Consider the following 115,343-nt stretch of genomic DNA (forward strand, 5'->3'; position numbering starts at 1 on the left):
GCTCTAAGTTTTTCGAAATGCTCGACTGGTTGGCCGCTAAGTTGCGATAGGCGTTCAGCGCTTGGATGTTATGGTTAATTCGCATGGACATTCACTCCTCTGGTCCTGATCTCTCATAAGCGATGAATTGTTCGTAGGCTGCAGCTTTTTGCTTGTGCACGGATTGCACTGGTGAAACACCACTTTTTAGCGCTTCGTTCCACGCTGTAGCAATCGTCGTCGCCAGTTGCAGCACTTCTTGGACAGCTGTAACATCTTTTTTCATATTGGCCTCAATGAGGCGCTCTGCCATATAGTTATAGATCGCATCCAACTGATGGGCGATGATGCCAGCGTCATAACGCAGCCCAGCACCGAGTCGACGAAGAATGTCGTTTCCTTTTTGCAGTTGTTTGTTCGCTTTCCAATGGTCTTTTTGCTTGATGGCCTCGATGGCCTCTTCCAAACATTCCATCAATCCTTCATATAACAACGCTGTCAGTTGCTGCGAGTTTTTCTGATAAATCCATTCTTCGGTTAAAAAGTCCAACGCCATGCTCCCTCCATTGACTCCCTACTATTTATATCGGTCGTCTACCAGCAAGTGTTTAATGGTTTTTCTCAATTTCTTCAATCAAAATCAATATTTCGGCAATGACCGCGTACAGCTGCGGCGGGATGCGATCCCCGAGATCAAGCTGCAACAAATGTTGCACGAGCAGTGGGTCTTCTTGAATATGGACGTGATGTTGCTTAGCGAGCTCAATAATCTTTTGCGCCACGTGTCCGCTTCCTTGGGCAACGACAGTCGGCGCTTGGCCGCTCGCTTCGTTGTAGCGAATGACCGCCGCCGTCGGGCCGTTCATGTGTCTTCGCTTTTTTTGGTTAAAATAGGCCGTCATCATATGGTCCAATCATACCCTCTTTCGGCAAATCGTCTATACGGACGAGCTGTTGGAACTGGTGAAGGTTGTTCGTCTTTCCGCTGAACCTCATTCGCCAGTTTCGTCACGTTCACCGCTGTAACTCGGTAGCCGATCTCTTCCAATTTCTCTTTCGCCATGTCGATGAATGGCTTCGCTTTTTCAGCAAAATCGTCACGATCGTTGCGAAGCGTAATCGATAAATTCCGTTCATTCGCATGAAGCAAAATGCCGAGATCCCCTAGCTTTCTCGTTTCTAGCAGAAAATACAACTGGCAGTTTTCCCAATCGATTTGTTCGCCATGTTGGCGGCCATTGACATAGACGTTGACGTTCTGAACTTCGTTTCGCCATAACAGTGGCAATGTGAAGAAAAAGCTTTGCCACCCCGCCGTGCCATCCCACTTGTTTAACAGCTGCTGTCCGGTCAAATTCGTTAACGCTTGCTCCGCTTGCCGCGCAACGGATTCATTTCCACTTTGCGCCAGCCGCAAAAGCACTTCCTTCATATTTTGCGATGCCGATTCTTCTTGGTTCCCCTTAAATACGAGCCATTCAGCGGCTTCATACTCATGCGTCAAGCCTAGACGACGAATCGTATCAAACACGTGCCGCGCCGATGGACCATCCGCTGGCGGTTGCATTACTTGGTTCATTTGTTCCAGAAACACTTTGGATGAATCGGCTGTTGTTTCACCTTGCATCATCACAAAATGTTTCACCTTCGCCTCGGACGGTTTGAACACAAGATTCGCTAACATGTTCTTCACTTCATTCACGATGTTCCGTGCTCCAACTGCATCACCTTGGCGAAGCCGTTTTTTCGCCTCAGCGAGCGTGGAGCTGGCTTTCATCAAGTGTTTTTCCGTCGCCATATCGGTAAACAGCATGATGTCGCTTTTTAAAATGGCATTGTCCAATTGTTTGATCGCCATTTCCAACATCGATGTAGCTTGTAAGCGGGTGGCGGGGCTTTTGTTTTCCGTCAACTGCGCTACCGTCTCTAACTGGCGCATTACATCGCGCTTCACGTTTTTGAAATCAAGCACGGCTTGCGCCATTTTTTTCGTGACCGTTTGCACGAGAAACTGTTTCGATTCAAGCGACAAGGACGCTTGCCATGCCCCGTCAAATAGGCTGTCAACATCCAACGAGCGCTCGGTTGACGTGGATGGGATCGACGTTTCAATCTCATTTAACGTTTTCAATACTGTCTGCCGCGCGGCGAGCTCCCGTCCTTTTTCCATCAGCTTTCGCGCACTGGCAAGCGAATCAGCCCATGCTTGTTCCCAGTGAGGATGAGTGCGGAATGCTTCCGCGATATCCGTTCCAACGGCATCCAACGCTTTTTCCAAATGCGGCTCTTGTTGTAGCGATTTGATCGCTCGACGAATGGCTTCATGCAGTTGTTCGATCGGTCGCTCGATATTCGCCGCATCATCTACCGCTTCATTTGGGCTGTTCGCCAGAGAGGCGGCATGCCGCAATCCGCCTCCGATAGCGTCGATATCACCCGATTGCTCCAACAATGGAGCGGGGAAACGCCGTGAAGTTCCTTCCTGTCCTGCCCCCTCTGTCATCTCCAATGAAACCGATATATGGTCAACCGCTGTCATCTTGAATGGCGCTTTCGTCTCATTAACAGGAGACGGCGGTTGGAAAACCGACGATCGTCCATTAGCTGCTATCGACTCGATTTGATCCAGTTGACGGACAAGATGAGCCCTCGCCGCTGCATGTTGGCCAGATCGTTGCAACCACATTGTTTCTTTTAACACCGTTTCTATTTTTTGACGGATATCCCCTGGCAACTCGCTGTGTTCAGCGAGCAGCTTTTGAACCTGGGACAGCGTATTCGACAAATTTGGTGTACGAACAGCTTCCGTTCGGATGGCCTGAATTTGCTTCATTAACCCTGGCGACGGTCGGAAGACATCATTCACGGCTCGGACGGTCGTTTCCAAAGCGCGAACGGCTTGTTCCGCCTTCACTAGCGACTCATTTAACCGCATTCGCGCTTCACTTTCCCGCCCTTGCCGTTGTAATTGAACAACTTCACGCAACGCACGATCCACTTGTTCCGCCACATTCCGATCTACATTCGGTGCGTGAACGACTTGTTGGTGGACATACTCCACTGCTTTCGATAAGTTCGGCTCACGAGCAATTTGTTCGCGCACTTGTTGGAGACGGGCAGATGTTTCGGTGGTTGGCGCTTTTTCCGGTTGAACCGCGTGTTCCATGTCTTCAAGCGCCTGCACCAAAGTGCGGCGTGCCAGAACCTCTTGCCCGTTAGCTTTTCGCCATTGAGTTTCCTTTACGGCAATCGCCGCTTTCTCTCGTACCTCTGTTGGAACGTCGATGTTCTCTACCAGTTGTTTTTGAACTTGTTCCAAGGCCTTCGATAACTCTGGTGCTTTCGCCACCTGTGTTCGGACTTCCCGAATTTGTTCCACCAAATCCTGCGATGCTTGGAGACGGTTATCTCTCAGCTGGCGGCCTGCTTCTGAAACACGTGCAACTTGTTCCGCCTTCACCAATGCCTCATTCAACCGCACCCGCGCTTCGCTTTCCCACCCTTGCCTCTGCAGTTGAACGACCTCACGCAACGCGCGATCCACTTGTTTCGCCGTATTCCGATCTACATTCGGTGCGTGAACGACTTGTTGGCGGACATACTCCACTGCTTTCGATAAGTTCGGCTCACGAGCAATTTGTTCGCGCACTTGTTGGAGGAGGTCGGCTGCTTCGTTGATTGGTGCCTTTTCCGTCCGGCCTCCTTGACGCTCTAATCCAACGGTCAGGTTTTGCGTCGTCTCTTTCGCCGCTCCTTGTTCTTCTCGTTTGGTTAACATAAAGGAAGGATCGAGGTTGTTAGCAATCTCGGCTAATTGTTCTCCTAACGGTTTTCCATGCAGTGCCTCATGAACAGTGACAAGGTGAGTACCCGTCAGTTCCAGTTTTTTATTGATGACAGCGCGAACGGTTTCTAACTTCTGCTCTACGGTGCCTGGAGCTTCGGTGAAAAACGTTTGTAAGGTGGAAACAGTCTCTTTCGTGAGCGATTGTCCGTGTTTTTGCAGCCAAGCTCCGACTTGCCTCAGTTCCGTAGTTAATGGTTCAGAGGCAGAAGAACGAGTCACTTGTTCATTTGCCTCTGGTTGCGGGCGGGAAACGATTCGCGCCACAGGCACCCTATCTTGTTCACCGACGATCTGGATCATCACACGCCCTTCGTGCGGCCACTTCCCTTCTGCCCGAACCCGCACATCCGTTCCTTTGAGATGGACGACCGCTTCGCTGCCTTTTTTCTCCTTGATCACCGCATCATACGTTTCACCTTTTTGCAGCACAACTGGCTGGTCAGATGCTATCATCGCTTGTTTCATAACAATGCTACGAATTTCCATATCCGTTCACTCTCCGCTCGATCGGTTGCTACTGTTTATATCGGCATCCAACAAGCGAATGTTTAGCCTGCTCACGCCCTCACTAGCGTCAGTGATCCCACTTCAGTCGCCCCAGCTTCACGTAAAACGCGGGCCGCGTGGCGAACGGTGATGCCGGTTGTGTAAATATCATCGATGAGGACGATTCGTTTCCCTGTGAGCGGTGGGCAGTCGGTGAGGAAAAATGGATTGTCCGTCTCCAGTCGCTCGCGGCGCGATTTTTTCGATTGTTTTTCGGAATGTTTGCGGGCAAGCCAAGGAAAGGACGGAAATGGAAGCAGGCGGGCGAGCGCTTCTGCTTGGTTGAAACCTCGTTCGTACAGACGCTCGGGGCTTAGCGGAATCGGCACGATGTGCCACTCGCGCCCGAACGATTGACGAAACGCGTGGACAAACGGGCGGCGAAACGCATCGACAATGGCGTAATCGCCACGAAATTTCCATAAGGTAACGACTTCTTTCATCCAGTCGTTGTATACGTACACAGAGCGATTTTTGACAAGCACCCCACCCCACTGCTCATCTTCTTGCCAGTGGAGACAGTCAGCACATGGAGAAGGCGACGCCTCGTCGAGCGGACGGCCGCACATCTCGCAAAGACGGCCGTCAATGAGCGCAAACGAACCGCGGCAACGCGGGCAAAGGACATCAACGTCTTCGAGAAAAAGAAGTTGGCGCCAGCTGGCGATCGGGTTGTACGAGGAATGGCAAAGAAGACAATTCATCGATGCAATAGCCCCCTTTTCTGCGCTGTATCGTTCATGCGGACAATGTGGCGGTGCGCCCGTACCATCTCGGTTGTTTTCCCATGGTGGAAAAAGCGGACGTCCCCATCGGGAAATGCGGCGCTTCTCCCGACGCGGCCCGCAATTTGGACGAGGGCGCTTTCCGTAAAAATTCGGTCTTCCGCGCCAAGGACGGCGACATCGATGTTGGGCACGGTCACACCTCGTTCAAGGATCGTCGTTGTGACCAACAGCGGTACGCTCCCATCGCGAAATGCCTGCACATATTCAGCGCGGGCGGGGGCTTCAGCGTGAACACCAACGATGCGAGCGTCCACCCGCTGCAACAGGCGAGTGACCGCTTCCAATTCATCGATGTGTGGGACGAACAAAAACGCTTGCTTTCTTTGTTCCAAACGACGAAGAACCCAAGCGAGGACGTTTTCGGGCAAACGGCCGCGCTCGAGCCGTTTGCGCCAGTTTCCGCACCATTCGAACGATGGGACAGGAAGTGGATGGCCGTGGTAGCGGGCGGGGATGACAGCGGCTTGCCGCTTGCCGCGCTGAACGTCAAGTTGCCAAGCTCGGGATGGGGTGGCGGTTAAATAAATGAGGCTCGATTGTTCTTTCCGTGTCTGACTGACAGCATATTCCAGCATCGGTTCAACCGAATACGGAAATGCATCGACTTCATCGATGATCATGACATCAAACACACGATACGCACGCAACAGTTGGTGGGTAGTGGAAAGAACGAGCGGGGCGATCTGCCCGCGCTCCTCGCTTCCTCCGTACCAAACGGCGAGCGGAACGCGAGGAAACGCTTGGCGAAAGCGGGGAGCGAGCTCGCGGACGACATCAATTCTTGGCGTGGCGAGGCAGACACGCCAACCTTCCTTCAATGCGGCGGCGATGGCGGGAAACAAAATCTCCGTTTTTCCCGCCCCGCATACAGCCCAAACAAGCAGCTCCCTCCTGTTGAGAACTGCCTGTTTGACCTCCATAGCCGCCTCCTCCTGAGCGGCGGATAGCGTTCCGTTCCAAGCGAGCGGCGCTGCATATCGTTCTGACGGAAGCGACATCGTCACATGTACCAAGCGGGTGCAAGAACTGATGCGACCCATCATCAAACATTTGCGACAATAACAACAATTCGTCCCACAGCGAGCGCACGGAAATGAAGCGAACCATGACCGTTCATCATTTCCACAGCGCACACAGCGCCAACCACGGGGTGTTTTGATCAAACCTGACTGTTCATGAAGCGAACCAACACGCAAGGCGGTCTCAATATCGGCATGGGAAAATGGGAGTTGTTCTCGCGGAATCCGCTGACCGTATAGCGATGCTATAAGCGGTGAAGAAACAGACAATCATGATCCCCCCTTTTTCATTCGACATATGGGTAGTATTCTTGCAGCAATTAGCTTTTTTCGACAAAATTCCCGGGGAAATATTGACAATGTTTTTAAGGAATGAAAACGGCTCGACAAATTGTGTCATCCAAAGTGAAGAAACATGCGGATCACGATGGAGAGCTTGCTACACACTCCTAGAAAGTCAGTGGCTTCATAAGTCACGGTGTTTGTATAGGAGATGTTTGAAATGAAAAAAACATAACACACGGCTTTCTTCGAGTTTGCGTTCTTGAAACAAACAGGCGGTTTTCGTCAGTATTCTAGAGGAACAGTGATTGATTAGAATCAAGAAATTTCTTGAATGGAAAACGGCCACAAACTTTAACCTTTGCTTCCGTCCAAACCGCTGCTCGATGGGAACATGAAGGTTTTTCACTAGCCCTCGAAAAAGGATTTCATCCGACATGCGGCACAAAAAACATTTTCCAATAAGAACATCTTGATCGCTGGAACGTTCAGCCATCGTCGATGATAGACAGAGCGATTTTCGTCGCTCTTCTAAATGGGGAAACTTCGATCATTAGAAGAAAAGAGAAGCTGGGGTGGTGGGTTTTCAATTTGAGAAGCACTGCTATAACCATTCATCCCTCTCTAAAGTCCGTAAAAACAGCAATGCTTCACTAAAGCACAAGGCGGTGCGAGGTGGAACCATCACTGAACAGCACCGCCTTGCCTTTGACATTGACTAACAAATGCTTGCAGCCGAATTCCGCTAGCCTGTGACCTTTACGGTTGGTACCACGTCAGCCCGAGTGCCCCTTCGCCAACATGGGTGGCGATGACGGGGCCGAAATAGCTGATGAAAAACTCGACGTGCGGATAACGAGCGGACAGTTCATCGCGCCAGCGACCCGCTTCATCCAGCTGATTGGCGTGGATGACGGCGGCTTTCAGCGGTACGCCTTTTTCCGCGTCTTCGGCGAACAGTTCTTCGATGCGTTTCACCGCTTTTTTGCGTGTGCGGATTTTTTCAAACGGCACGATCACTTTGTTTTCAAAGCGAAGGAGTGGCTTGATTTGCAACAGGCCGCCGATGAACGCCTGCGCTCCAGTCAGCCGCCCACCCCGCTGTAAGTGAGCTAAGTCATCGACCATAAAATAGGCGCGCAACGTTTGCTTGATTTCGTCTAAGCGGGCGATGATCTCCTCTGGGGTGCGACCTGCTTGCGCCATTTCCGCTGCTTCCATGGCATAAAACCCTTGCGCCATGCAGCTGATTTCCGAATCGTACGCCAAAACGCGCAAGCCGTCGACCATCGTCCCCGCCGTAACCGCCCCTTGATACGTGCCGCTAATGCCGCTTGATAAGTGAATGCTGATGACAGCATCATATCCTTCCTCGCGAAGGGCAGTGAACAAGTCGACAAACTCGCCGACTGCTGGTTGGGACGTCGTCGGCAAGGTCGGGTGTTGCTTCATTTTCGCGAAAAATTCATCTGTAGTCATGTCAATTTCTTCGCGATACGTTTCCTCCCCAAAGATGACGCTGAGCGGAATTAAGCGAATGCCGAGCCTCTCGCGCACCTCTTTTGGAAGATAAGCCGTACTATCCGTGACAATTGCCGTTTTCACTGACGCCATCCTTCCTGATTCAATGTTTGCCTCCATTATACCAAAACGGTGGGCCGCCCACCACTAACAAGCGAAATGTATAACATCACGACAGAATGGGCATCATAAAGCTGACGTCCGCGAATCACTCAAAGCGTGGTGATTGAAGCAAAAACAAAGCGCCAAAAGGCGCTTCTCTAATAGATAAACGTTTCAGCTCTCCAAAACCATTGGAAGAAACCACAATTTTCACGGCGTTCTAGAAGGTTAGCGACAAACAGCGATATTTTCCGAATTAGGCGCTCTCGTGTCAAGAGAAACTTATAAAATTTCTCCAATGGAGAATTCTCATGATGAATCGGCATTGTCCGCTACATCGTCACCCTTCTAGATGCTTGTCGAGCCCGTGAGCGGATGAAAGATGAACCATCGCCGCAGCGGATGCTAGCCACTATTGACGTCAAAGCAGTTTCACCTGTCATCCAGTAAGGGGGAAGACCTACGATCAGCGCACTTCGACCCAACCGTTTTTGATCGCCACTACGACCGCTTGTGTTCGGTCATTGACGTTCAATTTTTGTAAGATGCTGCTGACATGGTTTTTTACCGTTTTCTCGCTAATGTAGAGCGTTTCACCAATCGCGCGGTTGCTTTTACCGTCCGCCAACAGCTGAAGTACTTCACATTCACGCCGTGTCAATAAATGAAGCGGACGGCGCACTTCTTGTTGGACCATTACATTGCTATTTGTTTCCGTTGTCAGACGGCGGTATTCACGGATCAAATTGTGCGTCACTTTCGGATGCAAGTATGAGCCGCCTTCAGCGACAATTCTCACTGCTTCAATGAGCGTGTCGGCATCCATTTCTTTAAGCAAATACCCGGTTGCCCCCGTTTGCAAGGCGCGCATGACATAGTTTTCATCATCATGGATCGATAAGACGACAACTTTCGTATCAGGATACGTCTCAATCAGCTGTTTTGTCGCCTCAACCCCGTTCGTGTCTGGCATGTTAATATCCATCAACACCAAATCTGGGCGATGCTCTTCAACGATCGAAAGAGCTTCGCGTCCATCGCTCCCTTCGGCCACGACTTCAAAATCACCATCAAACTCTAAAATACGTTTGATACCTTCACGGAACAGTTGGTGGTCATCAATAATGGCAATGCGTGTTGTCATGATTTCCTCTCCTCCTTGTTTGCTGTTTCTAGGACTGAACGGTCAATCGGGACACGGATGAACACAATGGTACCGCCGCCGATTGTTGAGCGGATCGTCAACGTGCCTCCAAGCAGCTCGACCCGCTCCCGCATCCCGATCAAACCGAATGCATTTTCTTTTTTGACAGATGGGTCGAACCCTTTGCCATTGTCTTTCACACTGACAAGCAACTCACGGCATGTCACTTCCATTTTGACATCAATTTGACTCGCTTCAGCGTGTTTTAGGGCGTTTTGCACTGACTCTTGGACAAGCCGAAATACCGCCACCTCCATCCGAGACGGCAATCGAGTCTCCTCACCCATATGTACAAAGGAAATATGGACTCCCTTATTATATTCTTCGGTCGTTTGTAGGTATTTTTTAAGTGTTGGAACTAATCCTAAATCATCAAGCGCCATCGGCCGTAAGTCATAAATAATGCGTCGCACCTCGGATAAGGCGGAGCGTACCATTTTGCGAAAATCGCGAATTTCGGCAATCGCTGCTTCAGTCCCTCGGTCTTTCATCACTTTTTCAACGAGATCCGACCGAAGGAGCACATGGGCAAGGAGCTGCGCTGGACCGTCATGGATTTCCCGCGACAACCGACGCCGTTCTTCTTCTTGTGCTTCAATGATTTTGAGACCGAATTCTTGTTTTTGTTTCGCCCCTTCAATGATCTCGCTTACTTGGCGGAAATCGCTGTTTAAATAGTTGAGCACAACCGTAATTTGACCGACCAAATGATCGGAGCGCTCGATGATTTGTATCAGGCTGGCCAGCCGCCGCTCAAGCTCATCGCGGCGCAGGCGCAGCTGCTTCTCCTGCTCGCGCACCATCGCCAGCTTCATGTGCAGCTCATGTGCAACTTCATACGCCTCGCGAATATCTTGTTCCGAGTGGGACGAAAAGTGTTGGCTCACTTCCGACAAGCGGCGGCGCGCCTGACGCGCTTTGACTTCAAGCTGATCGACCTCTTCGATCACTCTTACAGTCAACCACTTCACTTCCTCCAACTCGCGCAACAAACAGTCTTGCTCTTGGCGTGACTGCTCGCCGATACGAAAAATTTCGTCTTTGCTATGTTGAACGGTGTCGATCATTTTTTCGACAATTTTATCTAAATACTTCTCATCCCAACGTTTTTCCCCTGCCATCTGCCAACCTCCAGCAGCGCTGCCAAGCAGTATGCATGAGCGCCAACAAAATTTATTTGAAGGAAAAAAGTTGTCGATTTATAATAGTAAAAGCATACCCTATCTATCATTTTTTATCTTTAGTTTACCATAGTTAAGGCAAACTGCTAGCCGTTTATGCAAAAAAAAATAAACATAAACAAAAATAAATTGTTTTCACGTTTTTTATAGTCGAGGTGTGTTGTTTTGTTACAAAAATATTACACCGTCAAAGGATATGGTGAGCAGGAAATTGTGATCGAAAAATCGCGGTTTATTTGCTACATCAACCGCGCTGAGACGGAAGAGGAAGCTGTCGCTTTCATTCAACAAATCAAAAAGAAACATTGGGATGCGACGCACAACTGCTCAGCCTATTTGATCGGCGAGCATGATCAAATCCAAAAGGCAAACGATGACGGCGAACCGAGCGGCACCGCGGGCGTGCCGATGCTTGAAGTGCTGAAAAAAAAGGGGTTGAAAGACACCGTCGCGGTCGTCACCCGCTACTTCGGCGGCATTAAACTCGGTGCGGGCGGATTGGTGCGCGCTTATGGACGTGCTGTCACCGAAGGGCTGAATGCTGCAGGCATCGTCGAGCGCCGTCTCATGCGCATCATGCACGTGACAATTGACTACACATGGATTGGAAAAGTCGAAAATGAATTACGCTCTTCCGTATATACTATAAAAGACATCCATTATGCCGACCGGGTCACATTTGACGTTCTCGTCCCTGAGGACGGTCAGCTTCCATTCGCTGAATGGATGACCGAATTGACAAACGGAAGAGCAGAGATTCGAGTTGGGGAAATGGAGTACGTTGAAATGGATCTTCCTTCTGACAAGTAAGAACGAAAACGAGTGAAAAGGAGCTTTTCCATGATGACCGACAAACGAAAACTTCATCGAAAGAAAATGAAGAGAAAAAAGCGGAGACGGCGCCTCATGTTCGGGTGTTTATTGCTGTTTCTAGTATTGGCCGCCAGCGGCCTCGGCTATGCTTCCTTTTTAATGCATAAAATGAAAACAGCCATGAATGAAGCATACGAGGAGATTGGCGCAAAGAAAAATACAGGCGACCATCTTGACCCGAAAAAGGATAGCTTCACCGTTTTGTTTATTGGCATTGATGATAGCAAAACGCGCAACTTCAAGAGCGATACGCGTTCTGACGCTTTAATTTTAGCCGCTTTTAATGCTGACACGCAATTAGTGAAAATGGTGAGCATTCCGCGCGATTCGTACGTATATATTCCTTGTGAAGATAAGTACGATAAAATTACTCACGCTCATGCTTACGGAGGGACAAAATGCACAATTGAATCCATCGAGCGTTTATTTGACATCCCGATTGATTATTACGTCAAGATGAACTTTTACGCCTTTATCGATGTTGTCGATGCGCTAGGCGGCATTGAAGTGGAAGTACCATATAACATTCGGGAAAAAGATGCCGAAGACAATCGGAACGCCATTGTCCTCAAAAAAGGATACCAACATTTAAACGGCGAGGAAGCGTTAGCATTGGCGAGAACCCGCAAAAAAGATAACGATATTGAACGAGGCAAGCGGCAGCAGCAAATTTTGCAGGCCATCTTGAAAAAAGCGAGCCATGCCGGTTCCATTTCGAAATATGATGATGTTATTGAAGCGATCGGAAGCAATATGAAAACAAACTTTACCTTCGATGACATCAAAGCATTAATTTACTATGTATCAACCGGCAACCCACTCCAAACCGAATCACTTGTCTTACAGGGAACCGATGACAATGAAGGGGTTTACTACTATCGACTGGACGAGGAATCAGTACAACAAATATCCGATGCCCTTCGCTCCCAGTTGCATGCATCAGCCGGAACACAACTAGAGAAAGAGAGGAATTAAAAAACACAGAAGGTGTCCCGAAAGTAGCGGGACACCTATTCCATTACCGTCCACCCTTTAGAGGGAACCATCGAACAACATCAGCTTCTCCCCACTTAACGGCTCTCGAATGCGACGAAGGGTAAGATTCATCCCCCTTCAATTTAGCAAATATACCCATATAGTTGGATTTACCTCACATTTCGCACCCTCTCGACGAAAATCGGGAGGATTTTTTCGTTCCGATGTCGAATGAATCCTTGACACACAAGGAACGTAAAGGAGTTTTTCTCTTATGAACGTTCAAGTCAAAAAGGTCTATCGCAATTCTTATTTGAATATAATAAGTGCCCTATTCAAGAAACTGGGTCTGCCTCAATTGATTGACCATCTCGTGCCCGTCGATCCGCAGTGCCAAACGCGAGTCAGCGATGCCGTTCAGGCCATCCTCTACAATGTGTTTGACGGCCGGCAAGCCCTTGTTCACTTGGAACATTGGGCTCAGGAGGTCGATTGTGAGAAACTCATCCGTCCCGATCTCCATCCTTCCTGGTTGAACGACGATGCGTTGGCCCGTCATCTCGATCGCCTGTATGAGGCTGGCATTCACAACGTCATCAGCACTTGCTTGATTCATATTTATCGAAAAGAAGGCCTTTCCCTCCGAGCCTTCCACGCCGATACGACGGACAAGACCGTTTACGGCGCGTATGAATCGGCCTCGTTAGAGGCCTTACAAATCACACATGGCTACAACCGCCATCATCGTTGGCAAAAACAGATCGGTTTCGGACTGGTCGGCAACGAGGACGGCATCCCGTTTTACGGCGATGTGCACGATGGCAACCTGCCCGATAAAACATGGAATCCCGAGGTGCTGTCTCGTGTCCATGAACAGCTGAAGCAGGCCAAAATCGAAGACGAATGGATTTACGTGGCCGATTCCGCCGCGATGACGAAAGAGACCCTGGCGCAAACCAAAGCGGCCAACGCCTTTTTGATCACCAGAGGCCCTTCGTCGCTCCGGATCGTGAAAACCGCGCTGGCCGAAGCGGATGCTGAGGACACGACGTGGAGCGATCCCTTTACGTTGGCGGAGAGAAACGGCGCCACGTACCGGGTATGGGAAACGGCCTCGACGTATGAAGGCCACCCCGTTCGGCTGATCGTTGTTGAATCGAGCGCGCTCGACCAGCGAAAAGGAAAGACGCTTGAAAAAGAACGAACCAAAGAAGCGGAGCTTCTTCGCGAGAACAAGCCCGTTGGGAGCGTCACCCCTTCTCCTGCCGGGAAGATGCCGAACAAGCCTTGGCGTCCCTCAAGGCGTCCCTTCGCCCCCGGTTTCATCGGGTTGAGGCCGCGGTCGAAGAGATCGTACGCCTGAAAAAACGGCGCGGACGGCCGAAAAAAGGGGCGGAACCCGAGGTGGAGACGCTGTATTTCTTGCACCTTGACGTCGAATTCGACCAAGACGCGTGGGAACAGGCGAGACGGAAAGCGTCCCGGTTTGTCCTTGTCACGACCGTTCCGAAGGAATGGAAGGGCCAACCCATGGATGCCCAAGAGATCTTGAAGCTGTATAAAGGGCAGATCTCGGTGGAAATGAACTTCGCTTTTTTGAAAGATCCGTTTTTCACGGATGAGATTTACGTCAAAAAACCAGAACGGGTCGCAGTATTAGGCTATTTGTTTCTGTTGGCCTTGGCTATTTACCGCGTTTTTCAGCGCCGAGTGCGTCAGTTTATTACTCCAGAACACCCGTTGAAGGGTCCTGGAGGCCGCAAGCTGACCCGGCCGACGGGACAGGCGATTTTTCAGCTGTTTCAATATGTGAACGTCGTCCTGTTCAAGCTGCCGGATGGGCGCATCCAACGCTCACTGGATCGCTCCCTTACCCCTGATCAGCGAAGGATTCTGCAGGGATTGGGCATGGATGAGAGCATCTACGTGTAACGTGATACGGAACGACCAGCGATGGTAAAAAAAGGGATTGCCATCGCTCGTTGTGTTGGTCAAAAAGTTATTCTGAAAAACTAAATAAAAAATCCTTTGTTTTGACCTTGTTAGGGTGCGAAATGTGAGATTTACCATTAAATCACCATTTTTTTGAGAAGCGGTGAAAACACCGAAGACCTTCTCCATCCATCATGGTTAAGTTGAATGCCCCCTCATCTGCACTCACGCCGAGAAATGGGGGATCTTCTCGGTTCAAGATAATAAACAAAGCAGCGGCATTCATTAAGATTCTCTATGTTAGGAAAGGACTATAGCTAAGTCGATTTTCGGCTTCCCCGTGTGCATAAAAATAGCTGTCCCGCCTCTCGGGACAGCTTGTTTATTTCATCTTTCCGTTCACATAACGAATACCTTGGACAATTCGTAAAATCGGTCGATAATTATGACCAACTAAGCCAATTTTTTCTGCCATTACCTCCAGCGCCAGCACCACGACTGTCAAAATAATGAGTGATACCCAAGCGGCAGCTTTGGATAAAATGACAGCGATCAACCCAAATAAGGCACTCACGCCGTAGATAATGAGCACGGTTTGGCGGTGACTGTATCCGAGTCGAAGCAGGCAATGGTGCAAATGCGATTTGTCCGGCGCGGATAGCGGCTGCCGCTTTACCAAGCGACGAATGATCGCGAAAAACGTGTCAGAAATCGGCACTCCTAAAATGATTACCGGGATAATGAAGGAAATGGCCGTTACGTTTTTAAACCCTAACAACGACAGCACGGAGATCATATACCCTAAAAAGAGTGCCCCCGTATCACCCATAAAAATTTTGGCTGGGTGGAAATTATAAACTAAAAACCCTAAGATGCTGCCAATTAGAATGATGCTCATACCAGCGACAAACAAATCACCTTTTAAAAATGCCATCCAAGAAATTGTAATCAATGCGATGGCAGAGACACCAGCTGCTAAGCCATCCAAGCCGTCGATTAAGTTGATGGCGTTCGTAATGCCGACGATCCAAAGGATCGTGAGCGGAATGCTGAACACACCAAAATGCAACTGCGAACCAAACGGCAAGTTAATGTACTCGACTTGAATTCCACCAAACACGACCACGACAAACGCGGCTAACAGCTGGCCGGCCAGCTTGACTTTCGGGGAGAGTTCGATTAAATCGTCAAGCATACCGGTAATAATAATGATAGCACTCCCTAACAAAATGTGCATTTCCACAGCGTTGTCTGGATCCAAAACCAGCACACCGACCATAAAGGCAATATATATGGCTAATCCGCCCAAACGCGGCATAATTTTTTGATGCACTTTCCGTTGATTTGGCCGATCAGTGGCGCCGACAATAAACGCCAATTTTTTGACCAGCGGTGTAATGGTCACGGAGGCTAAGAAGCAAAGCAATAAGGTCAAAAAGTAACCCATAAAAAATCCTCCTTAATCTTTATCATAACCATTCATTTCATTTTCTTGTCCATCGATTTTTTCATTGTTTGCCAATATGTTGGGCTACCGACAACAAATCATTTGCATAAAAACGGCGAACAAAGAAAATACTATAAAAAATAGAGTCGTACCATTGAGGATTATATCATAGACAACAAAACTATTAAATATTTAATTTTCAATAGTTGAACGACTTTGCCTTTATAATCATTCGCAAAAACGTATGAAAAGCGGGGCGTTAATTTACATTTTTTAGTATGAAATGAATGGATATAGAGGATAATTCATGCATTTTGTATAATATTTTTACATTTTAGCTTGTCTGCTACGCCGGTTATGGTACAATAAATAATGAGGACCGTCCTCCGTTTTGCATGAGTATAACCGAAGGAGCGATGGGCGGGTTGAGGCCGGGGAAGGTATCTGCTTGCTGATGCGGGTATCTTCCTTTTTCCAATAAAAAGAACGTTCTGTTGCCTGACAGAACGTTCTTTTTGTTACATCTATATAGCTGATGAGTGGCAAATCACGATTGGATGACGCTGAGTTTCCAACGGCTGAAATCCGGCTCTGCTTTTTGAACAAGCGATGGAGGAAAAATGAATGTCCACGGTTTGCTCGTGTTTGCTTTGATCTCTAGGCGATCCAATTTAAAGCCTCCCCGAGCAACGATGTCTCCTGTTGCATCTTCCACTTGAAGCGGCAGCTGCTCAAGATAAATCGTTTTGTCACTGCCGTTACGAATCAGTACGGTCACACGCAACTCCCCATCGTTCATCGCAGCTTGGAGGCCAAAAACGTTCACTTCGCCACTTTTGGGCGCTCCTAACTCTTCGACAATGCGCCGCAGCTTCTCCTTTTCTTCTTCTGGCAGCGTTTCTTCCCAACTCTTCTCCAACTCAAGCCGATGTTTCGGCTTCAGTTCAAACGCTAACTTCCAACCTTCACTCGGGATCTCATCCGTCCGCAACGTCTCATAGCCGAATATAAAGCGCCACGGACGGCTCGTTTTGGGTGGAAGGTTCCCGAGTTCCTCCAAATCAAACTCTTTTCGAGCCAAAATGCCCCCGTCTTCCCGAAGCAATAATAAAGGAACACGGCCGATTTGAATCGATTTCGGCAAGCTATGGCGCACAAACGCCGATACGACTACTCCATCCACGTCTTTTGACAAACTGATGCCCGACAACGAAATTTGATTGGGCTTTAATGGTGGCAGTTCATTGTTTAAAAAACGAAGCACGTATTGCTCTTCGAGCGGCACGTTCCAAGATGGATGAAGTGACAACTCAGGGTGTACGTCTTCCGTGTTCGTTACTTCCCCTGCTTCTCCCATGATTTCCTGAGCCGCTACGGCTGTATCGCCGCCGCTTTTTTTCTTTTTCTTAAAAAATGGAAACAAAAAACATTCCCCCTTATGATTGGCCTTCTTCCTGTTCTAACGATTGAAGCAATCGCGCCGTATGAACACTGATCTCTTTTTCGATCACTTCATACATTGCTTTAAACATCTCAAATCCTTCTTTTTGATATAAACGAATAGGGTCTTCTTGTTGATAATGGCGCAACCCAATTCCCTCTTTTAACAGTGCCATCTGATCTAAATGGCGCATCCAATAATCATCAATGACGGTCAACATGACACTTTTCAATAACGTTTGCAGCTGGGTGTGTGCTTTTTTCTTCTCGAGCAGCGCTACGTATGACTCGACCGCTTCTGCCACTTTTCGTTTTACATCCTCCAAATCGGCCGGTGGTTGATCAAATGTGATCGGCGTTCGGTATACGATCCGGTTCAACTCTTCCGTCATACGTCTGACATCCCATTCCTCAGGGATTTGTTCCGACAATGCGTATGCATCCACAATACGGTCACAGGCCGAGCGGATCATTGGAACGACAAGCGCCACGCGATCATTTTCCTCAAGCACCCGATCACGGATTTGATAAATGACGTTGCGCTGTTCGTTCATGACATCATCGAGCTTTAAGTTATACTCTCTAACGGAAAAGTTCATCCCTTCCACGATTCGCTGCACTTTATCGACGAACTCATGGATGTCATTGTTTAAAATGCATCCTGTTTCATCGGTTTTCAGCTTCGCCTTTAACTTTTCCGTTTCCTCTGCCGCAAAGCGCCGGAACATGTCATCCTCAAGAGAAATGAAAAACTGGCTTGACCCAGGGTCCCCTTGGCGACCGGCCCGCCCTTTCAACTGATTGTCAATCCGTCGGCTTTCATGGCGCTCCGTGCCAAGGACATGGAGCCCGCCAAGCTCATTGACTCCTTCACCAAGCAAAATATCGGTCCCGCGGCCAGCAATGTTCGTCGCAATCGTCACCCTCCCCCGTTGCCCGGCTCTGGCGATCACTTCCGCTTCTTGTTCGACCGTCTTCGCATTAAGTAATTCGTATGGGACTTGTTCCTGATCTAAATACTTTGCCACTTCTTCCGACTGCAAAATCGACGTTGTCCCGATTAACACCGGTTGCCCGCTCTCATGGCGGCGCTTCACTTCTTTTGCGACAGCAACGTATTTATCGTGGCGCGTCATGTACACCCGGTCAGGCAAATCGACACGGATTTTTGGTCTGTTGGTCGGGATCGGAATGACATCGATCCCATAAATGCGTTGGAATTCTTTTTCTTCTGTTTTCGCTGTTCCTGTCATTCCGGATAAAATCGGGTACATACGGAAATAATTTTGAATGGTAATGGAAGCGTATGTTTTGTTCTCTTCCGTAATTTCAAGTCCCTCTTTTGCCTCAATCGCTTGATGAAGACCGTCGCTTAATGAGCGACCTTCCATTACACGCCCGGTAAATGCGTCAACGAGCAACACTTTTCCGTCGCGGATAATGTAATCCACATCACGTTGAAATAAAACGTGCGCCCGCAACGCTTGAATGACGTAGTGATATAAAACTTGGTGCTCCGCATCGTACAAGTTGTCAATGCCAAACGCCTTTTCTACTTTCTCAATGCCTTCATCTGTCAAGTTAACCGTTTTTGTCTCCCCGTCATATATGTAGTCGACCTCCCGCTCAAACCGCTTGACTAATCTCGCCGCGATATAATGAAGCTCAGTACTTGAACGAGTTTTGCCAGCAATAATGAGCGGTGTTTTTGCCTCATCAATTAACACGCTGTCAATTTCGTCGATGATCGCATAATGGTATGGCCGTTGCACTTTGTCCGAGGCATCGTACACCATATGATCGCGCAAATAGTCAAAACCAAACTCCGTGCCGATGCCGTATGTAATGTCGGCTTGATACGCTTGCTTTTTTTCCTGCGGTGACATTAGCGGCAAGTTGAGCCCGACTGTCAGGCCGAGAAATTCATGAATCTGGCCGATTAAATTCCGGTCGCGCTTAGCCAAATAGTCGTTCACCGTAATGACATGCACGCCTTTTCCTTCAAGAGCACGCAAATAGCTTGGAAGTGAAGCGACAAGCGTCTTCCCTTCCCCGGTGGCCATTTCTGCGATGTTTCCTTCTGCCAAAACGAGGCCACCGATCAACTGGACGTCAAAATGGCGCATTCCAAGCACCCGTTTCGCTACCTCACGAACAACCGCGAACGCTTCCACTTGAATATCATTCACTGACTTACCGGAAGCAAGTTGTTCTTTGAACTCATCTGTCTTTCTACGCAATTCGGCATCGGTCAGTTTTTCCATTTGTGGTTCCATACGGTTAATTTGTTCAACCACTCGCATATATTTTTTTAACTGCCGTTCATTTGTATACCCAATCGCTCTTTTCAAGAGTGAAAGCATCCGTATTTCGCTCCTCTATAACGAATTCTTATCTATTATACCAAATTTATAATCTATACGAAATGAACTACCAATATGTTAGTTTTTGGTTATCCATCCAACTTTATGGGCTCTTTGTGAAACCATAAAGAAAAAAGTAGATGTCAAGTTGCACCCACAACACCACTGTTATCCTATAAATGAATAAATTACTTGTAGACATAGTTTGTCGAAAGATATACAATGACATCGATAGGGTTTAGGTTGATAAGCCAGTCTCTCTTAAAGAGGGCTGGCGCTTTTTTTTGCTAAAAAGCCGGGTGCAAAACCCGGCTTTTCATTCGTCTCCTCTGCCTTTCTAAATCTATCCCCCTCAGAGTATAATCCGTCGTTGGCCAAAACCACTCCCATTGTAATCAAAAAATCGGGGAAATCGATAGATACGCTCAGTATAATTACGAGCCATTTCTTTCATCCAGTTTTTTATATACCACGGTAAAAAGCATAGTTTCCCTATGCTTTGATCATACTACCGTATCTCTAGGACACATGACACCCTCCTATGAACATGATATAATAATTAGTTAGTTGAACGGGGTTATCTATATTCAGGGGTAGCGTCAAAAGTTTTATGAAAACTCCACATCCGCCATCCCATGGAGCATCGTAAGGCATCCTTGGAGCCGGATTCGCCCTTGACCAACACCCGCCAAAGGTGTGAAAGGGACGTCAAGGGCGACGGGGACAAAAAAGAGGGCATAGGAAAGCCGCCCTTGCCCTTACCGAATTTTACCTTTGACGAGGTTCGGTTGGTCAAGGGTTCGCTTCGCCGAATCCGGCTGTTCTTCTGATCCATGGGCTCCGGCGGACAAAAAAGTTAGGCTGCCTCTTGTTGGAGGAAATCTTGAGCCATGGCGATCAGCTTCGTCCACCGGGCCGGCATATGGGGCAGATCGGCGAGCTCCGGGATGACGACAGGAACCCGGCCTTCGAGTGCACCGTGCGGGCGCAGGAAGTTGAAATACGCCACAAACAGCGTGACAAAGGAGACCGATCCTTCTTCCGCGCCAAATCCGTGAGTCGGCCGATAGTTGCCTTTAAACGTCCGGTTGAATCGCTCGATGATTTGTTTGAGCGCGCGGAACTCTTCGGACACCGGATCCTCATTGGTCAGTCCGATCACTTGGCGGACGTCAAACGGAATCCCGTGCTGGGCAAAAAAGTGCTGCGCCAGCAGGTAAATGGGATTGCCGTCGACGACGAACGACAAATCGTCCGGGATGGACGACAGCTTTCGCAGGACGTCATCGATGGCCCGGATGGCCGACAACGCATCCCGGTGGGGCGAGACGCGATACGACAACACCACTTTTTTCACGGCATCAAACATAAAAAACAGGTAATGCCAGCGTCCTTTCACGCGAATATACGTCTCATCCCCACAGAACGAGCCGGACAGCTCGTACGGGAACTGGTCGACAAATGGCTGAATCATGAGCGCGACGCTATTGGCGTAGTTGAGTACCGTCTGATGGGAGATCGACACGCCATGCACATCCTTCATGATTCCGGCTGTCTGTCTGGAGGACATCCCATAGTTAACGTAGTACGTCAACACGAGTCCGAGGGTGTGCGACGACACCGCCAGACGAGACAAATCGACCTTTGGCTTTTTCGGCGACGATGGGGCCAATGGTTGAAAGTCAAACAAAAACTCACGGAACAGATACCGCACCTTGAAGGCTTGAGGGTTCTGCTGGAACCGTTGGCGTTCTTTTTGGCTCATCCGGCGAAGGTTCTTTTGGTAAAACGGGCAGTCGTTGTTCTTGCATTTGTAGATGTAGTAGTCCTTGCGTTCTTTGATTTTCTCAAGCGTTTGGAAGCAGTGCGGGCAACGAAAGACCGCTTGCTTTTTGAACCGATTTCGATGGTTGAACCGGCATTGGCACACTTTGCATTGGTACTGCCCTTTTCCGCCGTTGTTGGTGTACAGGTAGGATGACGGCGCCTGGCAACGGGGACACGTCAACGAATCCGGAACACGGTGTTTAGCGTTGTCCCGGCGTTGGATCGGCGGCAACGGACGGCCGTGCCGGGCTTCGTAGTCGGCTAAAAGCTGCCGGTAGTCGAGTGTTTCTGGGACATCGATGATGGGAAGGTCATCGACTTGAAGTTTTCGGTACGGTTTTCGAACCGGTTCGTCCATGTCTTTGCGGCTTAAGGATTTTCCTAATAAGGCACCAATTAAATAGACAATGATTTGATGTTGGGACTTGATTATTTCGAGCAAATAGGCTAATAATTGAGGTAACAAGCTTGTCACTCCTTTGTTTTGGGTGTTGGGTGTGGGGTTACCTCAATGATGGCCTAAAACAACGGGGGTGGCAAGCTTTTTTTATTCTCACCGTTGAAACTCAATGAAAAACAGTGAGTGTGGAGGATAAACTTTTGACAATACCTATTCAGGAAAAGGAGGTAAAATATTGAAAATATTAGTGATCATCCCGGCGTATAACGAGGAAGCCACCATCCAAAATACGGTGCTCAACTTGCAGCGCATATGTCCGTACGATTATATCGTCATTAACGATGGTTCGACGGATCGAACGGGCGATATTCTCGACCAGTCCGGGTTTCATCACCTTGATTTGCCTGTTAATTTAGGCATCGGTGGAGCAATGCAAACTGGGTATCGCTATGCGCTCGAACACGGTTATGACTACGCCATTCAGCTTGATGCCGACGGCCAACACGATCCGAACGATTTAGAAACGCTTGTTAGGGAAATGATCACATCTGGCTATGACATGGTCATTGGTTCACGCTTTGTCGAAAAAACAAATTATAAAGGAAGCCGATGTCGCCGCCTTGGTATTCTTTACTTCTGTTACTTGCTTTACCTCGCGTGCGGCGTGAAAATTACCGATCCGACATCAGGCTATCGCATTGTCAATCGCCGTGTCATTCGTGAGTTTGCCCGCGAGTATCCGATTGATTATCCCGAAGTGGAAGTCATCGCCCGCCTTGCCAAAAAAGGATATAAAATTAAAGAAGTGAAAGTGGAAATGAATGCGCGCCAAGGGGGACGGTCATCGATTACCCCATTTAAATCGCTGTACTATATGACGAAAGTCACTTTCACCTCATTAATTCGTGCGATCTTTTCGTAAAAGAGGTGAAAGATCATGAGTAGCGTTCAATGGATTACAGTAGCATTGGCTTTTTTATTCTTAATTCAAGTCATTTCCTATTCGGTTCGCAACCAATTGCGGGACAGGCAGGCATTTCTTTGGTTTTCTTTATCCATCATCGGGCTGTTGGCCGCTTTTGGCCTAGAGCCGCTCAACCGTTTCGCAGCAGTGCTTGGCATTTCCTACATGCCGGCGCTCGTTTTTGCCATCGCCTTTTTAGTCGTTTTGAACGTCTTGATGTACCAATCGATTGTCCTTTCCCAACATGAGGAAAAAATCAAGACGCTCATTCAAGAAATCGCCTTAATTAAACATGAACAGAAAATGAGCGAACGTGAGGAAGAGAAGGATGAACGTCAGTAATTGGCTATGGATCGGACTCAACACTGTTCTTCTTGTCACCGGTCAGTTTTTATGGAAATACGGCATGACACGGCAGAAGTTCGAGCTAGACGTTATATCCGTCATTAAGCTGTTACTCTCGCCGTGGATTTTGCTTGGATTGGTCGTATACGGGGCGGCAACCATCCTCTGGCTGTTCATTTTGTCGCGTGTCCCGCTTAGTGTCGCCTATCCGCTGCAAAGCTTCGCCTACGTACTGGCGGTATTTGGCGCCTATGCGTTCTTTCACGAGCCGCTTTCTGTCCCGAAAATCATTGGCGTGATCCTTATTATGCTTGGGGTCTCATTTATCGGTTTTTCCGCCAATGGCTCGTAACGCTCAAATGAAGGAGTGACAACCATGTCATTTCGCTTTCAACCGAAAATCGCCATTTGGCTCGTGGTACTTCTTGCTTTCGCTTTGCGCCTTCTCGCTTTATGGACGTACGGGCTGCATTTGACGCTCAACAGCGACGATATGGGATACGTCCGCAGCGCGAAACAGCTGCTTGAGACGGGCATGCTCACCTATCATCGTCCCGATGAGCCGACCGTCCACATTATGCCAGGCATGCCGCTGTTGCTGGCGGCGTTGTTTTCCGTATTCGGTTCAGGAGATGTCGGCCTTTATGCCGCGAAACTCGTCATGATCGCCTTTGGCACCGGAAACGTCTATTTGATTTATTTGCTCGGGAACGACCTCGGCCGTCCGTGGGCGGGCGTGATCGCTGCCCTCGGCACAGCACTGTTTATCCCTTTGATCGAAACCGACAATTTAACACTAACCGAGGCACCGTTTTTGTTCGGTTTCCTGTTGTTCATCCGTTTCGCCATTCGCCTTGGCCGCCATCGGCACATGGCCGATTTTTATAAGCTGATGGCCGCCTATTTGTTTTGCCTGTTTTTCCGGCCGACGATCGCCCTCGTTCCGTTCGCGTTGCTTGGGTATTTTTTACTGATTCGCTACCCGTTTCGGCTGGCAATCAAGCAAGTAGCCATAGCGGTCGTGCTCGTCGTTCTCGCGTTGAGTCCATGGTGGGTGCGAAACTACATGCATTACGGGGAGTTCATCCCGCTGACCGGCAGCTCCGGTGACCCGCTCTTGCTTGGCACGTATCAAGGGTACGGCTACCGTTATGGCCCATCGTATAAAGAGATCGTCAACACGATCGAAACACAACATCCTAACATAAACCATTATGAAAAAGAAAAACTAAAAAAAGCGATCGCCATCGAGCGAATGAAAACATGGTATCGCACCAACCCGAAACAATGGTGGGAGAGCTATACGATCAAAAAAACAAAAACACAATGGGAACAGTCATTCTATTGGATCGAAATTTTCGGCGTTTCGAAGCAAAAAATGACCTCCTGGCATCAGCGCATCGTCTGCTTGGCGTTCGCCTCCGCTTTGCTCGCCATGTTTACCTTGAAACGGCAGCGGCGCGAGCTGTTGTTTTTCCTTTTGCTCATCGCTTACTTTACGGCATTAAACAATGTCTTTTTCGCCTACCCGAGATACAATCTCCCATTAATGCCGATTTTGTTTTTATTGATTGGGCTGTTTCTCTCCTCAATCGCATGGCGTCCAAGCCGCAAAAAAGCCGCTTCTCCGTGAAAACGGAAGAAGCGGCTTTTGATTACGGCCGCAATAACTGTTCAAACTGACGAAGCGAAATCCGTGGATACACCCATTGCCGTTTTAACTCAAACGCTGGATCTCCAGGATAAACGGTCCCTTTTTTCGTCGTAAACGCCATGGTAAACCCAGCTTGTTTTACCATACCAATGACCCGTTGATTATAGGCACCAAACGGATAAGCGATGGCCGTCGCCCCAATTTTTTCTTTACTCGCCAATAAATCAGCCATCACGTCTTCATATGGCTTAAACAGCAAATACGGGCCATATTCCTGATCCGACAAGTGAAAATGGTTCGTATGGCTTTCAAACGTCATAATATCACGCATTTGGGCGATTTCTTGTTTGCTTAAAAACTGTAAGCCTGTCGGGTCGAACGGCTGTGGAGCCGGGCGCATTCTTCCTGTAATCATAAACACGGTTGCCCGAAAGCCGTACCGCTTGAGCAATGGGTACGCGTATATGTATGTTGACTTCAATCCGTCATCAAACGTAATGAGCACCGACTTCGGCGGCAGCAATTGCTCATTTCGTACATAGGCAAGCAACATATCCGGGGTAATCGCCGTATAGCCGTTCTCTTTTAAGTATGTCATTTCTTTGAAAAACTGGCTGAACGGAACTGTTGTTGTTGAACGAAACAGTGGCTCATCGAAATCATCTAATATATGATGGTACAACAACACCGGCACACCGTGATCACTTTCAGTTACATGCTTGTAAATGTATCCGTCTCTTCCGCCGAATTCAATCAAATAAAATAGGGCGGTCTCGGCTTTGATCGGATAACGGACTCCAGACTGAATGGAACCGATCGCCTGCTTATTTCCTTTTTGAAAAATATACACTTGTACCTCTTTCTTCGTAATCACACTTTTGGGCAGCCGATCCGGTTCGCGGGTGAAAGCATACGGGCGCCCAAGCTTCGCTTCGTCCTTTTTGACCATCCCTTTGACAAACCCGTATCGGATGAAAAAATAATGTTTATTTTCATCAACGACTTCAAATACCCTGCCGCTATAAATCGTTCCGACTTTTTGCATATCATTCGCCACATAGGCGTATACTGGCGCCGATGCTCCTTTTGATTGAATAAATAACGGGACCTTAGTCTCTGCTTGCCCACTTTTTTCCCATCCAAAAAACAGAAGAAGGAAAAAAGCGAGCCAAAAGATCCGATACTTCAATGATACACCCCTCCATTTCATTGTTATTTCTACCCAGATATGACTATGACCCTATTATTTTACTACTAAACTTTTCTCTAAAAAACCAATCTATCAAAAAATGTCCAATCGTGACATATGGACTCCTTTTATACTAAAATATGATTATGCCTACACCGATTGATGGAGGAATGAACGAATGATTTACCGAAGCCATCCGTGGAAGGAATTGCTTCACCCAAACACTACTTTTGGGCAGCTAAAAGAAGCGGAACGAGTGAAACGCGTCATCCCGATCCTTTTGCTTTTTCTGTTCTTCTCTGCTGTTCTTTCGTTTGTCCGTGCTTATATCGGCGTCGGAACGGAAGAGTTGGCCAAGTATCTCCCCCGCTACACCGATGAACAACGAACGCTGTTGCACTTGCTGTTTGCCGGGGGGCACATCGTAGGCGGAATGGTCGCTCCGTTGCTCTTTTTTTTCATCAGCTCGTTCGCATTTTATGCCTTGTTTGAGGAAACCAATTTGGCGAAACTGATCGCCGTCCAGCTCTCCGTCTGGTTCATTTTTCTCATAGGAGAGGCTGTATCACTTCTATTGGAATGGGCTTTTGGTCTCGATACACTGGTTTCACCGTTTTCGCTCGGCGTCTGGGGACCTTATCTAACGGACGACCGATTCGTATGGGCGCTGTTGCGCTCTGTTTCGCTCTTTTCCGTTTGGGCCGTATATATACAAGTCGTTGCCTTGCGCACCTTCACAAATCAATCGATCGGCCGCATCGTTGCGACGGTCATCGCCGTTGATCTCGTATTCGCCTTTTTCGCGGCCGTATGTACGGAATTCCCATTTGAATGGTTCCAATCATGAAAGGAGAGGTCACCATGAAACGAGCGTTAACCGCCATCTTGGCTATAGGCCTCATCGGCACCCAATTTTACGCAGCATTCGCTGATGACAGCCGTGTGCCCAAATCGGCTTACGCGAAAGAATGGACGAAACCAAAACAACAAAACGTGAAAGAAACAATCAAAACAACAGGTTTTACCGCCCCGGCAGAGCGGACATTCATCTATTACGACCCGCAGCGCGGCGCCATCGATGAAATTCTCGTGAAAAAAGGGCAACCCGTCCAGCCCGGCACCCCGCTGTTGCGCTATCGCACAGACGCCATCGATCGTGAGCTTGCTCAGCTCACGTCGAAGCAACAACAACTAAGCATGCGGCTTAGCCAACTGTCTGAAGAAATCCAAGGCTACCAGTCCAGAGTCGCTGCCGCGCCAGAAAACAACTTCGAAAAACAGCAATGGGAAGAAAAAGCAAAAGAAGTGGAGCGTGAAAAAACAGAATTAGAGTGGCAGCAACAACAATATGAACAAGAACGGATGGAACTGCTCAAACAAAAAGAGGAACAAACAGTCGAAAGCACAGTGGACGGCATCGTCGAATCCATCGCTCCCAATCCATCAACCTCCCGTCCGCTGATCACAATCGCGTCTCATACGATCGTCATTCAAGGGAAAATCACCGAGTCGCTCGTTGGGAAGCTCGCCATCGACCAAGCCGTCACGATCCACCTCCCGAACGAATCGAAAGGACTAGGCGGCATCGTGAGCGACATCGGCTCATTTCCAATCAACGAGCCAAGCTTCCGACAACGAAGCGAATATCCGTTCACCGTACATCTGGTCGAACAAGCCCAACATGCCAACAAGCCGCAACCAACGATTCCATTCGGCTACCACGTCGACATCACGATCGTGACAAAAGAAAAAAATGGGGCGATCACCGTTCCTGCTAAAGCCGTATGGCACGAAAACAATCGGGCGTATATCTACGTCATCCGCAACGGCCAGCTCGAAAAACGGCGCGTCACCTTAGGAATGAAACAAGGCAACCGCCAAGAGATCGAACAAGGCTTGACAGAAGAAGAATACATCATGGTCCACCCGAGCCGCGACCTAAAACAAGGAATGAACGTATGGATACCTCTCGAAATCAACAAGCCATCAAAAGAAACGATCCAACAAGTACGGAAACGAGACATGGCGAAATATTTCTTAGAAGGGTTTTTCGGGGCGTTTTAAGTGTACAAGGGCAAACCAACCCCGCGAGCGAAGTGGAGCGCTCTCGGGGTTGGTCAATTCCATATTTATACACTTTTTTGAAAAGAAGAAAATTTTAACTGGTGGATAATCAGGTAAACTGATCTTTATTAATTCTTCTCAATGTAGATTTGGTACTTTCACGGATTATAAGTTTTTCATTCATAAAAAGACAATGCCAACAAAGGACAAAGAACACCGTTCGGGATCACTTTTTCTACTTCAACCATTTCTTTTTTTGAACATTTTCAAATTCAGCATAACGAGTAAAACCCATCAGAACTGCTGTCTCACATCATCGCTGACTGTCATGATCAAAAAAGTATTTTGTGACATCGAATCTAGAGCTTGGATAATGGAATCGGGTATTTGTGGAAAATCGTTTGACGGCCGCGTTGGTGGGCCACTTGGTTCATCACCCCCTTATCTTGGCCTTTACGGGGAAAAGCTATCATCTACGGAGCACTCTCTCTACCATCCCCCGCTCCCCTCCTGCCTTGCAATCATAAATCTCAGGCTGATACACTTATGTATTTTTCTCGTGTTTCTCTGTATTTTTCGATGACAAAAAACATGGATAAAAGCAAAGAATCCCCTCCCTATCATGGCATTGATTTGTAGAGAGACCTGATTTCAAAAGCATGGTAGTGCACTATTATGGTAATGCCCCCAGTTTGGCATAAAAATTGACCTGTCATGTTTAATGAAAGACCAAGTAATTCAATGTCCGAATTGCGGAAAGGAATGGGGGCGGAAGAAATAAAAAGAAGGAAGAAGCAGTTTGTGGCGTGGCATAGTCATAGCAGTGTATAAGAGAAAAAAATCCTGCGGAAAATCCTCTCTGCAGAACTTTGGACATTTTCCGAGTAGTAGTGGCAGGCACGGAACCAACTGGCGTCTGGTTGGGAAATAGTAGGTAAAAACAAATAGACAAAAAGACCTTATTCTTCACTAGTTCGTTTTTGAAAACCAAATAAAACAGAAACGAGAAGAGGTGTTGATTCAAGTCTCAAATGACTAGAATATCATCCACATCCATTTCAGGGAAAAGCCATTGTCGCTTTACCTTTTTTCTTTTTAATTGAAGAAAGGAAAAAGAAAAGCCCCGCAGAAATTTCTCTCCGCAGAGCTTTTCGGCATTTTCTGGCGGTGACAAGCACCGTCCTTAAGCATATTAATTAGTCAACAATTGTTACTTTGAATGCTACAGGAGCAGGTAAGATATCTGATACAGCTGTAGTATCTACATCAGAAACTACTACTGTAAACGAACCAGATGTTTTTCCTGGTTTTAAAGTCACTGTACCAGCTGAAATAGTTACGTTAGATTCATTTGTTGTTATAAATGCAATATTTGATATTGTGTCTGTATTCACTAAAGTTCCAGGAGCAGCCGCTGTATCCCAATCAATTGCTTTAGATGCTTGGTCTAGTATAGATAACTTCGGCTCAATTGTATATTTACCAGCAACTGCATCATAGTGTCCATAGAATAGCTCTGTAAGTGTTAATGGTTGATCTGCAGAACCATTAATTTTATCGTTATCAATAACGATATCTGCAGTATTGATAACCGCTTTTGTAGCTACAGGATCAGTATTTTTATAAGCGATTGTTTTAGTACCAATCTTTGTATTATTTACTTTAACATCTACATTTAATGTTCCAGAGCCAGCAAAAGCTTTGTATGCATTTGCATTTACAACAGCTACTGACTGACCAACGACATTAATATAATTTTTCACTTCAGGGTTTTTGTCATAACCTTGAATCTCTAAAGTAACGCCAGATGTTACAGCCTGAATTTTGTTTCCTTGAGCATCAACTTCGTAAACTGCAAAGTTTACTGCATCATCATTTGTTTCAGGAGCAACATCTTTGTCCAAATCAATTTCTGTAGCATCTGTTTCAATTACATAACCAGCGAATGCGCCAGCATCTTTACCTGTTACAGTTAAAGTTTTTGTAAATACTACGTTACCTTTAGTATCTTTAAACTCTACTGTAATTGTTGCAGTTCCTTTTCCAACTTCAGTGATTGTTATTGGAAGAGAAGAAGATGCTGAAGCAACATCATTTACTGTAACTGTAGCAACATTTGTATTGCTAGATTTGGCAGTTAATGTACCAACTTTAGTTCCTCCAACAAACACAGCGTTAGATGTAACTGTTGCTTGGATTTTTTCACCATATTGGTCAACGATGTTGACATTTACAGAATCAGTCTCGCCAGAATTTAATGCAGTATTGAAGTAAACATTGGATTTACTTAAATTTGCATTTGTAATTGTAGAATCTGCTTTAACTGTAAAGCTAACAGTAGTTACAAAGCCACCAATTGTTAACTTAACTTGCGCAGTACCAGTAGAATAAGCATTAACAACTAACTCGTCACCAACAACAGACACAGTAGCAACAGTTGGAGTTAAGTTTTCAATTTTTGTTACATCGCTAGCAGATAATACTTTCTCAGAACCATTATTATCTTTTACTATATAAGTTGAATTAAAGATTTACAACTGAACACACAAACGATCGATCGTTTGTTCTGGTTTCTGGTTGATTCGCTGAATAAAGGCTTGGACATTCTTTCTAATTTCTTGCACACTCGAATAGAACACGTTGTAAATCACGTCTGATTTCAGCCATTTCCATAGCCCTTCAATCAAGTTCAATTGCGGACTGTATGGTGGCAAAAAGACGAGCTCTAACCGATCTTCGTGTTCTTTTAAAAATGGCTGAATGAGTTTGGCATGGTGAATTCGAGCGTTATCTAAAATCATCACTATTTTGCCTGTGGGATAGCGTTCTAACACAAGTTGAAGAAATCGAAGAAATGTTTCCGCGTCATAGCATTCTTCTTCGATGCAAAACACTTCCCCTGTTTCGTAGTTCAACGTGCCAATCAGCTTCAGCCCTTGATGTTTTCCAAACGTCGGAATGATTCGTTGTTTTCCTTTGACAAACCATGTTTTTTGAATCGCTTGGTAATCACGAATCATCGACTCATCTTGAAAGAGGACATGGGCGATGTTCCCATCTACCAGTTTTTTTTACTTCAGGGAAGGTGATTTCGACGAATTCTTTTTGTTTCTCTTCATCGGCATTGGCTAGTGTATAGGTCGGTTTCGTATAGCTTAGCCCTAACCGATGCAGAATGTCACTTGTTCCGCGAAGCGTGTATGTTGGCCCCCACTTTTGTTGAATGAGTTCAGCGATTATCGCAAGCGTCCAATTATATTTTGCTTCGAATCCCACATCTACGGGGAGCTGATGTTCAATGATCAAAGCCAGCTCTTTTTCCTGCTCAGGGGTCAATCGACGTGGGGCGCCAGGTGAGTATTTCATCTCCAGTCCATCAAGACCGCGCTGGGCGTAGGCATGAATATAGTTATAAATAGTTTTCTTGGATCGACCAATAATCGTTGCGATTTCTCCTTTGGTATATCCCTGCAAATGAAGATAAATCGCTTGGTAGCGTTCATATGCTCGTTTACTTTTTGCTTCTTTCATGGCAGTGGACAACTTTTCGATCTCGTCTTTGTGATTTGGCATCATATTTTCTCTCCGTTCCCCTATTTTCTCTTTGTATTTATTCGCCGTGGAACGGGAGAAAACCTTTATTTCAATTTATATAGAAGCTCCAAGTTAGGAGTTTCTGATTTTTTCATTTCAGAAGTTAGTTTCCCATCTTTTACTGCTTGTTTATAAGCAGATACATTATCTACATCATCACCTAATCCAAAACCAACAAGTGATGTTATAGCAGTTGGTGCTAAAGTAACCTTAATTGCATCGCTTTGCTTAACTACAGTAGTACCAGATTTAACTGTGACTTGTACATAGGCAGTTTCACTTGTAGAAACAGAACCAACTGTTCCAGCAGTTGTACTAACTTTTGATGAAGTAGAAGAAATTTCTACAGTATATTTATCAGTTACATCAACACCGTTAGCATTTACTAGTTTTACAAAGTCAGCAATGTCTTCGCCTGGAACAAATGTAGTTTTTGTTAATTCAATTTTGCTAACTTCACCAATTTCATAAGTAAACTCTACTGTAGTTGCTTCTTTTAATTCAACACCAGCAGCAGATTTTACACCATTCACAGTAATTTTGTAAGTTTCTTTATCTGTAAATTCTTGGTTGAAAGTTAATTTAACTTCTTTTTTATTATCAGGGTTAATTTCTGCCTTAACCACTGTTAATCCGTTATCAACTGTGAAGTTAGTAGCTGTAGCTTCACCAATTTCACCTTTGAAAGTTACAACCGCTTGTGTAGAGTTAATCGCACTTACACTTTATCAAAATTAATATTTTTCCAATATGAATAGTTATAATTAAATTAATACTTTGATACATACAGTTTTTTGCTAAGTTGAATAATTGCATATAATCATTTGGTCCGTAAATATATTGATAAAAGTAAGCTTTGTAATCCTTGTACAAATTTCTAAAAAAAGAACCGGACTTTTTATCAGACTCCGTAAAATAAACTACCACTCGATTTGTCCTAATTATTTCTCTATTTTGCTCAAACTTTCGAATATAATATTTGCTCAATCCTTTTTCTGGTCAAGTCTTCTGTCTTATTATCAATATTTTCCTCATTTTAAAATTAGATATAAAATATCCTTACAATACATTGGAGTTCTGTACAAAATCTTATTGACTTAATTGGTATTTCAAATAATTTAACATCGGAGTCTTAATATTTTAATAGGAAAAAGCAACATCGTTTGCAAACCAGTTTCTTCCTTAGTAAAGCGTAATTTTCGAATTATTCTTTATTTCACTTAACAATTCGTTTTGATATCCGATATTTAATATGGTGAAAAAAGTCGTATTGTCCTACCGCGTCTCGTCCAAACGGAATACCCTGTCGACGATCCGGGCCATCGTTAATGTCCCGCAAAAGCTACTGCCCATCCCGGATGACCTGACATTCGTCGTCGAAAGCAATTCGATTTACCGTTCGCAACACTTTTTTGCCCAGTACGTCCACTCAAGCAACCGCGTCGAACATAAAGGACATTAGGAGGGAATAACCATGAAAATTGATCTCGGGTATATAGGAGCAATAGCTGCTCGAAATAGTGCCAAAATGCCATCCATACATGAAATCAAAAATCCATTAGCCGGAAAGCAAGTGGAAGTCATCAGAAATGGACAAGCCTATAAACTCACCATTTCGGATGAAATCAAACAGGTTCAAGACATGATGGCCATGACGGTAGAAGAGTTTTTTCAAAAAGATATTAATGTACAAAACGCAGACCCTTCCGATATTTTTTCGTATCGGCCACAGGATCAATGGCTAGTGTTTAGTCAATATTTACATGAATCCAAATACTTTGATTCTCTAAACGACGAAGAATTGAAGAAAATAGAATCCATCTTACAACACATAACGGATGGAATGGATAGTTTAGCGAAATATACAGGGATTAACCTTTTTGGAATTAAGAAACAACAGCCGAACTCTTATGAAGCCCATCTTGAATTGGCTTCTTCAACAGCTGCACTTCAACACTTCAGCGATACGTTTTTAAGCGGTGATGTAAAAACCGGATTCGATCAACTGATCCAAGATTATGTTCGTCACAATACGAAAAAAGCAATGAATTATAAATCTGTAGAGGAAATATTTATAGCAGCACGAGCCAAAATCAGACCATTGAATGCTCCGCTGACATACCAACAAAGCCGCGAGCTGTCCATGACGAATAAACTTGGAAAAACTGTTTATACAGATGAAGAAATCGAATCGATCATCCAAAATTATCAAGAAATGTTTAAGAGCATTCAAAATGAAGAAGATTTGTCCGCGGTGCTAGTTAAAGCGAAAGAACAACTGCTTTCGTTTGTCACGAAAGGGATCTCACCAAAGGATATAGATTACCAATTGGCAAGAGATTTTGTTGCAGAGCGTGCCGATGACACAATTAAACGAATCGAGAATTATTGGAAAATGATATGGCAAGGAAAACAATTGTTAAATAATGATGTTCAGAGATAACCAATGCCGGCTATCTCTTTTTTTATAAAAACCTCTTATCATATTAAGATTTTCAAAGTACCATATTTAAGACTTTAACCAAACATGCAATCTTTAAAACGACAACAGGAGTGAGAGTATATGGGATTATCTTCATGTTTTGATAGACGTTATCATAAAAAACTCGAAAAAGTCGCCAAAAAGGTAATGGCGTTAGAAGAAAGTCAAGTCCAAATTATTGTGTAAATTCCCCTTATAGACACTTGAACCTGATGAGTGGACGTATGGTACGCAAGTCTAGAAAGCTCCCTGACGGTCGCCTTCCGGACGTCCACTGTTTATTCTACCGAAAGGGAAGCAACATGGCTCTTTTTCCATTTCTCTTTTTACACAATTATATGGACTCAATTGCCAACGGTACTGTCAAGAATTTTGTGTAATGCAAGATAGGGTATCTCTGAAATGGATTTGGAATAGATAGGGGACTCGTTTCCTCCACACATAAGACTGAATATTAAGTACCCTTTGTAGAAAGGGAGAATCCCTTTATCATATATATTTACATTATTTGGTTAATTGTAACGTTCTTCAAACATTCGTTGGAGGGCTTCCTGCGCTTCGGTAAATCCTCGCAACTTTCACCCTGCCCATTTCTCATTAAAGTTCTGGATGGTCAAATACACGACTTTTTTCGCAGCCTCTAAACTCCTCAAACTGTTCATCGGCTTTAGACGTTTCCAAATCTCCTTGATGGTTCGTTCGATCGCATTCATCGTGTAAATCACACTTCGAATACTGCTTGGATATTTCATAAAGGTGAGGAGGACATCCAACTCATTGGCCCAAGACTGAACTTCTTTTGGATATTTGCCGGACCATTTCGACTGAAACTGTTGAAACATTTGTAACGCCCATTCCTTATTTGGTGCGCGATAAATCAGCTTGAAATCTTCTGCTGCTTCGAATTGATCTTTTTTTCGAACACGATGTAAGGTATTACGTACTTTGTGAACTATACAGCGTTGCACATCAGCTTTCGGATAAAACGCCCGAAAGGCTTCCTCCAGCCCCGGTAGTCCATCAAATACGCCCAGAAGCATTTCCTTGACGCCTCTTTGGTAAAGGTGTTGCAGAAATTCCTGCCATCCATAGGCGCTTTCCTGTCCTCCCACAAAGAAATCAAGAATTTCGCGATATCCTTCTTCATTCACTCCTAACACCACATAAATGACTTCTTTCTCCACGGTATCGCGGCGAAGTTTCACATACAAGCCGTCCAAATATAAGACCGAATAACGCTTGAGCAGAGGGCGATTATGCCATTTCTCGATGTCTTCCTTCACAACATCGGTCATACGGCTGATCGTTGCAGGAGAATAGGCATTGCCTAAAATTCGTTCAATAAACTTGCCAATTAGAGCAATTTTATAAAAATTTTAATGCCTATACGTATAACTTCACTCTACGAGTCAATAATAAAAGTAAATCATCTGATAAAGATGACAAACTTACCGTGGAAGTAGGTGAAGTAGATGAAAAAAGGTAAAAAAACTAATCATCAATTTCTTGAAGAACTTTTTCAGGTTTGGGGGAATGAGTTTGAACCACTTGAGGAATATAAGGGGTATGATCAGCCAATAAAGGTTCGGCATAAACAATGCGGAAGAATTCTTGATAAAACCCCAAAAAACTTGATCACTTTAAAACTTGGATGTAGAATATGTAAAAATAAAGAGAATGGGAAAAAGAGAAGAAAGAACCACGATTGGTTTGTTAATGAGGTAAAGAAACTTGTTGGTAATGAATATCAAGTAAGGAGCGAATATACAAGAAGTAAAGACCCTATAAAAATGTATCATACAGTTTGTAACGAAGAATTTACTACTACTCCTGATGCATTTCTTGGTTCGAGAAATGGTGATGGAAAAAAGGGAAACAGATGTCCAAAATGTTCAGGAAAATGGAAACGTGATACAGAAGCCTTTAAGCAGGAAGTTTATAAAATGTATGGAGATGAATTTGAAGTAATCGGGGAATATAAGGGCCGCCATGAAAATATTAAGATTTTACATAAAGTCTGCAACAATTATTTATATCCACGACCTCGCCACTTTTTAGATGGAAACTCATATTGCCAATATTGCAGTAAAAAGGAAAAAAAAGATACGCAACGTTTTAAAGAACAAGTATATGAATTAGTTGGAGATGAATATATCGTACTTGGTGAATATGTCGATGCCAAAACACCCATTCCGTTATACCACAAAAAATGTAAAACAGTGTACCGTGTAACTCCGGATAATTTCTTACGCGGAAAACGCTGCGGCCTATGTACTGATATCCATAACTCAAAAGGATATAAAGCCATCTATAACTTATTATTTGCAAATCAACTTCCATTCGATACACAATATAGGGATGAAAATTGCAGAAATATTAAGCCACTCCCTTTTGATTTTGTACTGTATAACAATTGGAGGCTGGATAAAATCATCGCCTTCATTGAGTTTGATGGAGAACAGCATGACAAACCATCTAATTTGTTTGGGGGAGAAGAAGGGTTTAAGGAAAGACAAAAAAATGACCAAATTAAAAATGACTTCGCAAAAGAGAAAGGAATCCCCCTCATTCGGATAAAGTATAAGGACTTAAATAATATTGAATCGGTCTTACAAGAAGAATTGAAAAAAATTAATATATACATCGATATCAATAAAACAAACGTTATCTAAAAGAAAATAACTGTTCCTTTAATTATTCGTGGTACTACCTGTAATTCCCACTTTCGATGCATTTACAAATATTTTGGGTTCATGGAAAGAAAGTAAAGAATTCAGGCGTGTTGATTATCCAATAAAATCCAAAGGGTATAGAAAAAAGAGCACCTTTCCTGTAGAATGTGAGTAGCGACACAAACAAACCCAGGAGGTGCTCTCTATGAACAAGCATACCACACTCCCGAATTTGATGCAAAAACTTGTTTCGGATGAAGAGATTCAACTGATTGCCGAAGCGGTTGGGTATCGTGATTCGTCTCGAACCTTTACGTTGCGCGAGTTGATTCACTTCTTCCTGCTGGCCGCCATGCATCAATGGAAAAGCTTTCGCCACGGAGCCGATGTGGGGCCTCTGTATGGATTGCCGCGATTCCATTATTCAACTGTATCCAAGAAAGCGAAAGAAGTTCCCTATGACATCATGAAACGCTTGTTGGCGTTGATCATTTCCAAGTGCAACCGCCAAACCCGCCGCTCGCTTCGGTTTCCCAAACCGCTTCGGGTGGTGGATTCGACGACCGTCACGGTCGGGAAAAACCGCCTGCCATGGGCGCCGTATCACGGCGAACGCGCCGGAGTGAAGCTGCACGTCGCGTATTCGCCGGAATCCTCGTTGCCGGCAGACGTGGTGGAAACCATCGGACTGCGTCATGATGGCCCGGTGGGAGAACAGTTGACGAACGCTCAACAAGTGCTGGTGGAAGACCGGGCGTATTTCAAAATCGAACGCCTCGATCGATTTGTGGAGCAGCATCAGCTCTTTGTCATTCGGATGAAGGACAACATCGAACTTCATCAGAAAAAAAGCTTGAAACGCCTTTCCAGCACATCCTCATCGGTTCAAGCCGACTTCACGTGCCAGTTGGGGACGAAACAATGCCGCTCCACCAAGCGTCACCGGGTGGTGATCTTTCGAGATGCGAATGGCCGCGACATTCGGGTCGTGACGAACCTCTTCCATGCGTCTGCGGAAACCATTGCCGACATGTACCAACAACGTTGGACTGTTGAGGTCTTTTTCCGTTGGGTGAAGCAATATCTGAATGTCCCGACCTTGTTTGGCACGACGGAAAATGCGGTATACAACCAACTGTTTGCGGCGTTCATCGCGTATGTGTTGCTGCGATGGCTGTATGATCAAACCAAAAAACAGACGAACGTCTCTCTTTCCTTCATTTCGTTCGTTCGCCGTTTTTTTCTCTGGGCAGCTTCCTCTCGATTGGAAATCCGGGATGGCCGCTGCTTTGTTTGAGTATGCCCAAATTTATGGAAGGCGTATGTCTAATTTTGGATAATCAACACTCGTGTAAAGAATTCATTTATGACTCACATAGGAATAGAATGATTAATGATTAAAAGCCAGTCTTAATTGACCGGCTTTTAACATTTAACCATGTATAAGATACATTTCCCCAAAATATTTTGATTAACATTTCATAGAAAACTTGAATCTTAAAGTCTGTATCTAATCCATTTCCATGAAGAATTTTTGTAAACGTTCCGCAGCCATTCGATATGCCTTTTTCTTATCACGAGGGCCTATTGCAATTATTTCCATTCTTATCGGCTGTCCTTCAACCGGGCGATAAATAATTCTAATATTTAGTGACTTTGACTTAATCTTTGCAAAACCATGCAAGTCCCCATGTAACGATTCAGCAACTCCATCCGGCTTAAATAGGGGACCTTGCTTTGCCCTTCTTAAAATTTCTAATAAAACGGTTTGTCTATGTCCTTTATTAATCGCTTTAATATCTTGCTTTACATCCTCAACAAACCTCAGTTCAACATTATATTTTTCTAAAATAAGCTCCTGCAAATCTTCAAGTGTTTTCACATCAATCTTCCTCTAATAATTTCATTAATTCGTTTACATTAATATCTGCTTCATCAAAAATATCTGATAAAGTTTGATTTACAGGTTTATTCTTACGTGCATATGCCTCTTCCATAACAATTTGATCAAGTGCTTCTTCTACAACTTCTTTTATTTGAAGCAGTTGCTCAAAATAATCTATATCGACGACTACAGCCAGTGCATCTTTCTTTTTTGCATTTTGAATAACAAATACTTCATCTGAGACTCCATTTGAAAAACGATCAAGTATTTCTGATAATTTTTTTGTTCTAGAAATATCCGTAACACTTAAAACATTAGTTTTCAAAAAATTCAATGTGTTTGTATTGGCAATAGGATATTGTTCTTTTGTCAATGTATGAACACCCACTTTCCATCCTCCTTTCTTTAGTATATGCATTATTATCTATATTATACACATAATTTTACACAAAAAACAACACATTTATTTATGGCCTATATTCCATTTGTTAATACATTAATTCTTCGCATTCCTAACATATTTTTGTTATTACCTAAAGTACAGATTTCAAAAACATTACACCTTCCTTAATGCCTCAATCTGCTCTTCTTGTGATGATTCCAAATATATAGCTGTTGTCTGTATACTCTCATGCCGGGCCAATCTTCTTATGATTTCAATCGGTGTTTCAGCATTGGCTAAGTTCTTACAGAAGCTATGACGGAAACGGTGCGGAGTGATATTCTCCATGTTGGCGAGACGGGCGTATTTTGTCAGCATCTTTTGAATTCCCCGCTCGGATAAAAACGGTGAACGCTCGGATACAAATAATCGTGTGGATTCTTTATGTATGTCCTTTTCTAGGTTTTTTCGATACTTCAGCCATTTACGTAAATTTTTGGCGTGTTTTTGAACCAGTATTACAGTGGCAAACTTATTCCCTTTGCCTTCCCGAATGATCACTTGAACATCTTTATCTTTTGTTATAATGTCGTTTATTTCTAATGAAGAAACCTCATTTACCCGCAGTCCTGAATAAAGCATTAAATCGATAATGGCTAAATTTCGCAGCCGTTTGAATTCATTTGGCTCCAATTGTACATAACTAATGAAGCGGTCTTGTTCTTCTTTTGTCAGCCATTTTGTTTGATTTGCCCCATTAGCATAATCCAGTTTTTCGACTTTGATGCGTGTCATCGGGTTGTCCTTAATGATCCCGCTGGAAAGCAAAAAGGCAAAGAAGACTTTCAATGCAGCGATGTATTTATTAATGGTCGCCGGTTTCCGTTTGCATTGATGTTTTAAATAGCTTATATATTCCTTAATATCGATTGGACGTGTTTCTTCTATTATATATTCTCCATCCCGCTGCTCTTTCCATGTTAAAAAATGAACGACTGTTGTCCGGTACGACGCAATGGTTTTTGGGTCTTTCGCTTCTTCATATAAATAGCGGACAAACGGAGTGACATAGTTCTGCATAACAAGCTCTCCTTTAAAAAAAATTATGCGAACAATCTAATCCGTCGTTCTTGATAATTATGCGAACAAAAATAAAACCATTTTAAACTTGTTGTTCCTAGAATAGTATTTCTACGACCAATTATTATGTATAAATCAGGGGGAATCACCCCCTGATCATTGACTGAGTAAAGCATCTACCTCGTGCTTATAACCATATTTTCGAAAGAAATCAATAATTGCTGTTTCAATAATTTGACGCTGCGTAATATTTTTTTCATAACTATAATCTTCTAAAAGCTGATGAAGCAGATGACTCATTTGTACAGATTTTGTTTTCGCAATTCCCTTCACGAGATAGCGCGGCACCTTATCTACAATAGGATCCTCCACTTTAATGTTCAGTTTTTCGTATAATGTTTTAATGAGATGGATGATCTCTTGTTTTTCATTTCCATTCAATTGCTCTTTATTGTTATCGCCTGTCTTGGTTGTCTCCTTATCTGCTGAATCTTCGTCTATGATTACACCAGATTTACGAACATAGTTCCCTTCATTCACATTCCATTCATATCCTTTTTTCGTCATATAGGCTGCTAATTCCTTATGACTTTTAAATCCAAATTCGATTGCCACGGTCTTGGGATCTTTACCTTCATTGAATGCATTTATAATTCTTGATACTTTACCAGAGTGAACATTTTCATCTTTCATATGACTAATCCGAGTTTCTTTCGGCACATAATTCTTCTTTTCTCGATCCCATTTAAAATTTCTACGTCTCATATACATATCGAGCGTTCGATAGTCATTGTGTTTAAATTCCTTAGCTAATTCCTCTCTAGTTACACCTGCCGCTAAACTTCTTAAAATATAATTTACCCGTTCATCGTAAATCGGTTTTTGATCCTCTGGCATGCTCATGGCAAATTCCTCCCATAGTGTTTTATTTGTCTAAATTGGTGCATCTGTCTAAGCAGATGCACCTTGGATTTATAGTTTGTCCACCGCGGTTTGCAATTCGTTTTCATTGAGTTGAAGATACAGTGTTGTAGTTTTTAATGATTTATGGCCGAGCAATTTTGAAATGGCAAATACATCTACACCTTCACGCAGCAAATTGGTCGCAAAAGAGCGGCGTAGTGTATGGCAAGTCACGGTTTTATCCCACCCGAGTTTCTCCGTAGCCTTATGAAGGACAAGATTAATGTATCCCGCTGATAATCGTCCGGTTTTTGTAGTTGCCAGCACATAATCAGAATCTACATCCACACGAATATTATTTAGATAATCATCAAGATAAGGCTTTAAGGCCTTGGCAATCGGGACATATCGCTGCCTTCTTCCTTTTCCGTTAACGAGAAATCGGTTTCGTTCAAAGTCAATATCACTCATTTTTAACCCTTTTGCTTCGATCACCCGCATGCCAGAATACGACATCAAGGCAACCGCAAAGTGAATAATCGGGTGATCGATCGCGTCTAATAATTCCTCAATTTCCTCTTTTGTTAAGGCTACCTTTTTTTCCTCCATCACTTTTACTGGATCCACTTCCGCAGCTACATTTCGTTCCACCCACTGTTTTTTGACGGCATAATTAAAGAACGAGCGCAAGCTAAATAAATACCGATTGCGGCTTCGCGGAGCCAATTCCCGCTCATCAACAAGATAGTACATATACTCTTCCACATCTTCTACCGTAATATCTTCCACATAAACCAAACTATTGTAGCGGTCCGTGATAAATTGATTAAAGCACCGCAAGTCTTTCATATATCCCTTTACAGTCTCCGGACTCATTTCATGGTAAATCATATATTTTTTAAAATGCTGTTGTCCTTCGGTAAAGAGCATATTATTTCCCCCTTTACATTGCTTTAAATCGAATTTTCATTGCCTCCATGACAAGATGTTTATTCTTATCATCTAAATAATCAATATCGTTTAAATCAAGCTTTCCTCGGCCAGAATATAGATGAAGAGCTAACTGTAAAATGAACTTTTCGCTTCGAGACCAAGGCTTTGATAATTTCTTTAATTTTTCTTCTTCAATAATTCCTTCGTAAATATTAATGTAATCATCTGTTAAATAGTTTTGTAATTTGCTATGATTAGTGAAGAGAAAAAGAACCGCTGCCCAATAAGGGTCGTGATTTCGCAAATACTGAATAGAATTCAACTCATTCATAACTTCACCTTCTTAGTTATTGAATTGTAAAAATGTCTTGAAATTCTACTTCAAGCTGATCCACGATTTTTTTGGCTATAGCGGGACTGGGACTTTTCTTATTGTTAATAATCTGGTTTAAATACGTCTCGCTTGTACCAATCCTTTTGGAAAACTGCCGTTGTGAAAAACCGCGTTCCATCAGCATAATTTTGAACTGTCGTGAATCTTTCAGAAAGATTTTCAATGTCCTGCTACACCTCCTCCTCATAAAATTTTTAAATTGTGTATGCTATAATTTGGTTGGTGAATAAACATGTATAATAAAGAGTTCGGTGACTATTTACGCTCACTCCGCAAAAGGAAAAACCTTTCGATTAAAGAACTGCAGGAGCTTTCAGGAGTGAGCGATGCTTATATCTCACAAATTGAAAACGGAAAAAACCGATTCCTTCGCCAAAAACCTTGGAAAAATTGTACAAGCATCTCGATGTGTCCTTTGAACAATTACTGGAAAAAGCAGGTTACATCCCAACGATCAAACAGCATACTTCTGTCGATTTATATGACATACTGCAAAAACCATCTATTACTTATAAGGGGTTCCCGCTGTCCCCAAAACAGCGGGAACTGCTGAAAGATTTGCTGAATGAATTTATCAGCAATCATAATTCAACACAATAATGATTCAAACAATGATTAGCTTGTGTTATATTTAAAAAGAGAAGATAAATTCTGCAATGCATTCGTTTTCTTGCTGTGCTAAATAACTACGAACACTTTCGTCGGGCAGAGGAACTGGAAAAGTCATTTTTTCGACACGGCTTTCAATTCTTCCAGCCCGATATTTTTTTTGACAGTTGATTGATTTCAATGTTAGAAGTAATAATCGTCGGCCTCTTATCATCCGATCATCAAGGATCTTTGTAAACATTTCTTCGGACCAATCAGTGGTCTTCTCAACTCCGAAGTCATCAATTACAAGTAGCTGTGCTTCAGTAAATTGTTGGATGATTTCATAAGCACTGTGATTGCTGTCATCAAAAGTTTTTTTAATTTCATGCAGTAAATCCGTTGATGAGATATAGAGACCGCGGATATCGTATTTTTTGATAAGAGCATTTAAAATACTCACTGCTAAACGAGTTTTGCCGCTCCCCTTCGTTTCGCTAAACAAATACAATCCTTTCCCCAAATCCTTAAATTCTCTATAATTGTTAACATATTTAATAGCAACTTCCTTCGCAGTTTTCGCTCTCTCTTGACTCTCTTGCATCTTATAAATATCCGTTTTGAACGAGCTGACAGTTGCATCTATAAAATCGAGTGGCACTTTAGCTGACTTAAGCTTATTGGTAATTTGACGATCATAGCGGCATCTACATTCTCTCATGTAACAAGTTCCGTTATCGTCTTGAATGAACATCCAGCCCGTTCCGTCACATTGCCCGTAAGGACACTGTTTAGAAATCACATTCAAGATCTGTTTGCCATCTTTCGTTTTCGGATAATCGGTTTCGAAGTTGCTTATACCATAACGTGTCTGTAACTTTTTGAGGATTTCGTTTAAGCGGCTCAGATTGTTTTGCATGGTTCATAACCTCCTGATTTACAGCGTCTTTAACAGCTTGATGGTTTAAAGAACGAGATGCATCTTCATCTTTTTGATTTGAAGTAATCTCTGTAGTAGTCTTTGGTATTGCACCTGCATCAAACACTTTCGAACTATCATTATGCATTCTCGAACCTGCATTTTCTTTACTTGAAGAATTATCTTGGACACCTAAAGACTTCTTATCGCCTTCGCCAGATGTAAGCCATTCATAGCCTTTGAGCGAGTACCCTAGCCGTTCCAGTTCCTTGACGACTTTAACGAGATTTACACGATATTGATAAGTTCTATCCCATTTTAAACGAGAATTTGTTCGTTTAAATAAATATCCTTTTTCCTCCAAAACCTTCAAATGCCGCCGAACTGTCGTAGGGTGAACGTCTAATAAAATCTCTTTTGCTAGTTCTTCCGCTGTCTTATAAATCCAACCGTATTGTGGTAGTTCTTTATTAGATTCATTTTCGTTGTTGAATCGTTGCTTTTCTTCTTCCCGATACAATTTGGCATCTTTTGTACGGTTTTCCCAATAAACAAACTGATTTAGCGCTAACGCTTGAATATAGTGATCTGTTAACACGGTAAATTCTTCTCTTAAAACTGCAATCTTTAAGTTTTCCGTAGTCATATCCCCACCTCATTAACTGTTTTTAAACAAAATATTAACTTTGGTTAAAATAATAATACCTATTTTTAACTTATGCAAACGAGAGTTTAACAACTTACCATACCTGTCTACCTCCTTCAAACGCAAAAAACCCCAAACTACAGGTACACTGCACGCATGTGCCAAAAGACACAGGCACAGCATACCTGACGTTTGGGGTTTTCCCTTTTGAGTCCATATTCAGTTTACATTGCATTCATTTCGATTACGTAGATTATTTTAACACTAATTTTCTAAATGTCAACTATATTTTTACTTTTATATAAAATTTTTTTACTTCTTTTTTCCTTCTTCGATCATTTTTTGAACGACAGGCTCATATTTCTCTAGAAACTCAAGTAGCGCAAGTGAATGCATTTTTCCAATTTGAACACCCGCCGTTTTACAAAAATGTTTAAAGCGTTCAGCAATCTCTTCATCGGTCTTGAATGCTTTGCTTACTAATTTACCAGTTGCTAAAGTTAAAAGGGCTGCATACAAATCTGGCTTCTCTTTATATTCTCTTGTCAAATCAATCTCCTTCACTTCATTTTTTTCTTTTTCTTTTCATTCTTTTTCCGGTCACAACTTCATCCCTTGGCTCTTCTTCAAGTTTTCCGTTGTATTTCCATTCTCCCATGCTATTTTGAGTATAACCCAAAGAAATCAGTCGTTTTCTTAACGCCCCACTTGATAAACCAAAAGACTCACTTAGTTCATATACAGTAATCTCTTTGTTTTCATTCAGGAATTTAATGATTTCCCCAGCGGTTTTCATGTTCACCACCCTTTCACTCCAATTTATTGTAATTTATTTGGGTTTACCAACAGGTACAAACATTATACTTTTGATGTTTTTGTATTCGAACATGTTTTATAAAAATTTTCTTCAGTGAACTCGTTCGAATATGAAGGTTTCAATAGTACAATTTATATATAAGTCCACAAACATCTTGTGAGTATTGCTACTGTTTCAAAGAATAATCAAAAGCAAAACAGACAAACGAATCATCTATAGAACAAAAACGGCCACTTGGACCGTTTTTTATTTTTTATTAGTAGCATTCACTAAAAAATTCATTAAAGATTCACCGCATGAATCACGCAGTGAATGATTCATCAGTGAATTCACAGCTAGACTCACGGTGCTTTAGCTTAAAAAACCCCTTTAATTTCAAGACTTTGCAACACAATGACTGATTTTCTGCATTTCTGACAAGAACCACAACAATATAGTTTCAAAATTGACTTGCAAAGGAGAATAGAGATGGCGAAAATTCTTGGTTACCAACTTTCAGAGACTTCCATAAAACTTTTAAAATTTTTATTCTATTATCGCGGCATGACTGCTTTGCAATTAGCCAAGATGTATTTTAAATCTCACAATCCTACAGCGGTACAAAAGTCTTCTGTTCACAACTATTTGCGCAAGCTAAAGGATCAAAAACTAGTCACTTCAAAGAAATTGGATGGAGATAATTATGTGGGCTCATTATATTACTTAACTCAAGCGGGATTAGAAGTAGTAAAATCTCTTTTAAACATTGAAGATGGGCAAACAGGGACGGGCTATATTTTAGCAAATGAGAATAAGGAAGATACACAAGCGGATTTAGAGTATGGTATTTATAAACCGCCTATGGAGCAAATTCATCATCACTTAATACTCATTGACTTTTTTGTTCGTTTGCGCTTAATGTCGAATCAACAAGTGGATCATCGCTTGTCGATGTACGCTTCAAAAGAATACGAGTACAACGGAAAAGAAGCAAAGATACGACCGGACGCAGAAGTAGTTTTACCTTATGATCGGCACTACTGCATTGAAATTGACCGAGCTACAGAAAGTCATTCTCAACTCATACAAAAATTTGAGAACTACCGTCATTACTTTGAATATGCGGAAGAAATAAATGAAAAACTTCCGACCGCCATTGTGTTTGTAACAGATGAAAAACAATACCAATACGGAATGAACCGACGCTGGACAAACGTATTAGCGGCTTATTTAAAAACGATGGGAGATTACGCTCTAAAAGTGAATCTCTTTATGTTACCTTTAAATAAAGTGGAGCATTTTATTCGGTTTGAAACCTATCGACCACAGCTTAACCGAAAAGTTCAAACCCTTCTAGAAAAAACATTAATACAAAAAGGAAATTATAAAGACGTACAAACATTTAAACAGCCAACGGATTATTCCAGCATAGATTATATGATTGCCTTTACCCAAACGAAGTATCATGTTTACTTTGTAAGAGTAGCGTATGAGTACGATGCTTCCATTTTCAGCGGGTTCCATCACTTTATAAATAATCTTGGTGACATTCACCGAAAGCAACAGACACCTTACAAACCATCAGGGGTTAGTCAAGCTATCTTCTATACGGATGAGCGACCGTTTTTACCGGATTACATGCGGAAAAATTATGACTTGCCGCAAGAATTTCTTTCACATTTAGAACTTTTATCTCAACATCTTTCTATGTACAAACTCCCGCTATAACCTAGAAAACGGACACAGCATTGGCTGTTCGTCCGTTTTTTATTGCTTGATCAAGTTGTCCGTCTTATCTCATTCCGAGTCACTTTTATATATAAAAGTAAACTTTGTTCATCTTGTGCAGCATCATTAAAAATCGTTATTCGGTTTCCAGCAAGCTATTGTTTACTGAAGTATTCTTCATATCCCCCTAAACAAACAACCAGTAACTTGAAATAATTCATAATAAATTTTTTGCAACAAAAAGTATAAAAAAATTCTACAAAGTATTCGAATGACGAAAAACACCTGCTAGCATATTTAAAACTAGATAAAAGGAAGGGGACTCAATAAATATGAACCAGAACGACTCAAACATAATCTATGTAGAAGCAGAACAAGCAATTTTAGGAGCAATTTTAAATGAAGGCGATTTAATTCAAGATTGCACATTTCCTGCCGAGTACTTCGGCACACGGGAGCATCAATTGATTTATCAAGCAATGCAAACACTGCAAAAGAAAAATGAAAAGATTGATATCGTGTCGGTAGCCACTCAACTGCAAGAAATGAATCAAATCGAAGAGGTCGGAGGCGTATCTTATTTATATGGCTTAGCCAACGCCGTGCCTACAACGGCGAATTTCTCATTTTACGTTCATGCCTTAACGGAAGGATATAGATTAAGAAAAGCGCAGGCTCTTGCTTTGTCGCTTGCTTTATCTCCAACCGAGGAAAAGATCAACGAAGTATATCAAAAATTAGGGACTTTACAGGAATTATCCTCATCTTCCATTCGAACCATTCAAGATGGTCTCTTTGACATCTACGAAAATCTTCTATCCCCACAAGGCGATGTCGGAATCGATACGGGATTAATCGATTTGAATCGTTTAATCGGTGGCTTTCAAAAAGGTGACTTAATTATTATAGCGGCAAGACCCTCGATGGGGAAAACCGCATTTGCTCTCAATATTGCGATGAGCCATTTAAAAAACGGCGGAGTGGTAGACTTATTTTCACTCGAAATGTCCGAAGAACAACTGTTAAAACGCATGTTATCGGCGGTTGCAAGAGTCAACAGCAAGCGATGGATCGATAAAAACTTTTCGAAAGAGGATTATGAGGAGATTGTACAAGCCATCGGAATCATGGGCAAATGGACCGGGGTATTAAATGACAGACCGGCACAAACGATTGCAGAAATCCGCTCGACTGTGCGTCAGTCGATGAAACAATATCCGAATCAACCGCATTTAATTGTGATTGATTATTTGCAGCTCATTCAACCTATCGGGCATTTTGAACGTCATGATTTGGCCATCGGAGAGATTACCAAGCAATTAAAAAATATCGCAAAAGAATATCATGTCCCAGTTGTTCTCTTATCACAACTCAATCGCGGAGTGGAGTCACGCGCCGATAAACGGCCGATGATGTCCGATATTCGTGACTCAGGAAGTGTCGAACAAGATGCAGATATGATTATCAGCTTGTACCGTGACGATTACTACAATCAGCCATCCAACCCGAACAGTACAAGCATCGTTGAACTGAACGTTTTGAAAAACCGCAATGGCCAAACCGGCAAAGTCGAGGTAGCCTTTCAAAAAGAATATGGCTTATTTTTGAATCTTATGAAGCACAGTGATGTGCAAAAATGATAGAAAATCGTGATATTGTGTCTAGGACAACGTGTCCTAGACATGAATAAAAAATTACCTTGCTCCAGTTCGTGTCAAAAGAAATTGGTTACTTAAGATTGGATGGATAATGAAAAACAGGAGAGCAAGTTGCACCATATTCCATATACTCTCCTTTTTATTTGTGAATCGCCTATTTATTGATGTTCCCGCTGCATTAATGATTGTATAACGTAATACCACTTGTTTTCCCATTACTCTAATCGAGTAATGCTTATCATTTCACCTTCGTCTGGCCAAACAACGCGATTATTCTCATCATACCTCAACCCATTGACAAAAGGGAAAATGTAAAGCTTTTCACCTTCTAACAGTGTCTCTACATATTGCTCTTTCACAATTTCGCATGCCTCTTCAAGCGAGAAAGCCTTAATGATTTTCTCTTTTACATCCATCTCTTTTTTGGATCGAATGACATAAAATTTCTTCATTCTAGAACCCCCGCTTTCCAATCATTAATATGAAAAATAAAAACCATCAGCTTCATGCATTACTTGTATAGCATTCAACCGATGGATTTTTCACTATGTCATCCACAACCCAAAAGGCCTCTTTTTATATTTTCCTCTTCAACAAATAATAAGTACAAAATAGCAATCTTTTAAATATTGTACTCCTCACCCTCCGTCATTTTAACCAAATTTTTTCGATAAAAAGGCTATCTCTTATGTATTTACTTTTGTTCTTCTATGCCTTTAAGAATTAGTAGCTTGATTTCGTCTAACAGTGGATCAGAGTAAAGACCTTTAATTTCTTCTAACCTCTTGGTTTTCTCGTTCCAAATGGCAAACGAGTCAAAAAACCATTCTCCTTTCGATAAAAGAGGTCTTTTTAAGCGAATAAGAGAAGTGTATGTGAAAGGGAAGGAATGAAAGGAGGCCTTAACTTCCATGAATTGATACAAAGTTTTCTTTACTACATCCTTTTCAATAAAAATACGTTCTAACTCCACTCCATCGATCATGTGAGATCACCTCATGATTTATTCGTTTCACCGCTTTCTGCTGTTCCCATCACATAGTGTTTGCTACTTCTAAGAAACCATCGATTTTTTCTGTTTCGACACTAAATTCAGACAACAATTCCGCTATCTCTTTTACTCGATACAGAGAATGCTTTCTGTCCCCCTTCCCTGACCCGTTTTCCCCCTCTTTTCCAATTATTCACTATAACGTCTAGAAAATCCTTCCACTGAACATCCTATAAATAGAAAAAAATCAAGCAAGATCTTTAGCATCATCAGCGGATTCCTTGTTGTCGTAGCCATATTCTGTTTAGAATACTCTCACTACAAATATAGATACAAAACTTTTCATTTTAGTTAGAGCATGTATCTAATACAATTATTTAAAAATGGAAATGATTAAGAATTAGACTTGGCAAATCACTTCGCGCGATGATCGCTACTATCAATTTGCCGGATGAGATGATTAAATAATTATAGATGTGGCAAAAACATAATAAAACCAACCAAGCGATCCGGCAGCATTAATAAAATTAAGTATAGAGGTGTATTCAAATGGATGTTTTACCAAGAATTGATACCCAAACAAAGCAATGCATCGAAGACTTCCATAACCTTATAAAAAAACAAGAGCATTTAATCGAACAATTAAATCAGTTAATAAAAGAAAAAGAAGAACACACGATACCTCTAGTATCAACCGTTAGAAAATTAATCGAACACGGTCTAAGCCGGGATGAAATTCTAGATATAACGAATATTTCATCAGAAGAATTTGATCGCATTGTTTCTAAAGATAGACGCTGCCAACTACCGTATATTTATTTAAACGATGAGGAATCGAAAGAATTTGAGAAACTGCTGTAACTGCTAAACTAAAATGGACAGAATCCGACAAATAAAATTGAACACTCATTTACCAATTTTACTCCGAACAGCTATGATAGATGTTGAATGCTATCTAGCTGTTGGAGGGATGGAAAAGGTGGATAAGTGGGAAGTGTACATGGAAATTTATCAGCTCTTAAAGCAAGGATTTAGTAAAGCCACTATCGCTAAAAAATTAAACATATCCAGAACGACATTATATAACTATTTAAAACGTTCACCAGAGGAAATGACGATATGGCTGGCTTCTACGAAGCAGCGAAGAAAAAAGTTAGACCCTTACCGAGAGATTATTTTACATTGGATTCAGAAGCATCCAGATCTATCAGCGTCTCAAGTACAAGATTGGCTGGAGGAACAATATCCCGATCTCCGTGTGGGAGAAAGTACGGTCCGCAGCTATGTGAGGAATTTACGAGAGGAGTGGAACATCCCAAAAGAAACTTCTGTCCGCCAATATCAAGCAGTGCCAGATCCACCAATGGGTCACCAAGCGCAAGTCGATTTTGGAAAAGTCAAAGTAAAAAATCAACAAGGAAAGGATATCGTGTTATATTTTATCGCCTTTGTTCTTTCGCACTCCCGTTATAAATACATGGAGTGGCTGAATCGTCCTTTTACGACGAGAGATGTCATCCAAGCGCACGAGAATGCGTTCCAATGGTTTGGGGGAATCCCAAACGAACTGGTTTACGATCAGGACAACCTGATTGTGGTCAGCGAAAATGCCGGGGATCTCATTCTCACGGCCGAATTTGAAGCCTATCGGAGACAACGAAACTTGACTCTTCATGTATGTCGAAAGGCAGATCCGGAAAGTAAGGGGAAAATCGAAAACGTCGTAGGATTTATCAAACATAACTTTGCCAAACATCGGATCTTTACTACTATCGATGCATGGAATGAACAAGGATGGAATTGGCTGCGCCGAACAGGAAACGGCAGAGTTCATAATACGACAAAAAAGAGACCGGCCGATGTGTTCGAACTCGAAAAAGCACACTTACGACCGATCTCTCCATCATTGGACGTGACTGGTGTCCCCAAAACAAACCTTACCAACAGTATAACAAGGACGGTGAGAAAGGACAATACCATTCTGTACAAATCCAATCGATACACGGTTCCGTGCGGAACCTATACATCGTTTGGGAAAACGGTGCAAATCGTCATTCAAGAGGCAGAACAAGAACTCCTGATCTATGATTTGGAAACCGGGGAATACTTAGGGAAACACCCGATCACTCACGGCAAAGGGAAACTCATTCAAAACCGGAATCATCTGCGTGATCGAGCGAAAGGGATCGATGTGTATCTCGAGAGGATTGCCCATGAATTTGAAAATCCGGATGCGGCCAAGGAGTATCTCGAACGTATACGAAAAAACTATCCACGATATATACGGGATCAATTACAGCTCATTCAAAAGCAGCTGGCTCAATCTCCACTCTCTCTGTGCAGCCAAGCGCTGCAAAAATGTATGGAATTACAGTTGTATAGCGCCTCTGCATTTACAGATATGGTCGGTTACTTACAACGACAACATAGATGGAACACTTCCGACAAAGTCGTTTCAGTGAACCGAATTCAACCATTACGTGAGGGGAACCTTTCGGTTTTGGAAGCTCAACCAGCTGTCAGAAGCATCGAAGAATATATTGAGATTTTGGAGGGAAGAACGAAATGAGCCAGCTGGCGAAAGTACAAGAGTTATTGCGAACGTTGCGTTTGACAGAAACGGCTTTTCACCTGCCTGTACTAGTGAAACAAGCAGAAACAAACGAGATGACCTATCTTCGTTTTTTGTCCATAGTATTACAGTATGAACAAGATTGTCGGGAGAAAAAAGCACGGGAAAGGCGTCTAAAATGGGCAGCTTTCCCGTATTACAAGACATTGGACGAGTTTCAGCTGGATGAACAGCCATCACTGACAAAACGGCAATTTCATCAATTGCGGGAACTCGCATGGTTAGACCAACTTTTTAACTTAATTTTATTAGGACCGCCAGGTGTAGGGAAAACCCATTTAGCGATTGGACTTGGGATGGAGGCGATTGATCAAGGGTATAAAGTGACGTTTATTACCATGGGAGAGTTGATTCAAGCGTTAAAAACAGAAGAAATCACTCGCAAATCTCGAATTCGTCTTCAGCGTCTAAGAGAATCCAACCTCGTGATTATCGATGATCTCATGTTTATGGCGATGGATCAACGAGAAGCCAATTTGTTTTTCCATTTGATCAATGACTTGTACAATCAATCATCCATTATTTTAACGTCCAACAAGGGACCAAGTGAATGGGGAGAACTACTGGGGGATCCAGCGATCACTACAGCCGTATTAGATAGAATTATTCATCGGGCAGAGGTGATTCATTTAAACGGAGACAGCTATCGCATGAAGCATAGAATTTCCATTTTCAGCGATGAAACTGTTCAAAATTAATGAGCAAAAAGTGTTCAATTTTACTTGACGGTTACAACTGCTTGAGGATATTCATAAATCAAAGGATATATATGAACTAATCGATGCAGAAAAAGAAAGAGAAAGGATCAAATTCATTCATCGCGTCTTGCTTCGATATCAGAAGGAGATGGATCTATTATCCCCACAAGAAAACGAAGATAGCGGCGAAAAGATAATGAAATACTTGGAAAGAGCGGTTAAAAACGAACAGGCTAAAAGTGCTTACTATTCATTGGTTCGTATATTTGGAAACGAAATAAAACGGAAAAGAGAAGAAGTTTTGATTAAAGTCTCAGATGACTAGACTAGATATCATCCATTTCAGGGTAAAGCCATTGCCGCTTTGCTTTTTTTCTTTTTTAATTGAAGAATTGAAGAAAGGAAAAGAAAAAGCCCCGCAGAGATTTCTCTCCGCAGAGCTTTTCGGTATTTTTCAGAGCAGTAGCTTTTAAATTATTCAGTAACAATAAACTTAACAGTTGCTGTTTTACCATCTAACAAGTAAGTTACAGTAAATGTATCTCCTGCCTCTACATTTTGGATATCAACTGTACGACTTCCATTGCGATCAACTTTGAATCGCTGAGCAGGATCTGTATCTACAGTTTTCTCTTTTATATTTGTAACAGTAATAATTGGTGCTGGATCCGCGATTTCAACACCATACTGATCAGTAACTTTTAGAACTGCACTCAAATCAGCAGCGTCATTTTCATCTGTTAAGTCAGCTACAGCAATCGAAGCTGTGCCATTCTTTACAACGTCAGTGAATTCAATTTTATCCGCTTTTGGTTTTACTTTAGAAACGACAATATCTTTTGTAAGTGTTACAGGATCTTCTTCACCTTCTACGATAACAGTTACTTTCGTTGTAATTTCATCTTTTGTACCGAATTTGTCTTTGTCCGTTTCTGCATCTAATTTAACATCAAGTTTACCATCTGTGAATGTAAGAACATTAGAATCAACAATTACATTATAATAATTTGAAGGTAACTCAACTTTCGTACCGTCTGCCTTTACGCCGTATACTTTAAGGGCTTTCGCGTGAGTGCTTTTAGTGCCATCAGCATATAATTTTCCAATTTCGCCAATTTCGAATGAAGTAAATGCAGACTTGTCAACAGTATTAAATGTTACTTTTAATGGGCTTGTTGCTACATCCTTAAATTTGTAAGTATTTTCCGCAATTTTTTCAACACGTTGTAACTTGAACGTTACTTCTTCTGAACCTTTTTCTAATCCTGTAATAGTAATCTTACCATCGTTGGCAGTAATCTCAGCCCCTGCAACTTTTACAGCACCGTTTTCAGAGTCAGTTACAACAATTTTATATCTTCCGAGGCTAGCTCCATTTTCTGTATTTGTTAACTTGTCTTTCAAATCAAAAGTACGACCGTATTGGTCTTTAACAACAAGGTTAGAAAGACTAATTTCTACTTTACCATCTTTGGCTACGGTAGTTGTGACATTTTTAAGAGACTCAATAGTTGCTGCATATGCAGCTTCTTTGACATCGATAGTTAATTGAGAAACTTTCCCACTTCCGACAACTGTAGCCACTAACACTTGCAATCCTTTTGTATCAGGTGCAGTGTACTCAAGGACAGCATTCCCAGACGCATCTTTTACAAGTTTGGCTTTATCAGTATTGAAGGTAACTTTCCCTTCCAATGCTTCGTATTTTGTAACTGTATTTCCATATTGGTCAACGGCCGTAAACGGAAGTTTCACTTTTTCTCCAGCAGCTACGATTTCAGTTGGTGTACCTAAAGTGAAAGTATCAAGTGCTGGAGCGGCTTTCACGTTTACTTCAAACTGGGCTACTTTACCACTTGTTTTAGAAATGGCTGTAATAATGACTTTTCCACCATTTGCATAATTCGGACCAGCAGTAAATTTCAAACCAATTTTATCCTTATCCTTACCTTGACCATCGTATGCTTTATCAATTGTTAAAACTGACGGATTTGAAGAAGTGAACACAACATCGTCATTTACTTTTGATGCATTAACATCATTACCATACTGGTCTTTCGCATTTAATAACAACACGAAGTCACCAACAGCTAAGTCACCAGAAAATTCTTTTCCGTCTTTGTTATAAATACCAACGAATTCAACTGTATCTGTAGCTGAAGCATCGCTAATAGTTACAACACCTGAAACTACCGTATTTGTTGAAACATTAATACCTGTTATAGCAACTTTATCTCCTGTTTTGAAATCAGATGTGTTTGTTAAAGTTAAAACACCTTTATCATCATCTTGAGCATCAACACCGTTAGATGCTGTCCAACTAATAGAGGAAGCAAGTGGAGATTTTGTAATATCTTCTCCATATTGGTTAAACACACGGTAAGCAACAGTTGCCTGTTTTTTGTTTTGCGCATTAATTGGAGCAACTTCACCAAGGAGTTCGATTTTAGCTACTTTCTCATTTTCAACTTTAACAGAACCTGTAAGAGCTTGATCAGCAAGACCAGTTACGTTAACAGTGTACTCGCCTTCAAATAATTTGCTAGCAAGTTCAAGTTCAACAGATTTTTTATCCGCAGAGAAAGTAGTTTTTGCTACGTTTACAGTAACAGAACCTTTTTTCACTTCAAACTTAGCTTTAGTGTCATCAACAGCTTTGTTGAAAGTTACTTTTAAAGTTTTAGCGTTAATCGCACTTACCGATACAACTTCCGGAGCAACATCAAGGTTCGCTGCTCTGTATACGAACTGCGCAAAATCGCCGCGCGTGATGTTTTCGTACGCGCCGAAGCTTGTTTCCGTTTTACCGCTCGTTACGCCGTTGTCATAGAGCGCTTTAACGAACGGAGCCCACGTTGCGTTGACGTCCGTGAACGGAAGCGCGTTGTCGTTTTGTTTTTCTAATTTATAAGCGTTGGCAATGATTTTCGCCATTTCGACACGAGTCAGGTTGTCGTAGGCACCAAATTTGCCCTCGCTTTTCCCATTCAAGATGCCCGCTTCAACCAACGCGTTGACGTATTTCGCACGGTCTTTCGGTACATCCGTGAAACCAGCGTCTTTTGCGTTGTCTACATCAAGTTTCAATACTTTCGCCAAGATCACCGCTGCATCCAAGCGAGTGATTTGTTCGTAAACGCCGAATTGCGTTTCTGTTTTACCGTTTGTTGCACCTGTCGATACTAAGAAATCGACCGCATCTTTGTATTGCGGCGCAACGTCAGTAAATCCTGCAGCTAAAGAAGCAACAGGGGCTACCGCAGATGCAACCATGGCTGCTGTTGCTGTCGTTGCAGCAAATTTGCGATAGGACTTAGGTTGATAAGCCATGAATGATTTCCTCCCCGTTTTGCATATATTTTTATTTTTATAGTGAATCGAAGGCATCAGGATAATTAGCATGCCTGTGCCGTTCGATTAGCTAACGAGATCAGGAGCACAGCCTCATGCGATGATGATTAACCCACGAATATCAACCCACATGAGTATGTATATTAGCACGATAAAAAATAATTCTATCGTACAACCCACAAAGGCCAAAACTCCCAAACTCAACTACTATTCTATCAAAAACATAGGATTTTTCAACTGTTTTTTACAAAATTCTCATCATGTTGGGCGATTAGGAAATATATAGGTCACAAACACTATTATACAATAAACCTAAAAATTGTAAATGTATTTAGTAAAAAAATACGCAGACTTTATGCCTGCGTTCTTGACGACCGGGCGCTGGCCTGATGGACGAACGCCATGGCCAGCCCCGAGATAAGCCAAAAGATCGTATTCAACTGTGGGATGAAAATTAAGTTGTTCGATAAGTTTTGCACGATAAAAGTAGCACTGCCAGCGATTAAGGCGACGGTAATAAGTTTACCTAGGCGATCGGATGACGCGAAGTAAAGACGAAGCAAGTACCCATAATAAACAACGTAAATGGCAACAAAAGCAATTAAGCCAAGGAAGCCGGTTTCCGCCCCCACTTTTAAGTACGAGTTATGGACGGAATATTGATCATGGCCAATATACAGCTCCGGATATTTCGTGACATACTCTTTATAGCGAACTAAATAGTTACCGATGCCGACACCGATGACCGGATTTTCTTTCATCATCACCCAGCCTGTCTTCCAAAGGGTGACGCGGGAAACGACAGCGCGGTTGGTCGTCTCCTCGTCTTGGGTTGCTTCTTCATCATCAGGCTCTTCATCCAAAAATCCACCGTCTTCATCGCTGCTGTTTCCATCGACATGATTGGTCGAGTCACTGTGCAAGTGACGGCTAATGATTTTTTCCATCGCGTAAACTGCTGAGTAAGTACGTGATTGCACATCTGGCATGAAATACACAATGGTTAAAAGCACCGCGAACGATATGAGAATGTGTGGGCGGATGACGTTTTTGAAGAACGTTTTCGGCATGAGCAGAATAACAAGCACCAATCCACCAAGCATAGAGACCCAAGCAGCACGCGTGTAGGTCAAGACAAGGTTGATGACATAAATGGCGTATACGGCAAACGTCAGCAATTGCACTTTTTTGTCACGCCAATAGACAACGGCGAATAAAAGCAACGCCGGAATGACGAGATTGAGAAACGACGCGTAATAGTTCGGATTGACAAGGGTAGAGTCAACGCGCCCTTTCGCTTCTTTCAAGGCGTATAGTCCCGCTGTGTTAAGCGAAATGTCGAAAATGTACTGGATGATCCCATACACGCCGACAAGCAGGGCAGAAAGTCCGAACGATTGGGCAAAGCGCACGTATTGCTCGCGGGTAAATTGGACTTTGACGACAATGAAAAACAAAACGACATACGACAGATAGCGGGCAAGCTCCATGATGGCCGGAGCAAGGCTAGCCGCTTTCACTAACGAGACGATAGCGATGAGCAAAAAGGCAATAAATGCCAACAAGATCGGCCTCACCGGAAAATCATTCAGTTTGATTCGTCTCTGCCTATAATCGACTAGCGCTGCCAACGTGATGAGCGGAATCATCACAACTTCGGCGGAAAGCGGCAGTGGGCCGATATACATTTTGTACGAAACGAGCGGAATGAGAAAAAGCGCCAATAAGACGGCGTAGTATGTGAACGGTTGTCTAACTCGCATCGTTTAAACTCCTTTTTTCCTAGTTCGATAGATGGCCAAGACGCGCTCGTACGTGGCCATCGTTTCTTCATATAAGCGCTGCAATGAAAAATGGGCGGAAGCGTGTTCGTACAGCCGCTGCCCCATCGTTTTCAGCTCGCTTTTCCGGTTGTACGCTTCCCGGATGGCCTCGGCTAAAGCGGCGCGGTCGCCCACCGGAACGATCCAGCCCATGTCATCCGAGGCGACCAATTGCCTCACCCCGCCGACATCGGTGGAAATGACGGGCAGGCGTTCATTGGCCGCTTCAAGCAGCGCGAGCGGGAAGCTTTCGCTATAGGAAGCCATTAAGGCGACATCGGACAGCGCGTAAATATCCGCGACATCGCTTCGAAACCCGAGAAACTGTACTTGACGCCCGATGCCGCTTTGCGCCGCTTTTTCACGCAGTTCGGCCGCAAGCGGCCCGTCTCCGACAACGAGCAGCTTCACGTTCGGATCGGAAAGCGAGGCGAGGGCTTCAAAGACGAGGGCATGTCCTTTAATCGGGTGAAGGCGGGCGACCATGGCAATCACCAAATCGTCTTCCCGAAGCCCGAGATCAGCGCGCTGCAACATGTGCGGACGGGGGGCATCATCAAAGTCGATGCCGTTGTAAATCGTTTGAATTCGTTCAGCGGCAATGCCGAGCTCCATCAAACTTTCTTTAAACCGTTCCGAGACGGCAAAAAAATAGTCTACCTTCTGAAGTGCCCACACGTTGAGGCGGGTAAACCATTTTCCTTTCCATCCTGATTTCATAAAATCGAGGCGCGGATCGCTATGGACAGTCGTCATCCATGGGATGGCGATTTTCCGTTTGATGAGCGCGCCGTACAAATTGGCGCGCGGCCCATGTGTATGCAAAATATCGAAACGTTCGCGACGAATGAGCGCAACAAGCTTCGATAGCACGGACAAATCATAGCGGGATGATTGGGCAAGAAGGCGCACATCGATCCCCGCTTGACGCGCCTCCGCAGCGAGCGGCCCATCTTGGAACACGACGAGTGTCGCGGTACCCGGGGCAAACTTCGATAAAAGGGTGACGACATGTTTGCGTGACCCTCCTGTTTCCCCGCCGCTAATGACGTGCAACACGTTCACCGTCATCTCTCCCTAGCAGCCGGACTCGCCGGCTGTGCGTTTTTCGGTCAGTACTTTCCAAAGAAATTTCGGCAAGGCGAGCTGCCGTTTGAACCGTTTTGGATCGGTGACGAGCCGGTACAGCCATTCGAGGCCAAGCGTTCGGAACAATTTTGGCGCCCGTTTGACATGTCCGGCAAACACGTCAAAGCTCCCGCCGACTCCTTGAAACACTTTCACGTTGAGCCGATCCATGTGCGCTCGGATCCATAGCTCTTGTCTCGGGCTGCCAAGAGCGACAAACAGTATATCGGCGTTTGCCTCATTAATGGCTTGAACAACCGCTTCATCATCGTTCACATACCCGTTCATGTAACCAGCAATGCAAAGACGAGGGTATTTCGCTTCGAGGTTTTCTTTCGCTTTTTTCACGACCTCTTCTTTGGCACCATACAAAAAGACGCGATATCCTTTTTCCGCTGCCCGAGCGATGAGCCGCTCCATCAAGTCGATGCCCGTCACCCTTGATGCGAGATGCCCGCCTTTTAACTTCGAAGCCAACACGACACCGATGCCGTCCGGAATCTGGTACGTCGCCGTGTTAATGAGCTGTTTTAGTTCATCATTTTTGCCTGCAGCGATCACTTTTTCCGGGTTGACGGCAATAATCGTCGATTTTTGGCCGGCTTCCATCCGCTTTTCGATATCAGCAAGAATGTCGTCATACGTTAAGGTGGAGACGTACACCCCTAAATATTGCTCTTTTTCCATAGCTGATCATACTCTCTCCGGTGGTTGTTCTTGAATAGCTTGGACGACCGATAAATGGCCGATTTGATATACCGTCACGTCTTCATCGTCAAGACCGATGCAATTTTTCGTATCGAAGATGACCTTGGTTTTCATCGACGCCAATTCCTCGGCTGTTAGTGTTTTGAATTCGTTATGGTCAGCTAAGACAACGACAAGATGTGCCCCATCGAGTGCTTCCTCTTTCGTAGAAAGCGGAAACGGCACTTGCGACGGCTTAACGTGCGGGTCGTAAGCACGGACGTCAAACCGCTCGTTCCGCCGCAGCTCTTCGTAGATTTCAATGGCCGGGCTCTCGCGCACATCGTCCGTATTGCCTTTGTACGTTAAGCCGAAGACGGCGATGACCGGCGCTTCGAGTTCCGCCGTCATGCGTTTCACTTGCTCGACGACAAAGTGTGGCATCGAGTTATTAATGCGGCGCGCCGTTTGGATGAGCTGCGACTCTTCTTTCGCCTTTTCGACGATAAAGTACGGATCAACGGCCAAGCAATGCCCACCGACACCAGGGCCTGGCAAATGAATATTGACGCGCGGGTGTTTATTGGCAAGCTCGATGACTTTATGAGCATTGACGCCGACACGTTGCGCGATTTTTACGAGTTCATTTGCTAAAGCGATGTTGACATCACGGAACGTATTTTCCATTAATTTCGCCATTTCAGCAGTCACAGCTTCCGTCTCAATCACTTCGCCTTTGACGATCGCCCGGTAGACGTCGGCTGCTTGTTTTGCTGCCTCTTTCGTGACACCGCCGACGATTCTTGTGTTCTCGACGAGTTCAATTAAAATGCGGCCCGGCAAGACACGTTCTGGGCAATGAGCCAAATACACATCTTGCTCCGGGTCAAAACCGTGCTCGCGAATGATCGGTGCGACGACATCGTCCATCGTGCGTGGTGGAATCGTCGATTCAACGATGACGACGTTTCCTTTCCGCAAATATGGCGCTACCGATTTCGTCGCTTCAATAACGTAGTCGATGTTGGCAGTATAATCGTCATGAATCGGTGTCGGAACGGCAATGATGAACACATCTGCCTCTTCCGGAGCGAGCTGCGCCCGGAATTTCCCTTCTTTGACGACCCGGTTGACAAGTTCGGCTAATCCTGTTTCTTCAATATGAATGTTGCCGCTGTTGATCGTTGCAACGACGGTTTCGCTCACATCCACGCCGACAACGTCAAATCCAGCAGCGGCAAATATTGCTGACGTCGGAAGTCCAATATAACCTAGCCCGACGACACACACTTTTTTCATCGTGAAAACCTCTCTTTTTGTAAACTAGAATTACCTTTTTTCGAGCTTTTTCGACCAATCACGTTATAGTATAACAAACCATCATCCATTTTGCATCATTGAATCTATAATAGGCAAATGCTACAATTAAGGTTGATTTTTGTGGAACGATGTTCGTTTAAGAGGAGGAGTTATGTCGTTGAAAATTGTCATCTCTGGCTTTTATGGACTTGGCAATACGGGAGATGAAGCCATTTTAGAAGCGATTATCGACAATCTTCGAGCCGAATTGCCGAACCCGGATATTACTGTGTTTTCCCTGTCTCCCGAACAAACAGCGAAAGCGCATGGGGTGAAAAGCGTATACCGTGGATGGCGCCATGATAATAAAGGAAAAATTCGGGCGCTGCGCGAAGCCGATTTATTAATCAGCGGCGGTGGAGGGCTGCTTCAAGATACGTATCCAACACGCTTTTTGTTCGGTCCGCTTCCTTATTATTTATTAATTGTGTTTTTAGCGAAGTTGTGCGGGACGAAAGTCATGTTTTTCTCGCAAGGGATCGGACCGGTCAACACGACGTGGGGAAAGATTTTAATGAAAGTGTTTGCCAATATGGCTGATTTTATTACTGTCCGCGATGCGTATTCGAAACAGTTGCTTCACGAGCTAGGCGTGACAAGACCAGAGACGGTCGTCACCGCTGATATTGTCTTTGCTTTTCATCATAAGGAAGATAATGCTTGCCTTGAAAGCCTTCCGCTTCGTGGCGATGAACAGCTCGTCGCCGTATCGGTGCGTCCGTGGCTTGATCAACGCGACTATTATGGAAAAATCGCCCGCGCGCTCGATCAGTTGATCGAACTCGAGGGCATTACGCCGGTCTTCGTGCCGATGGAAGGACATCATGATGTGCGTGCATCTGAGCGAGTCGTCGAACAAATGAATCATCGGTCCGCTTGTCATATTCTCGGCCCAGATTTTACACCGAACCAATATTTACATTTTATTAGCCGTTGCCGTTTGACGATCGGCATGCGTTTGCATTCGCTCATTTTTTCGGCCTTGACAGGCGTCCCGCATATCGGTCTCAGTTATGACCCGAAAGTGGAGAGTTTGCTGAAGCGGTCCGGCATGTGGGACTATTCGTTCCGTCTGGAGGAGATCGACGTTGATCGGCTCGTGAACAACGCCCGGTATATGCTCGCTGAGCGTGAAGCCGTCAGTGCGGTTGTTCAAAACAACGCCAAGCAAATGCGTCAGGAGGCCATGGAAAACATTCGGCTGTTGAAAGAAAAATTTTTCCCGCAAGGAGAAGATCGCCGATGAATATTTTGCTAGCAACTGTCTTTGACTATCCGCATGCCGGAGGGTTATCCACCCATGTAACCACATTGAAAGCTGGGCTTGAGGCACGGGGGCATCGTGTAGACATCGTTTCATTCAGCGATGTTCCCCCAGCCAAGCAAATGGTGCTGGCTAAGGGACCAAGCTTTTTGCTGAATAAAGTGTCAAAAGGAACGGGCATTATTTGGAGCCATGCAGTGAGACAGCGGCTTCTTTCCCGTCTCATCGCCGACAAAGCCGCTAACGAGCGATATGATGTGATCAATGCCCAAGAAGTGTTTGCGACGTTGGCTGCACTGCCATCTGGCATCCCGACGGTGACGACCGTGCACGGCTACATGACGTACGAAGCCATCAGCCGAGGTGCAGTGGTGGAGGGAAGCGAACAGGCGCAGCACTTATTGGAGAAAGAAATCGAGGCGTATACGAAAACGCGGAAAATTATTACCGTTGACCAACGCATTAAAAAGTATGTGCGGGAAAAAGCCGGAGTGGAAGCGACCGCCATTCGCAACTTTATCGATGTGGATCGATTCAAACCAGAGAAATCGAATCGACTCGCCTACCGGAAAAAACACGGGTTGCCTGAAGACGCGGCTGTCATTTTTGTGCCAAGACGGCTGACGAAAAAAAACGGGGTCATTTATCCAGCGATTGCCTTGCCACACGTATTGGAAAAATACCCAAACGCCATGCTCATTTATGCCGGAATGGGCGAAGCGTACGAGGAGCTGAAGTCGCTCATCGAACAGCAAGGGCTGAGCGAAAAGGCGAAGTTGCTTGGCGCTATTCCGCATGAGACGATGACCGAGTATTATGCCCTCTCGGACATTGTACTTGTTCCAAGCGTCCACTCCGCCGGAGTGGAAGAGGCGACATCCATTTCTGCCTTAGAAGCCATGGGATCAGGGTCGCCGCTCATCGCTTCAGCGGTCGGGGGCTTGAAAGAGATCGTCAGCCACCGGCAAGACGGCCTACTCGTCGAGGAAAAAAATGTGGATGAACTCGCTCAAGCCATCATCGAACTACTCGATCATCCGGAGTTTGGACAACAACTGGCACAAGCAGCGAGACGGAAAATCGAAGACGAATATTCCCACTTATCAGCAGCGAAAAAGTACGAAGACATTTATCGAGCCGCGCTGGCGCCATAACATCACGGCCGTCTCTTTGTCATCAGGGACGGCCTTTTTCAATTTTGAATGAAGGAAGTGACACGCATGCCCTCATTAAAACGGACGGCGATTTGGATCACGCTGCTCGCCCTCGTCGTTAAAGTAGCTGGTTTTTTGCGAGAAAGCATTATTGCTAAGGAGTTCGGCGCCAATGAATATACGGATGGCTACTTATTGGCGTTTTCGTTTATTACGCTCGTGTTAGCTGTCATTTCAGTCGGATTCAATAACGTCTTTCTCCCGTTGTACGTTCAAGCGAAACAAAACAATCCTAAAGCAGCGGAGCGAAACGCGAATGGTATTATGAACGCCACTGTCGCCATTTTTTTGCTCGTTGCCGTTCTCGGTTATTTACTGGCTCCCTCCTTCGTCCCAGCCATTTTTGGACGAATGGCAGCTGTTACTGAATCGGTGGCGATCCACATCACGCAAATTTTCTTTTTGTTTATGGGCGCCATTGCCTTAAACGGTATTTTAGATTCATATTTGCAAGGGCGGCGCATCTTTGTTCCATCGCAAATTTCGAAGCTGTTAGCTACTCTGATGGGCGCAGTGTTTGCTCTGTTGTTTTCCGATGTGTGGGGCATTTACAGCCTTGCTTACGGGTTTGTCTTTGGAATTATGTTAGGCATTGTCCTAATGTTTGTTTATTTGTATCGGAGCGGTTACCGATGGACGCCGACGTTGTCCATCGATCCCGATTTTCGACAGACGTTTTTGCGCCTGCTCGTCCCTTCGCTATTGAATGCGTTCGTCGGGCAAATGAACATGTTCATTGATAAAATCTTCGCCTCGGGCACAATCGAAGGAGCAGTCACGTATTTGAATAATGCCTCGCTGCTCGTCAGCATCCCGCATACGATTTACGGCACGACCGTCGCGGCGATTTTGTTCACATTACTTTCCGAACAAGTGGACAAGCCGCGCCAATTTCAACAAACGTTTTTCACCGGCATGGAGCTCTCTCTCATCACGTTAATGCCGGTAGCGGCCGGGCTGTGGGTGATCGGTGATGCTGCGATTGCGATCGTCTATGAACGCGGCCAGTTCACGGAAACGGACACATACCGCACCTATGTCGCCCTGCTCTTTTACTTGCCGCTCATTGTCACTCAAGGGCTGCAATATATTGTCGCCAAGTCGATGTATGCGAAAGGGAAAACAGCGGTCGTACTGCGGATTAGTGTCACAACAATTGTGTTAAATATCATCCTTAACTATGCCCTCGTTCAATCGTTCGGTTATGCTGGGATTGCGCTGTCAAGCTCGCTCGTTTCTCTCTACTACGTCACCGCCTGCTCAATCGCCGTCTATAAAGAGTTTGAACGCGGGGAAGCGAAAAAATTGATATCCTTGTTGGTCCGCGTCGGCAGCGCAACAGCCATCATGGCGGGATTGCTCTATGGACTGAAAGAAGTGGCCAGCATCCACCAGTGGCCAGCGCTTCTTGCGCTTGCCGTGCTTGTTCCGCTTGGTGTAGCCATTTATATCGCGGGCGTATACGCCCTGTATCGTGAAGGATTTTACCGGTTGCTGCGCACACTCCGCTCGAAACGGAAACCGAAACCGTCGGCATAACGTCCTTCTTCTCAGCCGTTGGCGTTGCCTGCGCCGCCTGAATCGAACAAAGAGGCTCGCCTATCTCCCGACATAGGAAAAGAGGCTGTCTCAAAAGGTCGTCTAAACCGACCTTTTGAGAGTAGCCTCTGTTTCTTTTTCTTACCATTTGGTTATTTATTCCTTTTTTGAGGCAGGAATTTCTCCTTATTTCCGAATTTTATCCTATTTTTTCCTTGTTGGGTCGGTCGTTGTGGCCCACTTTCTCAAATTGTGGGCAGCACAAACTAGACCCCACTCCAAGGTAATTTTTGGGAGGCCTCTCAATGAAAACCGATGAAATTGCTGATTATGCTTGATTTGCCCAAACACCGGCTCGTTTTCGATTTGCCGTCTTCGATATGTCGTCGCCCCTTCTTCCGTGGACAGCCGTTTCCGGATTTCTTGCCGTTGTTGTTGATTTTTCAAGGAAACGCGGATGGTTTTCGTGTCTTTGCCTTTGGCACATGCTGCTTGAAACGGGCATCCGGCACATGCTGTACAACGATACGTCCGTTTGACGATGACGTACCCGTTGTCGGTCGTTTCCTTCCGTTTATACACAAACACCAGCCGTTCCCCTTTCGCGCAAATCCACTCATCCAATTCCTCATCGTACGTCATGTTCTCGATTCGGCCGATCTCTTTCGCCCACGCTTTCGTTTGTTCCCGGTCCAATGTGTTGTACTTGATCAGCGCGACGATCTGCTTTTTCTCGCAGTACGTGTAGTTCTCCTCACTCCCATAGGCGGAATCCGCAATCGCTCGTTTAGGCATGGGACGCCCATAGGCGGCCAATTGCTCCAAATGTGGAATGAAGCATCCGGCATCCCCCGCCCGTTGATGCACGCTAAATCCAGTGATGAATTGGTTCTCTGTCCCTATCTGCACATTATATCCCGGTTTGAGCTGGCCGTTTTTCATATGGTCGTCTTTCATCCGCATAAACGTCGCATCGGGGTCCGTTTTCGAAAAACTGTTTCGTTCGCCTAACACTTTTTTGTATTCTTCATATTTTTTCTTACGGGGGAGAATGTCTTGTTCCAATTGCTGTTTTGCTTTCTTTAACGTGCGATTCTTCGGCTCTTTCTTTAGATGTTCTTCCACTTGTTCGATCACGGCTTCGATCTTTTCAGACGTGATCGGTGAAGCTTCCAGCTTTTCTTGAAAATCTCCTTCTTGTTCCGACTCTTCATCCTCTTTTACCACCTGTTCGATCGAGGCTACGATTTTCCGGAATTTCTCCTCCAACTTCTGATCGTACTTTTCCGTTGATTTGCGCCAAACGAACGTGTACTTGTTGGCGCTGGCCTCGATTTTCGTTCCATCCAGAAAGTAATCCTCTAGTTTGACCAACCCTTCTTGACGCAGAAGATCGACAATGGAGAAAAACGTTTCGTAAATGATGTCCTTCATCCGTTCCGACCGAAATCGGTTGATGGTGCGGAAATCCGGTGTTTGATGGCCGGATAGCCACATAAAATAAATGTTTTCTTTCAATTGCTTGGCGATTTGGCGAGAGGAATAGATCCGATTGGCGTAGGCATACAGGATGACTTTCAACATCATTTTCGGATGATAGGCTGGGCGGCCTCCGCCGGGATAGAGGGAAACGAGCAGAGCTGGATCCATTTTTTCCACGGCTAGATCCACGATCCGGCAAAGATGATGTTTGGGAATGAGAATTTCAAGATCCATTGGCAAAATGAGTTGATCTCGGTTATAATAAATGTACATAAGAAAACCGTCCTTTCTTGGTAGGGTTGTGGTGACTCTATTATACCAAAAAAGGAACGGTTTTCTTCTTTTTTTGCCCAAAAAAGTGCCCCAAAAGCGAACGCTATGCGAACACTTTTGGGACATCCTCTTCCTTTTTACTTAACGATGGTCAGAGGCGACAATAAATCGCCGCGAATATACGCTTTTTGCGTCGGCAAATCTGGAACGATTTCATACCAGACGTAGCCGTCGGGCTGTTTCGCCGTTGTTCCCACCACCGTCACCGGTGTGTTCGCTTGTTTATATTCATACCAAACTGGCGGAACAACTGCCGGTTGCAGTCGAACATTGACACTTTCAGTGTTCGTCACCATCACTTTATATCGGCCAATGTCTTTTCTGCCTAAAAATTGGTCAGCCTGATACATCCAACCAGCAATTTTTTGCCCCCAATACGGGTCAGAGGCGTAACGGACGTTAAAACCGACTGACTTATCGCCAAGCACGGCACCGTTATAGCGCCAATCGCTTGGATTCGCGTATCGCCCAGCAACGATCGTTTTCGCCATATAATCGATGCACTCTTCGAACGACTTGAACGAATCGGCGCTATTGAGCGGATCGCTGTCATACGCTTTAATGCCGAACAAGTTGTTTTTCGTCTGCGCAAGCTGACTTAATCCCCAATTGCTTTCTAAAATCGCTTGAGCTAGCAAGTATAAAGCATTAACTTGGTACTTCTCTTCCGCCTGTTTAAACGCGGTACCAAGCTCTTTCAATGGGCTTTGAGAACGATAGGCGGCAACAAACCGATTCAGCTCATCGGCGGTATAATTCGTTTTTGTCCGCAACGATAGAACATTGAAATATTGATAGGCCGTACCGACGTGCTGACCAGCTTCATTATAAAACGTATCGCCATCCCAGCTATAGTACTTCTGTCCCACTTGCATAAAAGACGGCGCTTTTCCGTATGTGTAACTCGTATACGTATTGCTCGTCGTGTTGTAAATCACATGAACAAGATTGCCGTTTGTCACTTGGTAATACGATCGCCCTTGCAAAAGCGCTGTCGGAACGAGCAACACATCAGCCTGTTTTACGTACCCGATTGTATCGGCAATTTGTACTTTTACTTTTTCCTCGTCGGCTCCTAAATATTTCATTTCTGTATTTGGCTGAACGTAAGTAAGCGATGTGCTCAAACTAGCATTGTAAATGGTTGTCGTTGAATTTCCAGGAGCTGGTTGAGCAATGGCATAGCCGTTTGCCATTTTCACGATTTTCGTCCCTTGGACGATCACTTGAGTAGCGGGATTGGTTAAGGCCGCTTCAGCTTGAGCAAACGTGGCATACCGCTTTGGCCAAATGACGAGCTCCCCTTTTTCGATCGCCCCAATTTGATAGGCCATCTCCGGTATTTGCTCAGCCCACACTTCGAGCAGGCGGTACAAAAACGCCGCTGCATGTGCCCGCGTTGCTGCTGCTTTCGGGTCAAAACGGAACGTTTTTCCATCCTTATTCGGAATGCCACGGATAATGCCGTAATGAATGCTGTTGGCAATCGCCAACCGCGATGCAGATGAAAGATTGTCAAGATCAGTAAATGAAGAAAAGTCCGCTCTTTGCTTCTCGATTTCCAAATAATCGAACACACGATCAATCATCAGCGCCATTTCTTCTCTTGTAATTTGTTTATATGTACCGAAGGTGCCATTGGAGTACCCTTGGACAAGGCCGGCCGCACTTGCTTTGTAAATGCCATCGGCCAGTGCCGAAGATGGTGAAACATCAGAAAATGAAACAGTTCCTGTCACCTTAGGCAACTGCAACGCTCGCGCAAGGAACGTCGCAAACTGGCCACGCGTCACTGGCTCGTTTGGACGATATTGCCCTTCCGAATACCCTTGGACAATCCCTTGGTTCACCATGGCCCGCATTTCCTTCTCCAACGCGATACCAGTAATATCATCAGCGAACGACACGGAACTGTTTACAAACAATAAACTCAATACAAGAACAAGACTAACGATTCGACGCAATCATTTCTCCTCCCCTATTTATCCTATTTGTAGATTGATAGATCAAAGACTTATGTACTACCCGTGAACTAACGACAAAATGGTTAGTGTTTCGACATAGTCATATTTTAACAAGTATTGCAGATATGTTTATTGCATTTTTATTACATTTACATTAAATTTTTGTTGCTTTTGTAATACTTTCGGAAACAGCAAGAAAAAACATAGGGATTTTATTCAATTATATAGTAATACTTTATGCGATTACTAACTTTCTGAAAAAGGAGAGAAGCTTTGAAAAAACGATATCATTCTCGAATCCTTCTGTCACTAGATATGACTTTTTACGCAGATTGTTAGAGAACAGCCCACCATTCCTGGCACTAGCATCAGTGACAAAAAATCCAACCACTATCGTCCAGCCGCTCAATCTCCCTGGTCTTTCCCCGAACGGCCAAACGAATTCAGCTAATCAGCAAGACGAAGACCGTAACTCCACCGTGCATCACAATGTGCCGTCAAAGTCCGTTGCCTCTTCGAACTCCAAAACAAGGAACCTGTTATAACACCGAATAGATGAATGTATCATCATCCCAAGGGGATGTAGACTATTACAAGTTTACCGCCCGCGAAACGGCCACATATACGATACAAGTTGCACGTTCCTTCTGATCTTGACGTGGTAATAGCGGTCTATAACGCAAACGGAAAACTGATTGCGAAAGGAGATGATTATACAAAAGGCGATGATGAATACCTGACCATCAAACTGTCGAAAGGCAACTATTGGATTAAAGTGGAAGACGCGTTCGGCAACGCAAGCACCAGTCCGCCGTATAAACTGGGGAGCGAACAACGTTAACAGACAAGTGAAGCGAATCACCGTCAGCAGCTTCCCTTTCCTAGCTAGATGAAAAAAGTGCCCCAAACAGCTGGGACACCTTTTTCCTGTCTATGCACATTCAGCCATAGTTGTGGAACGAGCGGTTATTTTGCGAGAAGAAACAATCTGCCCAACCAACCTCTTCGTTTCACCGAAACCGCTCGTTATCGGCACGAGCCGTAAAGACAAAAAATTCAAGTCGTTTGACAAACTGATATGGCCGAAACGTTCCATCGGGATATCCTTCCGCGATTCGGGCGGCAGCGAGCTTGGCGATGGCCTCATGCCCGGTCACTCTTGCCGTCACATCTTTAAACATCATCGATGAACCGCCCGGCAGTGGATAAGCCCGCGATAAAATGATAGCTGTCTCAGCACGCGTAATCGGCTGCTGTGGTCGAAACGTTCCATCCGGATACCCGTTGATCAGCCCGCGCTCATAGGCGGATTGAATGTAACCAGAGGCGAAATCGGATGAAGCAACATCGCGAAACACCGTCGCTCGCTTTGTCGCATCAAGATGCAGCGCCCGACCAAGCATCACCGCTACTTCGGCACGCGTGATCGTATTATAAGGCTGAATCGTTCCATTGTTATAGCCGGACACTATCCCTCGGCTTGATAAGTAGGCAATCTCCGGCATATACCAAGCGCTCGCTGACACGTCTTTATAATAGGGATCCGGTACGTTCACCGTGATGGGAGCTGTTAATGCTGATTCTGCCCCATCATTGCGTATCGAAGCAAATTCGTACTGGTATGTTCCTTTAACGACATAGTCTGTATACGTCCCCGCTGTTTGCAGCGTTTCGATCTGTTTTCCGTTCCGATATACACGATACCCTTTTACTGCGCTTCCTGACAAGGTGACGGAAAAAGCGACTTCTCCTTTTTTCACCGACAATAGCTTCACTTTCAGCTCGGGCGGTTGGTTGGACACGGCCCGTACGAGTCCATAGCCGTACCACGGATCCCTCCCGGGTGTCCCTAAATCCAAGGCACGATCTCTTAACATTTGGCGCAATTCGATATTCGTCCGCTCCGGATATTGTTGCTTATACAAAGCGAGCACCCCTGTGACAAATGGCGCCGCCATCGACGTTCCAGACATATGCGTATATCCGTCACGACGGCCATCACCGTCAAGAGCAACCGGCACAGTGCTATAAACACCCTCCCCAGGAGCCGCTATTTCGATCGCTGGTCCCGTCGCCGAGTATGGCAACCGAACATTTTCTTTATTCACAGCAGAGACAGCAATGGCACTATCATACTTCGCTGGATATTCGACCGTATCACCTGTGCCGTTAGCATAGCCGTTGTTACCAGCGGCAGCAACGACTAAAATCCCGCTTTCGTACGCTTTCCGAATGGCCGCTTTCAAGGCAGGAGCATCTTCTGGAGCAGCTAAGCTTAAATTAATTATATCTACACGATGCTTCATTGCCCATTCGATGCCTGATAAAATATCGGATACATTTCCCTCGCCGTAACGGTCTAGCACCTTCACTGCATAAATACTCGCATCGGGAGCCACCCCGACCGTCCCGATATCGTTATCTTTTGCCGCAATAATCCCGGCTACGTGAGTGCCATGCCCGTTATCGTCTTGATAGGAATTAGGGCAATAGGACAACACGCAAGCGCCGCCCACTACACGCAAATCCGGGTGCTTTAGGTCAACGCCCGTATCTAAAATCGCGATTTTCACTCCTTTTCCTGTTACACCGTGGGTGTGCATCACGGGCGCTTTCACCTTTTCCACTCCCCAGTCGGTGATCTGGCCATCAATTGCCACCGTTGTATCTTGCTGTACATAATCAACCCCCGGCCAACGGCGTAACAACTCGACAGCCGTAACAGGAAGTGTTGCTGCCACCGCGGGAATCACTTCAAACCGTTTGGTGACATTCCCATGCAACGTTTTCACTGCTTGTTCATCCACTTGTTGTTGAAACACGACAATGACATTGGCAAACAATGGATGAGAAGCAGCAGCTGCACGAACTGGTACTACTGCTGCAACTATAAACACAATACAGATGGTCAACATCCACCACTTTTTCATTATCTGACCCCTCTCCCCAACTCACGCACTAGCTGGGTCAAGCCGCTATGTTTCAGCAGCCAATTCCATAGTCAAAAAACTTCGATGAATCGGAAGGCGCATTGTCTTCGCAGCTACTGAACCCGATCATATAACGGTTGAAAGTTCAAACCGGTTTCTGAGGCATAGTAGTCAAGGATACCAAGATAAATAGCTTTAGCCGCTTGTTCTTGCCAATACGACGATCCAAGCTTCTGTGCATCTTCCTTCCGATCAATAAAACCTAGCTCCACTAATGCAGCGGGCATACTGTTTTCGCGCAATACGTGCAAATTGCCTCTTTTTGTCCCACGGTCAACAGCATCCCATGCCGCGACGAGCCGCTTTTGAATACACTGCGCCAGCTTTTTGCTTTGTTCGACATATGGATTTGTTGCTGCAGCACTATAATAATACGTCTCTGTTCCCGTTCCACCCCCAGCATTCGTATGAATGCTGACAAACACATTTCCTCCCTTCTCTTTCGCAAAGGAGACGCGCTCGCTGAGCGGAATGAATACATCTTTCTCCCTCGTTAGGGCGATGTTAAAGCCCGTACCTTCAAACAACGATTTCACTTTCAGTGCGACATTCAAATTAATATTTTTTTCCACAAGACCATTTGCTGTCGCACCAGGGTCATTGCCTCCATGCCCAGGGTCAATAATGATCGTTTGCGTTTTTACATAGTTTGATAGCGCATCTCCTGCGTCAGGCTGTGAAGCACCCTTGGCCGATAAATAACTGCGACTTACGAAACCTTCTAAGTCTGATGCACGAATATACGCCCAGTTGCCAACAATATGTAAAATATCGACAGACTGTCCTTTATATAATAGACTTACGGCGCTATAACTCGTAGACGGACCGCGTCGGACATTCAATGACGAAGCGTTGACAACGGCTTGACCGATCGGTGTCAGCTCGCCACCATTCACACGATATTGCGGATTGATGGCTCTTGCAACAAATACAGCAAAGTCCGCCCGAATAATCGGCTCATCTTCACCAAATGTGCCATCAGCTTTCCCTTCCGCGATTCCCTTGATTTTCAATTGCTGCACCGCCGTTGATCGTGTAGTTCCGCCAAGCGAATAAGCCCGATTAATGAGCAGGGCCATTTCCCCACGCGTTACAAGTTGATTAGGTCGGAACGTCCCATCTTTGTAGCCGCTGATAATGTTGCGCTCAGCTGCTTCTTGTATGTATCCAGAGGCAAAATTTCCTTTTCCAACATCTTTGAAACGGGTGTCGCGCTGCTTCCCGTCAAAGTTTAACGTCCGCCCAATAATGGCGGCAGCTTCCGCCCTTGTTACATGTTTCGACGGATAAAAATAGCCCGATACACTCCCTAGCACAATTCCCCCTTCGGCTAAGTAATAAATTTCATTTTTTGCCCTGTGGGTCGTGCCCACGTCGTGAAAATACGGTGCAGCCTGCGGATGGCTCATCGGCATCGGCCACACCGCCAGCCATATAAGACAAAAAGAGATAAAAATCTTCTTTGTCATACACCCTGTCTCCCTTTTCGACAAATTTTTTCTCTTATTCTACCATAAATCCTAGATGTCATGAATAGATTTGTAGTACATTTTTCATAAAGTAGTATATTTTTCATAAACAAAAAAAAGCGATGGTCACATATATGTTCGACCACCGCTTGAATGTGTCAACATGCTCTCTCCTCTATTTGCAACTGCCGTGCGGCAAGTGCTCCTGTTCCGTTAATCGACGAATATGATACTTTGCCTCCATTTTACACGTATAGTCAATATCAGCAATCCCCAGCCGGTCAATGAGTCCATTTAACGTTTTGATTTCCTGTTCCGTCGGCGGCTCATTCAATATTTTCCCGATTACTTCATTAATTTTATCCGCTAGTTCCTTATGAAAACGCGGATCGCGTTTGACCGCATCATCTAGCTGGTGAAACCATGATGCATGCTTTTCCGCGTATTCTCGCCAATAAGCCAAAAACTTGTCCATTGCGTATTTTTGCTCATCCCATTGAATCGATTCCATATATTTTTCAAACGCCGATGAAATCGATCTTGTCACGCTAATTTTTACTTCTTTTGGGAGATGGTTCAACATCGTTGCTCTCCTTGACCTCCTCTCTTTCATCAAATTCTTCTGAACCCTTTTTCCCTTCACGGGCAGACACATGTAACCATTTACGGATGAAACGCCTCCGGCCGCTGTGCGGTATAGCCGAAATGGTATAAAATCGCCTCGACGATTCGTTTCGAAGCTTGTCCGTCTCCGTACGGGTTGGATGCCTTCGCCATGGCTTCGTATTCGTTTCGGTTCGTTAAGAGCTCTGACGCCATCTGATAAATCGTATCTTCGTCCGTTCCAGCCAACTTCAGCGTCCCAGCTTCAATACCTTCCGGCCGTTCGGTCGTGTCACGCAACACGAGGACAGGAACACCGAGGGACGGAGCTTCTTCCTGTACGCCGCCGGAATCGGTCAAAATTAAGTACGCCCGAGCAGCAAAGTTATGGAAATCGAAGACATCGAGCGGTTCAATTAAATGAATGCGCGGGTCATCGCCAAGCACTTCAGCTGCCGCTTCCCTTACTGCCGGGTTCAAATGGACAGGGTAGACGACTTGGATATCGTCATATGTTTCGACAAGACGCTTAATGGCCCGGAACATGCCCCGCATCGTTTCGCCAAGGTTTTCACGGCGATGAGCCGTCAACAAAATCATCCGGTCATTACCGATTTTGTTGAGAATGTCGTGGTGGTAATCGTCTTTCACCGTCGTTTTTAACGCATCGATCGCAGTGTTGCCGGTAATAAAGATCGACTCCGGTTTTTTATTTTCTTGGATTAAATTGTCGTACGCTTTTTTCGTCGGCGCGAAGTGAAGATCAGCCATCACCCCGGTCAGCTGCCGGTTCATTTCTTCCGGAAATGGGGAATATTTATTCCATGTGCGCAGCCCAGCCTCGACATGGCCGATCGCAATTTGGTGATAAAAAGCAGCTAAACTAGCGACAAACGTCGTCGTCGTATCACCATGCACGAGCACTAAATCCGGCTTGACTTTCCGCATAATGTCGTCGAGACCTTCTAAGGCGCGAGTTGTAATACCAGCGAGTGTCTGGCGGTCTTTCATAATGTTCAAGTCGTAATCCGGATGAATGCCGAATATTTCCAATACCTGATCCAACATTTGTCGGTGTTGCGCGGTGACAGTGACAATCGGTTCGATCCACTCGGAATGTTTTTGCAACTCCAACACAAGCGGCGCCATTTTGATTGCTTCGGGTCTTGTACCGAAAATCGTCATCACTTTTCGTTTCGTTCCCATCGTTTCACCTGCTTATTCCGATTCATCTATAGTAAAGAAAACCTCAACAAATTACATTACCATAAGTGAGGCGCTTGCTCAACTTTCGGTTTTCCATTTCCAAAAACTCACGGCTCGGAAACACCCTTGCTTCTACCGACATAACTAGCGGCGCTAACCCAACACCAGCGTTTCCCTTTCACCTTATAAGGCCGGTGAAAAAAGATCGCCTCTAACCAGCGTGAGACCCACAAAATGAAAAACTGATGTGACGAAGGTTCTCCCTTTGAGAAGTATTGTTGGAAAGCAGGATGTTTCGTTCCATCGCCATCCTGCTAGAAGAATGATGATTGAATCAAAAACAGAGCACAAAAAGGGGACTTTGATGTTGAAGGTTCTCCGAAACCATCGGTATCAAAAACGGGCGATTTTCACCGGTTTTCTCGACAGCAGTTGGCTGCCAAATGAAAAAGCACGACCCCGCATAAGCAGTTCGTGCTCCATTTCGCTATATCAGTCTGCCGCTGCTAAATCAAACTGCCAACGTCTCGGTTGCGCCGCCGCGCTTTTCCCCTGCCAAAACCGTCGATTCTATCGCTCCAAGTATTCGTGGCTCTAGAAAAACCAGCGCTTTTTTGCTAGTCACGCCATCCATTTTCCGAGCAGCGGAAGGGCCTTCGAAAGAGTCGGTTCATGCACTAATACCGCTTTGCTCCTAAATACCGTTGCTTCCAATACGATTGGTCAAGGCGGCTGATCGTCACACCCGTCGAACTACCGCTATGGATGAACTGGCCATTGCCGATATAGATGCCAGCGTGAGAAGGTCCTTTTTTATATGTCTCAAAAAACACGATGTCTCCAACCGCTGGAGAGGAGACGGGTTTCCCGACGTTCCAAATGTCCGCTACCGTCCGCGGCAACGAAATGCCTTGCTGGGCGAACAAATAGTAGATGAATCCACTGCAGTCAAAGCCAACCTGCGGAGTTTCACCGCCCCAAACGTATGGCTTGCCGAGCAGCTCAGCCGCATCAGCAATCAGTTCCATGACATCGAGTTTGGACGCTGAGGCTTGACCTTTGGATGCTGGAGCTTGTCCGATGAGACGTTCGTACGTTTGGCTATCGACGATGCCGTTCGCCTGAAGTTTGGCATCCTTCTGGAAACGACGGACAGCGTCAGCGGTAATGGTTCCGTAATAACCGGTGATCTCCGGATATGTAAAATAACCAAGCTGTTTTAATTTCGTCTGAACCCGCTTCACCTCTTCGCCACGCGTACCGATCGTCAAATAAATGGAAGTGCGGTTTTCTTCGGCCGGCGGGGCTGTTTTTTTCTTCACCGCATCTTCAATGCGCCCGAACGTTGTTGAATCGACCGAGCCGGTCACTGGCAGGCCGTTGTCCTTTTGAAAACGACGAACAGCATCAGCGGTAATGGTTCCGTAATAACCGGTGATCTCCGGATATGTAAAATAGCCAAGCTGTTTTAAATTCGTTTGAACCTGCTTCACCTTTTCCCCACGCGTACCGGTCTTTAAATAAACAGAAGAACTGCTTTCTTTAGCCGGCGAGGCTGTTTTTTTCTTCACCGCATCTTCAATGCGTCCGAACGTTGTTGAATCGACCGAGCCGGTCACTGGCAAGCCGTTGTCCTTTTGAAAACGACGGACAGCATCAGCGGTAATGGTTCCGTAATAACCGGTGATCTCCGGATATGTAAAATAGCCAAGCTGTTTTAAATTCGTTTGAACCTGCTTCACCTTTTCCCCACGCGTGCCGATCTTTAAATAAACAGAAGAACTGTTTTCTTTAGCCGGCGGGGCTGTTTTTTTCTTCACCGCATCCGCAATGCGCCCGAGCGTTGTTGAATCGACCGAGCCGGTCGCTGGCAAGCCGTTGTCCTTTTGAAAACGACGGACGGCGTCAGCGGTAATGGTTCCATAATAGCCGGTAGCTGTTGGGTAGGTAAAATAGCCGAGTAGCTTTAAGTTTTTTTGCAGCTCACTGACCTCGGAACCACGTGAACCGATTTTTAACGTGACTGATGAAGACGATGTGGTAGTTGCCTGTTTGCTAGCTGCTTGCCGAAGGCGTTCAATCGTCACGGCATCAGCTTTTCCAGTGACCTTAAGCCCATTCGCTTGTTGAAATTGCTTCACGGCCGCTTCGGTCACTGTTCCGAAATAACCGGTAATCTCCGGGTATTTAAAGTAGCCAAGCTGTTTGAGCCGCTGTTGGAGCACTTTCACATCGTCACCGCGCATGCCGACGGATAACGTGCGAGCCGTTGGGACAAACGCACGTAGCTTCGCGTAGGTCGCGTCATCGACAACACCGGTCACCGGCAGGTTCGCAGCCTTTTGAAACGCCCGCACTGCCTCTTCGGTAATCGGACCAAAATAGCCAGTTGCCTGTGGGTAAGAAAAAAACCCTTTTTCCTTTAATAACTGCTGCAACTCTTTTACTTTTGAGGAACTCATGCCTACTTTCCATTCCGCTGCTTGGCTATCGTCTGGTGCCAAAAAAAGCGCAGAGGCAAAGGCGGTGGCTAATACGACTTTGCTCGACTTCACTTTCATTCCCTCTCCCTTCCCTGTTTTTTCGCTCTTTTCTTTCTGCCGCTGGCGGCAGCGAGTGTGCCGTTTGGCGGAGAAATCCGACAAACAGAGCATATTTTTCAGCAAAAACTGACGTTTTCCCCTTTTATTTTAAGTATAACGGACTGATGCCTTAGTAGGAATCATTTTTTTGATTGGGAAATAGAGGGGTGAAGGGTGACTATCGGATCCTTCTTATTTTAAGTGCAACGATTTTAGGTGTAACGAACTAATTCTTTAGCGTGAAACATTTTTTAATTGGGAAATAGAAGGGAGAAAGATGCCATCGGCTCATTGTCGCTTTTCACGGTTGTTTCGGGTTGAACACGTAAACAAATAGGAAATGCGGCGGTGATCGCAAATGTAGATCGACTGTAGAATTTCATAAATGAGCTGCCTTTCCACGGCCAGCCATTCATTTGTGCGGATCAACGTGTATTTTTGTTGAAGCTGATTCCATTCATAGAGGGCAACAGCTAACTTTTTTGGTCGGAGATCGAGCTTGACGATAAACATGTAAAGCTGACTGACACATTTAAACACAAAATAAAGCTGGGCCTCATCCGAACAAGTGACGGTACGGAACAACGCCTCACCTTCGAATGAAAAACGCCCCTGCTCCTCTTCGCTTCTTAGGCAACGGAGCGAATCGGTGAAATTAGTCGGAACGATCGTTTTCAACCGGATAGAGAACGGATTTTTCATTTCCTTAATGAATACACGGTACATGTTTTTCCCTTTTTTCGCCTTATTTCGTTCACGGACAACTAAATCGGCCAGATAAATATTCACTTCGCTCCCTCCTCTCCTAGTAATAGTAAATATTTCCCCTTTTTTACTTATTGTACTATGTCCAATCAAAAGAAAAAAAGATGTCGACCATTGGCAGGAAATACAATGTTGTTCTAATCAAGAACGTATACAACCGTCGGTCTAAAAAGGAACAAAAATTACCATCACGCTTTCCTATCTTTAAGATAACGATGTAAAGCGTGGTGACAAATGATGAAAAAACTCGGCGAGATGTTGAAAAGGTTGCGGAAACAACAACGCTGGACACAGGAGCAACTGGCTGAACAGTTAAACGTATCCCGCTCGCAAATCAGCAAGTGGGAAAACGGCAGCACGCTTCCTGACATACAGTCGCTTGAAAAGTTATGCCGTCTATTTAATGTCAGCGCTGATTTTCTGATTGGCAGCGAAGTGCAACGGCGAGAAGTATTGCGTGAGGTAAAGCGGCTGTACGGAACAACGGAAATGAACGAAAAAACGCTCACTGCGATTGATTATTTGTTGCACAACCAAGATATGAGCGAAGCGATGTACACGTTGGCGAATTTGCCTGAGAAGAAGCGAAAACATGTCGAAACGATGTTGATCACGATCATTAAGGAATGCGCTGAAGCCATTGGCTGACTCCCCGTGCAACCATGCCTGAGCAGAAAAAAGCGCTAACATGAGTTGTTAGCGCCATCGTTGGGGAATGTGTGAGGAAACGTTCTTTCTCTTGGGGATTCACTGAGAAAGGCATGAATGGGGAAACAACTAGACGTGCTCCGGCCATTCTCGCACTTTGCCGGAGTGGAGAAACTGAACTGAATCGGCTACGACTTCCGTCACATAGACGCGCTGGCCGTCTTTGTTTTCATAACGGCGCGTCTGGATTCTACCCGTTACCGCCACCATCGATCCTTTTTGGCAATAATGGGCAGTATGCTCTGCCGTTTTCCGCCATAGGACACACGGAACGAAGTCAGCATCAATCCCCCCGTCCGCGTTGCGAAAATTTCTTGCTACCGCCAAGATCACGGTTGTAACGGCCGTCCCTTCGGCCGTGTAACGAAGCTCTGGATCCTTCGTCAATCGGCCGACAAGTACGACTTGATTGATCATGTTCCGGTGCATCCCCCCTTTCTATCCACCGCACCCTTATCATAAACGATCCCGTTTTTTGCCGTAAAATCGCGATTTTTGCATTTTTTTGCGCAATCTATCTGTACAATCACCGAAAAAAGTGAAGACTGCATCGACAATGGTGCAGCAAAATGGCGTTTTTGTCATTTCACGGCAAAAAAGGGGGATAGCTTTTGCCACTGCAGTCGCATGATCCAGTTTTTCTTCCCATCGCTACCTATGCTATAATCATGGGTAAGACAACGGTAATGAGGTGGACGATATGAAAACGTTCAAGCTTGTCGGGCTCTCGGTCATTGATGAGGAAATGCGCCGCCAAGACATTCCGTTTATTGACGGCTTGATCATTAATAAAGAGGATGGCCAAAACCGCTGGCTTGTTGAAGCGTATTTGGATGATGACTATGAGCCGATGTTTGCCAGCTTGAAAGAACAACCCGAATTTCAGCTACAAGTAACAATTACCAATCCTGGCAATGACCCGGCGAACATGCTTGTCGCCGTCCGATCGATCACAAAAATGAACGGCCATATTAGCGTCCTCATGGAAGGACTGATGATCCCGAGGCGGACTCACTTGGCTGAAGTCGTGCTGGCCGGCCTTGTCGAGAAAGGGCTGCAAGGTGAAGCACTGCTCAAAGAATTTCGCCAGCAAATGGACGAACGTCATAGCGCAAGAACACGTAATGACCAGAAAAGATAAAAGGGAGATGACTGAAAAGGCCGCCTGTCCTCCATTGAAATAAACGAAGAAGCCGTTTCATGTGTATATAGTAAATAAAAGAGGTGTCTCATGACTTTGAGACACCTCTTTTTATGTTCATCAACTTCCTCACTGTGCTTCGATCGACGAGGGGGTTCTCCCGAAACGATGTGACATATTGGCATGTCACGGCAAAGTCATGTGAGCGGCGGTGTCAGTCCGAACAGGGCGGGCTGTGACGATGTATCGTTTCGGGGCGGGACCGATCAGACGAAACGGGTAGCATGTTGTCACGGTCAGCGTTGGCCGCGCCTTGTCGACCAAAACGGTTCGGTCGTCGTCATCAACAATGCGGATGTTGACGACACGATAATGAACGATCGACTCATCTGTCCGGATGATGAGCGCGTCGCCGATGTCGATTTCTCCAAAGCGGCGGAATACGGTGTCACGGTGGCCGGACAACACGACATGCCCGTTGCCACCCGGCCAAGCGCTTGCCGGATAATGGCCGACGCCACGGCGCAATTCTTGTTCGCGGACCCCTTCATACACTGGAATCGCCACCCCGAGCTTCGGAATGGACAATTCACCGAGATAGGCGCCAAGTGGCCGAGAAGGAGAGATTTTTTGACTCTCGGGTGAATAGGCAGCCTGCGAGCGCGTTTTTGCTTCTAACTCAGATGCATGCCGTGTAGGGGAATGGACATTGTCTTGCTTTGCCGCTTTCCAGCCAACAATGTACCAATACCCGTTCCAGCCGGCTATCGCCATTCCGATGACCATGAGCATGAACGCCGCATAGCAAATCACCCGACGTCGCCAAGGAAGATGGATCGCATGTTGCTTATGCCCCATCGCGCCTCATCCTTTGAGCCGTCCAACCCGTCGATAAAGAAAGAACCCAGCAAACATAAGCAACAGACCGGCGAGAGCGTGCATCAAGTATGGAGAAGCGGTATCGGGGAGTTTTTCCCCGTACATCATTCGCTTCATCTTAAGCGCCAACAAACCGGCCTCAATCCCTTTCTCCCCAGCGCGGACGATGTAACCAGATGATAACATTTCCCTCGTAACGGCAATATCGACGATTTCCTCGTCTTGACGGTTATACAATTTGACCACGATTGGTTTCGCTCCGGCCGATGCAGTCGCTGCGGAGAATCCCGTTTCCTGTCCATCAACATAGAACTTTGCTTCAAGCTGCAACAAATCGAGCGCCTCGTTCCAAATCGCCTGCAGTTTACGACGGGCTTCTTTTGTCCATGGTCCCTCCGTTTCTTTAAACGGACGCAGCCGCTCACGAAGCGTTGTTAGCTGCTCGGACAGCTGCAGATTGCCAAGTGAAGCGATATGACGAGCGAGTTTGTTCACTTCTTTTTCCGTCATGCCTAACGCCCCAAGCAAATCGTTCATTTGCTGCATAGCATCGTTATGCTGCGAGTAAAAGCGAATGGCGGCATCTAAATCTTCCACAAACGTGTACTCTTGCACCGTTTCGCCAAACTGTCCAAGCAGTGCATCGAGCTCCTCGACGGTCAGTCCGTGCTGATGCAACACAGCATGGAGCCGCTCTTCGTTCAGCGGCGTACCAAGCCATTGTTTCAACTCCTCCATGGTGCGAAAATCAGCAACGGTCAATCCATATCGGTCTAAATAAGTAAGCAAATCGCTTACCGTCCAGCCGACACTTTCCACGTACTGTTCCAGTTCCGCACGGCTAATGGCAGCTGCTGCACTGACCGGAGATAACGCTAACATCACCGCAAAAACAGCCATAATAATCCATTTTTTCACCATCGTTTTCCCCCTTCCATTGCTGCTTGCATACATTGGTAGTATTTTCCGAGCTCTTCCTTTCTATGCACGAAAAGCAGCAATGGCGGAAACAAACGATACAATCAATGAAAAAAGGATGTCCGCGACGCGGACATCCTTTTCCTTATGACGGCTGACTAACGGTCAACTCTTGAAAGTAGGCGTGATATAGCGCACGAACCGCCTCGTTGACGACATCCTCTTTGACGCCAAACATCATGCTGACCTCCGATGATCCTTGGTTGATCATCTCTAAGTTAATGTTGGCATTCGCGAGCGCCGTCGCCGCTTTGGCTGCCATCCCAACCATTTTTTCCATCCCTTCGCCAACCACCATGATAAGCGCCAATCCGTACTCAATCGTCACTTCATCGACGACGAGCTCATCGCGGATGCGGGCTAAAATGCGCTCATCTTTTCCATCGGCAAGCTGACTTGCCCGCAAAATAACTGACATGTTATCGATACCAGACGGCGTATGTTCATATGAAATGCCCTCGTCTTCTAAAATTTGCAACACGCGCCGACCAAAGCCGATTTCGCGGTTCATTAAGTATTTACTAATGTTGATGCTGCAAAAGCCGGTATCGCTAGCAATACCCGCAACCGGTTCATCTACATGGTTGCGTTTGGCAACGATCCACGTACCCGGCGCAGCCGGGTTATTCGTGTTTTTCACGCAAACCGGGATGCCAGCCCGATATACCGGCTCGAGCGCCTCATCATGAAAAACGGAAAAGCCGGAATACGACAGCTCGCGCATTTCCCGATACGTAATTTCTTTCAGTTTGCGCGCGTCGGCGACAATCGAAGGATTGACGCAATAAATCGAATCAACGTCAGTAAAGTTTTCATACACGTCGGCTTTTACACCTGCGGCAACGATCGAACCGGTAATATCCGATCCACCGCGCGGGAAGGTGACGATATGGCCGGATAGGGAATAGCCGAAAAAGCCCGGGATCACGAGCACACCGCGACGCTCACGCAGCTGCCGCAGCTTGTCGTACGACTCCGGAAGCACTTGGGCGTTGCCAGGTTCGTCCGTCACGATAATGCCGGCCTCAAGTGGGCTAACATAGCTCGCCTCGAGCCCAAAATCTTGCAAATAGAGCGCCATCAACCGGGCATTATGATCTTCACCGCTCGCTTTTATCGTATCAAGCAGGCGGGCTGGCTCATTTCGATAGGCGCTAATTTTTGACTGTAAATCATCTGTGAGCTCAGCTAAAAAACCGTTGGCTTCCAGTTCGAGCTCATCGGCAATGTCAGCGTACCGCTTCGTGATCGCCCGCATCGTTTCGTCGTACGGTTCACCAGCCAACACTTGTTCAGCCAGCCGAATAAGCATATCCGTCACTTTCACGTCGTCTTTGCATCGCTTACCGGGTGCTGATACGACGATGATGCGGCGTTCAATGTCCGAACTGACAATATCAGCCACCTTGCGGAATTGCGCGGCACTCGCCACCGAACTTCCACCAAATTTGGCTACTTTCATGTTCCATGACCCTTTCTGTCGAAAGTCTTTATAATTGTTTATCATATCACATTTTTCCGCTCGTGAAATCATTCATTTTTTAGAAATTTCCGCGAATGGTGAAAATATGTGCCACTTTGGAACAACAATGGCGATGAGCCCCGGAATCATTTATAGTTGGGCCGTGTTTCCGCGGCGGACATTGGCGATGCCTTCTTTGCAGACGCCGTGCGGCAGCCACGAACAATGGCGGCATAAATAATCCAAATCATCCGGCTCAACCATTTCGGCTATCCGCCGGATCAACTCCGACTTCTGATATACGTTCCCCGCCTCCAAACCTAAATGGCGGATGACGTTTCCATCGAGTAAGCGCACATGGTCATCCGAATTCGGACTGGCTTCGCATGTCGCTTCGCCATGGTGCGGACAGGCGAGACACGCCTCATCAAGCGCCGCGACAACTTCAATCGGAAAATCGTCCTCTTCATCACGAATCCGTTTGACGATCTCCCACATTTTTTCGACAAACGAAGGACTGTAGCCCATGCCGCGAAATCCGTGCACACAAAGCAAATGATGGCCGCGCAAGCGCAACGGCTTCATGCCTCTCTCCCCTTTCTTCCTCTGTTTGTTCGAGCATATGCCAGACATCCTCGAATATGCTTCGATTTCGTCCGGATATCCTGCGCGATTTTCCTATTATCATCATCATACGCGAACGGCTGTCTTCTGGCAATTCAGACATCTCCCTCTCTCTCGTGCGCTTCATCGCAGACACGCTCCCCCTTTCTTTTCCTTCGCAGTCATTCCCAATCCCCCGTACTTTTTCAGGGGGGGGTAGGAGGCTCGCCAGCTAGCGTGATAAAATGGAATCGATGACTTTGCCACGAAAGGATTGGCTGATGATGACAAAAGACGAAGCAGCTCGTTTGCTTTCTATCTTGCTTCACGAATTGACGAAGCCTTGGCAGAAAGAAAAAGTCCATTCCGATGTGCTCGAAATCATTATGAAACTGCGCATTCAAGCAACGGACGAGGAACAGTATATGAACGATTTGCTTAGCAATATCGCTTTTGCGAGCGAATCGGCGCACGCGTTAAAACAAATTTGGGGCTATATGCTGCGCGAGCAAACATTTTTGTCACCGGGTACGATCGAGGCAATGCTCACCGACGCCCAGCAGGCAATCCGACGCCAGTTGCCAGAGCTCACCGATCGGTACAAACGCCCGTTTGCCGAAATCGACGATGCGGCAGAACGGAAACGTCAACTGGAACGCTCTTATAGCGCGTTGCTCTTGTTTAATCGAATCGCCACCGATTTTTTAATCGAATTCGGCCGGGAAGAAAACGAATCGGCTGCGCGTACGTTTTTCGCTGCTGATCCGAACGAACTGCTCGAAGTGTTCCATCACCTTTGTGGCGTATACGCGAGCCGCTGGCTTGAGGGGCTTGAGGTGGATTAATCGGCCGTTTCGGGCAAGGGGCTGACTCAACAGGATGTCTGTGCCCGCAAGTGAAACTTACCAATCCATTCAAGTGTATACCGTAGTGGAAAAGAGGGGCTCACTTGCTTTTGAGCCCCCCTTCGCACTCGAACCGAATGGCTTTCTTTAGCCAAACAACCGTTTCCGACCAATTTCCTAGGATAGCTCCTTTCTCGTTTGACAACATTGTCCAGCCATGCTAATCTAAGCATTGAAAGGAATTTTTTAAATATTCCTTTAATTGAAAACGTATACAACAATAAAATGAAAGGGGTATCGGGGATGATTTACGCACAACCAGGCCAGCCAGGGGCGCTTGTCACGTTCAAAAAACGCTACGAAAACTTTATTGGCGGCAAATGGGTACCACCGGTGGACGGTGAGTATTTTGAAAACATCACACCGATCACCGGGCAGCCGTATTGCGAAGTGCCGCGCTCAAAAGCCGCCGATATTGAACTGGCGCTTGACGCTGCCCATGCCGCAAAAGAGGAGTGGGGACGCACGTCACCTGCAAAGCGCGCCCGTTTGTTGAACAAAATTGCCGATCGGATGGAAGAAAACTTAGAAATGCTCGCAGTGGCTGAAACGTGGGAAAACGGCAAACCGATTCGCGAAACATTGGCAGCTGACATTCCGCTTGCCATCGACCATTTCCGCTATTTTGCCAGCTGCATTCGCGCCCAAGAAGGCACCATTTCGGAAATCGATCATAACACGGTCGCCTACCACTTTAAAGAACCGCTCGGCGTTGTCGGGCAAATCATCCCATGGAACTTCCCGATTTTAATGGCGGCCTGGAAACTCGCGCCAGCCCTTGCGGCCGGTAACTGCGTCGTCTTAAAACCGGCGGAACAAACGCCGACGTCCATTCTCGTCCTCATCGAACTCATCGAAGATTTGCTTCCACCTGGCGTCGTCAACGTGGTGAACGGTTTTGGCTTGGAAGCCGGCAAGCCGCTCGCCTCAAACCCGCGTGTGGCGAAAGTGGCATTCACCGGCGAAACGACGACTGGACGTCTCATCATGCAATACGCCTCGCAAAACATCGTTCCGGTTACGCTTGAGCTTGGCGGCAAGTCCCCGAACATTTTCTTTGCTGATGTAATGGAAAAAGATGATGATTTTCTCGATAAAGCGCTCGAAGGGTTTACGATGTTCGCCTTAAACCAAGGTGAAGTGTGCACATGCCCATCACGCGCCCTCATCCACGAGTCGATTTACGATGCTTTTATGGAACGGGCGCTTGAGCGCGTCAAACAAATTAAACAAGGCAACCCGCTTGATACTGAAACGATGATCGGCGCCCAAGCGTCGTCTGAGCAGCTCGAGAAAATTTTGTCATACATCGATATTGGCAAACAAGAAGGGGCCGAGTTGCTTGTAGGCGGTGAGCGGAACATGCTTGAAGGAGAGCTCGCCGGCGGGTACTATGTGAAGCCAACCATTTTCAAAGGCCATAACAAAATGCGCATTTTCCAAGAAGAAATTTTCGGACCGGTGTTGGCCGTCACGACGTTCAAAGACAACGATGAAGCACTCGCGATTGCTAACGAGACGCTGTACGGCCTTGGTGCTGGTGTCTGGACGCGCGACATCAACACCGCGTACCGGTTCGGGCGCGGCATTCAAGCTGGCCGCGTTTGGACGAACTGCTACCACGTCTACCCAGCCCACGCCGCGTTTGGCGGCTACAAAATGTCCGGCATCGGCCGCGAAACACACAAAATGATGCTCGACCATTACCAACAAACGAAAAATATGCTTGTCAGCTATTCGCCGAAAAAACTCGGCTTGTTCTAATACTCACCCATCCACCCTTTCATCGCCTCTTCGCTTTGAGGCGATCCTCATCATTTTGCCAAGGTGTCCCGCTCTGTTCGGGACACCCTCTTTTGTCTTGATGACACTGTTGTTGTCTTGCTCATTGTCTGCCAAGCGGCGGCTACCGTCAATGTCGAAAATAAATCTATACGCATGCGAAAGAGGTGCACGGAATGAGTGATGAACCGAAAGTTGTCGCCACAGAAGCGGCGCTGGCGTTAATTGAAAAGCTGAAAGCGAAGTACGGCCCCCTTATGTTCCATCAATCTGGCGGCTGCTGCGATGGCAGTTCGCCAATGTGCTACCCGCTCGGCGAGCTGATCGTTGGCGATTCCGATATTCTACTTGGCGAAATCGGCGGCTGTCCGTTTTACATTGCCAAGGCGCAATACGAATATTGGAAGCATACGCAGCTGATTATCGATGTCGTTCCCGGGCGCGGCGGCATGTTTTCGCTTGAAGGCCCGGAAGGCGTTCGCTTTCTCACCCGCTCGCGCGTCTTCGGACAACCGTCGGATAAAAGCACGCCATAGTTGCTGACAATGACCAAACATCGTCCAGGCCCACCGACCATATTAACCCGCGGCGCGCCCTAGGTCATGGTCACCTCGGGATCGTGTCATTTCACCGTTCACAACCATAGCCGGCCTCCATCCGGGAGAGGGGACGCAGCCATGAGTGAAGTGGTTAATGCGAACAGACAAACAGTATGGTCAGGATGCCCCCTGCTAGACATACAAAAGGACCGTGCCGATTCCAATCGACACGGTCCTTCACTTTCATTCTCCTCCGCCTGTCGCGGAGTTTTTTCTTTTATTCGGCCTGCTTCATCTTTTTCATCGCCTCGTCCCGGTCGGAAAGCGTAATCCGCTTTAAGCCGAACACGAACAGCAAGCCCACCGCAATAAACACAAGCCCAAACAAAAAGACAGCTTGCAGTGAATCAACGAGTGACTGTTTCAATACCGGCACGAACATGTCGCGCAGTGCGGCCGGAATATTCTTCATCGCTTCCGGGCTAAGCAAGACGGAATACAGCCCTTGCGGATCGTTATGAATCATATCCGCAAATCGGTCAACAAGCCCTTGCGCCTGTGCCGGCAACGCTTCAAGCTTTGGCATCAATCGTTCATCAAGCAAAGCGCTTGAGCGATGGTTCATGATGGCGCCAAGAACGGTCATGCCAAATGTCCCGCCGATTGAGCGGAAAAATTGGCTTGAAGACGTCACCACGCCAAGCTCCGATTTTGGAAAGCTTTCTTGCAAAGCGAGCGTTAAAATCGGCATCACAAGCCCTGTGCCGAGCCCGAGTATGATCATATATACTGTTGCTGTCCATTTGGACGTATCGACATCCATCGTGCCAAGCAAACCGAACGCCGCCAACATAATGGCCATACCGATGATCAGCTGTGTTTTCACGCCAATTCGGTAGACGAGTCGACCGCCAACGACACTGCCGATAATCATCGTAACCATCATCGGTGTCATGATCGTTCCTGACTCTGTGGCGCTCACCCCAACCACGCCTTGCATAAAAAACGGAACAAACATAATGGCTCCGAACATGCCGACGCTCATGAAAAAGCCGATGCCGTTCAACAACGTAAACGTCCGATTGCGAAAGAGCCAAAGCGGGATGATCGGCTCGTCAGCCCGTTTTTCTGCCCAAATGAACAAGGCGAAAAAGATCACCGCCGCCGCAAACAGCGAGATGATTTGCCATGAGCCCCACGCATATTGGTCACCGCCAAACGTCAACCCAAGCAACAAGCTGACGACTCCCGCCGTCAGCGTCGCCATTCCGGCAACGTCAAATTTCACCGGCCCTTCAGCTTTATATTTGCTTAAGCCCATCGCGATCAGCACTGTTGCTAAAATACCAACCGGCAAGTTAATATAAAACACCCAACGCCAGTTCAAATGGTCAACGATAAAGCCGCCGATTTGTGGACCTAGCACTGAAGCAAGGCCGTACAAACCGCCGAACACCCCTTGCCATTTCGCACGCTCTTTCCCCGTAAACACGTCACCAACGACAATCATCGCCATCGGCATCATAATTCCGCCGCCGATTCCTTGAATGCCGCGGTAAATAATAAGCTGGGTCATATCGTTGGCCATGCCACAAAGTGCAGAGCCGGCCATAAAAATGACAAGTCCACTCACATACACGAGACGCCGTCCAAGCAAGTCGGCGAGCTTACCAGCGATCGGCACGACAGTCGTCGATGTCAACATATACGCTGTCGTCAGCCATGTCATCACGCCAAGCCCGCCGAGCTCTCCCACGATGCGCGGCATCGCTGTTCCGACGATCGTCCCTTCAAGTGCTGCAAACAACATAGCGATAATGAGTCCCGTAATAAGCAGCGGACGATGCCGGATCGTACTTGCTGGCGCTGCTAATGCTTTTTCCATCTGTCTCTCTCCTATCCATTCAATTGTTGATACGTTTTAATTTCTTGGCTCAGCTCGGCCAAGGCCGCCGCAAGTGAGGGCGCTTGTTGATGGCGCAAATATAAAAGCAGCGCATCGACCAGATAGGTGCGCGGCGGCTCATGACGCCCGAGCAGCTCTTCTTCGAGCGCGTCGACCGCCTCAAGCACATCATCCGCCTTCTTCGAGCCAAGTTCCTTCGCCGCCTCCCGAACGGCGGAAAACGCCGAAGCAAGACGCTCTCGTCGCTTTTGTCGCTCGCGCTCTTCCAATTCTATCCACGAGGCAAATGACTCCTTCGTCAACAGTGGACGTTCATCTGCCGCAAAGCTGTCGATGATCGCATCGAAGCGCCGCATGAGAAAGCGAGCTACCTCCTCAGCGTCGAACGACTCCTCGTGGAAAAAGAAATAAAACAAATATTGTCGGATGACACCGTTCACGATCATCGCCACATCATAAAGATGTGGCTCGACTGCCTCCCCATATACGTCTTTGAGACGCGAACAATACCATAAAAAGAGCCGCCCATGTTGGCAGAACATATACTGCTCAATTTCCGGATTGACTTTTGGCAGCTGTTCCGACATGATCATATGCAAAAACTCTTTGTATTGGCGGACATGCGAAAAATGAGCAGCCAGCTGGCGGACGAACTGTTCTTTTTCTGACCCGCCAACCGCTGCTGTCAAATCGGCCATCATCTTCTCACTATAATACTTCAGTACCACCAACAACAATTCTTCTTTCGAAGTAAAATGATGGTAAAACGCCCCTTTGGAAATGCCCCATGCCTCAACTAAATCTTGAATCGATGTCGCATGATACCCTTTTTGAGCAAATAACTTCATCGCTGTTTCGATAAATTGAACGCGCCGTTCATCCATGGCAATGGCTCATTCCTTCCCTATTCGCCGCCTCCCATTGCCGATAAGATGGCAACAATGCGCGTGGCTTTACAAAATCAGCCCGCACCCCACGCTGCCGTAACCATTCAATCAATTGACGGACATCGCCCATTGTCCTCGCCTCCATACGCTCTATGACCAAACAGTCAACGCTATTATAAACAACGATTATCAATTTATGCAACTAAAAAATCATGGTTTTTTGACCGGACAGTCACGAATATAAATAGTTTTTTGAACATAGGTCAAAGAGACGGATCGCCAACAAAAACGGCCGTCCATAGCCCTGCAAAAGGCCATGAACAGCCGTCATCCTACTATTCCAACGCTGCGGCAGCAAGCGCCAAGGCTCCTGAAATGCCAGCATTATCGCCTAACCCCGGAAGGACGATATACGCCTCAATGTTTGTAAGAACTGCCTCGTGCTGAATATAGCCGCCAAGCCACTCCTGCACATAGCGATGGACTAACGGCAGCACGTGCGTCTGTTTCATGACACCGCCACCAACAATCACTTTTTCCGGTGATAAAATGAAAATATAGTCAGCAATAGCTTGAGCTAAGTAAAACGCTTCAAGCTCCCACACCTCATTGCGCGCAGCCAATTCTGCTCCCTTTTTCCCCCAGCGCCGCTCGATCGCCGGGCCAGACGCCATCCCTTCTAAGCAGTCGCCATGGTACGGGCATATGCCGGCAAACGCATCATCCGGATGACGGCGGACAACAATATGTCCCATTTCCGGATGAAGCAGCCCATGCAGCAGCCGCCCTTCCACCACCGCGCCAACGCCAATGCCGGTTCCGACCGTCATATAGAGGCAGCTGTCCAGCCCTTGCGCCGCCCCCCATCGCAGCTCGCCGAGCGCCGCCGCGTTCACGTCCGTATCAAAACCGATCGGTACCGGAAAATATTGTTTCAGTGTGCCAACAAAATCGAAATTCGTCCACGCCTGTTTCGGCGTGCTCGTAATATAGCCGTACGTCGGGCTGCTAGGACGCAGATCGATCGGGCCAAACGACCCGACGCCGATCGCCTCAATGCCATGCGGACGGAAAAACTCGATGACATTGGCCATTGTCTCTTCTGGCACGGTCGTTGGAAACACCTCTCGCTTGTGAATTCTCCCGTGCTCATCACCAACAGCGCAGACAAATTTCGTCCCCCCAGCTTCAATCGCTCCTAGAATCATGTGTTTCCCCTCTTTCTTCACTTGTTCTGCTCTTATCTTAATAGAAAGGGACTCAACGGTAAACTGAAAAGGGGCATCAAGCGTACTTCTCTTTTTGCCATCACCGATCAAACGTGAATGGCTATTCTTTTGCGATTTTTACAAGCGATGTCCACTTATCTGCTGCTGAAAGAAAAGGCGCCCATATCATCAGCGAGCGGCAAATGAATATTGTTGCCACTATTTTTACCAAACGAAAAAGAGCCGCCAACAAGGCAGCTCCTCCTGACACACCCGTTGCCCTTTCCACCAACTCATCCTTTCACCGAGCCGGCAAGCAGTCCACGGACGAAGTATTTGCCAAGGAAGATGTATACGAACAACGTTGGCAGTGCAGCCAACAAAGCGCCGGCCATTTGTACGTTCCACTGGACAATTTGACTGCCGGATAAGTTTTGCAAGGCAACCATGATCGGTTGTTTGTCCGACGTCGTGATCGTCACGGCAAACAAAAACTCATTCCAAATATTCGTAAACTGCCAAATAGCAACAACGACAAATCCGGTGATCGACAACGGCAGCATAATGTAACGGAAAATGCGGACAAACCCGGCGCCGTCGATTTTCGCCGATTCGATCATCTCATCCGGAATGGCGGCGTAAAAATTGCGGAACATCAGTGTTGTGATCGGGATGCCGTAGACAACATGGACGAACACCAGCCCCGGAATCGTGTTGTACAACCCGATTTCGCGCAAAAATTGAATCAACGGAATTAAGATGCTTTGATATGGAATGAACATGCCAAATAAAATGAGCGTAAATAGCGTATCCGCCCCTTTAAACTTCCACTTCGACAGCACATAACCGTTGAGTGACCCTAGCAATGCGGATAGCAGTGTCGCTGGTACGACAAGCAAAATCGAGTTCCAAAAGTTTGGAGCCAGTTTCTCAAATGCGGTCGCATAGCTGCTCCAATCGACCGCTGACGGCAGTTTCCACATGTCAGCCAATGTCACTTCATCGAGCGGTTTTAAGCTCGTCACAATCATGACATACACTGGCAAGAGGAAAAATACGCTCATCGCCAGTGCAAGCAGATACAAAAATGGCCGCGCCCATAACTGTTTCGCCATTACGATTCCCCCTTGCGGCTCGAGATGAGATACGGAACGATAAAAATGGCGACCGACAGCAACATCACAATCGCAATCGCCGCTCCGTTCGCATAATAATTGCCGCGGAACGTCGTTTCAAACATATACACTCCGGGCACATCAGTGACAAAGTTCGCACCCGGTCCGGTCATGGCGTAAATTAAATCAAAAATTTTCAGTGAAATGTGCGCCATAATGATGATGACACTGACCGTAATCGGCCGCAACAGCGGCAAAATGATTTTCCAATACAATTGAAGCTCGGTCGCTCCATCCATTCGCGCCGCTTCGCGCACTTCATCCGGAATCGCACGCAAGCCGGCCAAATACATGGCGACGGCAAAACCGGTCATTTGCCAGACCGCTGCCACCACAACCGCAATCATCGCCAATGGAATGCCAAATTCGATTTTGCCCCATTGAAATCCGCCTAAGATCGTTGTATCCGTATACCATTTGGAATCTAGGCCAAGCGGTTTTAAAAACAAGTTCACGCCCGTTGACGGGTTAAACAACCATTGCCACACCACCCCGGTCACAACAAAGGATAAGGCCATCGGGAAAAAGAAAATGTTGCGAAACAACGATTCCCCTCGCAGCTTTTGGTCAAGCAAAATAGCAAGCAGTTGGCCGAGCACAATCACGACGGCGATAAACAGCACTGTAAATACGATCGTATTGCGCAAATCAGCTTGAAAGCGGAAATCTTGGAATAAATACTGATAATTTTTCAGCCCGGCGAATGACCAATCCGGAACGAGCGAATTCCAATTGCTTACCGAAACATATCCTGTCCAACCGATAAATCCATAAACAAATAGGAAAATGAGCACGACCGACGGCGCCAAAAACGCTGTTGCCAGCCAATGATCAGCTGTCCATTTTCGCTTTTTCCGCGCCACAGGAACGGTCGTCGTTTCTTTCGCTGGCGCGATTTTTACCGTTTCCATCATCATCCCTCCTTGCGATGAATACGAGAAAAGGGGAGGAGAATGGCTCCCGTCCCCTTTTCCTTCATTACTTCTTCAGTTCCGCTGCAGCCGAAACAAGCGTGTCAATCAACGAATTGACATCCTTTTGCGTGACGAAAATGTTAATCGCTTGGTTCACTTTTGTGACAAAACCTTCTGCCGCTGCTGATCCGTGCGCTAAGCTTGGCGCCAGTTCTGCGTTTTTGAAATCTTCCATCGTTTGTTTGCCGTATTCGTCATACTTTGACGGGTCAGCATCGATACGGGCTGGAATTGAGCCTTTCAGCGGGTTAAACGCATCTTGCCCCTCGACCGATCCAAGCAAAGCTAAAAACTTCTTCACATCGTCCGGATTTTTCACACCTTTTGGCAAGCCGAACGTATCAGTAATGACCATAAACTTGCCGTCGGTGTTCGGGGTCGGCACATAGCCGAAATCTTCATTCACTTTTAATTTTAAGTCGTTGACAAAATAGCCTTTGGCCCAGTCCCCCATCACGTACATGGCCGCTTTTCCTTCCGCAACAAGCTGAGCCGCATCTTGCCAGTTGCGCGAGCTATGATCTTCGTTAATGTAACCGAGCATTTTCTTAAACGTTTCAACTGCTTGTTTCACTTGTGGAGCGTCAAACGACAGTTCCCCGTTCCAAAGTTTTTGGTAGTTGTCCGTTCCGAGTGTGCCAAGCAACACCGTTTCAAACAAATGCGTCGCGGTCCACGGTTCTTTATCGCCAAGTGCTAGCGGCGTAACGCCTTTTGCCTTTAGCTGATCCGCCACTTCGAAAAACTCGTCAAATGTTTTCGGCGGCTGCAGCCCGTTGTCGGCAAATACTTTTTTGTTGTACCAAAGCACGTTGCCGCGGTGAATGTTCACCGGAACGGAGTAAATGTTGCCATCTTTGCTTACCATGTCAATGAGCGCTTCCGGGAATTTGTCCATCCAACCTTCTTGTTCATACAAGTCATTGAGTGGCTCCATTTTACCGGCAGCGACCCAACCTTCATTCAGCTCCGCCCCACCGTGCACTTGGAACGTCGATGGCGGGTCGTCCCCTTGCATGCGGCTCGCTAGGACCGCCTTGGCGTTCGTTCCGGCCCCGCCGGCTACCGCCGCGTTTTCGACTTCAATATCCGGATGTTTTTCTTGGAACAGTTTGATCAATGCTTTGAGACCGTCTTCCTCACCGGCTCCAGTCCACCAGCTGAAAATCTCTAGCTTCTCTCCTGCTTTTTGGCTGCCTTGTTTGGCGTCATCGGATGAAGAAGAGTTCGAGCTACAGCCCGACAGCGCCATCCCGACACCAAGCGCCAACGCCAACCATGCGGATGCTTTCTTTCGCATGTTCCTCCCCCTTTATCCCCTTTTTTGAAAACCTTTTCAATAGTGATTTTATCATGCGCCACTAGTCTGATTACGACTTGATTCCTTCACTTTTTTGCGTTTTTCTTCACTTTTTTGTTGTAGGGAAAAAAGAAAAGCGGCTTGTCCATATTCCTCATTTTTAGCGCAGAAGCCTCTTGTTTCTACATTAGAATGTACGTGGTGGAGCGTTGACAAGGTACAGGTCACGACAGCTGCCTCATCGGCATCCATTCTTGTCAAGCTGTTTGTAGCTTAGCAGGGGAATCACCGGTCGCACAACATCAAAAAAGCCCGCCCAGTCGGGAGGCGAGCCAATGTTTTGTTGGAGATGGGTGAGGCTGCATCGGCTACCGCCTCTGCAGTTTTTTTCGGTATTCGCTCGGCGACCAGCCCGTTTGTTTTTTAAACACGCGGCTGAAATAGTTCGGATCGTTGTAGCCAACGGAAAAGCATATTTCTTTTAAACTAAAATCGGTGCGAACGAGCGCTTCTTTTGCCCGCTCGATGCGCACGTTCGTCACATAGTCAATAAACGTGACGCCAAACTGTTCTTTGAACAGTTTACTGAAGTAGTACGGGCTCATCCCAGCATGTTCGGCCACTTCTTCAAGCGTCAGAGGCTCGGCATAATGACGGTCAATGTACTCTTTCGCCTTGCCGAGTTTGCCGTGGGCATGCTGGTGGCGCCAAACCTCAAGATCCGTAGCAATGCGGTCCAATTCATCCAACACGGCCTGCTGCAACTCAGCCGCCGACCGACAAGAAGTAAACGAAGCGATCCGCTCGTAGCGAATCCCAAGTTCAGATAAACGGCGCCCAATCCATATCAATGCCTCTTCCGCCTTGCGAACAGCAGACGGCAGTGAGTAGGATGAGGTCAGTTCCTTGATATACGTTCGACACACCAACCGCGCTTGCTCGATATCACCAAGGCGCAATGACTCAAACAGCTGTTGATCCCGTTCCGCCGCCCTACTAGCGTACATCGCCTCTGCGGGCGGAAATCCAACTTGCGCTTTTTGCCGTTCTGCATAATAGCGCACAGCCGACAACGCCTCATAGTATGAAGAACGAAGCTGATCCAAGCGCGAAACAGGGGAGCCAAGTCCGATATACAGCGCGGCACCGTACCGAGCGGAAAACTGCCGCGTCAAATCGAATGCCAATGTTTGAATAGTGGGCTTCCAAGCCAACTCACCATCATCGGGGCTTTGGAAAAACAAAATCGGCAGGCGCCCATTCCCCATCCGTCCCATTATATAGCGCACTGGCGCACGCTCATCCAGCTGTTTGTCGAGCCATGATTTCCATTCATCGACCTTCCCCTTATCAGGAAACTGAAGGACAATAAACATTCCTGTCGCTAGCGAAAACGGCAGCAGCTCCTTCCACCGTTCCCACTCATCAGCCGATACGTCTTCCGTCATCAGGACGGACAGCCATTCGCTTTCCACCAGTGTCTGCAACCGGCGAAGCTGCTCCTGCAGCTGGCGGTTGCTCTCTTCATGTCGCCGTTTCGCCGCTACGGCTTGACTGACCCGTTCTAAAGCTGAAATCACCTCCTCCTTCCGGCTCGGTTTCAATAAATACTCTTTGACCCCAAAGCGCATCGCTTGTTTTGCATAGTCGAACAAATCAAACGCCGACACAATAATGAACTCGATATCGAGGCCGTCGCGGCGAATGGCTTCAATCGCTTGCAGTCCGTCAAGAGCGGGCATTTTGATGTCAATCAGCATGATATCTGGACGATAACGCTTGGCGATCTCGACCGCCTCGCGCCCGTTGGCACCCTCCGCCACCACTTCCATCTCGGGTAGATGGTCGCGAATCATTTTGCAAAGCGCCTTGCGCTCCAATGCTTCATCATCGACGATCACCACATTCATCGCTCATCCCTCCTTCGTCCATTTGGGCAACCGCAGCCGGATAGTCGTTCCTCTCCCCGGCGCCGACTCGATATCTACCACATCGGTGACGCCATAAAACAATTGCAAGCGGCGAATGACATTGCGCAAACCGATGCCGGTCGAATGGCCGCGCCCTTCCTCGCGGCGCGATTCCCTCTCTTCCCCGCGAATGAACGCCTCAAATTCCGTTTTCACTTGCTCGTCCATTCCGACTCCATTGTCGCGCACTTCCACGATCACCCGGCTCTCTCCTTCGGCAATCGACACCGTCAGTTCCGCCCCTTGTTCATATGATTCGATGCCATGAATGAACGCATTTTCAATCAGCGGTTGCAACGTCAAAGGCGGAAGCCGCTGGCCAAGACAAGACGGCTCTGCCTCAAGAGAAAACTTGATCCGGTCAAAAAAGCGCGTTTGCTGAATGAAAAAATATTCGCGAGCAACGCGCACCTCATCGGCAAGCGTCACCGTCCGCTGCAAATCGCCCAGATTGTAGCGTAAAATCGCTGCCACTGCCTCAATCAGCCGCGATGTTTGTGGGGCGTCCTCCAAATACGCCATCTTCGCGACCGTATTCAACGTATTGAACAAAAAGTGCGGGTTGATTTGGCTTTGCAAACTTTTAAGCTCCAGCTCCTTCACAAGCCGGTCGAGCTCGGCTTTTTGTTTCATTTCTGCAATCAGCTGTTTTAAATTGCGGCGCATGTCATTAAAGGTGATCGTGAGCAGCCGCAGTTCATCATTCGTTGTCGGATTTACATCTGGCCCATCGAGCCGTCCGGCGCCGATCTCTCGGGCTACATGTGCAAGCTGGATGATCGGCCTCGTCAAACTGCCGGAGAAAAACACAGCAAGAAGCACACCGAAGCAAAGCGTTGTCGCAAACAACCCCATTCCCATATACCGGAAATAGTGGTTACGCTGTTCGACTTCATCGTACCGTCGTTGATAAGCCGTTAACTCATCATCAATTAAGTTTAACGTTTCTTCCTGCAAAAAAAGGGCAATATTCATCGTTTCATGCAGATGGGATGAGTACAAGCTAATATTTCCGGCCTGAAAATGGTAGACCGTGAGCGCTGCTTCCTCTAACAAACTTTCGATCATATGTTCATAGTTTTCTGCTGCCAACCGGTCAGACAATATCGGCAAGATAGCACCAACTTGGCGGCGGTGTTGTTGCAGCCAGTGTACCTCCTGCTCATAGGCGCGCGCGTATCGCCCCTCTTTTTCCGATACATACGCATTCAGCTGCTCCATCAACCGGTTTGTCCGTTGCGACACTTCATTCAGCAACAACAATCGGCGCATCCGGCGATCATAATCACTCATCATCTCTTCACTAGTTTGATATAAAAGAAACACCGCTCCATTTAACAAAAGCAAAAAAACGGTAAAACAAAGCAACATCTTTGTGCGGATGTTCATCCTAGCTTCCCCCCGCTGTCACCAGCGCTTTGTTGTCTACATCATCTTTGTACCGCTTCAAGTCAAACTTTCTCGGACATCAAGTTGATCCAACCAATGAAGACATCGCCGCGTTCAAGCCGGGCGTATTCGAACACGAAGGACATCCATTTTTCATCATACGTCCTCACTGTTTCGGCGGCATTCGTCCGCCTTCTGCCGATTTCAGCCCGTCCTACTAGACTGATTGATGGAATAGAACATCTCGTTTCACAGCAATGTTCCCCAAACGGAAAAGCCTTTTTACATCAGCTTCTCGTTGCACACAATGACCGTTCGCTCAAGGAAAACACTGGTTTTCACCGGCCTTCTACAGAAGCCGCAGATGCCAGTGTCATGGTGTCTTGACCTCATAATTGCGCGCCGGGCGCAGCGGTAAATCTTCTTTCCGAATGACTTTCGTCTCTGTGTTCGTTATAGCCGGCACATCATGTCCAGCAACGATGTCGGCCATCATTTTCACCGCTCGGTACCCCATTTCATACGGTTCTTGGACAACTGTCGCTTCAATCGTCCCTTTTTGCAAATACTCGATCGTCTCCGGCAGCGTGTCAAATCCGATAATATACGTTTCCTGCTCCCTGTGAAATTGTTCTACCACTCGGGCAATACCGATCGCATCAAGAGCACTCGTACCATAAAAGGCGTTGACTTCCGGGTGCTTTTTCAAAATCGTGTATGTCTTTTCAGCCGCTTGCACTCTTGTGATATGCGACTCCTCGACCGCCACGATGCGAATCCGTTTCTCATTCTTCACCGCATCACGAAACCCGCGCACCCGTTGCTGTTGGTGAACCGCGGTCAAACTGCCGGTAATGATAGCGACATTCACCATCCCCTGCGTATCTTCGACCAGCGCCCGGCCGGCGATAAATCCAGCGTAGTAGTTGTCTGTTCCAATATAGCCGACACGCCGGCTCGTTGGGGCATCAGTATCAATGGTCAACACCGGGATATTCTTGTCGACAATTTCGTTAATCACCGGAACAAATTCCACTTCCGTCAGTCCTTGGGTGATGATCCCATCAACCTTCGCTGCCGCCGCCTTTTTCAAAATGCGCAAGTGTTCATCAATATTTGCCTGCCGCGGTCCGATATATTCGAGGTCAACATCAAGTTCTCTTGCTGCTGCTTTCGCCCCTTTTTCAACGAGCCGCCAATAATCATTGTCAAGCTCCTCCGGTACGAGTACGAAATGATACGTATCCTTCGCTTTAGCGAGCGTCTTTTCTTCTCCCACCCCCGAATACATATACACATTCCACGCACAATAGGTAGTTAAGGAAGCGCTTCCAATAAACAAGGAGATACCGCCTGCATAAAATAGCCGTTTCCACCACCGACGCATGTTCGACTCCCCCCATCGTTCCCCATTCACACGGAATCTATGTTTACGTGCAATCCATTCCCTTACCGCTATTGTACACAAATACACTGGTTTTTGGTCGTCTACTTCTTTTAAGATATTTTGCAAGACTGATCGCTTTATAATCATCTTTTCCTTGTTTCGCCAAATCGAAGGAAGACTGAAAAGCCTCATTGACCTTTTTCAAAATTTGTTGTGCTATATTGCTATTTAACAACTTATGGTTTTCATTCGTTTTCACAAGGCGACAGTTTTTTCCATCATTTAGAAATTCTTTATGCTCAAAATAGTATTGCCGGACATTGTATAAGCCTGCGTTATACAGATTCTTAGCAATACGACATAGTTCTCCAAGAGTTAAGCATTCTTCTTTCGTTAAGCCATTGAATTGCTGTTTAATGCAGAAATACATTTTTCACCTCCTTATCTCTTCACGGTATTGTCAAAAGTTTATCCTCCACACTCACTGTTTTTCATTGAGTTTCAACGGTGAGAATAAAAAAAGCTTGCCACCCCCGTTGTTTTAGGCCATCATTGAGGTAACCCCACACCCAACACCCAAAACAAAGGAGTGACAAGCTTGTTACCTCAATTATTAGCCTATTTGCTCGAAATAATCAAGTCCCAACATCAAATCATTGTCTATTTAATTGGTGCCTTATTAGGAAAATCCTTAAGCCGCAAAGACATGGACGAACCGGTTCGAAAACCGTACCGAAAACTTCAAGTCGATGACCTTCCCATCATCGATGTCCCAGAAACACTCGACTACCGGCAGCTTTTAGCCGACTACGAAGCCCGGCACGGCCGTCCGTTGCCGCCGATCCAACGCCGGGACAACGCTAAACACCGTGTTCCGGATTCGTTGACGTGTCCCCGTTGCCAGGCGCCGTCATCCTACCTGTACACCAACAACGGCGGAAAAGGGCAGTACCAATGCAAAGTGTGCCAATGCCGGTTCAACCATCGAAATCGGTTCAAAAAGCAAGCGGTCTTTCGTTGCCCGCACTGCTTCCAAACGCTTGAGAAAATCAAAGAACGCAAGGACTACTACATCTACAAATGCAAGAACAACGACTGCCCGTTTTACCAAAAGAACCTTCGCCGGATGAGCCAAAAAGAACGCCAACGGTTCCAGCAGAACCCTCAAGCCTTCAAGGTGCGGTATCTGTTCCGTGAGTTTTTGTTTGACTTTCAACCATTGGCCCCATCGTCGCCGAAAAAGCCAAAGGTCGATTTGTCTCGTCTGGCGGTGTCGTCGCACACCCTCGGACTCGTGTTGACGTACTACGTTAACTATGGGATGTCCTCCAGACAGACAGCCGGAATCATGAAGGATGTGCATGGCGTGTCGATCTCCCATCAGACGGTACTCAACTACGCCAATAGCGTCGCGCTCATGATTCAGCCATTTGTCGACCAGTTCCCGTACGAGCTGTCCGGCTCGTTCTGTGGGGATGAGACGTATATTCGCGTGAAAGGACGCTGGCATTACCTGTTTTTTATGTTTGATGCCGTGAAAAAAGTGGTGTTGTCGTATCGCGTCTCGCCCCACCGGGATGCGTTGTCGGCCATCCGGGCCATCGATGACGTCCTGCGAAAGCTGTCGTCCATCCCGGACGATTTGTCGTTCGTCGTCGACGGCAATCCCATTTACCTGCTGGCGCAGCACTTTTTTGCCCAGCACGGGATTCCGTTTGACGTCCGCCAAGTGATCGGACTGACCAATGAGGATCCGGTGTCCGAAGAGTTCCGCGCGCTCAAACAAATCATCGAGCGATTCAACCGGACGTTTAAAGGCAACTATCGGCCGACTCACGGATTTGGCGCGGAAGAAGGATCGGTCTCCTTTGTCACGCTGTTTGTGGCGTATTTCAACTTCCTGCGCCCGCACGGTGCACTCGAAGGCCGGGTTCCTGTCGTCATCCCGGAGCTCGCCGATCTGCCCCATATGCCGGCCCGGTGGACGAAGCTGATCGCCATGGCTCAAGATTTCCTCCAACAAGAGGCAGCCTAACTTTTTTGTCCGCCGGAGCCCATGGATCAGAAGAACAGCCGGATTCGGCGAAGCGAACCCTTGACCAACCGAACCTCGTCAAAGGTAAAATTCGGTAAGGGCAAGGGCGGTTTTCCTATGCCCTCTTTTTTGTCCCCGTCGCCCTTGACGTCCCTTTCACACCTTTGGCGGGTGTTGGTCAAGGGCGAATCCGGCTCCAAGGATGCCTTACGATGCTCCATGGGATGGCGGATGTGGAGTTTTCATAAAACTTTTGACGCTACCCTCTTCACATTATCCTTTGTTTTCAGTGATTCATTCCCCACTTACTTCGCTAGGTGGAAGTGGGAGTTTTCTCGCTTGATTTTGATAAAAAATACGGAAGGGCCTTCTTCTGCCCTCCCTTACCTTTTTCTCGTCCGTTGCCACAACGAGCTACTCTCCTCTCCCCTCTGTTGGCGAAAACTCGCATACAAATGGTGAATCAACCCAAGGAACACCATCAACCATGCCGTCATCGCCACGTACACCATGAAACGAGGGATCACCTGCAAAAAAGGAAGGCTTAACGCCTTGGATAATTGATACGTACTCGTGGTATACATGGCAAGCGGGAACGCCATCCCCCAAAACTGCGGATCGTATTTCAGTGGATAATGATGATATAAATGACGCCAAATCATCAAAATGAACAGAAGCGGAATCCACCATGTCCCGGTAATCCAGAAAAACAGAGTAAATCCTTTCAAAAACGGAAGCAATTCGCTAAGAAACGACCAATTGTCTACATGAAGCATAAGTGTAGAACCGGCCAGCGTCGTGATCGCTACCGCTCCCATATTGATCCAATACGGCGGCGTTAACGCCGCAAACTTTAATTCGACGAACGTAAACCGGTAGAAAATAAGGGTAATAATGTTTAAATACAACATACATCCAAGCAAATACATGCATAATGCGACAAACAGGACAATTTCCCGCCCATTCTCGACGTAGGGCGAAAGCAACGTGCCGAGAACGGAAATCGACTGTGTCGCTACCGCCGCTATCAGCCATGCACCGTTAATTCCTTCTGACAACGTCGGTTTGTTTTTTCGCACCGTAACAGCGGTGAAAAAGGTATACATGATCACAAGCCAAAGGAAAATAGCCAAAAACCATAAATACAAGGCAGGTTCAGGGTGATGAGCCACGATGATGAGCTGACTGCCAAATACACACGTTCCAGCGACTAAGGTAAAAAACCCAGGGCCAAGCGTATGGCTCGTTAAATCTTTCACAAACCTAGAAGTAAAGAACGCAAGGCGATAGAGCGTCAACCCCCATAAAATGGTATATACCACTATGTTGAAATAAAGCAATCCGGTAGAAACGACATGCATATCAAGCAAAAACGTGGCGATCGACAAAGCCCCTGTCGCCATCACAAGTGCAAAATAGCCAGGAAATAAGTTCATCGACATATTTTTCACATAGCGAATCATCTTCTTCCCCCTTGCTCTTGACCCATCCTGACACGTCTCCCTCTCTATCACTTTCTCCCCATCCCCAACGGGTCTATATTTGCTTTCTTATTTTCATTGTATTCCAAATCAGCAAAAGAAACAAAGCGACGCCGCATTTCACTACAAGGATAGAAAAAACGATGATTCAAAAATGTCTCCCGAAACAGATCACGCCGTTTCGAAAAAGCTCCTCCCCTTCATCCTTTCCATTTCTCTACCGCTTCGCCTTGTTGAGCTCCAAGTGAATGAGCATGCGCAAACTTTCTTTTTTCACTTCCGCACACTTTCTTTCATTATCCCCCATTTTGCTTAACGAACGGCGGCCGATGGGGTGTCGTGGGAATGCACTGATGCTATAGCTGTTTACGCAGTTCAACAGTGAGAAAGCGAAAATCAATCCTATTAAAAATGGAAATTGGGGCGCAAACGAGGACGATTCATCACGGATGGCGTCATAGGGAAAGAGGGCGAATGGAAGAATACGACGGTGTTCAACGATAAAGCCGCCAACGACGGGCGGCTTTGTCAATCGCTTTTCCAAACGATTTAGTTTCCAGCTACTGTTTTGGCCTGTTTAAAAAACTGCGGCAAATGTTCTTTATGCGCTTCGAGCATTTCATCCAAAATTTGTTTGGCCACCGTATCAGAAGGAACAAGCGGGTTGATCGTCATGGCGACTAACGCCGTTTGGTAATCACCGGTGACGGCGGCTTCAGCGGCAACACGCTCGAACGATTTAATTTGCTGAACGAGTCCGCGCACCGCAACCGGCAAGTCACCGACAGCGATCGGTTTCGGTCCTTCTTTCGTAATGACACAGTTGACCTCGACAGCCGATTCCGACGGAATGCTGGCGATGGCACCGTTATTTCTTGTGTTGACCGGTTGGATGTCACGCTTGTCATTGTAAATCGAACTAATCAAGCTGCAGGCAGCGTCGCTGTAGTACGCCCCACCACGCTGTTCGAGCTGCGGCGGCTTGATGGCCAAGTTCGGGTCTTTGTACAGCTCAAATAGTTCTTTTTCAAGCTGCTGTACGACTTCGGCGCGCGTTCCTTTCGTTTTCGCCGCTTCGAGCTCCTCAGCCAACATTTTGTCCGTTTGGAAGTAGTACCGGTGGTACGGACATGGCAACACCTTCAACCCTTTCAAAAAGTCCGATTCCCAGCCGAGGTCGACGATATTTTTCATCGTTACCCCGGAACGATCCGGATTGGCAACGAGGTCGATCACCTTCTCAGTTATCTCGACACCGTCTAGATAGACGTGCAAGCCAAAGACCATATGGTTCAGCCCGGCAAAATCGATGTGCACGCGGTCGGCATCAACACCAAGCAGCTTCGCGACACCCATGTGCATGCCAATCGGTACGTTGCACAAACCGACCACTTTATCGCGCTTCGTATAACGTAAAACCGCTTCTGTCACCATCCCCGCTGGGTTCGTGAAGTTAATGAGCCACGCCTCCGGGCATAACTCTTCCATATCGCGGATGATATCCAAAATAACCGGGATCGTCCGCAACCCTTTAAACAAGCCGCCGGGGCCGTTCGTCTCCTGACCGATCACCCCGTATTTCAGCGGGATGCGCTCATCTTTCGCCCGTGCCTCTAGGCCGCCGACACGAAATTGCGTCGTAACAAAGTCTGCTCCTTCCAAGGCCCGGCGGCGGTCTAGTGTCAAATGAATCTCAATCGGCACACCGGCTTTTTCGACCATCCGCTTGGCGAGGGCGCCGACAATCTCGAGCTTCTCTTTCCCTTCCGGAACGTCAACCAACCATAGCTCCCCGACCGGCAGTTCGTGATAACGTTTAATCAACCCCTCGACTAACTCTGGGGTATAACTTGACCCGCCACCGATCGTCGCAATTTTCAATCGTTTTTCCATACTCCTCTTCCCCTTTCGCCCTGTTAGGCATGATATAATGAACGTACGTGCGAATCGTTGACATTGGCCGTCCAATCGTCCTTCTTCCCAGCCATCGCGCGTCCCACCCTAGAAGGCTGGTGGCTGAATCGACCATGCAGCTCCGCAACGGAGTTGCTTAGGGAAACCTTGTCCTCCGCTGTGCCCAGCAAACTGCTGAGCATGGAGGAAGTTTTTCACCACTCTTTTCGAAAGCGAGGGAGCCCGATGTTTACCCCCGAACAAATCGCCCAGTTTTCCGAGTTGGATTATGCCATCTACGATTATGTGGTCAAACATCCTCATGAAGTCGCTTACATGCGCATTCGCGAGCTTGCCGAGGCTGTCCATGTCTCGCCACCGACTGTGCTCCGTTTTTGCAAGAAGGTCGGCTGCGATGGGTTCAGCGAGTTCAAAACGAAATGGAAGCTACACTTGCGGGAAAACGAACGAACGTCGATCATCAGCAGCCAAGAAGCATTAAGAGAATTTTTTGAGCGGACATTAACGGCTGATTACGAGCGAACCATTCTGGATGCCGCCACCGTGATTGCCCGGGCCGATCACGTCATTTTTGTCGGCTCAGGCAGCTCCGGTATTTTGGCCGAATACGGCTCGCGTTATTTTTCCGCGTTTCAAAAGTTTTCTGTTTACATTAAAGACCCGTTTTTCCCGATTTACGGCCATTATTTTACCAACTGTGTCGTCATCGCCTTGTCGGTGTCCGGCGAAACACAGCACACGCTCGCTCAAGTGCACCGTTTTAAGGAAAAAGGCGGCACGATCATCAGCATCACAAATCGAAAACATTGTTCACTCGCTAACATCTCCGACTACAACTTGACATACTACGCCACCGCCGAGCGAATGGGACAGACAGACGTGACGACACAGCTACCGGTCGTTTATTTGCTTGAGCGGCTCGCGAAGGAAATGTATCGGTTACTGCCGACGCAGACTGACCGAGGCCGAACGGTCGGTGACAAAGCTACAACTCGGCACCGTTCGTCGCAATAACCCGTTGATACCAATAAAAGCTTTTCTTTTTGATGCGGCGTAAATCTTTTTCCGATTCATCATCACGGTTGACGTACACAAATCCGTACCGTTTTTGGTAACCGTTCAGCCAGCTGAGCAAATCGGTGAACGACCAAGTACAGTAACCGAGCACGTCAACACCATCCGTGATGGCGCGTTGAATTTCTTGAATATGGCGGCGCAAGTAGTCAATTCGATAATCGTCATTCACGATATCGCCTGGTTCTAGCGTATCGAACTCACCTAAGCCGTTTTCTGTGATCAAAATCGGCAACCGGTAACGGTTCGCAATGCGGCGGAGGCCAATATGCAAGCCAACCGGATCAATCGCCCAATCCCAGTTCGTCGTATCGAGATGCGGGTTGCGCACTGTTTTAAACAGTCCAGGAATGCCGCTTGAGGTTGATGTCCCTTTTTTTCCTGTCGTATTCATCACACCTTCGCTGACGCCATCTAGTGGATTATGCTCAACGGTCGTAGTTTGGTAATAGTTGACTCCCATAAAGTCCGGCTTCGCCGCTTGGAGCAGTTCCCAATCGCCCGGCGCCACCGTCGGCTCTAGCCCTTGCGATTCAAGATAGTTCCAAGCCACCTGTGGGTACGTTCCCCATGCATACACATCCATCCACCAATGGTTTTGGAATTCTTCCGCGTTTTCAAAAGCGAGTATATTTTCCGGGCGGCTGTCGCACGGATACATTGGCGAGTAGGCAAAGCTCGGCCCGATTTTTCCATCAGGCACATAATGACGGAACGATTGAATCACCTTCGCATTTGCCAAATTAGCGATATGGTTCGCCTCATACATGCGTTTCATGTCTTTTACGCCCGGCGGATGCAAGCCAAGCCGATAGCCCAAAGAAATGAAAATGTTTTGTTCATTGAGTGTCACCCAATATTTGACCCGGTCGCCAAACCGTTGAAACAATGTCACAGCATACCGGTCAAAATCATCAATGATGCGCCGCGACTCCCATGCCCCATAGGCATCCATCAATGCTTGCGGCACGTCCCAATGGTACAACGTCACAATCGGCTCGATCCCATGTTTTTGCAGCTCCTCAATCAAGCGATCGTAAAAATCGAGCCCTTTTTCATTGATGTCCCCATTTCCATCAGGAAACACTCGGCTCCACGCCACCGAAAACCGATACGCTTTCAACCCCATTTCCGCCATCAACGCCACATCTTCTTTGTAGCGATGATAATGATCGACCGCGACGTCGCCGTTTGTCCCCTTAAACGTTCGGCCCGGCTGCTTGGCAAACACATCCCATACCGATAACCCTTTTCCATCTTCGTTCCACGCTCCCTCGACTTGATATGCGGCCGATGCCGCACCCCATAAAAACTCGGGCGGGAACGGTTTGAGATGACGATGCTCCATTCAGATCGTCTCCTTTCCCACAACAAACACCGGCGATGAATCGTTCTATCACCAATAAACCGCGTTTGACGAAAAAAGTAAAGGGCGCGGCGGCTTTTTGTAACGAGACGAACACGAAAAACAATTGTTTCTTCGTAGTAACAAGTTGTTACAAAAAGGATAGGAAAAGCAAGCGCGCCGTATGCAAAAACCAGCCATGCAGAACGTTTCCATAAAATCAGTGAAATGCGAGAAACGGCACTCTCTATTCCTGTAGGGAAACACAAGAAGAAAAAGGTGCTCCGTTCCGTTGAGAGCACCCTTTTCCTCATAAAAGACGGTCTCCGCTTCCTCTTAATCATCCAACTTATGTTTTTGAGAAATATCGCTATCAAACTAATCAATCGAGCCGCCATACGGACGAAGCGTTACGGCAAAAAGATTTTCCCCGGGTTGAGAATGCCGTTTGGGTCAAACAATTGTTTCAGCCGCTTCATCCATAATACTGCATCGCCCTTTTCTTCTCGCAAAAACGCTCGCTTGCCGATACCGATGCCGTGCTCACCTGTACACGTACCACCGCGAGACAGAGCGTAGCGAACGATATGGGTGTGCACATGCTCGATTCGCTTCATCTCTTCAGCATCATTTGGGTCAAAGGCAAGCACCGTATGGTAATTGCCGTCACCGACATGGCCAAAAATAGCGGCAGTCATGTTGTGTTCATTAACAAGCCGACGTGTATCTGCAATCGCCCCGGGCAGTTCGGACAGCGGCACGCACACATCAGTCGAGAGCATCGCCTTGCCCGGATACGCGGCTTGAATGGCGAACGCCGCGTGATGGCGCGCTTCCCAAAGCTGCGCACGGGCGAGCGAGTCGGTTTCGATCACAAACGAAACTGCTCCCTCCGCTTCGCACAGTTCTTTGACGAGTTCCGCCCCGTCATCTACGCTCGAACGGCTGCCGCTCAATTCGATAAACAGCGTCGGCTTTACCGGATAATCGGTCTTTTTGTACGCGTTGACAGCTGCGACCGTCGCCTCATCCACGAGTTCAATTTTCCCTGGTCCAACGCCAGCTTTTAACACGGCAAACGCCGCTTGCGCTGCCGCCTCAAGCGACGGAAAACCGACTTTGATGGCCGTCGTCGCCTCCGGAATGCCGTGCAGCCGGACGATGAGGCGGGTGAAAATCCCGAGCGTCCCTTCGGATCCGACGAACAAACCGGTCAAGTCATAGCCAGCAGATGATTTCACCGCCAAGCTACCGGTTTGAATGACTGAACCGTCGGCAAGCACCACTTCGAGCCCGAGCACTTGTTCCCGCATGACGCCATATTTTACACAGTTCGTTCCGCTTGCATTCGTTGCCGCCATGCCGCCGATCGTCGCATCTGCCCCCGGGTCGACCGGGAAAAACAGTCCGTACGGTTTGAGCGCTTGGTTAAGCTGCAAGCGCGTCACCCCTGGCTCGACAATGGCGAGAAAATCGTTGGGGCGGATGTCGATGATGTTGTTCATCCGTGTCACATCGAGGCTAATGCCGCCTTCGACCGGAATGATATGCCCTTCTAAGCTCGTGCCGGCGCCAAACGGCGTCACGGGGATGCGGTGTTCGTTCGCAAACGCTAATACCCGGCTCACTTCCTCGGCCGTTTTCGGAAAGACGACGACATCCGGTTTGTGCGGCTCATGGTAGGCGATACCTTTGCTATGGTGTTCAAGCACCGTCTCGTTTCTGCTCACCCGTTCACGGTCGCCGATCAACTCAAGCAGTGATTCGTACACGTTCATCGTTCTCCCCCTTATCACTGGGATACAACAGCCGCACCATTCCCCTTTCAATTGTCGAGCACGCCGTGCGGCATGTTTTGATTAGTAGCGCATCAACGTCTCGATTCCTTCCACAATGCGGGCAGGGTTGGGCAACCAGTCGTCCTCGACCGACGGCACCGGGTATGGCGTATCGTAACCGGCGATGCGCACGATTGGGGCCGAAAGGGAAAAGAGCGCCCGCTCGCTGATGAGCGCCGCCACTTCCGCGCCAAACCCGCTCGTTTTTACCGCTTCATGGACGATCATCACCCGCCCTGTTTTTTCGACGGAGGCAATGATCGTGTCGATATCGAGCGGCTGGAGACAGCGCAGGTCGATTACTTCCGCGTCAACGCCTCTCATTCGCATCTCGTCGGCGAGTTTCGCGACAAGCGGCACCGTCGCCCCCCATGTGAGAATCGTTACATCGTCACCCTCCTTCACGATGCGCGCCTGGCCGAGCGGAATCGTGTAAGGTTCTTCCGGCACTTCCATACGGAACGCCCGGTACAGCTTCATCGGCTCGAAAAACAGCACCGGATCATCGTCACGAATGGCGGAAATCAACAGCCCTTTTGCATCGTACGGATTGGACGGCATGACGACTTTTAAGCCAGGCGAATGGGTAAACAGCGCCTCCAACGCATCAGAGTGCAGCTCTGGCGTCCGTACCCCACCACCGTATGGGCTGCGCACGACGATCGGGCATGAAAACCGACCGCCGGAGCGGAAGCGGATGCGCGCCGCCTGCGCGGCGAGCTGGTCCATCGCTTGGTACACAAACCCAAGAAACTGGATCTCGGCAATCGGCCGCATACCATTGATTGCCAATCCGATCGACGTGCCGATAATGCCGGATTCAGCCAGCGGTGTATCAAACACGCGCCCGGAGCCAAACTGCTCAAGCAGCCCGTCCGTCGCCCGGAAGACGCCGCCGTTTTCGCCGACATCTTCTCCAAGCACGATGACGCGCGAATTACGCTCCATCTCCTGGCGCATCGCTTCATTGATTGCTTCGATCATCGTTAATTCCGCCATCTCATTTCACCTCTTTCGCTTGCTTTCGCCGTATCACTTCTTCTTTTTGCTCGGCGAGCAACTTCGGCGCCTCGCTGTACACATAATCAAACACATCCGCAATCGAACCGGACTCACTGGCGACAGCCGCCTCGTACGCGGCTGTCACTTCCTCGTTCACTTTGGCAACGAACTCCTCTTCTTTCGCATCCGTCCACAGCCCGCGCCGCTCAAGCAACACCCGCAAGCGGTGAAGCGGATCTTTCCTCCGCCATGTTTCCACTTCTTCCGGATGACGGTATTTCGTTGGGTCATCAGCGGTTGTGTGCGGCCCGAGCCGATACGTGAGCGCCTCAATCAACATTGGCCCCTCTCCGCGACGCGCCGCCTCGACCGCCTGTTTCATCGTTTCATAGACGGCCAACACATCGTTGCCATCGACCAGCACCCCCTTCATCCCATAAGCGAGCGCTTTTTGCGCGATCGTCCGGCTCGCCGTCTGTTTCGCGTATGGGACGCTAATCGCATACTGGTTGTTTTGGCAGAAAAAGATGACCGGCACGTTGTACACCGCGGCAAAATTCATTGCTTCATGAAAATCTCCTTCCGACGTCGCCCCGTCGCCGAAATAGGCGACCGACACATGCGATTCGCCTTTCAATTTTGTTGCCCACGCGCAGCCAACTGCATGCAGTGTCTGCGCAGCGATGATAATTTGTGTCGGGAAAATGTTCAGTTCTTCTGGCATCCTCTTCCCTGACAGGCGGCCGCGCACGTAATGGAAAAACTGCTCGAGCGGCATGCCGTGCGTCAAACAGACCGCCACTTCGCGATAGCTCGGGAAAATCCAGTCATCTTTTTGAAGCGCAAGGACGCTGCCGATTTGGGCTGCCTCTTGGCCGCTAAATGGCGCATATGTACCAATCCGCCCTTGCCGCTGCATGCGCAGCAGCCGCTCATCGACAACGCGTGCCCGCCGCATCGCTCGGTAGGCATCGAGCAGCCACTCATCGGAAAACGCCGCGATTTTCGCCTCATCCCCATTCCCGTTTTCGTCAAGAATTTGCACCATCTCGACGGGCAGCTCCTTTGGATCAAACATGCGATCCCCTCCCATCATTTTTTGCGACTCACAGTCTTATTCGGTTCACAAAACGAAAGTGAACTAACGGCCGCCTACCGCACATCCAGCAGCAACAGTTCCGGATTCTCCAAATAATGCGCCACCGTCCGCATAAACCGCCCGGCCGGCTCGCCGTCAATGACGCGATGATCAAACGTGAGCGACATCCCCATTATGTCGCGGATGACAATCTCATCATCGATCACAACCGGTCGCCGCTTGATCGCATGCGCGCCGAAAATCGCGACTTCCGGATAGTTGATGACCGGCGTCGCAAACCATCCCCCACCGGCGCCGGTGCTCGTGATCGTGAACGTGCTTCCTTGCAGTTCCTCAAGGCGAAGCGCCTGGCGGTGCGCTTTCTCCGAAAGCTCGGCGATCTCAATCGCCAGCTCGCGAATTGATTTTTGATCGGCGTCGCGGATGACAGGAACCAACAGTCCGGCTTTTGTCGCCGTTGCGATGCCGATGTGGTAACGTTTCTTCAGCACGATTTCGTTCGTCTCTTCATCAAGCGTGGCGTTAAACATCGGGTATTGCTTCAATGCCCTTGTCACCGCCTTAATGACAAACGGCAAATAGGTGAGTTTGATCCGTTCTTCAGCCAATTGGGCGGCTAAGCTCTTGCGGATCTCAACAAGCTTTGTCACATCGATTTCATCCATCCCGGTCACATGCGGCGCCGTATACACCGATTTCACCATTTTTTCGGCGATTTTTTTACGCAAGCCGCGAAGCGGGATCCGTTCTTCTTCCTCAGTAAGAGGAGACGGCCCAGTCGAAGGTGGCGCAAACAGCGCCTTGCTTATACGGTCGCTGACGGCATGAGAGCTGCGAGCGAAAGACGCTTCTTCGACCTTGCCGATTCCGCTCTGTACCGTTTCGGCCACCGTCACGGCTGCCTCGCGCTCTCGCACATATCGCTCCAAATCGGCGAGCGTCACCCGACCGCCTTCGCCTGTTCCTTCCACTTCCTCAATCGGGACGCCCATCTCCCGCGCCCGCTTGCGCACCGATGGCGCTGCGATCACCCGCTTGCGGGCTGGACGCGTTCCCCGATCCGCTTGGACGGTTGCCGATGTTTCCTTAAGACCAGTGCTTTGTTCTGATTGATTTCCTCTCGGTTCTCCCGCTGCTTCGGTATCTAATACAATCAGCGGCTCCCCGACGTTAACCGTGGCTCCTTCCGGCCCGGCAAGTGACATCACTTTTCCAGCCACCGGCGTCGTCATTTCGACCATAGCCTTATCCGTTTGAATTTCAGCAATTGGTTGATCGGCATTGACCACATCCCCTTCGCGGACGAGCCAACGGATGATCTCGGCTTCATGCAGCCCTTCGCCAATATCAGGAAGCTTAAACTCATAAATCACGGCCATATCCCCTTCCTTTTATTCTCAAATTGGCATTGGAAACAAACGCGATGGTGCAGCATCGATGGTGTTGCGATCATGAGGCATCACAGAGGTTAAGCGCTTACAAAAAAGTTGTGGTAAGGACTCTTTTTTTCTACAAAAATAGCAAGTGAATATTCTAAATTTTCAACCTACAAGTTTTATGATAGTATATAGGTTGTCAAGCTGTCAATATTAGGAGAGTGGACATTTTTCGCTAGTTTCGACAATCCTCGAAACCGATCTCCATTATTGCAAAATAATAACTTCTTGCCCTTACAACAAAGGCAAAGAACATCATTGAAGAACGATGATGGTCCAATCGATAGCTAACAAAGAAACATTCGTATTCGGAAGCTTTTTAGAGGAATGGTGAAAAACAACCGTTCCCCCACGCTCAGTCATCCAGCGCATTAGAGTCAAGGCTTCTCTATTGGAGAAATCTTATTGTTGGAGCACATTGCTTGTCACCATTAACCTGCCCGCTCCGTTTACCGAACGGAAAAGACGTCATAGATAAAGGAGGATTTGACATGCGTCTTACGACCATTCACCATATCGCCATCATTTGCTCGGACTATGAGCGATCCAAACGGTTTTACACTGAAATTCTTGGCTTTCGTCCCCTCCGTGAGCAATACCGTGCCGCGCGCCGCTCATACAAACTCGATTTAGAAGCGGACGGCGGAATTCAACTTGAGCTGTTCTCGTTTGAAAACCCACCCAAACGCCCAAGCTACCCGGAAGCGTGCGGGCTGCGCCATCTCGCATTGGCCGTCGATGACATGGATGAGGCGATCGCCTATTTACGCCGCCATGGCATCGAGCCTGAACCGATTCGTATCGATGAAGCGACCAACAAACGGTTCACCTTCTTCCAAGACCCGGACGGATTGCCGATTGAGCTGTATGAAAAATAGAGGAAAAAAAGCACATCGACGAAAACCAAATCTTCTCATTCGATTTATGGTACAATGATGGTCGATACCAACAAAGGGGGAAACAACATGGTGCGATTCGCGACAATCGGCACAAACTGGATCACCGAAGCGTTTATCAATGCCGCGCGCCTCGTCGATTCCTTCGAGCTCGCTGCTGTCTACTCGCGAACAGACGAAACCGCTAAGCGATTTGCCGAGAAAGTCGGGGCGCCGCGCACATTCACCGATTTACAAGAACTAGCGAAAAGCAATGACATTGACGCCGTCTACATCGCGAGCCCTAACGCGTTTCACGCTGAACAAGCGATTTTGTTGATGAATCACGGCAAACATGTGTTGTGCGAAAAGCCGCTCGCCTCCAACGCGAAAGAAGTCGAAGCGATGATCGCAGCGGCCAAGCGAAATGGTGTCGTGCTGATGGAGGCGATGAAATCAACGCTCATGCCGAACTTTGCGGCCATCCGTCAACACATACATAAACTCGGCCGCATCCGCCGCTACGCCGCGAACTATTGCCAATACTCGTCGCGTTATGATGCCTACAAACAAGGGACTGTGTTGAACGCCTTCAACCCCACTTTCTCGAACGGGGCGCTTATGGATCTTGGCGTCTACTGCCTGTACCCGATGGTCACTTTGTTTGGTAAGCCCCGCAGCGTAAAAGCACAAAGTGTGAAGCTCGAATCCGGCGTTGACGGTGAAGGAGCGATCGTGTTGGATTATGGGAATATGGATGCGGTCGTCTTTTATTCCAAAATCACCAACTCGCACTTGCCTTCAGAAATCCAAGGCGAAGACGGAAACATGATCATTGACGCCATCCATACGCCAGCGAAAATCGAAATCCGCTACCGTGATGGGCGCGTTGAGGACATCACCGTCCCACAAGATAAACCGCCGATGTATTATGAAGCCGAAGAATTTATCCGTTTAATTGAAAGCGGCAAGCATGAATCAACAATCAACTCACATTGCCATTCGCTTTGGACGATGGAAATCATGGACGAAGCACGAAGACAAACCGGCATCGTCTTTCCTGCCGACCAGCGATAAACAAAAAAGTTCCAACCCGGTCCGTATAAGATTCGGTTGGAACTCTTTTTTATTTTAAAAACAGGCGTTCCTTCTGTTTCATTGGATTTCCGTAGTTGACAGATAAGCAAAAACTACTCACATCATTTACGCCGAAACAAACAAGGAGATAGGAACCCGATTCCTTGCTTCGCATAGGCGGGCTCGTTCATGACGACACCGTCTTTCATATGGCTACACATGTTGACCTTGTTCCCATACTGAAATATCCTCTCTCTCGCTTTCATGATTCTCCTTTTGCTTACCAATATGG

At 46.6% G+C, this 115,343-nt stretch carries 96 protein-coding genes and 8 pseudogenes (1 of these 104 running past the window's edge); 35 read left to right on the plus strand and 69 right to left on the minus strand.

All coding sequences use genetic code 11. The annotated features are described in order from the left end of the window. From IC804_RS07800 to IC804_RS07840, 9 genes are all read right to left on the minus strand, one after another. Nucleotides 1-85, minus strand: the 5' portion of a protein-coding gene (locus tag IC804_RS07800) for a flagellin N-terminal helical domain-containing protein (protein ID WP_011888211.1). The gene continues 743 nt to the left of window position 1, outside the view; 85 of the gene's 828 nt are visible here — the first part of the coding sequence; it begins with the start codon at nt 83-85; its stop codon lies beyond the left edge, outside the window. 6 nt (nt 86-91) lie between these two features. Then, complete coding sequence (fliS, locus tag IC804_RS07805; protein ID WP_041264909.1) at nt 92-529, minus strand: flagellar export chaperone FliS; 438 nt, start codon at nt 527-529, stop codon at nt 92-94. A 58-nt stretch (nt 530-587) separates the two neighbouring features. Continuing rightward, on the minus strand, nt 588-884 hold the full coding sequence (locus IC804_RS07810; RefSeq protein ID WP_081157403.1) for an EscU/YscU/HrcU family type III secretion system export apparatus switch protein: 297 nt from the start codon (nt 882-884) through the stop codon (nt 588-590). Then, nucleotides 881-4,291, minus strand: a complete 3,411-nt coding sequence (locus IC804_RS18530) for a hypothetical protein (RefSeq protein ID WP_223812914.1) — start codon at nt 4,289-4,291, stop codon at nt 881-883. The genes IC804_RS07810 and IC804_RS18530 overlap by 4 nt, the downstream gene beginning before the upstream one ends. Before the next feature lie 92 nt (nt 4,292-4,383). Next, nucleotides 4,384-5,076: a ComF family protein gene (locus IC804_RS07820; protein WP_008880356.1), complete on the minus strand. Its 693-nt coding sequence runs from the start codon at nt 5,074-5,076 to the stop codon at nt 4,384-4,386. Beyond that, nucleotides 5,073-6,449 carry an ATP-dependent helicase ComFA gene (locus IC804_RS07825; RefSeq protein WP_035499366.1) on the minus strand — a complete coding sequence of 459 codons (1,377 nt, stop codon included), beginning with the start codon at nt 6,447-6,449 and terminating at the stop codon, nt 5,073-5,075. The genes IC804_RS07820 and IC804_RS07825 overlap by 4 nt, the downstream gene beginning before the upstream one ends. A 771-nt stretch (nt 6,450-7,220) precedes the next feature. Beyond that, nucleotides 7,221-8,066, minus strand: coding sequence for a DegV family protein (locus IC804_RS07830; protein ID WP_081157402.1), 846 nt, complete (start codon nt 8,064-8,066; stop codon nt 7,221-7,223). Between the two features lie 484 nt (nt 8,067-8,550). Then, nucleotides 8,551-9,228 carry a response regulator gene (locus IC804_RS07835; RefSeq protein WP_008880359.1) on the minus strand — a complete coding sequence of 226 codons (678 nt, stop codon included), beginning with the start codon at nt 9,226-9,228 and terminating at the stop codon, nt 8,551-8,553. Continuing rightward, nucleotides 9,225-10,409: a sensor histidine kinase gene (locus IC804_RS07840; protein WP_011888219.1), complete on the minus strand. Its 1,185-nt coding sequence runs from the start codon at nt 10,407-10,409 to the stop codon at nt 9,225-9,227. Before IC804_RS07840 ends, IC804_RS07835 begins: the two co-directional genes overlap by 4 nt. Before the next feature lie 225 nt (nt 10,410-10,634). On the opposite strand from IC804_RS07840, the gene IC804_RS07845 reads away from it, so the two are divergent. The 3 genes and pseudogenes from IC804_RS07845 (at nt 10,635) to IC804_RS07855 (ending at nt 14,249) form a co-directional block, all read left to right on the plus strand. Then, nucleotides 10,635-11,279, plus strand: coding sequence for a YigZ family protein (locus IC804_RS07845; protein ID WP_011888220.1), 645 nt, complete (start codon nt 10,635-10,637; stop codon nt 11,277-11,279). A 30-nt stretch (nt 11,280-11,309) separates the two neighbouring features. After that, entirely contained in the window at nt 11,310-12,317 is a 1,008-nt protein-coding gene (locus IC804_RS07850; RefSeq protein ID WP_171355362.1) for an LCP family protein, read from the plus strand. A 274-nt stretch (nt 12,318-12,591) separates the two neighbouring features. Further along, a pseudogene (locus IC804_RS07855) lies at nt 12,592-14,249 on the plus strand (IS1634 family transposase). Nucleotides 14,250-14,631: 382 nt separating this feature from the next. On the opposite strand, the gene IC804_RS07860 reads toward IC804_RS07855, so the two are convergent. The 4 genes from IC804_RS07860 to IC804_RS07875 form a co-directional block, all read right to left on the minus strand. Next, nucleotides 14,632-15,696: a glycosyltransferase family 4 protein gene (locus tag IC804_RS07860; RefSeq protein WP_011888222.1), complete on the minus strand. Its 1,065-nt coding sequence runs from the start codon at nt 15,694-15,696 to the stop codon at nt 14,632-14,634. Nucleotides 15,697-16,243: 547 nt separating this feature from the next. Beyond that, entirely contained in the window at nt 16,244-17,119 is an 876-nt protein-coding gene (locus IC804_RS07865; RefSeq protein WP_011888223.1) for an accessory Sec system S-layer assembly protein, read from the minus strand. A gap of 13 nt (nt 17,120-17,132) precedes the next feature. Further along, nucleotides 17,133-19,499, minus strand: coding sequence for an accessory Sec system translocase SecA2 (gene secA2 / locus IC804_RS07870; RefSeq protein ID WP_081157620.1), 2,367 nt, complete (start codon nt 19,497-19,499; stop codon nt 17,133-17,135). Nucleotides 19,500-20,355: 856 nt separating this feature from the next. Next, nucleotides 20,356-21,792 carry a DDE-type integrase/transposase/recombinase gene (locus IC804_RS07875; RefSeq protein WP_081157677.1) on the minus strand — a complete coding sequence of 479 codons (1,437 nt, stop codon included), beginning with the start codon at nt 21,790-21,792 and terminating at the stop codon, nt 20,356-20,358. Nucleotides 21,793-21,961: 169 nt separating this feature from the next. Between IC804_RS07875 and IC804_RS07880 the strand changes: the two genes are divergently transcribed. From IC804_RS07880 to IC804_RS07895, 4 genes are read left to right on the plus strand one after another with little or no spacing between them, the layout of a single operon-like run. Further along, a complete protein-coding gene (locus tag IC804_RS07880) occupies nt 21,962-22,648 on the plus strand; it encodes a glycosyltransferase family 2 protein (protein ID WP_011888225.1) in 687 nt (228 codons plus the stop codon). Nucleotides 22,649-22,663: 15 nt separating this feature from the next. Continuing rightward, complete coding sequence (locus IC804_RS07885) at nt 22,664-23,032, plus strand: DUF2304 domain-containing protein (RefSeq protein ID WP_029761369.1); 369 nt, start codon at nt 22,664-22,666, stop codon at nt 23,030-23,032. Then, nucleotides 23,019-23,387: an EamA family transporter gene (locus IC804_RS07890; RefSeq protein WP_011888227.1), complete on the plus strand. Its 369-nt coding sequence runs from the start codon at nt 23,019-23,021 to the stop codon at nt 23,385-23,387. The genes IC804_RS07885 and IC804_RS07890 overlap by 14 nt, the downstream gene beginning before the upstream one ends. A 24-nt stretch (nt 23,388-23,411) precedes the next feature. Next, nucleotides 23,412-24,668, plus strand: coding sequence for an ArnT family glycosyltransferase (locus IC804_RS07895; protein ID WP_011888228.1), 1,257 nt, complete (start codon nt 23,412-23,414; stop codon nt 24,666-24,668). Nucleotides 24,669-24,690: 22 nt separating this feature from the next. Here IC804_RS07895 and IC804_RS07900 read toward each other — a convergent pair whose 3' ends face one another. Continuing rightward, a complete protein-coding gene (locus IC804_RS07900) occupies nt 24,691-25,878 on the minus strand; it encodes a polysaccharide deacetylase family protein (protein WP_223812915.1) in 1,188 nt (395 codons plus the stop codon). Nucleotides 25,879-26,056: 178 nt separating this feature from the next. Here IC804_RS07900 and IC804_RS07905 point away from each other — a divergent pair, with 178 nt between their 5' ends. The 3 genes and pseudogenes from IC804_RS07905 to IC804_RS18535 form a co-directional block, all read left to right on the plus strand. Continuing rightward, nucleotides 26,057-26,725: a hypothetical protein gene (locus tag IC804_RS07905; protein ID WP_029761370.1), complete on the plus strand. Its 669-nt coding sequence runs from the start codon at nt 26,057-26,059 to the stop codon at nt 26,723-26,725. Between the two features lie 14 nt (nt 26,726-26,739). After that, nucleotides 26,740-27,942 (plus strand): efflux RND transporter periplasmic adaptor subunit, encoded by a 1,203-nt coding sequence (locus IC804_RS07910; protein WP_011888231.1) that lies wholly within the window; start codon nt 26,740-26,742, stop codon nt 27,940-27,942. 294 nt (nt 27,943-28,236) lie between these two features. Further along, nucleotides 28,237-28,469 (plus strand): annotated as a pseudogene (locus tag IC804_RS18535) (ATP-binding protein); the annotation flags it as partial. A gap of 669 nt (nt 28,470-29,138) precedes the next feature. Here IC804_RS18535 and IC804_RS07915 read toward each other — a convergent pair. The 3 genes from IC804_RS07915 to IC804_RS07925 all read right to left on the minus strand — a co-directional run bounded on the left by IC804_RS07915 (nt 29,139) and on the right by IC804_RS07925 (nt 32,162). Continuing rightward, a complete protein-coding gene (locus IC804_RS07915; RefSeq protein ID WP_190300672.1) occupies nt 29,139-30,368 on the minus strand; it encodes a hypothetical protein in 1,230 nt (409 codons plus the stop codon). 105 nt (nt 30,369-30,473) lie between these two features. Further along, nucleotides 30,474-31,518, minus strand: a protein-coding gene (locus IC804_RS07920; RefSeq protein WP_076611651.1) for an IS630-like element ISBs2 family transposase whose coding sequence is annotated in 2 segments (ribosomal slippage) — nt 30,474-31,013 and nt 31,015-31,518 — 1,044 coding nt in all. Because the reading frame shifts where the segments join, the coding sequence is not laid out codon by codon here. A 62-nt stretch (nt 31,519-31,580) separates the two neighbouring features. Then, nucleotides 31,581-32,162, minus strand: coding sequence for a hypothetical protein (locus IC804_RS07925; protein WP_190300673.1), 582 nt, complete (start codon nt 32,160-32,162; stop codon nt 31,581-31,583). Nucleotides 32,163-32,788: 626 nt separating this feature from the next. Here IC804_RS07925 and IC804_RS07930 point away from each other — a divergent pair. Continuing rightward, a complete protein-coding gene (locus IC804_RS07930) occupies nt 32,789-32,998 on the plus strand; it encodes a hypothetical protein (RefSeq protein ID WP_144038758.1) in 210 nt (69 codons plus the stop codon). Nucleotides 32,999-33,010: 12 nt separating this feature from the next. Further along, nucleotides 33,011-33,979 (plus strand): hypothetical protein, encoded by a 969-nt coding sequence (locus IC804_RS07935; protein WP_015865136.1) that lies wholly within the window; start codon nt 33,011-33,013, stop codon nt 33,977-33,979. A 551-nt stretch (nt 33,980-34,530) separates the two neighbouring features. Here IC804_RS07935 and IC804_RS07940 read toward each other — a convergent pair. Then, nucleotides 34,531-35,373, minus strand: a pseudogene (locus IC804_RS07940) (IS256 family transposase); the annotation flags it as partial. 117 nt (nt 35,374-35,490) lie between these two features. On the opposite strand from IC804_RS07940, the gene IC804_RS07945 reads away from it, so the two are divergent. Next, nucleotides 35,491-36,690: a DUF2726 domain-containing protein gene (locus IC804_RS07945; protein WP_013399921.1), complete on the plus strand. Its 1,200-nt coding sequence runs from the start codon at nt 35,491-35,493 to the stop codon at nt 36,688-36,690. 205 nt (nt 36,691-36,895) lie between these two features. After that, nucleotides 36,896-38,030 (plus strand): annotated as a pseudogene (locus IC804_RS07950) (IS4-like element IS5377 family transposase). 170 nt (nt 38,031-38,200) lie between these two features. Here the strand turns inward: IC804_RS07950 and IC804_RS07955 are convergent. From IC804_RS07955 to IC804_RS19020, 7 genes are all read right to left on the minus strand, one after another. Continuing rightward, the gene (locus IC804_RS07955; protein ID WP_013399920.1) at nt 38,201-38,572 is read right to left on the minus strand and encodes a type II toxin-antitoxin system RelE family toxin; all 372 of its coding nucleotides are present in this window, start codon (nt 38,570-38,572) and stop codon (nt 38,201-38,203) included. A 1-nt stretch (nt 38,573) separates the two neighbouring features. After that, a complete protein-coding gene (locus IC804_RS07960) occupies nt 38,574-38,963 on the minus strand; it encodes a hypothetical protein (RefSeq protein ID WP_015865138.1) in 390 nt (129 codons plus the stop codon). 168 nt (nt 38,964-39,131) lie between these two features. Further along, entirely contained in the window at nt 39,132-40,037 is a 906-nt protein-coding gene (locus tag IC804_RS07965) for a tyrosine-type recombinase/integrase (RefSeq protein ID WP_190300674.1), read from the minus strand. Nucleotides 40,038-40,193: 156 nt separating this feature from the next. Next, nucleotides 40,194-40,940: a hypothetical protein gene (locus IC804_RS07970; protein WP_081157672.1), complete on the minus strand. Its 747-nt coding sequence runs from the start codon at nt 40,938-40,940 to the stop codon at nt 40,194-40,196. Between the two features lie 69 nt (nt 40,941-41,009). Further along, nucleotides 41,010-41,870, minus strand: a complete 861-nt coding sequence (locus IC804_RS07975) for a tyrosine-type recombinase/integrase (RefSeq protein ID WP_144038757.1) — start codon at nt 41,868-41,870, stop codon at nt 41,010-41,012. A gap of 13 nt (nt 41,871-41,883) precedes the next feature. Then, a complete protein-coding gene (locus IC804_RS07980; protein ID WP_171698723.1) occupies nt 41,884-42,204 on the minus strand; it encodes a hypothetical protein in 321 nt (106 codons plus the stop codon). A gap of 16 nt (nt 42,205-42,220) precedes the next feature. Further along, on the minus strand, nt 42,221-42,454 hold the full coding sequence (locus IC804_RS19020) for a helix-turn-helix domain-containing protein (protein ID WP_223812916.1): 234 nt from the start codon (nt 42,452-42,454) through the stop codon (nt 42,221-42,223). Between the two features lie 45 nt (nt 42,455-42,499). On the opposite strand from IC804_RS19020, the pseudogene IC804_RS19025 reads away from it, so the two are divergent. Continuing rightward, nucleotides 42,500-42,580: pseudogene (locus IC804_RS19025) on the plus strand (hypothetical protein); the annotation flags it as partial. A gap of 68 nt (nt 42,581-42,648) precedes the next feature. Further along, the gene (locus IC804_RS18545) at nt 42,649-42,867 is read left to right on the plus strand and encodes a hypothetical protein (RefSeq protein ID WP_223812964.1); all 219 of its coding nucleotides are present in this window, start codon (nt 42,649-42,651) and stop codon (nt 42,865-42,867) included. A gap of 31 nt (nt 42,868-42,898) precedes the next feature. Here the strand turns inward: IC804_RS18545 and IC804_RS07995 are convergent, their stop codons facing one another. The 4 genes from IC804_RS07995 to IC804_RS08010 all read right to left on the minus strand — a co-directional run bounded on the left by IC804_RS07995 (nt 42,899) and on the right by IC804_RS08010 (nt 45,222). Further along, complete coding sequence (locus tag IC804_RS07995; protein ID WP_370543788.1) at nt 42,899-43,609, minus strand: ATP-binding protein; 711 nt, start codon at nt 43,607-43,609, stop codon at nt 42,899-42,901. Between the two features lie 37 nt (nt 43,610-43,646). After that, a complete protein-coding gene (locus IC804_RS08000) occupies nt 43,647-44,420 on the minus strand; it encodes a helix-turn-helix domain-containing protein (protein WP_171698726.1) in 774 nt (257 codons plus the stop codon). Between the two features lie 312 nt (nt 44,421-44,732). Then, complete coding sequence (locus tag IC804_RS08005) at nt 44,733-44,984, minus strand: hypothetical protein (RefSeq protein ID WP_190300677.1); 252 nt, start codon at nt 44,982-44,984, stop codon at nt 44,733-44,735. Between the two features lies 1 nt (nt 44,985). Beyond that, nucleotides 44,986-45,222: a winged helix-turn-helix domain-containing protein gene (locus IC804_RS08010; RefSeq protein ID WP_190300678.1), complete on the minus strand. Its 237-nt coding sequence runs from the start codon at nt 45,220-45,222 to the stop codon at nt 44,986-44,988. Between the two features lie 483 nt (nt 45,223-45,705). Here IC804_RS08010 and IC804_RS08015 point away from each other — a divergent pair, with 483 nt between their 5' ends. Then, nucleotides 45,706-46,944, plus strand: coding sequence for a replication-relaxation family protein (locus IC804_RS08015; protein WP_190300679.1), 1,239 nt, complete (start codon nt 45,706-45,708; stop codon nt 46,942-46,944). A gap of 332 nt (nt 46,945-47,276) precedes the next feature. Further along, complete coding sequence (dnaB, locus tag IC804_RS08020; RefSeq protein ID WP_223812917.1) at nt 47,277-48,584, plus strand: replicative DNA helicase; 1,308 nt, start codon at nt 47,277-47,279, stop codon at nt 48,582-48,584. 233 nt (nt 48,585-48,817) lie between these two features. On the opposite strand, the gene IC804_RS08025 is transcribed toward dnaB, so the two are convergent. Both IC804_RS08025 and IC804_RS08030 read right to left on the minus strand, forming a co-directional pair. Then, nucleotides 48,818-49,054, minus strand: a complete 237-nt coding sequence (locus IC804_RS08025; protein ID WP_081157667.1) for a hypothetical protein — start codon at nt 49,052-49,054, stop codon at nt 48,818-48,820. A 242-nt stretch (nt 49,055-49,296) separates the two neighbouring features. After that, nucleotides 49,297-49,587 (minus strand): hypothetical protein, encoded by a 291-nt coding sequence (locus IC804_RS08030; RefSeq protein ID WP_190300680.1) that lies wholly within the window; start codon nt 49,585-49,587, stop codon nt 49,297-49,299. A 555-nt stretch (nt 49,588-50,142) separates the two neighbouring features. On the opposite strand from IC804_RS08030, the gene IC804_RS08035 reads away from it, so the two are divergent. The 3 genes from IC804_RS08035 to istB all read left to right on the plus strand — a co-directional run bounded on the left by IC804_RS08035 (nt 50,143) and on the right by istB (nt 52,923). Further along, nucleotides 50,143-50,454 (plus strand): hypothetical protein, encoded by a 312-nt coding sequence (locus IC804_RS08035; protein WP_190300681.1) that lies wholly within the window; start codon nt 50,143-50,145, stop codon nt 50,452-50,454. A 109-nt stretch (nt 50,455-50,563) separates the two neighbouring features. Next, the gene (istA, locus tag IC804_RS08040) at nt 50,564-52,162 is read left to right on the plus strand and encodes an IS21 family transposase (protein ID WP_223812918.1); all 1,599 of its coding nucleotides are present in this window, start codon (nt 50,564-50,566) and stop codon (nt 52,160-52,162) included. Beyond that, the gene (istB, locus tag IC804_RS08045; RefSeq protein ID WP_081157650.1) at nt 52,159-52,923 is read left to right on the plus strand and encodes an IS21-like element helper ATPase IstB; all 765 of its coding nucleotides are present in this window, start codon (nt 52,159-52,161) and stop codon (nt 52,921-52,923) included. The genes istA and istB overlap by 4 nt, the downstream gene beginning before the upstream one ends. A 474-nt stretch (nt 52,924-53,397) precedes the next feature. Here istB and IC804_RS08050 read toward each other — a convergent pair whose 3' ends face one another. The 5 genes from IC804_RS08050 to IC804_RS08070 form a co-directional block, all read right to left on the minus strand. After that, nucleotides 53,398-56,253, minus strand: a complete 2,856-nt coding sequence (locus IC804_RS08050; protein WP_190300682.1) for an S-layer homology domain-containing protein — start codon at nt 56,251-56,253, stop codon at nt 53,398-53,400. A 374-nt stretch (nt 56,254-56,627) separates the two neighbouring features. Then, a complete protein-coding gene (locus IC804_RS08055; protein WP_081157576.1) occupies nt 56,628-58,037 on the minus strand; it encodes an O-antigen ligase family protein in 1,410 nt (469 codons plus the stop codon). A gap of 3 nt (nt 58,038-58,040) precedes the next feature. Further along, nucleotides 58,041-59,162, minus strand: coding sequence for a glycosyltransferase family 4 protein (locus IC804_RS08060; protein WP_190300683.1), 1,122 nt, complete (start codon nt 59,160-59,162; stop codon nt 58,041-58,043). Nucleotides 59,163-59,174: 12 nt separating this feature from the next. After that, nucleotides 59,175-59,912, minus strand: a complete 738-nt coding sequence (locus IC804_RS08065) for a WecB/TagA/CpsF family glycosyltransferase (RefSeq protein ID WP_011888237.1) — start codon at nt 59,910-59,912, stop codon at nt 59,175-59,177. A gap of 6 nt (nt 59,913-59,918) precedes the next feature. Continuing rightward, the gene (locus IC804_RS08070; protein WP_029761374.1) at nt 59,919-61,211 is read right to left on the minus strand and encodes a nucleotide sugar dehydrogenase; all 1,293 of its coding nucleotides are present in this window, start codon (nt 61,209-61,211) and stop codon (nt 59,919-59,921) included. Between the two features lie 172 nt (nt 61,212-61,383). Between IC804_RS08070 and csaB the strand changes: the two genes are divergently transcribed. The 3 genes from csaB (at nt 61,384) to murJ (ending at nt 65,288) form a co-directional block, all read left to right on the plus strand. After that, nucleotides 61,384-62,517 (plus strand): polysaccharide pyruvyl transferase CsaB, encoded by a 1,134-nt coding sequence (gene csaB, locus IC804_RS08075; protein WP_011888239.1) that lies wholly within the window; start codon nt 61,384-61,386, stop codon nt 62,515-62,517. Further along, the gene (locus tag IC804_RS08080; protein ID WP_011888240.1) at nt 62,514-63,689 is read left to right on the plus strand and encodes a glycosyltransferase family 4 protein; all 1,176 of its coding nucleotides are present in this window, start codon (nt 62,514-62,516) and stop codon (nt 63,687-63,689) included. Before csaB ends, IC804_RS08080 begins: the two co-directional genes overlap by 4 nt. 66 nt (nt 63,690-63,755) lie before the next feature. Continuing rightward, a complete protein-coding gene (gene murJ / locus IC804_RS08085; RefSeq protein WP_029761376.1) occupies nt 63,756-65,288 on the plus strand; it encodes a murein biosynthesis integral membrane protein MurJ in 1,533 nt (510 codons plus the stop codon). A gap of 204 nt (nt 65,289-65,492) precedes the next feature. Here murJ and IC804_RS08090 read toward each other — a convergent pair whose 3' ends face one another. Then, complete coding sequence (locus IC804_RS08090; protein WP_013399800.1) at nt 65,493-67,043, minus strand: IS1182 family transposase; 1,551 nt, start codon at nt 67,041-67,043, stop codon at nt 65,493-65,495. A 137-nt stretch (nt 67,044-67,180) separates the two neighbouring features. Further along, complete coding sequence (locus IC804_RS08095) at nt 67,181-69,067, minus strand: S-layer homology domain-containing protein (protein ID WP_011888242.1); 1,887 nt, start codon at nt 69,065-69,067, stop codon at nt 67,181-67,183. Nucleotides 69,068-69,725: 658 nt separating this feature from the next. Between IC804_RS08095 and IC804_RS08100 the strand changes: the two genes are divergently transcribed. Continuing rightward, nucleotides 69,726-69,908: a T9SS type A sorting domain-containing protein gene (locus IC804_RS08100; RefSeq protein WP_029761377.1), complete on the plus strand. Its 183-nt coding sequence runs from the start codon at nt 69,726-69,728 to the stop codon at nt 69,906-69,908. Nucleotides 69,909-70,077: 169 nt separating this feature from the next. Here the strand turns inward: IC804_RS08100 and IC804_RS08105 are convergent, their stop codons facing one another. The 7 genes and pseudogenes from IC804_RS08105 to IC804_RS08130 all read right to left on the minus strand — a co-directional run bounded on the left by IC804_RS08105 (nt 70,078) and on the right by IC804_RS08130 (nt 78,706). Then, nucleotides 70,078-71,997, minus strand: a complete 1,920-nt coding sequence (locus IC804_RS08105; protein WP_081157584.1) for a S8 family peptidase — start codon at nt 71,995-71,997, stop codon at nt 70,078-70,080. Nucleotides 71,998-72,110: 113 nt separating this feature from the next. Beyond that, nucleotides 72,111-73,526: an N-acetylmuramoyl-L-alanine amidase gene (locus tag IC804_RS08110; RefSeq protein WP_029761379.1), complete on the minus strand. Its 1,416-nt coding sequence runs from the start codon at nt 73,524-73,526 to the stop codon at nt 72,111-72,113. A gap of 175 nt (nt 73,527-73,701) precedes the next feature. After that, nucleotides 73,702-74,109, minus strand: a complete 408-nt coding sequence (locus tag IC804_RS08115; protein ID WP_035498466.1) for a hypothetical protein — start codon at nt 74,107-74,109, stop codon at nt 73,702-73,704. Between the two features lie 80 nt (nt 74,110-74,189). After that, the gene (gene wecB, locus IC804_RS08120; RefSeq protein ID WP_011888247.1) at nt 74,190-75,335 is read right to left on the minus strand and encodes a non-hydrolyzing UDP-N-acetylglucosamine 2-epimerase; all 1,146 of its coding nucleotides are present in this window, start codon (nt 75,333-75,335) and stop codon (nt 74,190-74,192) included. Nucleotides 75,336-76,012: 677 nt separating this feature from the next. Then, nucleotides 76,013-77,368, minus strand: a pseudogene (locus tag IC804_RS08125) (peptidoglycan-binding protein); the annotation flags it as partial. A gap of 96 nt (nt 77,369-77,464) precedes the next feature. Further along, a pseudogene (locus IC804_RS19030) lies at nt 77,465-77,989 on the minus strand (peptidoglycan-binding protein); the annotation flags it as partial. Nucleotides 77,990-78,205: 216 nt separating this feature from the next. After that, a complete protein-coding gene (locus tag IC804_RS08130) occupies nt 78,206-78,706 on the minus strand; it encodes a hypothetical protein (RefSeq protein WP_008880384.1) in 501 nt (166 codons plus the stop codon). Between the two features lie 213 nt (nt 78,707-78,919). Here IC804_RS08130 and IC804_RS08135 point away from each other — a divergent pair, with 213 nt between their 5' ends. Then, a complete protein-coding gene (locus IC804_RS08135) occupies nt 78,920-79,330 on the plus strand; it encodes a helix-turn-helix domain-containing protein (RefSeq protein ID WP_029761384.1) in 411 nt (136 codons plus the stop codon). Nucleotides 79,331-79,459: 129 nt separating this feature from the next. Here IC804_RS08135 and ssb read toward each other — a convergent pair whose 3' ends face one another. After that, nucleotides 79,460-79,819, minus strand: a complete 360-nt coding sequence (gene ssb, locus IC804_RS08140; protein WP_190300684.1) for a single-stranded DNA-binding protein — start codon at nt 79,817-79,819, stop codon at nt 79,460-79,462. Nucleotides 79,820-80,090: 271 nt separating this feature from the next. Here ssb and IC804_RS08145 point away from each other — a divergent pair, with 271 nt between their 5' ends. Then, nucleotides 80,091-80,531: a YwpF-like family protein gene (locus tag IC804_RS08145; RefSeq protein ID WP_011888252.1), complete on the plus strand. Its 441-nt coding sequence runs from the start codon at nt 80,091-80,093 to the stop codon at nt 80,529-80,531. A 186-nt stretch (nt 80,532-80,717) separates the two neighbouring features. Here IC804_RS08145 and IC804_RS08150 read toward each other — a convergent pair whose 3' ends face one another. The 4 genes from IC804_RS08150 to IC804_RS08165 form a co-directional block, all read right to left on the minus strand. Continuing rightward, nucleotides 80,718-81,389: a class D sortase gene (locus IC804_RS08150; RefSeq protein ID WP_081157469.1), complete on the minus strand. Its 672-nt coding sequence runs from the start codon at nt 81,387-81,389 to the stop codon at nt 80,718-80,720. Between the two features lie 6 nt (nt 81,390-81,395). Continuing rightward, nucleotides 81,396-82,364 (minus strand): processed acidic surface protein, encoded by a 969-nt coding sequence (locus IC804_RS08155; protein ID WP_081157468.1) that lies wholly within the window; start codon nt 82,362-82,364, stop codon nt 81,396-81,398. A gap of 109 nt (nt 82,365-82,473) precedes the next feature. Further along, complete coding sequence (locus IC804_RS08160) at nt 82,474-83,850, minus strand: aspartate kinase (RefSeq protein WP_081157467.1); 1,377 nt, start codon at nt 83,848-83,850, stop codon at nt 82,474-82,476. Between the two features lie 150 nt (nt 83,851-84,000). Further along, entirely contained in the window at nt 84,001-84,435 is a 435-nt protein-coding gene (locus IC804_RS08165) for a DUF1284 domain-containing protein (RefSeq protein WP_008880391.1), read from the minus strand. A 263-nt stretch (nt 84,436-84,698) separates the two neighbouring features. Between IC804_RS08165 and IC804_RS08170 the strand changes: the two genes are divergently transcribed. The 3 genes from IC804_RS08170 to IC804_RS08180 all read left to right on the plus strand — a co-directional run bounded on the left by IC804_RS08170 (nt 84,699) and on the right by IC804_RS08180 (nt 87,676). After that, complete coding sequence (locus tag IC804_RS08170) at nt 84,699-85,298, plus strand: hypothetical protein (RefSeq protein WP_011888256.1); 600 nt, start codon at nt 84,699-84,701, stop codon at nt 85,296-85,298. A gap of 303 nt (nt 85,299-85,601) precedes the next feature. Next, entirely contained in the window at nt 85,602-87,122 is a 1,521-nt protein-coding gene (gene adh / locus IC804_RS08175) for an aldehyde dehydrogenase (RefSeq protein ID WP_008880393.1), read from the plus strand. Between the two features lie 194 nt (nt 87,123-87,316). Then, nucleotides 87,317-87,676, plus strand: a complete 360-nt coding sequence (locus IC804_RS08180) for a DUF779 domain-containing protein (protein ID WP_008880394.1) — start codon at nt 87,317-87,319, stop codon at nt 87,674-87,676. 280 nt (nt 87,677-87,956) lie between these two features. Here IC804_RS08180 and IC804_RS08185 read toward each other — a convergent pair whose 3' ends face one another. From IC804_RS08185 to IC804_RS08225, 9 genes are all read right to left on the minus strand, one after another. Continuing rightward, a complete protein-coding gene (locus IC804_RS08185; RefSeq protein ID WP_011888258.1) occupies nt 87,957-89,564 on the minus strand; it encodes an MDR family MFS transporter in 1,608 nt (535 codons plus the stop codon). Nucleotides 89,565-89,575: 11 nt separating this feature from the next. Then, nucleotides 89,576-90,469, minus strand: coding sequence for a TetR/AcrR family transcriptional regulator (locus IC804_RS08190; protein WP_008880396.1), 894 nt, complete (start codon nt 90,467-90,469; stop codon nt 89,576-89,578). Further along, the gene (locus tag IC804_RS08195) at nt 90,462-90,602 is read right to left on the minus strand and encodes a hypothetical protein (protein WP_190300685.1); all 141 of its coding nucleotides are present in this window, start codon (nt 90,600-90,602) and stop codon (nt 90,462-90,464) included. Before IC804_RS08195 ends, IC804_RS08190 begins: the two co-directional genes overlap by 8 nt. A gap of 205 nt (nt 90,603-90,807) precedes the next feature. Further along, nucleotides 90,808-91,680: an ROK family protein gene (locus tag IC804_RS08200; protein ID WP_008880398.1), complete on the minus strand. Its 873-nt coding sequence runs from the start codon at nt 91,678-91,680 to the stop codon at nt 90,808-90,810. Between the two features lie 293 nt (nt 91,681-91,973). Next, a complete protein-coding gene (locus tag IC804_RS08205; protein ID WP_008880399.1) occupies nt 91,974-92,795 on the minus strand; it encodes a carbohydrate ABC transporter permease in 822 nt (273 codons plus the stop codon). Continuing rightward, complete coding sequence (locus IC804_RS08210) at nt 92,795-93,766, minus strand: carbohydrate ABC transporter permease (protein WP_029761391.1); 972 nt, start codon at nt 93,764-93,766, stop codon at nt 92,795-92,797. The genes IC804_RS08205 and IC804_RS08210 overlap by 1 nt, the downstream gene beginning before the upstream one ends. Nucleotides 93,767-93,833: 67 nt before the next feature. After that, complete coding sequence (locus IC804_RS08215; protein ID WP_008880401.1) at nt 93,834-95,129, minus strand: ABC transporter substrate-binding protein; 1,296 nt, start codon at nt 95,127-95,129, stop codon at nt 93,834-93,836. 368 nt (nt 95,130-95,497) lie between these two features. Next, complete coding sequence (locus IC804_RS08220; protein ID WP_008880402.1) at nt 95,498-97,039, minus strand: AraC family transcriptional regulator; 1,542 nt, start codon at nt 97,037-97,039, stop codon at nt 95,498-95,500. Between the two features lie 3 nt (nt 97,040-97,042). Continuing rightward, the gene (locus IC804_RS08225) at nt 97,043-98,488 is read right to left on the minus strand and encodes a sensor histidine kinase (protein ID WP_011888263.1); all 1,446 of its coding nucleotides are present in this window, start codon (nt 98,486-98,488) and stop codon (nt 97,043-97,045) included. Nucleotides 98,489-98,535: 47 nt separating this feature from the next. Between IC804_RS08225 and IC804_RS08230 the strand changes: the two genes are divergently transcribed. Beyond that, nucleotides 98,536-98,709 carry a hypothetical protein gene (locus IC804_RS08230; protein ID WP_190300686.1) on the plus strand — a complete coding sequence of 58 codons (174 nt, stop codon included), beginning with the start codon at nt 98,536-98,538 and terminating at the stop codon, nt 98,707-98,709. Between the two features lie 152 nt (nt 98,710-98,861). On the opposite strand, the gene IC804_RS08235 is transcribed toward IC804_RS08230, so the two are convergent. Beyond that, nucleotides 98,862-99,875 (minus strand): sugar-binding protein, encoded by a 1,014-nt coding sequence (locus tag IC804_RS08235; protein WP_081157466.1) that lies wholly within the window; start codon nt 99,873-99,875, stop codon nt 98,862-98,864. A 106-nt stretch (nt 99,876-99,981) separates the two neighbouring features. Next, nucleotides 99,982-100,305, minus strand: a pseudogene (locus IC804_RS08240) (RNA-guided endonuclease TnpB family protein); the annotation flags it as partial. A gap of 168 nt (nt 100,306-100,473) precedes the next feature. Between IC804_RS08240 and IC804_RS08245 the strand changes: the two are divergent. Then, nucleotides 100,474-101,910, plus strand: a complete 1,437-nt coding sequence (locus IC804_RS08245) for a DDE-type integrase/transposase/recombinase (RefSeq protein ID WP_081157677.1) — start codon at nt 100,474-100,476, stop codon at nt 101,908-101,910. 383 nt (nt 101,911-102,293) lie between these two features. On the opposite strand, the gene IC804_RS08250 is transcribed toward IC804_RS08245, so the two are convergent. The 3 genes from IC804_RS08250 to IC804_RS08260 form a co-directional block, all read right to left on the minus strand. Then, entirely contained in the window at nt 102,294-103,373 is a 1,080-nt protein-coding gene (locus IC804_RS08250) for a tellurite resistance/C4-dicarboxylate transporter family protein (protein WP_029761395.1), read from the minus strand. A 235-nt stretch (nt 103,374-103,608) separates the two neighbouring features. Continuing rightward, nucleotides 103,609-103,935, minus strand: a complete 327-nt coding sequence (locus IC804_RS08255; RefSeq protein WP_011888267.1) for a hypothetical protein — start codon at nt 103,933-103,935, stop codon at nt 103,609-103,611. Between the two features lie 5 nt (nt 103,936-103,940). Next, nucleotides 103,941-105,284 (minus strand): 6-phospho-beta-glucosidase, encoded by a 1,344-nt coding sequence (locus IC804_RS08260; RefSeq protein WP_081157543.1) that lies wholly within the window; start codon nt 105,282-105,284, stop codon nt 103,941-103,943. Nucleotides 105,285-105,530: 246 nt separating this feature from the next. On the opposite strand from IC804_RS08260, the gene IC804_RS08265 reads away from it, so the two are divergent. Beyond that, nucleotides 105,531-106,319 carry a MurR/RpiR family transcriptional regulator gene (locus IC804_RS08265; RefSeq protein WP_008880419.1) on the plus strand — a complete coding sequence of 263 codons (789 nt, stop codon included), beginning with the start codon at nt 105,531-105,533 and terminating at the stop codon, nt 106,317-106,319. Here the strand turns inward: IC804_RS08265 and IC804_RS08270 are convergent. From IC804_RS08270 to IC804_RS08290, 5 genes are all read right to left on the minus strand, one after another. Continuing rightward, nucleotides 106,291-107,727 (minus strand): glycoside hydrolase family 1 protein, encoded by a 1,437-nt coding sequence (locus IC804_RS08270; RefSeq protein WP_008880420.1) that lies wholly within the window; start codon nt 107,725-107,727, stop codon nt 106,291-106,293. The genes IC804_RS08265 and IC804_RS08270 overlap by 29 nt on opposite strands. Nucleotides 107,728-108,134: 407 nt before the next feature. Then, the gene (locus IC804_RS08275) at nt 108,135-109,502 is read right to left on the minus strand and encodes an FAD-binding oxidoreductase (RefSeq protein ID WP_008880421.1); all 1,368 of its coding nucleotides are present in this window, start codon (nt 109,500-109,502) and stop codon (nt 108,135-108,137) included. Nucleotides 109,503-109,583: 81 nt separating this feature from the next. Continuing rightward, a complete protein-coding gene (locus tag IC804_RS08280) occupies nt 109,584-110,561 on the minus strand; it encodes an alpha-ketoacid dehydrogenase subunit beta (RefSeq protein WP_008880422.1) in 978 nt (325 codons plus the stop codon). Between the two features lies 1 nt (nt 110,562). Beyond that, complete coding sequence (gene pdhA, locus IC804_RS08285) at nt 110,563-111,642, minus strand: pyruvate dehydrogenase (acetyl-transferring) E1 component subunit alpha (protein ID WP_029761400.1); 1,080 nt, start codon at nt 111,640-111,642, stop codon at nt 110,563-110,565. Between the two features lie 74 nt (nt 111,643-111,716). Further along, nucleotides 111,717-113,036 carry a dihydrolipoamide acetyltransferase family protein gene (locus tag IC804_RS08290; protein ID WP_172437901.1) on the minus strand — a complete coding sequence of 440 codons (1,320 nt, stop codon included), beginning with the start codon at nt 113,034-113,036 and terminating at the stop codon, nt 111,717-111,719. A 554-nt stretch (nt 113,037-113,590) separates the two neighbouring features. Here IC804_RS08290 and IC804_RS08295 point away from each other — a divergent pair. Next, nucleotides 113,591-113,977 (plus strand): SMU1112c/YaeR family gloxylase I-like metalloprotein, encoded by a 387-nt coding sequence (locus IC804_RS08295; protein WP_008880425.1) that lies wholly within the window; start codon nt 113,591-113,593, stop codon nt 113,975-113,977. An 87-nt stretch (nt 113,978-114,064) separates the two neighbouring features. Then, nucleotides 114,065-115,051 carry a Gfo/Idh/MocA family protein gene (locus IC804_RS08300; RefSeq protein WP_060476261.1) on the plus strand — a complete coding sequence of 329 codons (987 nt, stop codon included), beginning with the start codon at nt 114,065-114,067 and terminating at the stop codon, nt 115,049-115,051. The last annotated feature ends 292 nt before the right edge of the window (nt 115,052-115,343 follow it).

Source organism: Geobacillus sp. 47C-IIb (genome assembly GCF_014679705.1).
GTDB classification, from domain to species: Bacteria; Bacillota; Bacilli; order Bacillales; family Anoxybacillaceae; genus Geobacillus; species Geobacillus thermodenitrificans.

What these genes read in the sequence shown, in the direction of transcription:
- IC804_RS08225 (WP_011888263.1), bottom strand. Translation starts at nt 98,488, where the DNA reads ATGAACATCCGCACAAAGATGTTGCTTTGTTTTACCGTTTTTTTGCTT.
- IC804_RS08110 (WP_029761379.1), bottom strand. Translation starts at nt 73,526, where the DNA reads ATGACAAAGAAGATTTTTATCTCTTTTTGTCTTATATGGCTGGCGGTG.
- ssb (WP_190300684.1), bottom strand. Translation starts at nt 79,819, where the DNA reads ATGCACCGGAACATGATCAATCAAGTCGTACTTGTCGGCCGATTGACG.
- IC804_RS07810 (WP_081157403.1), bottom strand. Translation starts at nt 884, where the DNA reads ATGATGACGGCCTATTTTAACCAAAAAAAGCGAAGACACATGAACGGC.
- istB (WP_081157650.1), top strand. Translation starts at nt 52,159, where the DNA reads ATGAGCCAGCTGGCGAAAGTACAAGAGTTATTGCGAACGTTGCGTTTG.
- IC804_RS08260 (WP_081157543.1), bottom strand. Translation starts at nt 105,284, where the DNA reads ATGGAAAAACGATTGAAAATTGCGACGATCGGTGGCGGGTCAAGTTAT.
- IC804_RS08185 (WP_011888258.1), bottom strand. Translation starts at nt 89,564, where the DNA reads ATGGAAAAAGCATTAGCAGCGCCAGCAAGTACGATCCGGCATCGTCCG.
- IC804_RS08150 (WP_081157469.1), bottom strand. Translation starts at nt 81,389, where the DNA reads ATGGGGCATAAGCAACATGCGATCCATCTTCCTTGGCGACGTCGGGTG.
- IC804_RS07850 (WP_171355362.1), top strand. Translation starts at nt 11,310, where the DNA reads ATGATGACCGACAAACGAAAACTTCATCGAAAGAAAATGAAGAGAAAA.
- IC804_RS07895 (WP_011888228.1), top strand. Translation starts at nt 23,412, where the DNA reads ATGTCATTTCGCTTTCAACCGAAAATCGCCATTTGGCTCGTGGTACTT.
- IC804_RS08280 (WP_008880422.1), bottom strand. Translation starts at nt 110,561, where the DNA reads ATGGCGGAATTAACGATGATCGAAGCAATCAATGAAGCGATGCGCCAG.
- IC804_RS08275 (WP_008880421.1), bottom strand. Translation starts at nt 109,502, where the DNA reads ATGAACGTGTACGAATCACTGCTTGAGTTGATCGGCGACCGTGAACGG.
- IC804_RS08070 (WP_029761374.1), bottom strand. Translation starts at nt 61,211, where the DNA reads ATGAAAAAAGTGTGTGTCGTCGGGCTAGGTTATATTGGACTTCCGACG.
- wecB (WP_011888247.1), bottom strand. Translation starts at nt 75,335, where the DNA reads ATGGGAACGAAACGAAAAGTGATGACGATTTTCGGTACAAGACCCGAA.
- IC804_RS07910 (WP_011888231.1), top strand. Translation starts at nt 26,740, where the DNA reads ATGAAACGAGCGTTAACCGCCATCTTGGCTATAGGCCTCATCGGCACC.
- IC804_RS19020 (WP_223812916.1), bottom strand. Translation starts at nt 42,454, where the DNA reads ATGAGGAGGAGGTGTAGCAGGACATTGAAAATCTTTCTGAAAGATTCA.
- dnaB (WP_223812917.1), top strand. Translation starts at nt 47,277, where the DNA reads ATGAACCAGAACGACTCAAACATAATCTATGTAGAAGCAGAACAAGCA.
- IC804_RS08000 (WP_171698726.1), bottom strand. Translation starts at nt 44,420, where the DNA reads ATGACTACGGAAAACTTAAAGATTGCAGTTTTAAGAGAAGAATTTACC.
- IC804_RS08145 (WP_011888252.1), top strand. Translation starts at nt 80,091, where the DNA reads ATGAAAACGTTCAAGCTTGTCGGGCTCTCGGTCATTGATGAGGAAATG.
- IC804_RS07935 (WP_015865136.1), top strand. Translation starts at nt 33,011, where the DNA reads ATGAAAATTGATCTCGGGTATATAGGAGCAATAGCTGCTCGAAATAGT.
- IC804_RS08265 (WP_008880419.1), top strand. Translation starts at nt 105,531, where the DNA reads ATGTTTACCCCCGAACAAATCGCCCAGTTTTCCGAGTTGGATTATGCC.
- IC804_RS08270 (WP_008880420.1), bottom strand. Translation starts at nt 107,727, where the DNA reads ATGGAGCATCGTCATCTCAAACCGTTCCCGCCCGAGTTTTTATGGGGT.
- IC804_RS08295 (WP_008880425.1), top strand. Translation starts at nt 113,591, where the DNA reads ATGCGTCTTACGACCATTCACCATATCGCCATCATTTGCTCGGACTAT.
- IC804_RS08180 (WP_008880394.1), top strand. Translation starts at nt 87,317, where the DNA reads ATGAGTGATGAACCGAAAGTTGTCGCCACAGAAGCGGCGCTGGCGTTA.
- IC804_RS08105 (WP_081157584.1), bottom strand. Translation starts at nt 71,997, where the DNA reads ATGAAAAAGTGGTGGATGTTGACCATCTGTATTGTGTTTATAGTTGCA.
- IC804_RS08065 (WP_011888237.1), bottom strand. Translation starts at nt 59,912, where the DNA reads ATGGAAAAAGAGCAATATTTAGGGGTGTACGTCTCCACCTTAACGTAT.
- csaB (WP_011888239.1), top strand. Translation starts at nt 61,384, where the DNA reads ATGTCGTTGAAAATTGTCATCTCTGGCTTTTATGGACTTGGCAATACG.
- IC804_RS08200 (WP_008880398.1), bottom strand. Translation starts at nt 91,680, where the DNA reads ATGATTCTAGGAGCGATTGAAGCTGGGGGGACGAAATTTGTCTGCGCT.
- IC804_RS08050 (WP_190300682.1), bottom strand. Translation starts at nt 56,253, where the DNA reads ATGGCTTATCAACCTAAGTCCTATCGCAAATTTGCTGCAACGACAGCA.
- IC804_RS08080 (WP_011888240.1), top strand. Translation starts at nt 62,514, where the DNA reads ATGAATATTTTGCTAGCAACTGTCTTTGACTATCCGCATGCCGGAGGG.
- murJ (WP_029761376.1), top strand. Translation starts at nt 63,756, where the DNA reads ATGCCCTCATTAAAACGGACGGCGATTTGGATCACGCTGCTCGCCCTC.
- IC804_RS08090 (WP_013399800.1), bottom strand. Translation starts at nt 67,043, where the DNA reads ATGTACATTTATTATAACCGAGATCAACTCATTTTGCCAATGGATCTT.
- pdhA (WP_029761400.1), bottom strand. Translation starts at nt 111,642, where the DNA reads ATGTTTGATCCAAAGGAGCTGCCCGTCGAGATGGTGCAAATTCTTGAC.
- IC804_RS08190 (WP_008880396.1), bottom strand. Translation starts at nt 90,469, where the DNA reads ATGGATGAACGGCGCGTTCAATTTATCGAAACAGCGATGAAGTTATTT.
- secA2 (WP_081157620.1), bottom strand. Translation starts at nt 19,499, where the DNA reads ATGCTTTCACTCTTGAAAAGAGCGATTGGGTATACAAATGAACGGCAG.
- IC804_RS08055 (WP_081157576.1), bottom strand. Translation starts at nt 58,037, where the DNA reads ATGCGAGTTAGACAACCGTTCACATACTACGCCGTCTTATTGGCGCTT.
- IC804_RS07975 (WP_144038757.1), bottom strand. Translation starts at nt 41,870, where the DNA reads ATGCTCTTTACCGAAGGACAACAGCATTTTAAAAAATATATGATTTAC.
- IC804_RS07995 (WP_370543788.1), bottom strand. Translation starts at nt 43,609, where the DNA reads ATGTTCATTCAAGACGATAACGGAACTTGTTACATGAGAGAATGTAGA.
- IC804_RS08170 (WP_011888256.1), top strand. Translation starts at nt 84,699, where the DNA reads ATGGAATCGATGACTTTGCCACGAAAGGATTGGCTGATGATGACAAAA.
- IC804_RS08035 (WP_190300681.1), top strand. Translation starts at nt 50,143, where the DNA reads ATGGATGTTTTACCAAGAATTGATACCCAAACAAAGCAATGCATCGAA.
- istA (WP_223812918.1), top strand. Translation starts at nt 50,564, where the DNA reads ATGGAAAAGGTGGATAAGTGGGAAGTGTACATGGAAATTTATCAGCTC.
- IC804_RS08025 (WP_081157667.1), bottom strand. Translation starts at nt 49,054, where the DNA reads ATGAAGAAATTTTATGTCATTCGATCCAAAAAAGAGATGGATGTAAAA.
- IC804_RS08015 (WP_190300679.1), top strand. Translation starts at nt 45,706, where the DNA reads ATGGCGAAAATTCTTGGTTACCAACTTTCAGAGACTTCCATAAAACTT.
- IC804_RS07965 (WP_190300674.1), bottom strand. Translation starts at nt 40,037, where the DNA reads ATGCAGAACTATGTCACTCCGTTTGTCCGCTATTTATATGAAGAAGCG.
- IC804_RS07905 (WP_029761370.1), top strand. Translation starts at nt 26,057, where the DNA reads ATGATTTACCGAAGCCATCCGTGGAAGGAATTGCTTCACCCAAACACT.
- IC804_RS07970 (WP_081157672.1), bottom strand. Translation starts at nt 40,940, where the DNA reads ATGAGCATGCCAGAGGATCAAAAACCGATTTACGATGAACGGGTAAAT.
- IC804_RS08215 (WP_008880401.1), bottom strand. Translation starts at nt 95,129, where the DNA reads ATGCGAAAGAAAGCATCCGCATGGTTGGCGTTGGCGCTTGGTGTCGGG.
- adh (WP_008880393.1), top strand. Translation starts at nt 85,602, where the DNA reads ATGATTTACGCACAACCAGGCCAGCCAGGGGCGCTTGTCACGTTCAAA.
- IC804_RS08155 (WP_081157468.1), bottom strand. Translation starts at nt 82,364, where the DNA reads ATGTATGCAAGCAGCAATGGAAGGGGGAAAACGATGGTGAAAAAATGG.
- IC804_RS08205 (WP_008880399.1), bottom strand. Translation starts at nt 92,795, where the DNA reads ATGGCGAAACAGTTATGGGCGCGGCCATTTTTGTATCTGCTTGCACTG.
- IC804_RS07835 (WP_008880359.1), bottom strand. Translation starts at nt 9,228, where the DNA reads ATGACAACACGCATTGCCATTATTGATGACCACCAACTGTTCCGTGAA.
- IC804_RS08160 (WP_081157467.1), bottom strand. Translation starts at nt 83,850, where the DNA reads ATGAAAGTAGCCAAATTTGGTGGAAGTTCGGTGGCGAGTGCCGCGCAA.
- IC804_RS08300 (WP_060476261.1), top strand. Translation starts at nt 114,065, where the DNA reads ATGGTGCGATTCGCGACAATCGGCACAAACTGGATCACCGAAGCGTTT.
- IC804_RS07945 (WP_013399921.1), top strand. Translation starts at nt 35,491, where the DNA reads ATGAAAAAAGGTAAAAAAACTAATCATCAATTTCTTGAAGAACTTTTT.
- IC804_RS08235 (WP_081157466.1), bottom strand. Translation starts at nt 99,875, where the DNA reads ATGCGTCGGTGGTGGAAACGGCTATTTTATGCAGGCGGTATCTCCTTG.
- IC804_RS07885 (WP_029761369.1), top strand. Translation starts at nt 22,664, where the DNA reads ATGAGTAGCGTTCAATGGATTACAGTAGCATTGGCTTTTTTATTCTTA.
- IC804_RS07930 (WP_144038758.1), top strand. Translation starts at nt 32,789, where the DNA reads ATGGTGAAAAAAGTCGTATTGTCCTACCGCGTCTCGTCCAAACGGAAT.
- IC804_RS07820 (WP_008880356.1), bottom strand. Translation starts at nt 5,076, where the DNA reads ATGAATTGTCTTCTTTGCCATTCCTCGTACAACCCGATCGCCAGCTGG.
- IC804_RS08135 (WP_029761384.1), top strand. Translation starts at nt 78,920, where the DNA reads ATGAAAAAACTCGGCGAGATGTTGAAAAGGTTGCGGAAACAACAACGC.
- IC804_RS07980 (WP_171698723.1), bottom strand. Translation starts at nt 42,204, where the DNA reads ATGAATGAGTTGAATTCTATTCAGTATTTGCGAAATCACGACCCTTAT.
- IC804_RS07860 (WP_011888222.1), bottom strand. Translation starts at nt 15,696, where the DNA reads ATGGGTTACTTTTTGACCTTATTGCTTTGCTTCTTAGCCTCCGTGACC.
- IC804_RS08115 (WP_035498466.1), bottom strand. Translation starts at nt 74,109, where the DNA reads ATGTTGAACCATCTCCCAAAAGAAGTAAAAATTAGCGTGACAAGATCG.
- IC804_RS07890 (WP_011888227.1), top strand. Translation starts at nt 23,019, where the DNA reads ATGAACGTCAGTAATTGGCTATGGATCGGACTCAACACTGTTCTTCTT.
- IC804_RS18530 (WP_223812914.1), bottom strand. Translation starts at nt 4,291, where the DNA reads ATGAAACAAGCGATGATAGCATCTGACCAGCCAGTTGTGCTGCAAAAA.
- IC804_RS08220 (WP_008880402.1), bottom strand. Translation starts at nt 97,039, where the DNA reads ATGAATGTGGTGATCGTCGATGATGAAGCATTGGAGCGCAAGGCGCTT.
- IC804_RS08250 (WP_029761395.1), bottom strand. Translation starts at nt 103,373, where the DNA reads ATGATTCGCTATGTGAAAAATATGTCGATGAACTTATTTCCTGGCTAT.
- IC804_RS07840 (WP_011888219.1), bottom strand. Translation starts at nt 10,409, where the DNA reads ATGGCAGGGGAAAAACGTTGGGATGAGAAGTATTTAGATAAAATTGTC.
- IC804_RS08195 (WP_190300685.1), bottom strand. Translation starts at nt 90,602, where the DNA reads ATGGGCGATGTCCGTCAATTGATTGAATGGTTACGGCAGCGTGGGGTG.
- IC804_RS08165 (WP_008880391.1), bottom strand. Translation starts at nt 84,435, where the DNA reads ATGAAGCCGTTGCGCTTGCGCGGCCATCATTTGCTTTGTGTGCACGGA.
- IC804_RS08030 (WP_190300680.1), bottom strand. Translation starts at nt 49,587, where the DNA reads ATGATCGATGGAGTGGAGTTAGAACGTATTTTTATTGAAAAGGATGTA.
- IC804_RS08210 (WP_029761391.1), bottom strand. Translation starts at nt 93,766, where the DNA reads ATGGAAACGGTAAAAATCGCGCCAGCGAAAGAAACGACGACCGTTCCT.